Annotated in this window: 103 protein-coding genes (2 of these 103 cut by a window edge); 60 read left to right on the plus strand and 43 right to left on the minus strand. The window is 66.0% G+C overall.

Translation table 11 applies throughout. The features are described from left to right. The 7 genes from ACETPF_RS14940 to ACETPF_RS14970 all read left to right on the plus strand — a co-directional run. On the plus strand, positions 1-118 hold the 3' end of the coding sequence (locus ACETPF_RS14940; RefSeq protein ID WP_373935342.1) for an enoyl-CoA hydratase/isomerase family protein. It extends 653 nt beyond the left edge of the window; the window shows 118 of its 771 coding nt (coding positions 654-771); its start codon lies beyond the left edge, outside the window; it ends in the stop codon at positions 116-118. A gap of 111 nt (positions 119-229) precedes the next feature. Further along, positions 230-1,321 (plus strand): acyl-CoA dehydrogenase family protein, encoded by a 1,092-nt coding sequence (locus tag ACETPF_RS14945; protein WP_373935343.1) that lies wholly within the window; start codon positions 230-232, stop codon positions 1,319-1,321. Next, positions 1,311-2,528: an acyl-CoA dehydrogenase family protein gene (locus ACETPF_RS14950; RefSeq protein WP_373935344.1), complete on the plus strand. Its 1,218-nt coding sequence runs from the start codon at positions 1,311-1,313 to the stop codon at positions 2,526-2,528. Before ACETPF_RS14945 ends, ACETPF_RS14950 begins: the two co-directional genes overlap by 11 nt. Before the next feature lie 42 nt (positions 2,529-2,570). Beyond that, positions 2,571-3,776, plus strand: coding sequence for a 3-oxoadipyl-CoA thiolase (gene pcaF, locus ACETPF_RS14955; protein ID WP_373935345.1), 1,206 nt, complete (start codon positions 2,571-2,573; stop codon positions 3,774-3,776). Positions 3,777-3,877: 101 nt separating this feature from the next. After that, complete coding sequence (locus ACETPF_RS14960) at positions 3,878-5,392, plus strand: AMP-binding protein (RefSeq protein ID WP_373935346.1); 1,515 nt, start codon at positions 3,878-3,880, stop codon at positions 5,390-5,392. A 44-nt stretch (positions 5,393-5,436) separates the two neighbouring features. Continuing rightward, the gene (locus ACETPF_RS14965) at positions 5,437-6,642 is read left to right on the plus strand and encodes a CaiB/BaiF CoA transferase family protein (RefSeq protein WP_373935347.1); all 1,206 of its coding nucleotides are present in this window, start codon (positions 5,437-5,439) and stop codon (positions 6,640-6,642) included. 79 nt (positions 6,643-6,721) lie between these two features. After that, on the plus strand, positions 6,722-7,729 hold the full coding sequence (locus tag ACETPF_RS14970) for an aldo/keto reductase (RefSeq protein ID WP_373935348.1): 1,008 nt from the start codon (positions 6,722-6,724) through the stop codon (positions 7,727-7,729). Between the two features lie 24 nt (positions 7,730-7,753). Here the strand turns inward: ACETPF_RS14970 and ACETPF_RS14975 are convergent, their stop codons facing one another. After that, the gene (locus tag ACETPF_RS14975; RefSeq protein WP_373935349.1) at positions 7,754-8,419 is read right to left on the minus strand and encodes a glutathione S-transferase family protein; all 666 of its coding nucleotides are present in this window, start codon (positions 8,417-8,419) and stop codon (positions 7,754-7,756) included. Positions 8,420-8,627: 208 nt separating this feature from the next. On the opposite strand from ACETPF_RS14975, the gene ACETPF_RS14980 reads away from it, so the two are divergent. The 4 genes from ACETPF_RS14980 to ACETPF_RS14995 all read left to right on the plus strand — a co-directional run bounded on the left by ACETPF_RS14980 (position 8,628) and on the right by ACETPF_RS14995 (position 11,506). Continuing rightward, on the plus strand, positions 8,628-9,314 hold the full coding sequence (locus ACETPF_RS14980; RefSeq protein WP_373935350.1) for a 2-hydroxychromene-2-carboxylate isomerase: 687 nt from the start codon (positions 8,628-8,630) through the stop codon (positions 9,312-9,314). 23 nt (positions 9,315-9,337) lie between these two features. Further along, positions 9,338-9,952 (plus strand): TetR/AcrR family transcriptional regulator, encoded by a 615-nt coding sequence (locus ACETPF_RS14985; protein WP_373935351.1) that lies wholly within the window; start codon positions 9,338-9,340, stop codon positions 9,950-9,952. Between the two features lie 134 nt (positions 9,953-10,086). Beyond that, on the plus strand, positions 10,087-10,689 hold the full coding sequence (locus tag ACETPF_RS14990) for a DsbA family protein (RefSeq protein ID WP_373935352.1): 603 nt from the start codon (positions 10,087-10,089) through the stop codon (positions 10,687-10,689). A 7-nt stretch (positions 10,690-10,696) separates the two neighbouring features. Beyond that, positions 10,697-11,506: an SDR family NAD(P)-dependent oxidoreductase gene (locus ACETPF_RS14995; protein WP_373935353.1), complete on the plus strand. Its 810-nt coding sequence runs from the start codon at positions 10,697-10,699 to the stop codon at positions 11,504-11,506. Between the two features lie 116 nt (positions 11,507-11,622). Here the strand turns inward: ACETPF_RS14995 and ACETPF_RS15000 are convergent, their stop codons facing one another. Together ACETPF_RS15000 and ACETPF_RS15005 are read right to left on the minus strand one after the other, a co-directional pair. Then, positions 11,623-12,354: a glutathione S-transferase N-terminal domain-containing protein gene (locus ACETPF_RS15000; protein ID WP_373935354.1), complete on the minus strand. Its 732-nt coding sequence runs from the start codon at positions 12,352-12,354 to the stop codon at positions 11,623-11,625. A 39-nt stretch (positions 12,355-12,393) separates the two neighbouring features. Continuing rightward, on the minus strand, positions 12,394-14,016 hold the full coding sequence (locus ACETPF_RS15005) for an AMP-binding protein (protein WP_373935355.1): 1,623 nt from the start codon (positions 14,014-14,016) through the stop codon (positions 12,394-12,396). Between the two features lie 137 nt (positions 14,017-14,153). On the opposite strand from ACETPF_RS15005, the gene ACETPF_RS15010 reads away from it, so the two are divergent. Genes ACETPF_RS15010 through ACETPF_RS15035 form a run of 6 tightly spaced genes read left to right on the plus strand, consistent with a single transcriptional unit; the run spans position 14,154 to position 20,445 of the window. Beyond that, a complete protein-coding gene (locus tag ACETPF_RS15010) occupies positions 14,154-15,455 on the plus strand; it encodes a metal-dependent hydrolase family protein (protein WP_373935356.1) in 1,302 nt (433 codons plus the stop codon). A 28-nt stretch (positions 15,456-15,483) separates the two neighbouring features. Continuing rightward, complete coding sequence (locus tag ACETPF_RS15015; RefSeq protein WP_373935357.1) at positions 15,484-16,809, plus strand: cytochrome P450; 1,326 nt, start codon at positions 15,484-15,486, stop codon at positions 16,807-16,809. Positions 16,810-16,840: 31 nt separating this feature from the next. Next, positions 16,841-17,197, plus strand: a complete 357-nt coding sequence (locus ACETPF_RS15020) for a nuclear transport factor 2 family protein (protein WP_373935358.1) — start codon at positions 16,841-16,843, stop codon at positions 17,195-17,197. Then, positions 17,190-19,331 carry a GMC oxidoreductase gene (locus ACETPF_RS15025; RefSeq protein ID WP_373935359.1) on the plus strand — a complete coding sequence of 714 codons (2,142 nt, stop codon included), beginning with the start codon at positions 17,190-17,192 and terminating at the stop codon, positions 19,329-19,331. The genes ACETPF_RS15020 and ACETPF_RS15025 overlap by 8 nt, the downstream gene beginning before the upstream one ends. Then, entirely contained in the window at positions 19,328-19,843 is a 516-nt protein-coding gene (locus ACETPF_RS15030) for a VOC family protein (protein ID WP_373935360.1), read from the plus strand. Before ACETPF_RS15025 ends, ACETPF_RS15030 begins: the two co-directional genes overlap by 4 nt. 35 nt (positions 19,844-19,878) lie before the next feature. After that, the gene (locus ACETPF_RS15035; protein ID WP_373935361.1) at positions 19,879-20,445 is read left to right on the plus strand and encodes a hypothetical protein; all 567 of its coding nucleotides are present in this window, start codon (positions 19,879-19,881) and stop codon (positions 20,443-20,445) included. Positions 20,446-20,484: 39 nt separating this feature from the next. Here the strand turns inward: ACETPF_RS15035 and ACETPF_RS15040 are convergent, their stop codons facing one another. From ACETPF_RS15040 to ACETPF_RS15065, 6 genes are all read right to left on the minus strand, one after another. After that, positions 20,485-20,964 (minus strand): nuclear transport factor 2 family protein, encoded by a 480-nt coding sequence (locus ACETPF_RS15040; protein ID WP_373935362.1) that lies wholly within the window; start codon positions 20,962-20,964, stop codon positions 20,485-20,487. 26 nt (positions 20,965-20,990) lie between these two features. After that, the gene (locus ACETPF_RS15045) at positions 20,991-21,431 is read right to left on the minus strand and encodes a Zn-ribbon domain-containing OB-fold protein (RefSeq protein WP_373935363.1); all 441 of its coding nucleotides are present in this window, start codon (positions 21,429-21,431) and stop codon (positions 20,991-20,993) included. Position 21,432: 1 nt separating this feature from the next. Then, the gene (locus tag ACETPF_RS15050) at positions 21,433-22,554 is read right to left on the minus strand and encodes a thiolase C-terminal domain-containing protein (protein ID WP_373935364.1); all 1,122 of its coding nucleotides are present in this window, start codon (positions 22,552-22,554) and stop codon (positions 21,433-21,435) included. 328 nt (positions 22,555-22,882) lie between these two features. Beyond that, on the minus strand, positions 22,883-23,917 hold the full coding sequence (locus ACETPF_RS15055) for a zinc-dependent alcohol dehydrogenase family protein (protein ID WP_373935365.1): 1,035 nt from the start codon (positions 23,915-23,917) through the stop codon (positions 22,883-22,885). Further along, positions 23,914-26,025: a 3-hydroxyacyl-CoA dehydrogenase NAD-binding domain-containing protein gene (locus tag ACETPF_RS15060; RefSeq protein WP_373935366.1), complete on the minus strand. Its 2,112-nt coding sequence runs from the start codon at positions 26,023-26,025 to the stop codon at positions 23,914-23,916. Before ACETPF_RS15060 ends, ACETPF_RS15055 begins: the two co-directional genes overlap by 4 nt. Before the next feature lie 116 nt (positions 26,026-26,141). After that, the gene (locus ACETPF_RS15065; protein WP_373935367.1) at positions 26,142-26,936 is read right to left on the minus strand and encodes an SDR family oxidoreductase; all 795 of its coding nucleotides are present in this window, start codon (positions 26,934-26,936) and stop codon (positions 26,142-26,144) included. A gap of 271 nt (positions 26,937-27,207) precedes the next feature. On the opposite strand from ACETPF_RS15065, the gene ACETPF_RS15070 reads away from it, so the two are divergent. Then, entirely contained in the window at positions 27,208-27,993 is a 786-nt protein-coding gene (locus ACETPF_RS15070) for an SDR family oxidoreductase (protein WP_373935368.1), read from the plus strand. A 183-nt stretch (positions 27,994-28,176) separates the two neighbouring features. On the opposite strand, the gene ACETPF_RS15075 is transcribed toward ACETPF_RS15070, so the two are convergent. From ACETPF_RS15075 to ACETPF_RS15085, 3 genes are all read right to left on the minus strand, one after another. Further along, on the minus strand, positions 28,177-28,974 hold the full coding sequence (locus tag ACETPF_RS15075) for an SDR family NAD(P)-dependent oxidoreductase (RefSeq protein ID WP_373935369.1): 798 nt from the start codon (positions 28,972-28,974) through the stop codon (positions 28,177-28,179). Between the two features lie 64 nt (positions 28,975-29,038). Next, positions 29,039-30,034 carry a DUF2889 domain-containing protein gene (locus tag ACETPF_RS15080; protein WP_373935370.1) on the minus strand — a complete coding sequence of 332 codons (996 nt, stop codon included), beginning with the start codon at positions 30,032-30,034 and terminating at the stop codon, positions 29,039-29,041. 157 nt (positions 30,035-30,191) lie between these two features. Next, complete coding sequence (locus ACETPF_RS15085; protein WP_373935371.1) at positions 30,192-31,919, minus strand: N-acyl-D-amino-acid deacylase family protein; 1,728 nt, start codon at positions 31,917-31,919, stop codon at positions 30,192-30,194. A 158-nt stretch (positions 31,920-32,077) separates the two neighbouring features. On the opposite strand from ACETPF_RS15085, the gene ACETPF_RS15090 reads away from it, so the two are divergent. The 3 genes from ACETPF_RS15090 to ACETPF_RS15100 all read left to right on the plus strand — a co-directional run bounded on the left by ACETPF_RS15090 (position 32,078) and on the right by ACETPF_RS15100 (position 36,305). Further along, entirely contained in the window at positions 32,078-33,748 is a 1,671-nt protein-coding gene (locus tag ACETPF_RS15090) for a GMC family oxidoreductase (protein ID WP_373935372.1), read from the plus strand. Between the two features lie 126 nt (positions 33,749-33,874). Continuing rightward, positions 33,875-35,089 carry an acyl-CoA dehydrogenase family protein gene (locus tag ACETPF_RS15095; protein ID WP_373935373.1) on the plus strand — a complete coding sequence of 405 codons (1,215 nt, stop codon included), beginning with the start codon at positions 33,875-33,877 and terminating at the stop codon, positions 35,087-35,089. Between the two features lie 79 nt (positions 35,090-35,168). After that, a complete protein-coding gene (locus tag ACETPF_RS15100; protein ID WP_373935374.1) occupies positions 35,169-36,305 on the plus strand; it encodes an acyl-CoA dehydrogenase family protein in 1,137 nt (378 codons plus the stop codon). Between the two features lie 7 nt (positions 36,306-36,312). On the opposite strand, the gene ACETPF_RS15105 is transcribed toward ACETPF_RS15100, so the two are convergent. Both ACETPF_RS15105 and ACETPF_RS15110 read right to left on the minus strand, forming a co-directional pair. Then, a complete protein-coding gene (locus ACETPF_RS15105) occupies positions 36,313-37,155 on the minus strand; it encodes an alpha/beta fold hydrolase (RefSeq protein ID WP_373935375.1) in 843 nt (280 codons plus the stop codon). A 10-nt stretch (positions 37,156-37,165) separates the two neighbouring features. Next, a complete protein-coding gene (locus tag ACETPF_RS15110) occupies positions 37,166-38,662 on the minus strand; it encodes a class I adenylate-forming enzyme family protein (RefSeq protein ID WP_373935376.1) in 1,497 nt (498 codons plus the stop codon). A gap of 350 nt (positions 38,663-39,012) precedes the next feature. On the opposite strand from ACETPF_RS15110, the gene ACETPF_RS15115 reads away from it, so the two are divergent. Next, entirely contained in the window at positions 39,013-40,185 is a 1,173-nt protein-coding gene (locus ACETPF_RS15115; protein ID WP_373935377.1) for a thiolase family protein, read from the plus strand. Positions 40,186-40,348: 163 nt separating this feature from the next. Here the strand turns inward: ACETPF_RS15115 and ACETPF_RS15120 are convergent, their stop codons facing one another. Both ACETPF_RS15120 and ACETPF_RS15125 read right to left on the minus strand, forming a co-directional pair. Beyond that, entirely contained in the window at positions 40,349-41,143 is a 795-nt protein-coding gene (locus ACETPF_RS15120) for an SDR family oxidoreductase (protein WP_373935378.1), read from the minus strand. A gap of 31 nt (positions 41,144-41,174) precedes the next feature. Beyond that, positions 41,175-42,230: an enoyl-CoA hydratase/isomerase family protein gene (locus tag ACETPF_RS15125; RefSeq protein WP_373935379.1), complete on the minus strand. Its 1,056-nt coding sequence runs from the start codon at positions 42,228-42,230 to the stop codon at positions 41,175-41,177. Between the two features lie 177 nt (positions 42,231-42,407). Between ACETPF_RS15125 and ACETPF_RS15130 the strand changes: the two genes are divergently transcribed. The 3 genes from ACETPF_RS15130 (at position 42,408) to ACETPF_RS15140 (ending at position 46,590) form a co-directional block, all read left to right on the plus strand. Then, entirely contained in the window at positions 42,408-44,471 is a 2,064-nt protein-coding gene (locus ACETPF_RS15130) for a 3-hydroxyacyl-CoA dehydrogenase NAD-binding domain-containing protein (protein ID WP_373935380.1), read from the plus strand. Positions 44,472-44,534: 63 nt separating this feature from the next. Then, the gene (locus ACETPF_RS15135; protein WP_373935381.1) at positions 44,535-45,788 is read left to right on the plus strand and encodes an acetyl-CoA C-acetyltransferase; all 1,254 of its coding nucleotides are present in this window, start codon (positions 44,535-44,537) and stop codon (positions 45,786-45,788) included. A 43-nt stretch (positions 45,789-45,831) separates the two neighbouring features. Then, the gene (locus ACETPF_RS15140; protein WP_373935382.1) at positions 45,832-46,590 is read left to right on the plus strand and encodes an SDR family NAD(P)-dependent oxidoreductase; all 759 of its coding nucleotides are present in this window, start codon (positions 45,832-45,834) and stop codon (positions 46,588-46,590) included. A gap of 25 nt (positions 46,591-46,615) precedes the next feature. Here ACETPF_RS15140 and ACETPF_RS15145 read toward each other — a convergent pair whose 3' ends face one another. After that, entirely contained in the window at positions 46,616-47,335 is a 720-nt protein-coding gene (locus ACETPF_RS15145) for a TetR/AcrR family transcriptional regulator (protein ID WP_373935383.1), read from the minus strand. A gap of 135 nt (positions 47,336-47,470) precedes the next feature. Here ACETPF_RS15145 and ACETPF_RS15150 point away from each other — a divergent pair, with 135 nt between their 5' ends. The 10 genes from ACETPF_RS15150 to ACETPF_RS15195 all read left to right on the plus strand — a co-directional run bounded on the left by ACETPF_RS15150 (position 47,471) and on the right by ACETPF_RS15195 (position 59,729). Beyond that, on the plus strand, positions 47,471-48,265 hold the full coding sequence (locus tag ACETPF_RS15150) for an enoyl-CoA hydratase/isomerase family protein (protein WP_373935384.1): 795 nt from the start codon (positions 47,471-47,473) through the stop codon (positions 48,263-48,265). Between the two features lie 4 nt (positions 48,266-48,269). Next, positions 48,270-49,400, plus strand: a complete 1,131-nt coding sequence (locus ACETPF_RS15155; RefSeq protein WP_373935385.1) for an acyl-CoA dehydrogenase family protein — start codon at positions 48,270-48,272, stop codon at positions 49,398-49,400. Further along, positions 49,397-50,167 (plus strand): enoyl-CoA hydratase/isomerase family protein, encoded by a 771-nt coding sequence (locus ACETPF_RS15160; protein WP_373935386.1) that lies wholly within the window; start codon positions 49,397-49,399, stop codon positions 50,165-50,167. The genes ACETPF_RS15155 and ACETPF_RS15160 overlap by 4 nt, the downstream gene beginning before the upstream one ends. A gap of 7 nt (positions 50,168-50,174) precedes the next feature. Continuing rightward, positions 50,175-51,335 carry an acyl-CoA dehydrogenase family protein gene (locus ACETPF_RS15165; protein ID WP_373935387.1) on the plus strand — a complete coding sequence of 387 codons (1,161 nt, stop codon included), beginning with the start codon at positions 50,175-50,177 and terminating at the stop codon, positions 51,333-51,335. Between the two features lie 8 nt (positions 51,336-51,343). Then, positions 51,344-52,897: an acyl-CoA synthetase gene (locus tag ACETPF_RS15170; RefSeq protein ID WP_373935453.1), complete on the plus strand. Its 1,554-nt coding sequence runs from the start codon at positions 51,344-51,346 to the stop codon at positions 52,895-52,897. 94 nt (positions 52,898-52,991) lie between these two features. Then, the gene (locus ACETPF_RS15175) at positions 52,992-54,158 is read left to right on the plus strand and encodes an acyl-CoA dehydrogenase family protein (protein WP_373935388.1); all 1,167 of its coding nucleotides are present in this window, start codon (positions 52,992-52,994) and stop codon (positions 54,156-54,158) included. A gap of 18 nt (positions 54,159-54,176) precedes the next feature. Then, entirely contained in the window at positions 54,177-56,369 is a 2,193-nt protein-coding gene (locus ACETPF_RS15180) for a molybdopterin-containing oxidoreductase family protein (protein WP_373935389.1), read from the plus strand. 169 nt (positions 56,370-56,538) lie between these two features. After that, on the plus strand, positions 56,539-57,210 hold the full coding sequence (locus tag ACETPF_RS15185; protein ID WP_373935390.1) for a TetR/AcrR family transcriptional regulator: 672 nt from the start codon (positions 56,539-56,541) through the stop codon (positions 57,208-57,210). Between the two features lie 95 nt (positions 57,211-57,305). Then, positions 57,306-58,505 carry an MFS transporter gene (locus tag ACETPF_RS15190; protein ID WP_373935391.1) on the plus strand — a complete coding sequence of 400 codons (1,200 nt, stop codon included), beginning with the start codon at positions 57,306-57,308 and terminating at the stop codon, positions 58,503-58,505. A 78-nt stretch (positions 58,506-58,583) separates the two neighbouring features. Further along, positions 58,584-59,729 (plus strand): epoxide hydrolase family protein, encoded by a 1,146-nt coding sequence (locus ACETPF_RS15195; RefSeq protein ID WP_373935392.1) that lies wholly within the window; start codon positions 58,584-58,586, stop codon positions 59,727-59,729. Positions 59,730-59,809: 80 nt separating this feature from the next. Here the strand turns inward: ACETPF_RS15195 and ACETPF_RS15200 are convergent, their stop codons facing one another. Further along, positions 59,810-61,048, minus strand: a complete 1,239-nt coding sequence (locus ACETPF_RS15200; RefSeq protein WP_373935393.1) for a cytochrome P450 — start codon at positions 61,046-61,048, stop codon at positions 59,810-59,812. A 124-nt stretch (positions 61,049-61,172) separates the two neighbouring features. Next, on the minus strand, positions 61,173-62,393 hold the full coding sequence (locus tag ACETPF_RS15205; protein ID WP_373935394.1) for a cytochrome P450: 1,221 nt from the start codon (positions 62,391-62,393) through the stop codon (positions 61,173-61,175). A gap of 147 nt (positions 62,394-62,540) precedes the next feature. Between ACETPF_RS15205 and ACETPF_RS15210 the strand changes: the two genes are divergently transcribed. The 10 genes from ACETPF_RS15210 (at position 62,541) to ACETPF_RS15255 (ending at position 75,644) form a co-directional block, all read left to right on the plus strand. Continuing rightward, positions 62,541-63,662, plus strand: coding sequence for an amidohydrolase family protein (locus ACETPF_RS15210; protein ID WP_373935395.1), 1,122 nt, complete (start codon positions 62,541-62,543; stop codon positions 63,660-63,662). Positions 63,663-63,727: 65 nt separating this feature from the next. Beyond that, a complete protein-coding gene (locus ACETPF_RS15215) occupies positions 63,728-66,160 on the plus strand; it encodes a CaiB/BaiF CoA-transferase family protein (RefSeq protein WP_373935396.1) in 2,433 nt (810 codons plus the stop codon). Between the two features lie 69 nt (positions 66,161-66,229). After that, positions 66,230-67,405, plus strand: a complete 1,176-nt coding sequence (locus ACETPF_RS15220; RefSeq protein ID WP_373935397.1) for a CaiB/BaiF CoA transferase family protein — start codon at positions 66,230-66,232, stop codon at positions 67,403-67,405. Between the two features lie 200 nt (positions 67,406-67,605). Further along, the gene (locus ACETPF_RS15225; protein ID WP_373935398.1) at positions 67,606-68,523 is read left to right on the plus strand and encodes a TauD/TfdA dioxygenase family protein; all 918 of its coding nucleotides are present in this window, start codon (positions 67,606-67,608) and stop codon (positions 68,521-68,523) included. A 9-nt stretch (positions 68,524-68,532) separates the two neighbouring features. Continuing rightward, a complete protein-coding gene (locus ACETPF_RS15230) occupies positions 68,533-69,681 on the plus strand; it encodes an NAD-dependent epimerase/dehydratase family protein (RefSeq protein WP_373935399.1) in 1,149 nt (382 codons plus the stop codon). Then, a complete protein-coding gene (locus tag ACETPF_RS15235; RefSeq protein WP_373935400.1) occupies positions 69,682-71,079 on the plus strand; it encodes an MFS transporter in 1,398 nt (465 codons plus the stop codon). A 101-nt stretch (positions 71,080-71,180) separates the two neighbouring features. Continuing rightward, entirely contained in the window at positions 71,181-71,999 is an 819-nt protein-coding gene (locus ACETPF_RS15240; RefSeq protein WP_373935401.1) for an SRPBCC family protein, read from the plus strand. After that, a complete protein-coding gene (locus ACETPF_RS15245) occupies positions 71,996-72,862 on the plus strand; it encodes an FAD binding domain-containing protein (protein ID WP_373935402.1) in 867 nt (288 codons plus the stop codon). The genes ACETPF_RS15240 and ACETPF_RS15245 overlap by 4 nt, the downstream gene beginning before the upstream one ends. Continuing rightward, on the plus strand, positions 72,859-73,332 hold the full coding sequence (locus ACETPF_RS15250; RefSeq protein WP_373935403.1) for a (2Fe-2S)-binding protein: 474 nt from the start codon (positions 72,859-72,861) through the stop codon (positions 73,330-73,332). The genes ACETPF_RS15245 and ACETPF_RS15250 overlap by 4 nt, the downstream gene beginning before the upstream one ends. Then, positions 73,329-75,644, plus strand: a complete 2,316-nt coding sequence (locus ACETPF_RS15255; RefSeq protein ID WP_373935404.1) for a xanthine dehydrogenase family protein molybdopterin-binding subunit — start codon at positions 73,329-73,331, stop codon at positions 75,642-75,644. Before ACETPF_RS15250 ends, ACETPF_RS15255 begins: the two co-directional genes overlap by 4 nt. A 44-nt stretch (positions 75,645-75,688) precedes the next feature. On the opposite strand, the gene ACETPF_RS15260 is transcribed toward ACETPF_RS15255, so the two are convergent. From ACETPF_RS15260 to cofH, 9 genes are all read right to left on the minus strand, one after another. Then, positions 75,689-76,501: an SDR family oxidoreductase gene (locus tag ACETPF_RS15260; protein WP_373935405.1), complete on the minus strand. Its 813-nt coding sequence runs from the start codon at positions 76,499-76,501 to the stop codon at positions 75,689-75,691. A gap of 104 nt (positions 76,502-76,605) precedes the next feature. Beyond that, positions 76,606-77,442 carry an SDR family NAD(P)-dependent oxidoreductase gene (locus tag ACETPF_RS15265; protein WP_373935406.1) on the minus strand — a complete coding sequence of 279 codons (837 nt, stop codon included), beginning with the start codon at positions 77,440-77,442 and terminating at the stop codon, positions 76,606-76,608. Between the two features lie 80 nt (positions 77,443-77,522). Next, positions 77,523-78,029: a nuclear transport factor 2 family protein gene (locus ACETPF_RS15270; protein ID WP_373935407.1), complete on the minus strand. Its 507-nt coding sequence runs from the start codon at positions 78,027-78,029 to the stop codon at positions 77,523-77,525. Between the two features lie 66 nt (positions 78,030-78,095). Continuing rightward, positions 78,096-79,028, minus strand: coding sequence for a TIGR03619 family F420-dependent LLM class oxidoreductase (locus ACETPF_RS15275; RefSeq protein WP_373935408.1), 933 nt, complete (start codon positions 79,026-79,028; stop codon positions 78,096-78,098). Between the two features lie 30 nt (positions 79,029-79,058). After that, complete coding sequence (cofC, locus tag ACETPF_RS15280) at positions 79,059-79,667, minus strand: 2-phospho-L-lactate guanylyltransferase (RefSeq protein ID WP_373935409.1); 609 nt, start codon at positions 79,665-79,667, stop codon at positions 79,059-79,061. Then, positions 79,664-80,605 (minus strand): 2-phospho-L-lactate transferase, encoded by a 942-nt coding sequence (gene cofD, locus ACETPF_RS15285; RefSeq protein WP_373935410.1) that lies wholly within the window; start codon positions 80,603-80,605, stop codon positions 79,664-79,666. The genes cofC and cofD overlap by 4 nt, the downstream gene beginning before the upstream one ends. Next, positions 80,602-81,357: a coenzyme F420-0:L-glutamate ligase gene (cofE, locus tag ACETPF_RS15290; RefSeq protein WP_373935411.1), complete on the minus strand. Its 756-nt coding sequence runs from the start codon at positions 81,355-81,357 to the stop codon at positions 80,602-80,604. The genes cofD and cofE overlap by 4 nt, the downstream gene beginning before the upstream one ends. 10 nt (positions 81,358-81,367) lie before the next feature. Next, the gene (npdG, locus tag ACETPF_RS15295; RefSeq protein ID WP_373935412.1) at positions 81,368-82,039 is read right to left on the minus strand and encodes an NADPH-dependent F420 reductase; all 672 of its coding nucleotides are present in this window, start codon (positions 82,037-82,039) and stop codon (positions 81,368-81,370) included. Further along, the gene (gene cofH / locus ACETPF_RS15300) at positions 82,032-84,416 is read right to left on the minus strand and encodes a 5-amino-6-(D-ribitylamino)uracil--L-tyrosine 4-hydroxyphenyl transferase CofH (protein WP_373935413.1); all 2,385 of its coding nucleotides are present in this window, start codon (positions 84,414-84,416) and stop codon (positions 82,032-82,034) included. Before cofH ends, npdG begins: the two co-directional genes overlap by 8 nt. A 489-nt stretch (positions 84,417-84,905) precedes the next feature. Here cofH and ACETPF_RS15305 point away from each other — a divergent pair, with 489 nt between their 5' ends. Both ACETPF_RS15305 and ACETPF_RS15310 read left to right on the plus strand, forming a co-directional pair. Next, a complete protein-coding gene (locus tag ACETPF_RS15305; RefSeq protein ID WP_373935414.1) occupies positions 84,906-87,104 on the plus strand; it encodes a TonB-dependent receptor in 2,199 nt (732 codons plus the stop codon). 102 nt (positions 87,105-87,206) lie between these two features. After that, positions 87,207-88,241 (plus strand): alpha/beta fold hydrolase, encoded by a 1,035-nt coding sequence (locus ACETPF_RS15310; RefSeq protein WP_373935415.1) that lies wholly within the window; start codon positions 87,207-87,209, stop codon positions 88,239-88,241. A gap of 10 nt (positions 88,242-88,251) precedes the next feature. On the opposite strand, the gene ACETPF_RS15315 is transcribed toward ACETPF_RS15310, so the two are convergent. Next, positions 88,252-88,764: a nuclear transport factor 2 family protein gene (locus ACETPF_RS15315; protein WP_373935416.1), complete on the minus strand. Its 513-nt coding sequence runs from the start codon at positions 88,762-88,764 to the stop codon at positions 88,252-88,254. Between the two features lie 93 nt (positions 88,765-88,857). Then, positions 88,858-89,325, minus strand: a complete 468-nt coding sequence (locus tag ACETPF_RS15320; protein ID WP_373935417.1) for a nuclear transport factor 2 family protein — start codon at positions 89,323-89,325, stop codon at positions 88,858-88,860. Positions 89,326-89,628: 303 nt separating this feature from the next. On the opposite strand from ACETPF_RS15320, the gene ACETPF_RS15325 reads away from it, so the two are divergent. The 4 genes from ACETPF_RS15325 (at position 89,629) to ACETPF_RS15340 (ending at position 93,436) form a co-directional block, all read left to right on the plus strand. Continuing rightward, positions 89,629-91,503 (plus strand): flavin-containing monooxygenase, encoded by a 1,875-nt coding sequence (locus tag ACETPF_RS15325; RefSeq protein WP_373935418.1) that lies wholly within the window; start codon positions 89,629-89,631, stop codon positions 91,501-91,503. An 80-nt stretch (positions 91,504-91,583) separates the two neighbouring features. Further along, the gene (locus ACETPF_RS15330) at positions 91,584-92,279 is read left to right on the plus strand and encodes a glutathione S-transferase family protein (protein ID WP_373935419.1); all 696 of its coding nucleotides are present in this window, start codon (positions 91,584-91,586) and stop codon (positions 92,277-92,279) included. 91 nt (positions 92,280-92,370) lie between these two features. Next, positions 92,371-92,661 carry a hypothetical protein gene (locus tag ACETPF_RS15335; RefSeq protein WP_373935420.1) on the plus strand — a complete coding sequence of 97 codons (291 nt, stop codon included), beginning with the start codon at positions 92,371-92,373 and terminating at the stop codon, positions 92,659-92,661. Between the two features lie 112 nt (positions 92,662-92,773). After that, positions 92,774-93,436, plus strand: coding sequence for an SDR family oxidoreductase (locus tag ACETPF_RS15340; RefSeq protein ID WP_373935421.1), 663 nt, complete (start codon positions 92,774-92,776; stop codon positions 93,434-93,436). 39 nt (positions 93,437-93,475) lie between these two features. Here the strand turns inward: ACETPF_RS15340 and ACETPF_RS15345 are convergent, their stop codons facing one another. Next, positions 93,476-94,231, minus strand: coding sequence for an alpha/beta fold hydrolase (locus tag ACETPF_RS15345; RefSeq protein WP_373935422.1), 756 nt, complete (start codon positions 94,229-94,231; stop codon positions 93,476-93,478). 55 nt (positions 94,232-94,286) lie between these two features. Next, positions 94,287-95,126: an SDR family oxidoreductase gene (locus tag ACETPF_RS15350; protein ID WP_373935423.1), complete on the minus strand. Its 840-nt coding sequence runs from the start codon at positions 95,124-95,126 to the stop codon at positions 94,287-94,289. A gap of 135 nt (positions 95,127-95,261) precedes the next feature. On the opposite strand from ACETPF_RS15350, the gene ACETPF_RS15355 reads away from it, so the two are divergent. Then, complete coding sequence (locus tag ACETPF_RS15355) at positions 95,262-96,149, plus strand: MBL fold metallo-hydrolase (RefSeq protein WP_373935424.1); 888 nt, start codon at positions 95,262-95,264, stop codon at positions 96,147-96,149. A 28-nt stretch (positions 96,150-96,177) separates the two neighbouring features. On the opposite strand, the gene ACETPF_RS15360 is transcribed toward ACETPF_RS15355, so the two are convergent. Further along, positions 96,178-97,257 carry an alpha/beta fold hydrolase gene (locus tag ACETPF_RS15360; RefSeq protein ID WP_373935425.1) on the minus strand — a complete coding sequence of 360 codons (1,080 nt, stop codon included), beginning with the start codon at positions 97,255-97,257 and terminating at the stop codon, positions 96,178-96,180. Positions 97,258-97,509: 252 nt separating this feature from the next. Here ACETPF_RS15360 and ACETPF_RS15365 point away from each other — a divergent pair, with 252 nt between their 5' ends. Further along, positions 97,510-98,025 carry a TetR/AcrR family transcriptional regulator gene (locus ACETPF_RS15365; protein WP_373935426.1) on the plus strand — a complete coding sequence of 172 codons (516 nt, stop codon included), beginning with the start codon at positions 97,510-97,512 and terminating at the stop codon, positions 98,023-98,025. 90 nt (positions 98,026-98,115) lie between these two features. Here the strand turns inward: ACETPF_RS15365 and ACETPF_RS15370 are convergent, their stop codons facing one another. From ACETPF_RS15370 to ACETPF_RS15400, 7 genes are all read right to left on the minus strand, one after another. Further along, positions 98,116-98,958 (minus strand): NAD(P)-dependent oxidoreductase, encoded by an 843-nt coding sequence (locus ACETPF_RS15370; RefSeq protein ID WP_373935427.1) that lies wholly within the window; start codon positions 98,956-98,958, stop codon positions 98,116-98,118. Further along, complete coding sequence (locus ACETPF_RS15375) at positions 98,922-99,677, minus strand: SDR family NAD(P)-dependent oxidoreductase (protein ID WP_373935428.1); 756 nt, start codon at positions 99,675-99,677, stop codon at positions 98,922-98,924. Before ACETPF_RS15375 ends, ACETPF_RS15370 begins: the two co-directional genes overlap by 37 nt. A gap of 106 nt (positions 99,678-99,783) precedes the next feature. Then, positions 99,784-101,022 (minus strand): CaiB/BaiF CoA transferase family protein, encoded by a 1,239-nt coding sequence (locus ACETPF_RS15380; RefSeq protein ID WP_373935429.1) that lies wholly within the window; start codon positions 101,020-101,022, stop codon positions 99,784-99,786. 203 nt (positions 101,023-101,225) lie between these two features. Then, positions 101,226-102,119, minus strand: coding sequence for an SDR family NAD(P)-dependent oxidoreductase (locus ACETPF_RS15385; RefSeq protein ID WP_373935430.1), 894 nt, complete (start codon positions 102,117-102,119; stop codon positions 101,226-101,228). Beyond that, positions 102,109-102,969 carry a TauD/TfdA dioxygenase family protein gene (locus tag ACETPF_RS15390; RefSeq protein ID WP_373935431.1) on the minus strand — a complete coding sequence of 287 codons (861 nt, stop codon included), beginning with the start codon at positions 102,967-102,969 and terminating at the stop codon, positions 102,109-102,111. Before ACETPF_RS15390 ends, ACETPF_RS15385 begins: the two co-directional genes overlap by 11 nt. 118 nt (positions 102,970-103,087) lie before the next feature. Further along, positions 103,088-104,260 carry a thiolase family protein gene (locus ACETPF_RS15395; RefSeq protein WP_373935432.1) on the minus strand — a complete coding sequence of 391 codons (1,173 nt, stop codon included), beginning with the start codon at positions 104,258-104,260 and terminating at the stop codon, positions 103,088-103,090. Next, the gene (locus tag ACETPF_RS15400; protein WP_373935433.1) at positions 104,257-104,658 is read right to left on the minus strand and encodes a Zn-ribbon domain-containing OB-fold protein; all 402 of its coding nucleotides are present in this window, start codon (positions 104,656-104,658) and stop codon (positions 104,257-104,259) included. Before ACETPF_RS15400 ends, ACETPF_RS15395 begins: the two co-directional genes overlap by 4 nt. 368 nt (positions 104,659-105,026) lie before the next feature. On the opposite strand from ACETPF_RS15400, the gene ACETPF_RS15405 reads away from it, so the two are divergent. The 6 genes from ACETPF_RS15405 to ACETPF_RS15430 all read left to right on the plus strand — a co-directional run bounded on the left by ACETPF_RS15405 (position 105,027) and on the right by ACETPF_RS15430 (position 110,726). Then, entirely contained in the window at positions 105,027-106,502 is a 1,476-nt protein-coding gene (locus tag ACETPF_RS15405; RefSeq protein ID WP_373935434.1) for an aldehyde dehydrogenase family protein, read from the plus strand. Between the two features lie 19 nt (positions 106,503-106,521). Then, positions 106,522-107,427 (plus strand): alpha/beta fold hydrolase, encoded by a 906-nt coding sequence (locus ACETPF_RS15410; RefSeq protein ID WP_373935435.1) that lies wholly within the window; start codon positions 106,522-106,524, stop codon positions 107,425-107,427. Then, the gene (locus ACETPF_RS15415; protein ID WP_373935436.1) at positions 107,424-107,618 is read left to right on the plus strand and encodes a ferredoxin; all 195 of its coding nucleotides are present in this window, start codon (positions 107,424-107,426) and stop codon (positions 107,616-107,618) included. The genes ACETPF_RS15410 and ACETPF_RS15415 overlap by 4 nt, the downstream gene beginning before the upstream one ends. 36 nt (positions 107,619-107,654) lie before the next feature. Continuing rightward, positions 107,655-108,116, plus strand: a complete 462-nt coding sequence (locus ACETPF_RS15420; protein WP_373935437.1) for a VOC family protein — start codon at positions 107,655-107,657, stop codon at positions 108,114-108,116. Between the two features lie 57 nt (positions 108,117-108,173). Then, on the plus strand, positions 108,174-108,965 hold the full coding sequence (locus ACETPF_RS15425; RefSeq protein WP_373935438.1) for an enoyl-CoA hydratase/isomerase family protein: 792 nt from the start codon (positions 108,174-108,176) through the stop codon (positions 108,963-108,965). Positions 108,966-109,058: 93 nt separating this feature from the next. Beyond that, positions 109,059-110,726: an MFS transporter gene (locus tag ACETPF_RS15430; protein WP_373935439.1), complete on the plus strand. Its 1,668-nt coding sequence runs from the start codon at positions 109,059-109,061 to the stop codon at positions 110,724-110,726. A 114-nt stretch (positions 110,727-110,840) separates the two neighbouring features. On the opposite strand, the gene ACETPF_RS15435 is transcribed toward ACETPF_RS15430, so the two are convergent. The 3 genes from ACETPF_RS15435 to ACETPF_RS15445 form a co-directional block, all read right to left on the minus strand. Then, positions 110,841-112,163: an acyl-CoA dehydrogenase family protein gene (locus tag ACETPF_RS15435; RefSeq protein WP_373935440.1), complete on the minus strand. Its 1,323-nt coding sequence runs from the start codon at positions 112,161-112,163 to the stop codon at positions 110,841-110,843. Between the two features lie 93 nt (positions 112,164-112,256). After that, the gene (locus ACETPF_RS15440) at positions 112,257-113,444 is read right to left on the minus strand and encodes a CoA transferase (protein ID WP_373935441.1); all 1,188 of its coding nucleotides are present in this window, start codon (positions 113,442-113,444) and stop codon (positions 112,257-112,259) included. A 174-nt stretch (positions 113,445-113,618) separates the two neighbouring features. Then, entirely contained in the window at positions 113,619-114,158 is a 540-nt protein-coding gene (locus ACETPF_RS15445; RefSeq protein ID WP_373935454.1) for a TetR/AcrR family transcriptional regulator, read from the minus strand. Positions 114,159-114,327: 169 nt separating this feature from the next. On the opposite strand from ACETPF_RS15445, the gene ACETPF_RS15450 reads away from it, so the two are divergent. Further along, positions 114,328-115,343: the 5' portion of a phosphotransferase family protein gene (locus tag ACETPF_RS15450; protein ID WP_373935442.1), read on the plus strand. Its footprint extends 61 nt past the window's final position; the window shows 1,016 of its 1,077 coding nt (coding positions 1-1,016); its start codon is at positions 114,328-114,330; the stop codon falls past the right edge of the window.

Raw genomic sequence — 115,343 nt, forward strand, 5'->3', positions numbered from 1 at the left:
CTGCAGCTTTCTCGAGAACGAGGCGGCGATGCAGCCCCTGCTGATGCGCACGGAAGACTATCAGGAGGGAGTCACCGCCTTCGGTGAGCGCCGGCCGCCGCAGTTCCGCGGCACCTGAGCTGGCTGTTATCTACTTGACAAAGGCGTCAAGTGTCTATGATACGAGCCGCGCCGGGCCGCTCCAGCGGAGGAGCGGCCCCGTTCGGTCAAGCCAGGGAGTGGGTGGTCAGTGGCCTTAATTCTAGATGACGCGCAGCGGCAGATCGCCGACGAATGCGAGCGCATCCTCAAGGATAGCTTTTCCGCGCCGGGCCTGAAGGCCCTGCTGGAAGTGAGCGGCCGCTATGATGAGGCCTTCTGGCAGCAGTGCGCCAGCCAGGGGTGGACGGCGATCACCATCCCCGAACAGTTCGGCGGGCTGGGCCTCGGCATTTCGGAGCAGGGCATCGTGGCCCAGGCCTGCGGCCGGGTCGCGTGCGGCGCACCCTTTCTGGGCACCGGCTATGCCGCCGCGGAGGCAATCGTCCGCCATGGCAACGCGGAGGTACAGGCGCAGTGGCTGCCCCGGCTGGCCGCCGGAGAGGTCAAGGGCGCGCTCGCGCTGGCCGAGGGGCGTGACATTCTGCCAGCGGCGCCGGCCGTGCGGTTCGAAAATGGCCGACTGACCGGTACCAAGGTGGCTGTGCCCGGCGGCGGCGCGGCCGATGTCGCGGTGGTGCTGGCGGCTGCGGCGGACGGCCCGGTGCTGGTCCTGGCCGACCTGTCCGGCAGCGACACCAGCCGGAACGTCTTGCCCACGTTCGACAACAGCCGGGTGGCCGCCGACATCGCTTTCGCCGGTACTCCGGCTGAGCTGCTGACGACTGACGGGGTCGATGCCGCGCGCGCTATCCTGCGCCTGCTGGCGGTGATCACCGGCTATGAGCAGGTGGGCGGCGCCGAAGAGGTCTTTGCCATGGCCCGCAGCTATGCACTGGATCGCAAGGCTTTCGGCCAGCCGCTCGCGGCGTTCCAGTCGATCAAGCACCGGCTCGCGGAAAACTATACCCAGATCGAGCTGGCGCGCGGCAATGTGCAATATGCGGCGCACCATGCCGCCGATCCGCATTTCGCCCGATATGCGGCGGCCGCCCGGCTCTCCGCGACCGAGGCCTATGATACCGCATCGCGCGATGCCATGCAGATATTCGGCGGGCTGGGCGGAACCTGGGAAGCGGACCTCCATCTCCACCAGCGCCGCGCCCGGACCCTTGGGCTGGAATGTGGAAACGCCATGTTCTGGGAAGATGAACTCGTCGGGGAATTGCGCCGTGGGTACTGAAACGACGATCCAGGAATATCGGGCCCGTGCCCGGCAGTGGCTTGAGGGCCATGCGCCCGCTTATGGTGCGGCGGCGCGCCACGGCCTGTCTGCCGAGGAGGATCTTGCGCTCGGCCGGGCGTGGATGGCGCTTAAATATGATGCCGGCTATTCGGGCATCGCCTGGCCCAGGGAACATGGTGGTCAGGGGCTGGGGCCGCTGGAGAAGCTGGCCTTCGAAGAAGAGGAAATGCAGTTCGGCTTCCCGACCGACTATTTCGCGGTCAGCCTGGGCATGCCGGTCCCGATCGTGCTGCGCTATCTCACCGGAGACTGGGTACTCGAGCGCGCGAAGGCGGCGCTGCGCGGCGAGGAGATATGGTGCCAGCTATTCTCCGAGCCGTCCGGCGGTTCTGACCTGGCGGGGCTGCGCATGCGCGCCACCCGGGATGAGGCTACCGGCGACTGGCGGCTCGACGGGCAAAAGCTGTGGACCACGTATGCCCAGCATTCCGACTATGGCATCATGGTCGCGCGCCACGATCCCACCCTGCAGAAGCACCAGGGCCTGACCTATTTCTGGATTGATATGCGCGCGCCGGGGATCACGGTCCGGCCGATCAAGCTGTCGGACGGTTCCGATCACGTCAACGAAGTGTTTTTCGACAACGTGTTGGTACCGGATTCGCAACGGCTGGGCCCTGTCGGCGGCGGCTTCAAGGTGGCACTGGAAACGCTGGTGATCGAACGGCATCACGCCTCCGATCCTGCCGGCTTTGGTCCGGCGCTCGACCTGTTCGTGCGGGAGGCTGCCGAAGCGGCTGTCAACGGGGCTTCCGTACTGGATGACGGGCGGGTGCGCGAACGCATCGCCCGCAATTACGCCCTTCAGAACGGTCTGCGCGCGATCCAGGCGCGCGGGCAGTTGATGCTGGGGCTGGGGGCGGAGCCGGGTCCTGAAGGCGCCATCAACAAGCTGGTTGCCGCCCGTGCCCGCCAGCGCCTGTCCGAATATGTGATCGATCTGCGCGGCCCGCTCGGGGTCGTCGCCCAGCCGGACGCTTCGCGGCATTCGGACTGGGTGCGCAGTTGGCTGTCGGTGCCGACCGCCCGCCAGGCCGGCGGATCGGACGAGATGCTGCTGAACACCATCGCCGAACGAATCCTGGGCCTGCCGCAGGATCACCGGCCCGACAAGGGCGTGCCCTTTAACCAGATTCCCAAATAGCCTCCGTGCTCCGTTCCCTGTCTCCAGCGGGCCAAACCAACCATGACTGACGCTTTCATCTGTGACGCCACTCGCACGCCGATCGGGCGGTATGGCGGGATTCTCAGCGGTATCCGTGCCGACGACTTGGGCGCCGTGCCGATCAGGGCATTGCTGGCGCGCAATCCGGGGCTCGATCCGGCGGCGATCGAGGAAGTATTCTACGGCTGCGCCAATCAGTCGGGAGAGGACAATCGCAACGTCGCGCGCATGAGCCTGCTGCTGGCCGGGGCGCCGTGCCAGGTGCCCGGAGTCACACTCAACCGGCTGTGTGCGTCGGGGCTGGAGGCGGTTGGCGCGGCGGCGCGCGCGATCCGCAGCGACGAGATGGAACTGGCCATCGCGGGCGGCGTGGAAAGCATGACCCGCGCCCCGTTCGTGATGGGCAAGAGCGCCAGCGCCTTCGGCCGGGAGCAGAAGCTGGAGGACACGACCATGGGGTGGCGGTTCGTCAACCCGGCGCTCGATGCGCTCTACGGGACCGAGACGATGCCGCGCACCGGCGAGAATGTCGCAACCGACTATGCCATCGACCGGGCCAGTCAGGATGCCTTTGCGTTGCGCAGCCAGCAGCGTTGTGCGCAGGCGCAGCAATCCGGCTTCATGGCTGCGGAAATCACTCCGGTGACCGTGCCCGGGCGCAAGCGCGGCGAGACAGTAGAGGTTGCCACTGACGAGCATCCGCGTGCGGACACCAGCCTGGAGGCGCTGGCCAAGCTGCGCCCGCTGTTTCCCGACGGCACTGTGACTGCGGGCAACTCCTCCGGCATCAACGACGGCGCGGCGGCGCTGATCGTCGCCAGCGAGGCGGCGGCGCGGCGCCATGGCCTCACGCCCCGCGCCCGGATATTGGGCATGGCTGCGGCCGGGGTCGAGCCGCGCGTGATGGGTGTCGGCCCGATCCCGGCCTGCACCAAGCTGATGGCGCGATTGGGCCTGAGCATCGGCGACTTTGATGCGATCGAACTCAACGAGGCGTTCGCCAGTCAGTCGCTGGCGGTCCTGCGCGGGCTGGGCCTGCCGGACGATGCGCCGCATGCCAATCCCAACGGCGGCGCAATCGCGCTGGGCCATCCGCTGGGCATGTCGGGCGCGCGGCTGGCGTTGACCCTGGTCCACCAGTTGGAGGCAACCGGGGGCAAGCGCGGCCTGGCCACCCTGTGTGTCGGGGTCGGCATGGGTGTCGCGCTCGCGGTGGAACGGGTATAACACCAGCTTGCGGGCCGATCTCCGGCCCGGACGTTGGCGGGGCGCCGGGGGCAAGACGGCCGGACCGACCGGCGCAGGTCCGGGGGAGAGGAGGTGCGTGCATGGCGTCTGAAGGCGTTTTCTCGACCGCACAGCGGACGCCGACCAAGGTTGCAGCCATCCTTGGTACCACCGGGGCGCAGCTCCCTTACGGCGAACTGGCGGAGCGGTCCGCCGACCTCGCGCGGCGTCTGCGCCATCGGCTGGACGAAGGGGACCGGGTAGCAATCCTGCTTGAAAACGGCCTCGACTATTTCGTTGCCGCATGGGCGGCGCGGCGTTCGGGGCTGCGGTACGTGCCGATCAACTGGCACCTGCAACCGCGCGAGACGGCCTATATCCTCCGCAATAGCGAAGCCCGCGCCGTGATATCGAGCCCACAGGTGGGCGATCTTGCCAAGGACGCGACGGCCGAGACCGCGGCCGACCTGCAACTGTCGCTGGGTGCGCCGTTCGGGGCGTTCCAGGCCCTGTCGGCGGTCCCGGCGGCCCCTGCCGTCATCGACCGCGAAGGCTCGGCCATGTTCTACTCATCGGGCACCACCGGCGCGCCGAAGGGGATCATGCGGGGGCTGGGCCGTCAGGCGGCGGGCACCGTTGGCCCGGGCGAGGCGTTGATGCGCGATGCCTATGCGATGGGGCCGGAGTCGGTGTTCCTGTCCCCCGGCCCGCTCTACCACGCGGCGCCGCTGGCCTGGACCATGGGGGCTCAGGTGCTCGGCGGCACCAGCGTGATCATGCCCTCGTTCGATGCGGAAGCCGTGCTCGCGGCGATCGAGCGTCACCGGGTCACTCATGCCCTGTTCGTGCCGACCCATTTCGTACGGATGCTCAAGCTGCCTGAAGCGGTGCGCAAACGCTATGACCTGTCCAGCCTGAAGGCCGTGATCCATGCGGCCGCGCCCTGCCCGCCGGAGGTGAAGCGGCAGATGATCGACTGGCTCGGGCCGATCATCGAGGAGTTCTACGGCACCAGCGAGGGCGGGTTCGTCACCGTCTCCACCGCGCAATGGCTGGAACGGCCGGGAACGGTCGGCCGGTCGGTGGGCGCGCCGCTGCGCATCCTCGACGATGAACGCCGCGATCTGCCGAAGGGCGCCACCGGCCTGATCTATTTCCGGCTGGATATGCCTTTCGAATATTATAACGAGCCTGAAAAGACCCGGGAGACGCTATTCGAAGATATGTGGTGCACGGCTGGTGACATGGGCTATCTCGACCAGGACGACTATTTGTTTCTGGTTGATCGAAAGAGCAACATGATCATTTCCGGCGGGGTAAATATCTACCCGCAGGAGGTGGAAAACGTGCTGACCATGCATCCGGCGGTCACCGATCTGGCCGTTATCGGCGTGCCGAACGACGAGTTCGGCGAAGAGGTGAAGGCGGTGATTGCGGTTGCGGAGGGCCAGGCACCAACCCCGGCGCTGGCGACCGAACTGATTGCCTATTGCCGCGAGCGACTGGCCCATTTCAAGTGCCCGCGTTCAGTCGATTTTGTTGATGCGATCCCGCGCCTGCCCAGCGGCAAGGTGCGCAAGCACGAGTTGCTGGCCCGGTACCGAACCGGGAATTGAGCGGACCCGCCCGCAACAGAGCAGTTTAGAGCCAGGAGAGTGACATGTACGACGTGATGGCAGGCATCAAGGTCCTGGAAGTGGCCGAGCACACCTTTGTGCCCGCGGCCTCCATGATTCTGGGCGACTGGGGCGCCGACGTGATCAAGATCGAGCGGACCACCGGCGGTGGCGATCCGGGGCGCAACCTGGCGATCCCCAATTCCGGGCGCGACGGGTTCAACATGTTCTTCGAGGCGGGCAACCGTGGCAAGCGGTCACTGGCGCTGGACCTGACGCAGGAGGAAGGGCGCGCCGTGCTGCGCCGGTTGATTGCGAGCGCCGATGTCTTCATCACCAACCTGCGTGCCGACGCGCGCGCCAAGCTGGGGATCGAGGCTGCCGAGGTGACGGCGATCAATCCCCGGATCATTTACGCGCGCGGCACCGGCTATGGCCTGCAGGGGCGGATGGCGAACGATGGCGGGTTTGACTTTCCCTCGTCGTGGTGCCGCTCCGGCTCGGCCTATCTGCAGACACTGCCCGACGGCGAGCCGCCGATGCAGCCGGGTTCGGTGGGCGACCTTGGTGGGGGTGCGACGCTGGCCGGTGCTGTTGCCGCGGCGCTGTTCCGGCGTGAGCGGACGGGTAAGGGCGCGATCGTCGACAATGCCCTCTATCTGTTCGGCATCTATCTGATGTCGCAGTCTGTGGTTGCTGCCGGCATGGGGCTGGAACGCGGTCCGCAACCGAAGCGTGAAGACGGCTTCAATGCGATCATGAACGTCTACAAGACCAGCGACGGCCGCTGGATCTCGCTCTGCCTGCTGATGGATCAGTGGTGGCCGGATTTGGCGCGCCACCTCGATCGGACCGATTGGCTTGAGGATGATCGTTTCAAGGACGCGGCGTCGCGCTATGCCAATCGCCGGGCGCTGATCGCCGAGCTGGACCAGGTTTTCGCGGCGCATGACTTCGCCTACTGGAAAGAGAAGCTCGCGTCGCTGCAGGGCGTCTGGGCGCCGTGCCAGTCGCCGGCCGAGGTCATCGAGGACGACCAGGCGCTGGTCAACGGCTTCGTCACCAGGATCGAAGCCGATGATGGACGCGGCTATATGGGCGGCGCTTCCCCGGCACAGTTCGATGAGCGTCCGATCGGCGCGTTGAAGGCGGCGCCCGCTTATGGCGCGCATAGCGATGCGGTGTTAGCCGAACTGGGCCTGTCGGTGGCGGATATCGACGACCTGCGGCGCAGGCAGATCATCCGCTGACCCATGTCCACCCGCGTGCTGCCGGGCCGGTGGTCCGGGCACGCGCCACGCCATTCCCAACGAGCGGGAGCACATGCTGATGCAGTATCGACCCCTGGGCCGCAGCGCCCTCAACGTCTCGCCCCTGTGCCTGGGCGCCATGATGTTCGGCGGGGATGCCGACGAGGATGTGTCGCGCGCAATCATCGACCGGGCATTCGAGCGGGGGATCAACTTCATCGACACGGCCAACGTCTATAATGGCGGGCGATCCGAAGAGGTGGTCGGGCGGGCCGTCGCGACCCGGAGGGACGCCTTCGTGCTGGCCACCAAGTTCGGCTTTCCCGGGCGGCCGGCACCGGGGCCGAATGACTACGGCCAGTCGCGCAAGCATATCGTCCAGGCGGTTGAGGCCAGCCTGCGGCGGCTGGGCACGGACTACATTGATCTGGTCTATTTCCACCGCGCCCTGCCGGGGGTGCAACTGGAAGAAGGCATACGCGCGCTTGGCGATCTGATCCGGCAGGGCAAGATCCGCTATTGGGGGGTGTCCAACTTCCAGGGCTGGCGGATCGCCGCGGCGGCCGGGGCGGCGGCGGATCTGGGTGTGGACCCGCCGGTCGCCAGTCAGCCGCTCTATAACATTGTGGCGCGCACCGCCGAGGTTGAGCAATTGCCGTCGGCGGCCCATTTCGGGTTGGGGAACGTCACCTACAGCCCGCTGGCGCGTGGGGTGCTGACCGGCAAGTATCAGCCGAATGTCGAGCCAGAGCAGGATTCGCGGGCCGGTCGCGGCGATGCCCGGCTCGCCCAGACCGAATGGCGCGTCGAATCGATGACTGTGGCCCAGGCGATCAGCGCCCGTGCCGCGGCACGCGGCCTGTCCACCATCGCCTTCGCGGTTGCCTGGGTGCTGCGCAACAGGCTGGTGAGCGCGGCGGTGGCTGGACCCCGCACGATGGCACAGTGGGAAAGCTATGTAGCCGCCCTCGATGCCTCGCTGGATGCCGAGGATGAGGCGTTTATCGACGCTCTGGTCGCGCCGGGCCATGCATCGACCCCCGGCTATACCGATCCTGCCTTCCCGGTGGAGGGGCGCGTTCCCTGATTGCCATGCGTTCGATCGCGGCGGTCAGACCGCGCTGCTGATCGCCTGCGGGTCGGGATCGACCGTGGCCGAGGCGATGGCGGCGGGCCGCGCCGCAATCCGATCAAACCAGGCACGCAGGTTCCGCCGGGCGGGGTCGGGCAACTGGCCGACCTCCTCGGCAAAGGCCAGGAAACAATAGAGCAGTATGTCGCCGAGCGTGAAGCGGTCGCCGCACAGGAAGTCGCGATCGCCCATTTCCTGCTCCAGCCAGTCAAGGTGGGCGCGCGCGATGTGCGACAGGATCGCGCCTGAGCCGGGCGGCATCGCGACCGGCCCACGGCTGCGATAGAGCGGCACCGTCATCAAACCCTGGCGCCAGCCGACGTACAGCGGCTGGGAGATATTGAGTTGCACGCGCTGTACCCACATGCGCGCCTCGGCGCGATCCGGCGCAGTGGTGCCGAGCAGTGGCGGCGTCGGCGCGCGCTCCTCCAGATATTCGCAGATCGCGAGGGTTTCGGACAGGTGTTGGCCGGTATCGAGCGTCAGGACCGGCACCTGGCCGAGGGGATTGCGCACCAGGTGCGGCGCCCGGATCGCATCCCCGGCGCCGAGCGACACCACCGCAGCAGGAAGGGTGAGGCCCTTTTCCGCGCAGACCATGCGGACCACCCGTGGATGCGGCCCCATTGCATCATAGAGCTTCATATGGCTTACCTCCCCGCACCACACGTCTGCCCCGACTGTCCGCAATGGTTGACGGTGCGTCAATCTATTTCCTGTGGTATCAGGGTTTCTGGAGGTGGTCCTGCTGCTGTCGGTAGCCGAACAATTGACACCCCGCCTTGTGCGGTCCTAGTCGTGGGTCTTGCCGGAACGGGTCAGCAGGTCCGGCGGATGTGCGCAGAGGCGGACGATGCCCAAGGTGGAATGCTTCTTCGATTGTGGCAGCCCGTTCGGCTACCTGGGTCTGCTCAACCTGCACACCCTCGCCTCGCGATTGGGGATAGCGGTCGAATGGCGGCCGGTCGTCGTCGGCTTCGTGTTTGCTGCCGCCAATCCCGGCGTCTACCTTAACCGACGGATCAATGCGGCGCCGCTCAAATCGGTCGGCGACCTGCGCAGCATCGACCGGTGGGCGGACCATGCGGGCGTCGAGATCAACCACCCGCCACGCTGCGGCCATCCGGTCAACACCGTCAAATGCATGCGGGCGTGCATCGCGCTGCAACCGCAGGAGCGGATGTTCGCTTTCGCCGCCGGCGCCGGCCAGGCACTGTGGCGGGACGGGCGCAATCTGGGCGAGGACCAGGTGCTCGCCGATGTTGCGGCGGACCTCGGCATAGACCCGGAGTGGCTGCTGCAGGCGATTGCGGCGCCGCACGTCAAGGACCAGTTGAAGCGCAACACTGCCGAACTGGCCGCACGCGGCGGATTCGGCGTGCCGACCATCTTCGTAGACGACGTGCATATGTTTTGGGGCAATGACCGCCTCCCGCTGGTCGAGGCGCGCTTGCGTGAGGGGTTGCGTCTGTGCGGGGGGGTGAGCGGTGGGACCGGCACCCACCCGGCTGTTCCCCCATTGGCGGACATGCCCGGATAATGGATGCTCCCTCCCCGCCCCCTGTGCATGGATCGACGAACCCGCCAAGTGCTGACAACAAGCATACCCAGCGCCGCCTGGCGACGCGCGCGGAGTTGCTGAAGGCCGCGCGCCAGTTGATCCGCGAGGGGCGGTTCCGCGCGGCGAGCACGGAGGAAATCTCCGCCATGGCGGGGGTCAGCCGGACCGCTTTCTATCTGCATTTCACCAGCAAGGATCACTTGCTCGACGTGCTGCAGGACGATGTCAGCGAATGGTATCGCCGCCAGTTCCGCAATCTTGACGCGCAGACCGCGGCAACGCGTGCGGGGCTGGTGGGTTGGTTCAAGGCTTTCCTCAAAAGCCTGGCATCGGCGCATCACGCCGTGGCGCTGCTGTCCGGGCGTGAGAACGGCATGGAGTGGTTCCGCGGGACACAGTTGCGCGGCGAGGCTGTGTTGATACTGGCCAGCCAGATTCCGGCAATGCGGCTGGTCAAGGCAGATGGGCGGATGTGCGATGAACGGCGCATCCGGCTATTGCTGCTGATCTTTCAGGTGGAGCAACTCTGCCAGTATCTCGCGCTCAGCGCCCCTGATGAAGGGGATATGCCGTTGGAAATACTGGCGGATGAGTTCCTGCGCTTCATGGCGGACTAGGCCGGGCGCGGCAAGACCGGACGAATGACCGTGCGGCGGCCGGAATGGGGGCGTGCCGAAGAAAAAGGTTGACAGTGTGACAACTGTCCTGAAGCTGCGCCATCATCCGGGTGCTCCGGATGTCGGGGAGGCCAATGGACGACATCGAGTTCTTCTTCGACTGCTCCTGTGTCTGGGCCTGGTTTGCCTTGGCCTATTACGATCGCGCGGTAGCCCGCCACGGCCTGCCGCTGCGGCTCCGCCCGGTAACGATGGACGTGGTTCTGCACACCGTGAACCGGGCTGCCCTGGAACCGGAGGCGACGGTGCGCAGCCGCTATTTCGCGGCCGATATCGGGGAATGGGCACATTTCCTGGGACTGGCTCTGGCCGATCCCGTGCCTCAGCCGACGGCTTCGCATCGCTGCATGCGGGCCTGCGCCGCCGCCGGCTATCACGGCCGCCTGGCAGAGTTCGCTGGCGCCGCCTTTGCGGCGCTGTGGCAGGATGGCCGCGATCTGGACAGCCCCCTGGTGCTGACGGAACTGTGGACCGACCTGGGCCTGCCGGCACCGCTGCTGGCACAGGAGCTGGACGCGCCCGGCCCGGCCCGACAGCTTGATGCCGACACCCGCGACCTGATGGAGCGGGGCGGATTCGGCGTCCCGACATTCTGCTTTGGCGGACAGCTCTATTTCGGTGCGGACTCGGTTCCGCTGCTCGAGCGAGCGGTGCGTCGCCGCCTTCGCGCGATCTGATGATTTCATGGCCAATGACAAGGAAAGCGACCGCATGTTCTCACCCGACCTGCTGAAGGGCAAGATCGCCTTGGTAACCGGATCGACATGCGGCATGGGCGCGCGAACCGCCGAGCAACTGGCCCGCGCCGGGGCTGAGCTGGTGCTGATCAACGGTCGCTCGGCCGAGACCGGCGCTGCGGCGTTGCGCGAGCTGCAGGCGGCAGTCCCGGACGGCCGGTTCGAGTTTGTGGCGGCCAGCTACACCACCGCCGAAGGGGTTGATCGGCTGTTCGAGCGCACCGCGGCGCTGGGCGGGCTCGACATCTTCGTTCATACCTGCATGGCCGATGGGACCGGGCTCAAGCCGTTCACGCAGACCAGCCGGCAGGACTGGGAAGCGATGGTCCAGGGGCTGTTCCTCAGTCTGGTGGACTGCTGTTCACGGGCGGTTCCGCAAATGATGGCGCGGGGCGGCGGCGCCATTGTGTCCTACGCCTCGGATGCGGCGAAGATCGCGACGCCGGGCGAGAGCATAAGCGGCGGCTGCCTCGCGGCCAATGTCATGTTCGTGCGCACGGTCGCGCTCGAGCTGGCGCGCCACAACATCCGGGTGAATGCCGTAACCCCCTCGATCACCCGCGGCACGCGGACCTATGATCGGGTGATGGCGGATGCGTTTTCGCGCAAACTGTTCGAAAAGGCGGAACGGCGTGCCCGGCTGGGCGTGGCCTCGGCCGAGAATGTGGCGCCGATGGCGGTGTTCCTCGCCAGCCCGATGGCCTCGCACATCACGGGCCAGGTTGTCAGTGTCAACGGCGGCATCTCCGCGGCATGAGGCCGGGGTGCGTCCGCCGGTTCCGGCCTGTCGTGATCTCAGGCCTGATCAGGGTCCAGTTTAAAGCGAGACCATGATTCACGTCTCAAGCTCATTCAGTCTGAGACGATCATGGTCTACGCCCGATTCTCGTCACTGCTCTCTCCGCAATCCTCCGGACTGCCGAGGCCGAACAGCCGATTGCGCACGGCGGGGTCGATCGGCGCGGCAGGGTCGAACAGATCCGCCCCGGCGCGCAGGCCGCGTTGCAGCGCCTCGCGCGCCCGCAGGCGGGCGAACCAGGCCTGCACATGGGGCCAGTCGTCCAGGGTGAAGCGTTGCGCCTTGTGGGTCATCACCCACGGGAAGCACGCCATGTCGGCGATCGAATAGTCAGGTCCGGCGACCCAGGCGCCAGTGCGGGCAAGCTGGGCGTCGAGTACCGCGTACAGGCGTTGGGCCTCGCGCCGGTAACGCTCCAGCGCATAGGGAACCTGCTCGGCGGAGTAGAACAGGAAATGCCCGTGCTGACCCAGCATCGGACCCAGCCCCGCCATCTGCCACATCAACCATTGCAGAGTGGCCATGCGACCGGCCTGGTCCTGCGGGATGAAGCGCCCCGTCTTTTCGGCAAGATGGATCAGGATCGCGCCGCTTTCGAACAGGGCCAGCGGTGCGGCCCCGTTGCCGGGAGCGTGATCGACGATCGCCGGCACCCGGTTGTTGGGCGCGATCCTCAGGAAGGCCGGTGCGTAATTGTCCCCTTGGGCAAGGTTGACCGGCACGATGCGATAGGGGAGGGCGCACTCCTCCAGCATGATCGTGACCTTCCAGCAATTGGGCGTCGGTGCGAAATAGACATCAATCATGCGTGCTGCTCCGTCGCTGGATCGGGCGCCATCGCCGGATCAGCGGCGCGTGAAGGTCAGTCCCGCGGCTTCCCGGTCCCAGGTGGCCGCCGTCTTGCCTTCGGCCCGTAACTGGTCTTTCAACACCTTGCCTGTGGCCCCGCGCGGCAAGGTCGCACGGAACTCGATATACAGCGGCACGGCGAAATAGGGTACGCGCTCGATCGACCAGCGGCACAGCTCGGCCTCGCTCAACGCGGTTCCGGGCAGGATTTCGGCCGTGACCTTGACCTCGTCCTCGCCATGGGGAGATAATACCGCATGGACGGCGACATCCTGGATCGCCGGGTGTTGGCGGAACACGCTTTCCATCTCATGCGTGGAAATATTCTCGCCCCGCCGCCGGATATAGTCCTTCTTGCGATCAACGAAATAAAACCAGCCGTCCTTGTCGATTTTGCCCAGGTCTCCTGTATGGAACCATAAATTGCGCCATGCTTTTACCGTGGCTTCCGGTTGGTTCCAATAACCGCTGAACAGGACATTTGGATAGCGTGGGCGGCAAACGACTTCCCCAGCCGTGCCTGGGGGTACTTCCTGATCGTTGTCATCGAAGATTCGCACCTCGAAATTAGCGCCGGCGCGGCCGGAGCTACCCGGTGGCGCTGTCCGTTCGCCTGTCGGCAGGCCGACCAGAGTGGGGGCTTCGGTCATGCCATAGCCGGCCGCACCATAAGCCGGGGCGCCGAACCGCTCGCGCCACTTGGCCGCGACCGCCTCCGGGAATGGCGCGGCGGAGATGCGCCGTAACTGGCCGTGGCAGCGTCGCTGCGCATCGGTTTCCGGCGCTTCGGCGATCAGCGAGGCCATCGAGCCGAGCAGCGCGACCGTTGTCGCCCCCGAACGTTCGACATCGGGCCAGAATTGCGACACCGAAAAGCGCGGAAAGATGGCGATCCGCCCCATGGCCATCAGCGCGGCCAGCACGCAGGCGCCGATCGCGTTCAGATGAAACAGCGGCAGCGGTGTCCAGATCACGTCGGTGCTGTCGATGGCGTGGACCTCAACCCCGTTCCAGCCAAGCGAGCAGGCACAGTTGTGCGAAATCATGCACCCTTTCGAGCGGCCAGTGGTGCCGGAGGTGTAGACCAGCATCGCGATCTGCTCCGGCGTCACCGCCACATCGACCGGATCGGCCTCGGGCCGGCGCAGTTCGTCCAGTCCGCCGCCGTGGACGCGGGCAGGAAGCTCCGGCGGCGGCCCGCCGCGGACGAACAGGCATCGCACCTGCGGCAGATCGTCGATCACCGCCGCGATCCGCCCGGCATATTCGGCTTCGGCGATCACCACCGCACACTGGCAATCGTCGATCTGCGCACTCAGGAACTGGCCGCGAAACGCGGTGTTCACGGGCGCGCTGATCGCACCGGCCCTGTTGATTGCAAACCAGACCACGATCGCATCGACATTGTTGTCCAGCACCGTGGCCACGGTGTCGCCCGGTTTCACGCCGACCGCGACCAGGCCGCGCGTCAGGGCATCGGCCAGCCGGTCTACCTCTGCGTAGGTGTAGGTCTCGCCGCAGAAGTCGGCAAACACCCGGTCTGGCGCGGCGGCCACGGCCCGGTCCAGTGCCGCGCAGATGGTGTCCTGTCGGGGCGGTCCGCCGTATTCCTCCGCCAATGCGCATCTCCCGTGCAATATGGTCCCGTGCGGCTGTGGGCAGCACTGTCCACATTACTTGACACCATGTCCAGCATTATCCTAGTCTCGTGATCATGGGATGCGTCCGCCTGAGAGGCGCATGAAAGGGAGCAGGGATGGCACGCCTGATTCTGGCCAATGGCGCGCTGCTCGATGGCGAGAGCGGCCCGCGCCAAGCCACGGTGATCGTCGAAGGCGATCGCTTTGCCGAGGTGGCTGACGCAGCCGGGCCGCCGATCACGCCCCGCCCCGGCGACCGGGTGATCGATCTGGGCGGGCGGACCGTGATGCCGGGCATGGTCCTGGGGCACTATCACGCGAGCTATTTCAACATAGGGGCCTCGCTGCGTCCCTTCGGCCTGGAGGCGCCGCCTGCGTTGCAGGCAATCCGCGCGGTGAAGAATTTTCGCACGACGCTGGACTGCGGTTTTACCGGGGTGATCAGTGCCGGTGCGCCCAATGGCATTGATCCGGCGCTGAAAGCCGCGGTGGCGGAGGGCAATGCCGTGGGGCCGCGGATCATGACCTGCGGCCGAGATGTCAGCACCACCGGTCACTTCAACGATTTGTCCTATCCGTCCTACCTGCAGATCGGCGCGTCGGGGGCGATGGTCTGCTGCGACGGGCCGGAGGGGTTCCGGCGCGCGGTGCGGCAGGAAATGAAGGATGGGGCGGAGATCATAAAAATCTTCGCCACGGGCGGGCACGGCGTGCCGATCTCCGGCCAGCAGACCGAGATCACGCCCGAGGAGCTGGACATGGCCATCCGCACCGCAAGGGAGCGCGGCGGCAAGGTACGGGCGCATCTGGCCAACCGTGATGCGATTCTCTGCGCCATCGAGTTGGGCCTGCACATCGTGGATCATGGCGACGGTTTCGACGATGCCTGCATCGAGGCCAGCGTCCGCCACGGCACCTTCCTGACGCCCAGCCTGCACTTTGCGAAGACGATCATCCAGATGGCTCCCGGCACGGATTATGCTGAGGCGATGCGGGCGGATTACGACGCGATGCTGGCGGTTCTGGGCAAGGCCAATGCCGCGGGCGTGGGGCTGCTGCTGGGCGACGACTATGGCGCCACCGGCCTGGATCACGGCTCCTATGGCCGCGAGTTCCGCCTGTATGTCGAGGAGGCCGGCATCCCCGCGCTCGACGTGATCCGCTGGGCTACTGTGCATGGCGCGGCGGCAATGGGGCTTGAAAATGAGTGCGGCCGGGTCCGGGCCGGGATGCTCGCGGATTTCCTGGTGGTGGACGGAGACCCGCTGACCGACCTCGATCTGCTGGCCGACCCCGGCCGCCTGCTGGCCATCTTCAAGGGCGGGGTGGCACATAAGGATCAGCTCGACCAGTTGGCCACGGGCGGTGAAGATGCCGGCCGGGCCTCAACCCATTCCGCCGGAGCCGGCGCGCGGTAGCGCCGGGCCTGCCAGGGAGGATTGCCGCGTGGAGACTCAAACCGATCGCGCCGATGCGAAGCCGGCCGTGATGTACTTCGACCATAACTCGCCCGATTATGCCCGCGACCGGTTTCGCTGGTACGAGGATATCCGGGCGCGTCACGGCCCGGTTGCCTGGTCGCCCAATTATGGCGGGTTCTGGATCGTCATCGGTCGTCAGGAGCTGGTGGAAGCGGCGAAGGACTGGGAAACCTTCTCCTCCTACGGGCCGGTCGAGGGGGACGGCGCCGCGGCTGAAGGCGGATGCCCGGTGAAGGCGAATGGTCTGTTCCTTCCGCCCCGGCCCAGACAGGTTTCCCTGCTGGAAGAAGACCCGCCCGCGTGGAATGCGCCACGTCGCGCCCTGAACCCTCTGTTTCTGCCCGGTCCGGTGAGCCTGTGGCGAGATCGCATCCAGACGATCGTCGATGCCGCCATCGACCAGGTGATCGAGACGGGGCGGGTCGATTTCACGCCGGACATCGCGGAAACGGTATCCACCGTGTTCAGTCTTGAGCTGGTCGGCGTCGAGCCTGCCGATCCAAAGGCCTTGGCGCACGCGATGAACACAACCTCGCATCTTGCCGCCGACGACCCGGAATGGGCGCCAGCCGCTGCGATAATCGCGCAGGAGGCCGCGCGGATCGCCGCCGTGGTGGGAATGCCGGTGTCGTCATCCGAACCCGACGGGCGGCAGACGGTCATCGCCACTTTGCGCGCCGCCCGCGATGCCGGTGCAGACCTGTCGGATGCCAAGATTACCGAGTTGGCGATGCTGGTGCTGGGGGCCGGATTTGACACCACGGCCTCCGTGGTCGGCACCAGCCTGATGATGATCTCGCAGGATGCGGCCTTGCGTCAGTCGCTGATCGACCGCCCGGACAGCATCAGCGCGGCCTTTGAGGAGTTCCTGCGGCTGTCGGCCCCGACCTCCGGGCTGACGCGCACCGCGATGCGCGATACCGAACTGGGCGGTCGCAAGATCCGCAAGGGCGACCGGGTGATGCTCTGCTATGCCGCCGCCAATCGCGACGCGCGAGAGTTTCCCGAACCGGATCATTTCCGGCTGGGCCGCCGCTCGAACCGGCATGTTGCATTCGGTTCCGGCCTGCACCGCTGCCTAGGCGCGCATTATGCCCAGTTGGAGTTCGAGATCATCATTTCCACCATCCTGCGGCGGATGCCGGATTTTCGCATCGATGCGGATCGGGCGTACAAGTACGACAACATCGGCCTGGTCGACGGTTGGGTGTCGTTGCCGGCCGGCTTCACGCCGGGGGCGCGGGTCGGCGCCGTCGTGCCCGGCATCGGCCCGTCGGCGAACACACACTGAAATTGCGGACAGACAAGGAGCAGAGCAGCCCATGGTGACCAAGGAGCACATACAAGCCGTCATGGAGGAATATTGTCGCAGCCAATCCGCACGCGACAAGCCGGCCTGGCTGGCCTTGTTCGATCCGGCGATTATTCACGAGGATCCCGTGGGCGGCACCAACACCAATGTCGGGCTGGAGCAGATCGCGAACTTCTGGGAGCGTTTTCCACCCAACCTGAAGGTGGAGCTGACGCGGCCGATCATTGCACGGGGCAACGAGGCGATCGTTTTCATGCGGGCCGAACTGGACGGACCCAACGGGCGGATCGTCACCGAGCCGATCATCGACAACGTGTGGTTTAACGACGACGGCAAGATCACGCGGGTCCGCGCCTTCTATGACTGACACGGGCGAGACGCCTGTGGTGGCCGATGTACTGGTGATCGGCGCCGGCGCGGGGGGCGGCGCTGCGGCCCGGCGCCTCCAGGCGGGTGGCTTGCATGTGGTCGCCCTGGAGCAGGGGCGCTGGTTCGACCGGTCGGAGTTTCGCGGCGGTGAATGGGATTGGGAGCTGGCCGCCGGAAAGGAATGGTCGGCGCTGGTAAACGTCCGCCGCGGCCAGCATGATTATCCGATCGACGATGCCGGATCGGATATGCAGATCCTGAACTTCAACGGCGTCGGTGGCGGCACGATCCTGTACAATGCGATCTGGCCCCGGCTGCTGCCGGAGAACTTCCGCGAGCGTTCCCTGTATGGCGTTGCCGCGGATTGGCCGCTCGATTACGACGAACTGCGGCCGTGGTATGACGCCACCGACCGAGAAATGGGCGTGTCGGGCCTGGGGGGCAATCCGGCCTATCCGGAGGGGATCGACTATCCCAGCCCGCCGGTCGATTTCGGTCCGGGGGCGATGCGCGTGGCCCGCGCGATCAGCGCACGCGGATGGCACTGGTGGCCCGATGCGGTGGCGATCAATTCCGTCAGCTATGGCGGGCGTCATGCCTGCATCCAGCGGGGGACGTGCGCAACGGGCTGCGGCGAGGGTGCCAAGGCCAGCGTCGATGCCACGCACTGGCGCGGTTTTGTGGCAGAGGGCGGCACGCTCGTCACCGGCGCGCGGGTGCGCTGCATCACCCATGACGATGCGGGTCTCGCCAGCGGCGCACTCTGGATTGACGAGGATGGGCAGGACCATTTCCAGCCGGCCCGCACCGTGCTGGTGGCGGCCAACGGCATCGGCACACCGCGCCTGTTGCTGAACTCTGCCACCGAACGCTTTCCCAATGGCTTGGCCAACAGCTCCGATCTGGTCGGCCGCAACCTGATGCTGCACCCGGTCGCGCTGGTCAGCGGTACATTCGAGGAGCAGCTCGACAGTTGGCAGGGCCAGTATGGCTCAACCGTACAATGCCTTGAATTCGGCCTGCATGATGCTCGGCGCGGTTTCTACGGCGGATGCAAATGGTCGCTTCATCCGGCGGGCAGCGGCCCGTTGCAGGAGGCGCTCAAGCAATTGGCACGAAACGATCCCGGCACATTCCATGACCGGTTCGGCCGCGGTTTCGGGCATACGCTGGCGTGGTCGGTGATTGCAGAGGATATGCCGGAGCCGGGCAACCGCGTCACCCTGTCGAGCGACATCGTTGATTCAGCGGGCATCCCCGCGCCGCGCATCACCTACCGCACCAGCGAGGACAGCCTGGCCAACCTGACCTGGAACACGGAACGGGCCGCCGATGTGTTCCGGGCCGCGGGGGCATGGTCGGTCGATGTCTATAACCCGGGCGGGATGAATGCCCATCTGATGGGGACCGCCCGCATGGGGAATGACCCTGCCTCCTCGGTCGTGAACCGTTGGGGCTTCTGCCATGACGTGCCGAATCTGGGTGTGATCGACGGCAGCGTGTTCGTCACCTCCGGCCCGGTGAACCCGACCTCCACGATCATGGCGCTCGCCGCGCGCACCGCCGAGTATCTCGTGCACAATTTCGACGGGATCGCAGCGCCACGTGCGACAAAGACGGTGGTGCCGGTGCTGCGCGCGCCCGCTCCTGTCGCGCCGGAACCGGATGCGACGGTGCAACCCTGGACAGGGGCACTGGCCGCACGCTTTGCCGAACTCGGGGATCGGCTGATACCGCCGTGCGGTGATCTGCCGGGGGCGGGCACGCTCGTCGTCGAGCGCGGCCTGATCGGGAAGGTTCACGACCGGCGGCCCGATCTGCACCCGGGCCTGACCCGCGCGCTGGATCATCCGGTCGAGCGGTTCGCGGAACTGATGACCGACGACCCGGCAGCGTGGACGGCGATGACCACGCTGCTGGCGGCGGCCTATTATCTCGATCCCGAGGTGCGGCGACAGATCGGTTATCCGGGCCAGGAGCCAAGGCCACAGACCCCCAGCCGCTTCCCGGCCTATGTTGAGGAAGGCCTGCTCGACGGCGTCAGCGAGCCGGGCTGGCGCGAGCGATGGCGCAGGGCCAGGCGATCGCCGACGCCTGACCCCAACCGTCAGCATTACGGAGCACCGCGATGAATCTAGGACCGCACCACCGGCACGCCTTCCAATTCGGATATGTCACCAGCGACCTCGCCGCCGCGCAGGCGCAGATTGCCCGCCTCTACGGAGTTGGCGCATGGGTGTCGTTCCCGGTCGATCGTGAGGTGATCTATCGGGGGCAACCCGCACGCTTCACGATCGATGTGGCTCTGGCCAATTTCGGCGACCGGCAGATCGAACTGATCGTGCCCCATGGCGGCTCCAGGGACTTTTATCTCGACGGCATCGACCTCGATCGCCAACTCATGCATTTTCACCATATCGCCATGCTGGTGGTGGGGCCTGAAAGCGAATGGCACACGCTAAAGCGCGAACTCGCCGATGCGGGCAGGCCGTTCACCTTGTACAGTGACGAGGACACGATCATCAACTTCGGCTATCTTGATACGCGGGCCGAATGGGGCCACTACACCGAATATCACTGGCGGCACCCGGAGGGTGAGGCGAGCTTTCGCGAAATGGCGGAGGCCAGCGTCCGGCCCGCCTGACGTCCACCCGCCGCCCGATCTGTTGGAGAGTGAACGTGAACAAGATCGCCGACTTCAAGGGCCGTATGCTCAACCATGCCGAGGCCGTATATCGCCCCGGCGAACGCGAGCTGGCAATCGACGTGGCCCGCGCCCTGGGCTGCGAGGTGACCGACACCGGCTTCCGCAGCGAACCGAACAGCCCGACGTTTCTGGCCGTCCACCCGGATGCGGACGATCGCAACGGGGCCAATAACGTCATCTATGTCTCGCAAATGACGCCGGAGCACCAGGCCATCTCCAAGCGGCTGGACGAGCTGATGCAGAGCGATGCGGCGTTGCGCGACAGCGTGCACGCATATCAGGAAAAGGCGGTGCGCAATCCGATGGGCCTGCCGCATTTCGGCCTGCGCTATCGCTCCTTCGCCGAGGTGGAGGAGGTGGCCCGCCGGGTCGCCGCGCTTGCCCCGCGGTTGCAGGGCCGGCTGCTCAATTTCGACCTGTTCAAGCTGAAGGGCGACAGCGAACCGGCGGTGACGCAGAGCTTTCTGTACCAGGACGTGATCCTGGCCGGGCCGTCGCCGTTGGGCCAATTGATCGAGTTGCAGAGCCACCGCCAGTAACAGGCGGTGCGGCAGGCCGGACCGGCCGGGGCAACCGCTTCAGGTCCTTCCGGTATCCACCACCGCCACCGCGGCCAGTTGTGGCGACAGGAAACGCGAGGCCGCGACGATATATTCGACAAAGACCTCTCGTTCGCGGAACAGCCATTGTTCGCCCGCACGGACCAACTGATCAACATAGCGCCCCGAATGGTCGAGGCCCAGTTCGGTCATTACATGAAAATAGGTTTCGGCCGTTGCCGTGTCGCCATCGACCGAGATGCGGCTGAGCGACAGGGAATGGCGCTGGAATATCTGTCCACCGCACGCCCGCCGCTTCAGCCCGGCCGTCCTGAGCGTTGTCGCGATCCCGTCCGGCCCCCGCAGGGGTGGGCCGTTCGGGACCACAAGTTGCCCATCGGCGACGAAGCAGCCGCCGACAAGCTCATACTGGGCCGTATCGACCCCATGGGCATAGCGCGCCATGACATCCTGAATGGCCGCACGGTCGGCCAGTGCCCGGCATTGGCATGATGTCATGCGCTATTCTCCCGAACGTCCGGCGATCAGACCTTGCGGAAGTTCGGCAGTACCCAGCCGTCATTGATGGGGGTCCATTCGACCGCCACCTTCATGCCGATGTGCACGTCCTCTGCATCGCAGCCGGTGACGTTGGCAATCAGGCGGGCGCCGGGTGCCCCATCCAGCGCAACCACCACCGGGACATAGACAAAGGGCTCGCCGGTCGCCGGGTTGCGGTTGCAGATGGCGTAGCTGAACACCTCGCCGGTGCCGGGCAGCGTGGGCCACTGCGTTTCGAAGCTGGAGCATTCCGGGCAGACCGGCGTCGGCGGCATGCGGTAATGGCCGCATTGCGCGCACTGGCAGACCGTCAGCCGGTGCTCCTTGGCGGCCTGCCAGAACGGCTCGGTCGCGGTGTTGGTGGTGATGCTGATCTGGTCACCGGGAAGCAGATGTGCGGCCCCGTACGTGATCGTGTCGGTCATCTCAGGCGCTCCTCAGGATCAGGCTGGAAACGGGAAGCGGGGCCGGGCCGCCGCTGACCAGGGCAAATTCGCAATCGCGCACCTGGTTGATCGTGGTGCCGCGGATCTGCTCGACGGCTTCGGTAACGTGGGTCATGCCGATGATATAGGCTTCGTTGAGATTGCCGCCGTGCGTGTTGACCGGCGTCCCGCCGTTCACGCCCTTCCCGGTGGCCGGGTCGAAGCGCAGCTTGCCGGCCAAGGCATAATCGTTCGCCTCGCCCTTTTCGCAGAAGCCATAGTCTTCCAGTTGCAGCAGGACCATGGGCGTGAAATGGTCGTAGAGCAGCGCCACGTCCATGTCTTTGGCGGAAAGACCCGACTGTTCCCAGATGCGGTTGGCGGTGAAGCCATGTCCCGAACTGGCGAAATAGGGGTCCGGCATCCCGAACCAGGTAAAGGCGCGGCCCCATTCGCGCTGGGCGCCGTGTGCCACCGCGTGGACATAGGCCGGCTTCTGGCGGCAATCGCGGGCGCGGTCGGCGGTGGTGGTGATTACGGCGACGGCGCCATCGGTTTCCAGGCAGAAGTCCAGGCGCCGCAGTGGATCGGCCAGCATCGGCGAGGCAAGATAGTCTTCCTTCGTCAGCTCCTTGCGCCGAATGGCCTTGGGCCGGTTCAGGGCGTGGTTGCGGGTGGCGATGGCCACCTCGCCAAAGGCGTCCTGCGTGGTTCCGTACAGGTGCATATGCCGCCGCGCGAGAACACCGATCAGGTGTCCCGGTCCGACCAGGCCGCTGGGCTGCAGGAAGCTGTTTTCAGGATCCGGGGCCATCTTGCCGAATACGGAGCCGAGGCGCTGCTGGGGCAATTGCTGCAGGCCCATCACGGTGACGCAATATTTGCAATCCTCGTTCATCAGGGCCGCCGTGGCCAGGCCGATGGCGCCGACCGAACCGCCGCCGCCCGACGTGACCGACGCCGTGAACGAGATGTGGGGCATGCCCAGCATTTCCATCAGCGTGGCGGAATCGAACTTGCCGGTATAGCCCATGCCGGCACCGGAATAATACGCGATCCCATCGACATCCTTGATCGATATGCCCGCATCGGCGCACGCCTTCAGAATGGCTTCTGCCGCCATCTCGTAAACGGTCCGGGGATAGCTCTGGCCGCGCACATAGTAATCGGTGGCTCCGATACCCACGATTGCGGTTTTGTCCTGGTTTACCCAACCCATCGCATTGTCCTTCAGTCTTGCCGTCCCCTATCCCGTCACGGGCAGGGGATGGCCTCCCAACGCTCGCATAATAGGATTTCGGCTCGTCGATATTGCCGCCTCGCCCGATGGCAAGGCCCATGTCCTCTCCAAACCGCCCCACCGGCCAGATGCAGCCGGCGACGCTTGCGCCGTGGCAGCCTGTCCAGAACAGCGCCAGACCATGAAAGCCGGTGTTGACGGGTCTGTCAACTCAATTGAGCCGTGCCAGACCTCGGTCGATCGTGACCGCGATCTTGCCGAAAAACCTGCCGCTCTCCAGTTCCTCAAACGCCCGTGCCAGATCGTCGAGCGGGAAGACGCGGTCTACCACCGGCCGTAGCCGATTGACCTCGATTGCGCGCAGCATCGCCTCGAAGGTGTCGCGGTTGCCGGTCATGACGGGAACGATCGGCCGCTCCGCCTTGCTCTGCCGAGAGGGGACACCGCTCAGCAGGCCGACCGAGGCAATCACACCGTCCGCATCGAGCACGGCGGTTGCCTGCGCCAGTTCGGAGGTGCCGACGACATCGATCAGCAGGTCTCCGCCCCGGCCCGCCTCACGCCGGATGGCGGCGGCCCAGTCGGGGTCGCGCCTGTAGTTCACGCAGATGTCGGCGCCCAGCGCCCGCGCCCGCGCCAGCTTTGCGTCGGACGACGAGGTGATCGCGACCTGCGCGCCCGCTGCCTTGGCAAACTGCATCGCAGCGATGGAGACCCCGCCGGTGCCTTGCAGGATCACCAGGTCGCCGGGATGGATCGGACGGACAAGCGTCAGCGCGCTCCACGCGGTGATGCCGGCGCAGGGCAGGGTGGCCGCCTCAAGGTCGCCCAGGATGTCGGGGATGGCCACCAGGCTGTCCGCCGGAAACACGGCCAGCGACGCCGCTGTACCATCGACCGGACCGCCCAGATGCGCCTTGGTCAATGTCTCGAAGCCGCCGCTGATCCAGCCCAGGGCAAAGATCGGCGATACCCGCATGCCGGGCGTTACTCGATCAACCCCCGCGCCGACCGCCACCACCTCGCCGCACCCGCACGACAGGGGCACATAGACCGGCCGGTTTTCCATGTCCGGCAGGTATCCGCGCAACCCCAGCAGGTCGCGATAGTTGAGGCTGGCCGCCCGCATCCGCACCAGGGCCTCGCCCGGACCGGGCCGCGGCGGGGTGAAGTGTTCGATCCGTACACCGCCGATCCCGCCGCCGGGAGCGGCCTGCGCCCGCCGGGCAGGGCCGGCAGGGGTCACGCGTCGGCTCGGGCCAGGGCCGGGGTCTCGACAAAGTCCTTGAAGGCCTTGCCCTCCGCAATCAGGCGATCGATCAGTGGGGAGGGTTTGAACACCTCGCCATGCGCTGCCTCAAGTGCGAGCAGCTTGTCCCGGATCGCGGGCAGGCCCTGCAGATCGGCCCAGAACATCGGGCCACCGCGATAGCGCGGCCAGCCATAGCCTGCCAGCCACACGACATCGATGTCCGAAGCGGTACGAGCGATACCCTCGTCCAGGATGCGCGCGCCTTCGTTCACCATTGCCAGCAGAATACGATCGGCAATCTCGTCGTCCGCGATGACCCGCTGGGCAACGCCCTGACGCGCGGCGAAATCCGTAATCAGTTGCATCACCAGTGGCGAGGGGGTCGGGGTGCGGTTCGCGTCGTAATCATAATAGCCGGCGCCGGACTTCTGACCGTGGCGGCCCATCTCGTTCAGTATCTCGCGCACGGTCGATGATGTCGACGTGGCCGGGTTCCAGCCCACGTCCACTCCGGCCAGATCGCGCATCTGGAACTGTCCCATGGGGAAGCCGAAGTCGTACAGCACCTGGTCGATGGCCCAGGGTGTAGCGCCTTCGAGCACCAACTGGTCGGCCTGGGTGCTGCGGGCGAACAGCATGCGGTTGCCGACAAATCCGAAGGCGTTGCCGACAGTGACGCCCAGCTTCCCGATCCGCTTCACCACGTTCATGGCCGCCGCCAGGACCGCCGGGGCCGTTTGCGGCGTGCGCACCACTTCGACCAGCTTCATGATATTGGCGGGGGAGAAGAAATGCAGGCCCAGCACATGATCGGGCCGGCTGGTGACGCTGCCGATCGCGGAGATGTCGAGATAGCTGGTGTTGGAGGCCAGAATGGCACCCGGCTTCGCGGCGGCGTCCAGCTTGCGGAACACCTCGTGCTTGACCTCCATCAGCTCGAATACCGCCTCGATGATCAGGTCGGCCGTGCCGACGTCGGCAAAGTCGAGCGTGCCCGAGAGCAGGGCCATGCGCTTGTCGAACTCGGCCTGCTTGAGCCGGCCCTTGCTGACTGCGCCGGCATAGTTGGCCCGGATCGCGCCGATCCCCCGGTCAAGCGCGGCCTGGCTGGTTTCGACCAGCAGGACCGGCATTCCGGCGGCCAGGAAGTTCATCGCAATACCGCCGCCCATGGTGCCCGCACCAATGATGGCGACCGATTCCACTGTCGGCAGCGGCAGGCCCGCAGGCACCCCGCGCAGCTTTGCGGCCTCGCGCTCGGCAAAGAACACATGGCGCAGGGCGGCTGACTGGCTGTCCGAAACCAGACCTTCGAACAGCGCCCGTTCACGCGTCAGGGCCTCGTCGAACGGCAGATCGGAAACGGCGATCTCGATGCACTGGATATTGGCCTCGGGCGCCTTGAATCCCCGGAACTTCTTGGCGTTGGCCTTGCGGAACTCGGCAAACAGCGCGGGATTGGCGCGGGCTTCCGCCAGCTTGTCGGTCATGTCGCGGACCTTGACCAGCGGCAGCCCGTCATCGACCACGTGGCGCGCGAAGGCGATAGCCTCGGCACGCAGGCCGTCTTCTGCGGTCAGGGCATTGACTAGGCCGGTGGCAAGCGCTTCCGCCGCCCCGATCTGGGTGCCGTTGGTCACCATCTCGAGTGCCTTGGGAACGCCGACCAGACGCGGCAGCCGCTGGGTCCCGCCGGCACCGGGCAGGATGCCCAGGTTGACCTCCGGCAAGCCAAAGCGGGCGGACGGCACCGCCACGCGGTAATGCGTGACCATGGCCACTTCCAGACCGCCGCCCAGCGCCGTACCATGGATCGCGGCGATCACCGGCTTGTCCGAATTCTCGATCACCAGTTGCAGGTTGCGCAGGGTGGGTTCCACCGGCGGCTTGCCCAGTTCGGTGATGTCGGCGCCGGCGAAGAAGGTCTTGCCCTGGCAGATCACGACGATGGCATCGACCTGCGCGTCATCCTGCGCCTGGCGGATGGCCTGCGCCAGCCCCTGGCGGACGGCCGCGGACAGGGCATTCACCGGCGGGCTGTCGATGGTGACGACGGCGACCCGGTTCTCGATCTCGCACGTGGTCACGGCGTTGATCTGCATCTTGGACATGGGTTTCCCTTCAGAATGCCGGACGCGCCGGGACTGTCGGCCGGGGCGGTGTGACCTCGCCCCGGCTGACATGGCTTCGACCCGGCGCTAACCTCGGATCGGCTGATTTACTTCGGTGGCATCCGAATGCCGCCGTCTATGCGGACCAATTGGCCGTTGAAGTAGCTGTTGCGAACCAGTTCGAGCACCAGGCTGGCAAACTCCTCCGGGTGGCCAAGCCGCTTCGGAAAGGGTACGGACTTGCCGAGGCCGTCGAACACGGCTTCGTTGATTTCCTTGACCTTGAGCATGGGCGGCGTTGCGAAGATGCCGGGCAGGACCGCGTTGACGCGGATTCCTGCATCCATCAGGTCGCGGGCCATCGGCAGCACCATCGCGTTTACAGCGCCCTTGCCGCCGCCATAGGCCACCTGGCCAATCTGGCCATCCTGCGAGGCCGCGGACGAGGTGAAGATCAGGCAGCCCCGCTCGCCGTCATCGTTCAGCGCGGGGGAATTGGCCATGCCCAACGCGGCGATCGAGGCCACGCGGTAGGTGGCCGTGAAAATGCCGTCGGCGGCCTTGGCGATCTGTTCGGTGGCCGTGCGCTTGTAGCAGTTGTTGGCCTTGTCCCAGCTCAGCGTCTTGCCGGAGCCGGTGACGACCGCGCAGTGGACAAGAACCCGTTCCTGCCCGTGGGCGGCGCGCGCCTTGGCAAAGCCCGCCTCGACGCTGGCTTCGTCAAGGATATTGACGTTGCAGAAGACGCCGCCGATCTCGCTGGCCAGTGCCTCGCCAGCCTCTTCGCTGATGTCGAAAATGGCAACCTTGACGCCGGCAGCGGCCAGCGCCTGGGCGGTTGCACGGCCGAGGCCGGACGCCCCGCCCGTCACGATTGCAGACAGGCCCTCGTCGATCTTCATTGTTTTCACCCTCTTGTGCAGCGAATCGATGACTGGCGCTCCCGTGGCGGATTCAGCGAAGCAACGCCTGTGTCAAAGACCACCTGTGTCGAATCTCCCGCCCGCACTGACCGCAGCCGCCAGTGGGTCGGCGCGGCGACCATAGTCAAAGCTTGACACCAATGTCAATTTTGCGCTTGAAGCGGTGCGCGATGTACCTGCACGGCAGGGGCAGTTTTTCGCGCGGCGACCCGGCACGGCCGGATCGGTGTCGCGCACATGGGAGAGTGACATGGCGTTCAAGATTGAATCCTATCGTGTCGATGGCAAGGTGGCGATCGTCACCGGGGCCGGCGGACGTGGCAATAGTATCGGCCGTGCCTATGCCCTGGGCCTGGCCGGCGCCGGGGCCGCTGTGGTCGTGGCGGACCTAAACGGCGAGGGCGCGAAAAAGGTCGCGGACGAGATCGTCGCGTCCGGGGGCAAGGCGATTGCGGTGCAGGTCGATATTACCGATCGCGACTCGGTGGCGGCGATGGCGGCCCAGGCGAAGGCCGAATTCGGTGGGGTGGATATCCTGGTGAACAACGCCGCACTGATGACCGAACTGTCCTACGAACCGCTGATTTCCACGTCGATCGATACCTGGAACCGTACCCTGGACGTGAACGTCACCGGCGCGCTGAACTGCGCTCAGGCGGTGGTGCCGTTGATGGTGGAGCGCGGCGGCGGCAAGATCGTGAACCAGGTGTCGGGCGGCGCCTATCCGCCCAAGACACTGTACGGCATCAGCAAGATCGCGCTTGTCGGTCTTACCACTACGCTCGCCTATGAGTTGGGTCGGCAGGGCATCAACGTCAACGCCATTGCTCCGGGCAACACCAATTCGGATGCCGGGGCTTCGCTCACGCCGGTCGGCTCGCCGTTCCGTACGATGCTGGAGAACACTGTGGCGATGCGCGTGCAGGGGGAGCCGGACGAGCTGGTCGGTGCGCTGCTGCTGCTGTGCTCGCCTGCGGGCGACTGGATCACGGGCCAGACCCTGAAGGTCGATGGCGGCTGGATCGTCGCTCCCTGACATCAACCGGTCGGCACATCGTGATCGCCAAACACGTGAGGTGAAGAGGCGATAGCGCGGTCCCCCAGATTGAGGTGGATAATGACATGGACCCGGTCGGCGACTGCATCGTCGACCGGGTCCATGTCATTCGCGGGACGTTAGCCGTTGATTGTTGAGGGCGCAGGGCGGTCCGCTGGCGACTCAGGCGTCCTTTGGTACGCCGGGGCCGGGCTCACCGCCGTCGATCTGCAGGATCTGGCCGGCCATAGAACGTCCCCCGGCCGACGCCAGAAAGACCATGCCCGCGGCAATCTCCTCCGCCTCTACGATGCGGCGCAGCGGGATGTCGGCCTTGAGTCCTTCCACGTAGGCCGGGTTCCTGCGCATTGTTTCCTCCATGGCCGCCGACCGGGTCAGGCCGGGGGCCACGCCGTTGACCCGCACGTTGAACGGCGCAAGCTCGGCTCCCAGCGCGCGAACCAGAAAGTTCAGGCCAGCCTTCGACACACCATAGGGCAGCACGCCGTAGGACGGCCGCACCCCGCTCGCAGATGTGGTGACCAGGATAACGCCGTCGCGCCGCGCCTTCATTGCAACGGCGGCATGGTTCATCATCGCCGCGTTGTGGACGATGTTGACGTTCATCAGCCTGGCATATTCGCTCGCATCGCTTTTGGCGGCCGGGCCGTAGGTGTTGCTCAAGGCGGCTGCGTTGCACACCAGCACGTCGATCTGGCCCAGCAGGTCCGCCGCCGCGTCGTAGGTCTGCAGCGATTGCGGCAGGTCGGCCAGGTCCGCGGCCATGCCGAACGCGGCCTCCCGGCCGACCCGCGCATTGATCTCGTCCGCCACGGCCTTGACGGCGTCGAGCGTCCGGCTGGTCAGGACAATGGTGGCGCCGTGATCAACAAAGGCATTGGCGATGGCATAGCCGATGCCCTTGGTGGCCCCGGTGATGAATGCGCGTTTTCCGGTCAGGTCGAACAGCTTGCCCGTCATTCTCACTCTCCAGTTGTTTTCTTGTGTCAGTCGGCGCTTACGCCTTGTTCCACTGGCGTCCCGTTCACGCCAGTGACCGGGCCAGGGTTGGAATGTCGGCCAGCGACCGTGCCACGTCGTTGAGGTGCGTGCAGCCGAGCGTGCCGACGAGTTCCGTCAAAACCACATCGCGAAAGTCCGCGACCGGCTTGCCGACCAGCCGGCCGATATGGAGCGTGGCACCCGGACATTCGGCATAGGGCAGGATATGGGGTATGGCCTTGATCGCGATCAGCGCCCCGCTGGCCGCATCTAGGTCCGCAAACACACGATATTCATGCACGGCGATGCGGCTGCCCGTCGGCAGGACGGCGCTATCCTGAAAATATACGTCGGCCTTCAGCAGCGATCCTTCGCGCCACAGGTCGAGGCGCCGCGCACGGCGGTGGGCCGGGCCGTCCGGCTGTACCAGCCGATGCCAGCTCAGCGGGTCGGCCGGGTCCGGCAGATTATCCACCGGAGTGCTGGACTGGATGGCGGTATTGATCCGGCCGTCGTCGCCGTGCGAACTCGCGCCGGTGGCAAAGCCGGTGCAGATATTGTCCATGTCCTCGTTGGAAGGTCCGACGCCTTTGCCCTGATCGGCCCAGTCCGGGGTCCATTTCGACCAGGCCCATGGCGCGACCAGGCTGGCCCCGGCAAAATCGTCCAGCAATTGGTACAGCAGTGTTCCGCGGGCGTCCGGTAGCACTTCGACCAGCCGGGCGCGGCTGGCGCCCCCCGCCCGCGTGCCGATCATGTCGCTGGCGCGGTCCAGCGGCGGGACAGTTTCGAGCGCCAGTATCTCGCGACGCGGCGAGCATTGCAGCAGGAACTCCGCTTCATCCACGACCTGTGGCGCCCCCTGGGCGGGGGTGAGCAGATCGCGTCCGCGCCCGGTCATCAACCAGGCGGCACCCTGGCCATCGGGCCAGTGCGAGTCGAGGGTGGTGGTGCGGCGGATCGATCCCGGGCGGCGCGGGGGCGGCAGGCCCGCAGGCTGGCGGGCGATCGGAAACTGCTGGGGCCGGGAGTCAGACATGCGCTCTCCTCAGATGAGGCGGACGGCGTGGCCCGCGCCGTTATCGTCGGGCAGACGATCGTGCCGGGGCCTTGGGCAGGGCCAACGGCGGATGGTGGGCGACGGTGATGGGGCCAGCGTGTCGGCGCGGCGGTTGGCCGCCGCGCCGACAGTGCCGTCAATCGACCAGCGCGGGTTCGCGCACAGCGGCGGGCTTGGCCTTTTCGCCACGCACCAGGCGACCGGGCAGGGCGCCGGTCGACTGGCCCTCGCGATAGGTGACCGCGCCGCTGACGATCGTGGCGACATAGCCTTCCGAATCCTGCGTCAGGCGCTTGCCGCCGGCCGGAAGATTGGCCTTGATCACCGGGCGGTGCAGCTTGATGCGCTGCATGTCGATCACGTTGACATCGGCCTTGTACCCGGGGGCCAGCACGCCGCGATCCAGCAATCCGACCGACTCCGCAGGAACGCTGGTGAGCGACTGGATCGCCCGCGGCAGGGTGACGCCCAGATTACCCACGCGCTGCGCCAGCATATATGTGGTGAAGGCCGCGTCACAGATCATGCCGTAATGCGCACCGCCATCGCCCAGCGCCGGGACGGTGCGGGGCTGGCCGAACAGGCCGGCGGTCGCCGTCAGGTAGCTGTTGAGGTCGGCGGAATAGCGGCACAGGATCGCATGGCCATCATCCTGGAGCAGGGCATCGTAGATGACCTCGTTCAGCGGACGCCCTTCGCGCTCGGCACGCAGCGTCAGGTTGTCCTTGTCGCCGAAATGATAGTTCGCGGTCTCGTCCATGTAGAACAGCGTGCCCTGGATCTGGACCGTTTCCACAAAGCCGGGATTGGGATCTTCGGGCTTTTCGGACAGGATCCGTGCGCGCACCTCGGGATCGCGCATCCGCTCGACCCGCTCGGCCAGCGGCAGTGCGGCCAGCGGGCGATAGCTGGGATTGAGGCAGAACGGATGGAAGCTGAGGTCAAGGCCGAACAGCATCCCGATGGGCCGGGCCATGAACTGGCCCCGGATGTCGAGCCCCTTCTCAACCAGCCGATCGACACCGTCGACATAGCCCTGCCAGTTGTTTTTGAACGGAATCAGGCTGTAGTTGATGGGGCGGCCCGATGCCTCGGCGATATCGCCGATGATCTTGACCTCGGTTTCCGGATCGCCGTGCAGATAGGGGATCATCTGGAACACGCCGCTGCCGGCGTCCGCCAGGCCGCGCGCCAGTTCGACCAGTTCGCGCTCGTGCACGCCCACCGACGGCGCCAACTGGCCCGAACGGAAGCGGTGGAACAGGTTGCGCGACGTCGACACGCCAAGCGCGCCGGCGCGGATCGCTTCGGTGACCAGAGCGCGCATCCGGGCCAGATCCTCGTCGGTCGCCGGCTCGATATTGGCGCCTCTTTCGCCCATGACATAAACGCGCAGCGGGCTGTGCGGCAGTTGCGTCGCGAAATCGATGTCGGCCTGACGCTTGTCGAGCGCGTTGAGATAGTCCGGGAAAGTTTCCCAGTTCCACGGCACGCCTTCGGTCATGACGACCTCGGGAACGTCCTCCACCCCTTCCATCAGCTTGATTACCAGCTCGTGATCGGTGCTGCGGGCCGGGGCAAAGCCGACGCCGCAATTGCCCATGACGACCGTGGTAACGCCGTGATTGGACGACGGGGACAAGGTGTTTTCCCAGGTGATCTGCCCATCATAATGCGTATGCACGTCGACGAAGCCGGGTGTGACATGGCAGCCCGCGGCGTCGATCTCCTCGCGCCCCCGGCCATCGACCCGACCCACCGCCGCGATCAATCCGTCCTTGATGGCCACGTCTGCGGCAAAAGGCTCTCCGCCCTGTCCGTCAACCACAGTTCCGCCCCGGATCACCAGGTCATATTCAGCCATCACCGTCTCCTCGAAATCTACAAGGTCACCACTGCACTGCCTGTCCAGCCTGACCGGACCACCGCTGCAAGATGACTTGGGGTCCAACTAGGACATTCCTTGACAGTTCCGTCAATACACTGGATTGACAGGGCAGGCAAGCAGGAGAGGACAGCCGGGTGGGCACATCAACGAGCGACACGCTCGAGGCCGATTATGTAATCGTAGGGGCCGGATCTGCCGGTTGCGTCCTGGCGAACAGGCTCAGCGCGGACCCCAAGACGAAGGTCATCGTGATTGAGGCCGGCGGCGATGACCGCCTGCTGACCGAACCGACCAGGTTCATGAACAAGCTGATGATCCGCATTCCGGCGGGCTTTACCTATGCCTCGAACGATCCGACGCTGGACTGGGGCTATGTCAGCGAACCCGACGTTCACGCCGCGAATCGCACCTTCGCCCTGACTCGGGGCCGCGTGCTCGGCGGCTCCTCGGCGATCAACGGCATGATTTATGTGCGCGGCCTGCCGCAAGACTATGATGGCTGGCGCCAACTGGGCTGCGAAGGCTGGTCGTGGTCCGATGTGCTGCCCTATTTCCGGGCGTCGGAGCGGATGGAGAGTGGCGCAACCGAATGGCGCGGTGGCGACGGGCCGCTGGCCGTGCGCGAGTCGAATATGCACCATCCGATGACCGAGCGCCTGCGGGCCGCCTTCATCGAGGCGGGGATTCCGCCGACCGACGACATCAGTTCGGGCGACCACGAAGGCGTGAGCTATATCCAGGGCACGATCGCGCGGGGGCGCCGTCAGTCCTGCGCCGTCGCCTATCTGCACCCGGTGCGAAATCGCCCCAACCTGACCATCCTGACCCATGTGCTGGCGCGCAGGGTGATTATCGAGAACGGCGAGGCGACCGGGGTAGAGATCGAGCAGGGCGGCCAGATCAAGCAGCTTCGTGCCCGCGGCGAGGTGATCCTGGCCGGTGGTGCATTCAACAGTCCGCACTTGCTGCAGTTGTCCGGCATCGGCAACCCGGACCTGCTCGGCGCCAACGGTATCGCGGTGGTCCATGCCGCGCCGGAGGTCGGCGAGAATATGCAGGATCACTACATCGTGCAGTTGCGCGCCACGCTCAAGCCCGGCTCGCCGAGCCTGAACGCGCGGTCGCGCGGGCTGGGGCTGGCCAGGTCGATCCTCGAATACGGCCTGTTCGGACGCGGCCTGCTGGCAGGCCCGGCGGCGCATCTGACCGCCGTGGCGCGGACCCGGCCGTCGCTCGACATGGCCGATTACCAGATGTTCAGCAGCCCGGCGAGCACCGACGTGGTGCGCACAATGGCCGCCGGCCACACCATCCTTGACCAGGAGCCGGGGGTGACGATCGGCGGCCATCCAGCCCGGCCCCGATCGCTCGGCCATGTGCGGATACGCTCGGCCGATCCCCGGCAGCACCCGGCGATCACGACCAACTATCTGTCCGATCCCTACGACCAGCAGACGACCATTGCGGGCCTTCGGCTGGCCAGTCGGATTTTGGCGCAACCGGCGATCGCGGATTGTATCTTGCGGCCGACGCGCCCGGCCTACGAAGCCATGAGCGACGACGAGATCCTCGATCATGCGCGGCAGACCGGCGGTTCGATCTATCATTATGTCGGGACCTGCCGGATGGGGGCGGACTCTGCCCCGGTGACGCCGCGGCTGGCGGTGCGCGGGGTGGGCCGCTTGCGGGTGGTCGATGCCTCCGTCATGCCGCGGATCATTTCGGGCAACACCAATGGCGCGGTGGTGATGATCGCGGAAAAGGCTGCGGCCATGATCATCGAGGATGGGCGCCAGCGGGCCTGAGCTGGATGGCTTTACGGCACTTCAGCCGGGTTGGTGGATGTGCCGGAACGTGACAAAACAACGCCCGATGCGGGATGGGGAATCCGTCCCCTCCCGCCGGATGCAGGACGAGGAATAGCCGAGACGATGTCGAGCACTGATAGCACCAGCGCCCTGGAGGCCTTCCGTGCGGAGGCCCGCGAGTGGATCGCGGCGAACTTTCCGCCCTCGCTGAAGGGACGCGCGGCCGAACTGGCCCTCGCCCACAACGCGGCGGCCCACGCGCCCGATTTCCCGTTGTGGCGCAGTCGCGTCGCGGATCGCGGTTGGGGCGCCCCGACCTGGCCGGTCGCTTATGGTGGCGCCGGGCTGAGCCAGGCCGAGGCGCGCGTATTGCAGCAGGAAATGATCGCGGCCGGCGCCTTCAGCCCGATGGGCGAGGGGCTGGGCCTGACCATGGTGGGGCCGACGATCCTGGAAGAGGGGACCGAGGATCAGAAGCTGCGCCACTTGCCGCCGATCGCGCGCGGCGAACAGATATGGTGCCTGGGCTATTCGGAACCCAATGCCGGCTCCGACCTGGCGGCGCTGCAGACAAGGTGCGAGGACCGGGGCGATCACTGGGAAGTGACCGGGCAGAAAATCTGGACGTCCGGCGCCAATTACGCCGACTGGTGCGGCGCACTGGTGCGCACCGACAGCACGGTGGCCAAGCACGCCGGAATCAGCTTCGTGCTGATCGCGATGCATCAGCCGGGCGTTGAAACCAGGCCGATCCCGCTGATCGGCGGGTCATCGCCATTCTGCGAGACTTTCTTCACGGCTGTCCGGGTCGAAAAGACCGACATGCTGGGTCCGCTCAACAAGGGCTGGGGCGTCGGCAAGCGCCTGCTCCAGCACGAGCGCGCCAGCCAGATGGGCGAAGGCGTGCTCAACCAGATCAAGCCGGTTCCGCTGCCGGACATCGCGCGCAGCTATCGCGATTTCGATGCTGCCGGGCGGCTGGTCGATGCCGATCTGCGGGCGCGGCTGACGCAGCATCTGCTGCGGGCCGAGGCGCACCAGCTCACGCTTGACCGGGTCACTGCGGAAACCAGGGGCGAAACCGCCTCGAACACCGCGTCGATCCTCAAGAACTCTGCGAGCGAGATCGCCCAGGCACGGGCCGAGCTGGTGGTGGAGATCATGGGCAACCGCGGTATCGGCTGGGAGGGCGCGGGCTTTGCCCAGGCCGAGATTGAGGCCATGCGGACCCTGCTGGGGACCAAGGCGATGTCGATCTATGGCGGCACCGCTGAGGTACAAAACAATATCGTCGCCAAGCGCATCCTCGGCCTGCCGGAAACAACCACCGCCGGCTGATCCCGCCGCTTTGCCACCTTTTCCTAGACCCCTGGGCTCCGATCTCATCTCGCGCAGCCCCCGTCCGAAAGCATAGCCCATGGCCGTTCTTACCGAAGAGCAATCGATCCTGCGCGATCAGGCGCGCGCCTGGTGTCAGAAGCGTGCACCCGTTTCCGCCTATCGCGCGATCCGCGATGCCGCCGATCCGTGCGGCTATGATCCGGCACTTTTCGCCGAAATGGTCGAGATGGGCTGGACCGGCGTTATCGCTCCCGAATCCTGCGGCGGCTCCGACTTCGGCTATCTCAGCCTGGGGTTCATTCTGGAGGAAACCGGTCGCACCCTGGTGGCCTCGCCCCTGGTGGCCTCGGCCCTGGGTGCGGGCAGCGCACTCATCCTGGGCGGGTCGGATGAACAGCGCCAACGCTATCTGGAGCCGATCGTGGCTGGCGAGCTGATCGGCGCCCTGGCCGTGGACGAGGGCGCCCAGCACGCGCCCGAGCAGGTTGCGCTGCGGGCGGAGCCGGAGGGATCGGCTTATCGTCTGAACGGCACGAAGAGCTTCGTGCTCGAAGGCAATGCCGCCGGGCTGATGGTGGTATCGGCGCGCACGTCGGGCGCGCCCGGCGAGCCCCACGGCATCACCCTGTTCCTGGTTCCGGGCGACGCGGCCGGCCTCACCCGCACCCCGCTGCACCTGGCCGATGGTCGCGGCGCTGCCGATGTCGTCTTTGCCGATGTCTTGGTCGGGTCCGATCAGGTGCTGGGAGAGGTGAACGAGGGGGCGGAGTTGCTGGCCCGCGTGCTCGACCGGGTGCGCGCCGGCCTTGCGGCGGAAATGCTCGGCTCGACTGAGGCTGCCTTCGCGATGACGCTGGATTATCTGAAGACCCGTGTCCAGTTCGGCCAGCTTATCGGCGCGTTCCAGGCGCTGCAGCATCGGGCGGCGCGGATGTTTGGCGAGCTGGAGCTGGCCCGTTCCTGCGTCGAGGCGGCTCTCGCGGCGATCGACACCGATTCGGTCGACGTGCCCCGGCTGGTCGCGCTGGCCAAGGCTTTCATGGGCGAAACGATGTTCCTGGTGTCAAACGAACTGATCCAGATGCACGGCGGCATCGGCATGACTGACGCCCATGATGCCGGACTTTACCTGAAACGCGCACGGGTCTGTGAGGCGGCCTTCGGTAACCGCGCGTTCCATCGTGAACGCTATGCGCGTCTGAACGGCTACTGATCGGGCTCTATACCGCGTTGCGCGCCAGGAAGCGGAGCAGCGTGTCGGCGAACAGGTCGTTCTGATCGCCGACAATCGTGTGCCGCGCGCCGGGAATGATTTCCACTTCAAGATGCGCGATCAGGTCCTTTAGCGCCGCCACGCCCTCGACGGTGACGATTTCGCTCAGCTCGCACCATGCCAGCAGGGCCGGAACCGACACCTGGGAGGCCAGTTGGTCCAGCAGTTCGGTGCCGGGTCCCAGGCCCAGCTTGTGGCGCGGATCGCGATAGCTTGGGTCCCAGTGCCAATGCCAGCGACCGTTTGCGTCGCGGCGCATGTTGCGCGCCAGCCGCTGTCCGGCGTCAGGGGCTAGTGGCAGGCCGCGGGCAGCCGCGATCTGCGCCGCCGCCTCGTCCGGCGAGGCAAAGCCGGTGACCGCCAGTTGCATGGAGCCGGCAATCTGCCTGATCCCCTCTGGCCGCGAATGCGGTACCGCATCGACCATGGCAAGCGCCTTGACCACCGACGGGCCGCAGATGGCGGCGGCGGCGAGGGCGATCTTGCCGCCCAGCGAATTGCCCGCCATCACCACCGGGCGGCCGATCTGCGCCGCTACAGCCGCGATATCCGCCGCATGGCGGGCATAGCTGTAATCGTCATCCGGGGCGCGGTCGCTGTCGCCATGGCCGCGGATGTCCATGGTGATTGCGCGGCGACCGTTGGCGGCGATCATCATTGCGGCGCGTTGCCAGCTATGGCGGGTCTGGCCCAGTCCCCCAATCAGCAGGACCGGCGTGCCGGCGTCGGGGCCGTACAGGTCGGCTGCCAGTTGCTGTCCGTCGCTGCCGGCAAACCGGTGTGCCGCCATGATGCCTGGATCAATCCTCGAAAATAGACTTCAGACTGCGGCGCAGCAGCTTGCCCATCTCGTTGTAGGGAAGGGCCTCGACGAAGCGGACATGCTCGGGCACGCGCGATGATCGCAACTGGCGGCGCACCAGTTCCTTCAGCTCCTGCTCCGTCACTGCCGACCCCTGGGCGCGCACGATCGCCGCGGCCAGGGTTTCGCCCCATTCGACCGACGGGACGCCGACCACCGCGCAATCGGCGATGCCCTCGTGCTCCCGCAGCACTTTCTCGACCTCGCCCGGCGAAATATTCTCGCCGCCACGCACGATCACATCGTCAATCCGTCCGGCCAGGAACAAGAACCCGTGCTCGTCGATGAAGCCGGAGTCGCGTGTCGGGAACCAGCCTTCCTCGTCGGTCAGCTTGCGGCCCTGATACTCGCCTGAAACCTGTGGGCCGCGCACGAACACCTCGCCCAGTTCGTCCGCGCCCAGGACATTGCCTTCCTCGTCGCGGATCTGGACCTCTACCGTGGGCAGCGGCTTGCCCACCGAATCGAGCCGGCGGGCGACCAGCGGATCGGGGTGGCCATGCGCCTCGCGATGATCTTCGGGGCCGAGCAGCGCGATCGTCGAGCTGGTTTCGGTCAGACCATAAGCGTTGGTGAACGAGACGTGCGGGAACAGGTCGAGCGCGCGCTGTACGACCGGCAACGGCATCTTGCCCCCGCCGAAGGCGAGCGAGCGCAAGGCGCCAAGGTCGGGCGCCTCGCCGGACTCGTCGATGTGCGCGATGATCCGGGTCAACATGGTCGGCACGACGAAGGCGTTGGTCACATGCTCGCCGCCGCACTGCTTGAGCCATTCCGCGGGGCTGAACTGCGGTAACTGGACGATACGCCGCATCGCGTAGATGGAACTCAGGATCGCCGAAATACCGGCAATGTGATAGGGCGGCACGGACACCAGCGTCGCCTCGTCCTCTTCGGCGGCGGCGAACTCGACGGTGCCCAGCACATAGCCGAGCAGGTTCTGATTGCGCAGCAGCGCCGCCTTCGGTTCGCCGGTCGTGCCGCTGGTGAACAGTTGGACAGCGACGGCCTCTTCGTCCTGCGGCGCTTCCCAGTCGGCCAGTTCGTCTGTCGTCACCGCTTCCAGAAACGCCGGCACCGACACCAGCACCTGCGCCGCGCCGTCCGGGATGGTGGCCAGCTTGTCCTCATCCGCGATCAGGTAGACCGGGGCGAGCCGCTCGATCAGCCGATTGGTCTCGGGCGCCGTCAGCCGGTAGTTGAGCGGAGCAAAGGGCCGGCCCGCCAGTGCCGCGCCAAACAGCGCGATCACTGTCGCCGGGCTGCTTTCGCCCAGATACGACACGAACTCGGCGCCGCTGGCGGAGATGCGGGCCGCCGCCGCCTGAGCCGAGGCGTAGAGCCGTCCGTAGCTGTAGTGGACGGAATTGTGAGTCAGCGCGATCCGATCCGGGAAGGTATCGGCCGCCATTTGCAGGACCAAGGAGATGTTCATGCTGTCACGCCGCTGAGAGGGTTGAAGGGCTGCCGCCGTGGACCGGACCGGCACCAGTAGAATAGGTCACGACTGCGGGCAGGGCCGGAACATGTCTCCGCAGCCTGTGCCGCCGCTGTTCATCCCAACCCCCAAATATCATCATTATTCCTGACAGGTTTGTCAAATCGAACGATTCGCGCCCTTCTACCGCCTCCTGCGGGCACGACAAGGGGCAACAACCCGCCACAAGACACTGGGACAGCAGGCCAATCGTCGCCGGGTCCACGTCTTCGCTTGCACACCACCTGTGATGCAGCATATCGGAACTGACATTCCTTCATATCCAAAATCGAGTCGAGATGTCCTCAATGTCGTCTCCAGTCATCGTCAGCGCGGTGCGCACCGCAGTCGCCACCGCCCGCAAGGGTACGCTTGCTAACACCAGCGCGGAAACGCTGGGGGCGACGGTTCTTGAAGCCGCGATCGCGCGTGCCGGGATCGATCCGGCGCTCGTGGATGACGTAATCTTTGCCGAGTCGCTCTATGGCGGTGGCGCGGTGGCCCGCCATGCCGCGGTCGAGCTTGGCATCTTCCAGAGCGGCGGCATGGCGCTGAACCGGCACTGTGCCGGCAGCCTGACCGCGGTCGGCGTCGCTGCGGCCCAGATCATCAGCGGGATGGAACGGCTGATCGTCGCCGGCGGCGTGCAATCGACCTCTACCGGGCCGGTCATGCGTCGACGGGTGCCGGGCACGGAGGAGGTCGAGGATTTCTGGATGCCGCCCACGCACCCCGCCACGCCTGATGCGCCCAATGTCGATATGTCGATCACGGTCGGATGGAATACCGCCAAGGCGGCAGGCCTGACCCGCGAGGAAATGGATGCCTGGGCGCTCCGCTCGCACCAGCGCGCGATCGCCGCGATCGACGCCGGCAATTTCAAGGACGAGATCGTGCCGGTCGCCGCACTGCAGATGGACGGAACGACGGTCAGCTTCGAAGTCGACGAGCATCCCCGCCGCGACAGCTCGGCGGAGCGGCTGGCCAGCCTGGAGGTCATCCACCCCGAGATCGAGGGCTTTTCCATCACTGCCGGTAATGCGAGCGGGATGAACGATGCGGCCTCGGCGCTGACGGTGACCAGCGCGGAGTTCGCCAAGGCGGAAGGGCTGGCGCCCATCGCGCGGGTGGTGGGCTGGACCGCAAAGGGGGCCAATCCGCGCGACACCGGGCAGGCTGCGATCGACACGATCCGCAAGCTGCTGGACCGCACGGGCCGGTCGGTTGCCGATATCGCCCTGTGGGAAATCAATGAGGCCTTTGCCTCGGTGCCGCTCGCGGCATGCCGGATGCTCGACATCAACGAGGAGATCGTCAACATATCGGGCAGCGGTTGTTCGATCGGCCACCCGGTCTCCGCTTCGGGCGGGCGGATGCTCACCACCCTGATCAACGATCTGAAGCGGCGCGGCGGCGGGCTGGGCGTGGCGGCGATGTGCGCCGGCGGCGGTCAGGGCGGCGCGGTGCTGATCGAGGTCTGAACCCGGCGGCCGGGCGGCGCTTGTCCGCCCGGTTCCGGCCCTAGACCATGATCGTCTCAGACTGAATCAGCCTGAGACGTGAATCATGGTCTCGCTTTAAGCTGGAGCCTGATTCACGTCTTTGGCTGGACCGCAGAGCGGTTCAGTCAAAGACGATCAGGCTCTAGGGCGCCCGGCCGAACGCCTCCACCACCGGCACCAGGCGCCGTTCGACTTCGCCAACGCGGGCGGCATGGGTCACGACGTGCAGGTGATTATGGCGAATCGCCTCGATCACCAGGTCACCGACGATCGCGGGGTCCAGCGGATCAGGCGAATTGCCTGTAATGGCGGCGGCGAGGGCCGGGTGCTCGCGCACCCCGGCGCGGTGGCTGGTCTCGGCTATGCGGGTATTCACCCGGCCGGGGCACAGCACCGATACGCCCACCCCGTCCGGCGCCAGTTCGGCGGCAAGCACTTCAGACATGCCGACGACGCCGAACATCGCCGCGGTATAGGCGCCAAGCCTTGCCGTGCTGGTCAGCCCCGCCATGGAGGCGGTGTTGACCACATGACCGCGCCGCCGTTCGCGCAATCCCGGCACGAATTCGCGTATACCGTTGAACATCCCGGCAAGTTTGATCGCCACCACCTTGTCGAAATGGGCGTGCGACATTTCGTCCAACTGGCTGAAATCGGGACCGATCCCGGCGTTGTTGACGAGCACATCGACCGGACCGAAATGGTCTTCCACCGCGCGGCGGGCAGCGGCCCAGCCGGGCCGGTCAACCACGTCGAGCGGCACCGCCATGGCCGCCGCGCCAAGCTCCGCGACCGCATCGGCCAGCCAGTCCTGACTGACATCGGCGATCGCCACCCGGCCCCCTTCGCGCACCAGAGCGCGCGCTATGGCCAGTCCGATCCCGCTCGCCCCCCCGGTGATGAAGGCCGTGGCACCGTCAAATTGAAAACCGCTCATCCTGCAATCCTCTATCCCTGGTCTGGTTTGTTCAGACGACAGCGGGCGGCGGAGCGTCCGTGTCGTTGTCTTTATTGGGGTCGTCCCCCGTCCCGTCGCCCTCGATCCCGTCGATCAGGCCCCAGTGCAGGGCGGTGCGGGCGCTGATCCGGGCTCCGGTCATCATCATCCAGGCCGCGCCCTGACGCCCGATCCGGCGGGTCACGCTGACGCAGCCGCCGGCGCCGGGGATCAGGCCCATGCCGGTTTCCGGCAGGCGCAGGAACGTTGTCGGCGTCGCGGTGACCCGGCCCCCGAAGGCGGCGATCTCCAGGCCGGCGCCGACGCAGGCCCCGTGCAGGTGGAAGTGGTATTTGTCCCCGTGGTCGGCCAGCATCCGCGCGGGCAGGCGTTCGGTACGGATGAAGTGCCCGGAAACGCCGCTGCCGACACGGCCGAACTCGCTCAGCGCCCCGCCGATGCTGAAGCTGTCGCCGTTGCCGCGCACGTGGATACGCTCGATCGTGCTGTCCAGCGCGCCAAACGAGAATGCCTCGAACAGCGCATCGCGCATTTCCACGTCGATCTCGTTGCGCGCTGCGGGGCGGTTCAGCACGAGGTCCATCTCGGCGCCGCGCCGGCTCATCAGCAAGGGCGGGCTATTGGCCGGCTTGGCCACCGGCTGACGCTTGGCCGCAGGCAGGCGCGCCAGCCACTCGCGGAACTCCTCGCCCTGCTGCAGCGCGGCAAAGGCCAGCGACTCGACTACCAGCCCGGCCTGCAGCGGCAGGCCTTCGATGATCCGCAGTGCCTGGACCAGAATCGTGGTGGACACCGGATTGGCGGCAACCGTCGCCGCGATCCGCTCCACGTCGGTGCGCGCGGACACCGACAGGTCGAAGCCCTTGAGCCGGAGGGGTGTCGCGGTCAGGGCGAGCGAGGGGCACGGCAGGCGCATCAGCCAGGCCTCCGCCCGCGCCGCGACCGCCGCCGGATCACCCCGGAAATCGGTGAAATCCACCGTGAGCAGGGCACCGGGTGCGATCCCCAGCGCGAGGGGATCGAAATCTGTCAGGCTCCCGGCAAGTTCTTGAGCTTCCACTTGCATGCCTTCGACCTTGCCATGCCTGCCGGGCGATGGCCACCCCTGGCGCAGGGCAGACGAGGCCCGGCCGGCTTGTATTGACGGGTTCGTCAAAATTGATATGCGCGTGTGCGGAGACGGGTGAACGCCCGGTGATACGCAAAACGGCCGGACCAACCGGCCAGACAATGGAGTGTCAGAATGAGTGGTGTAGGCACCTATACGATCGAGGATGGCATCGGTCTGATCACCATCGACTCTCCGCCGGTCAATGCCCTGAGCCATAGGGTGCGGGTCGCGTTGGACGAAGGTTTCCGCAAGTTTGCCCACGACCCGGAGGTGAAGGGCATCATCCTGATCTGCGCCGGGCGCACCTTTATCGCCGGCGCGGACATCACCGAGCTGGGCAAGCCGATCCTTGAGCCGACGCTGCGCGAGGTGGTCGATCTGATCGAGCAGGGCTCCAAGCCGGTGGTCGCGGCGATCCACGGCACGGCCCTGGGCGGCGGTTACGAGATGGCGCTGATCTGCCACTATCGGGTGGCGGTGCCCAGCGCGATGGTCGGCTTGCCTGAAGTCAAGCTGGGCCTGCTGCCGGGCGGCGGCGGTACCCAGCGTCTGCCCCGTCTGGTTGGTCCCGAAATCGCTCTGGACGTCATTCTCAAGGGCGACCCCGTCCCCGCGCCGGAGGCGCTGCGGCTGGGCATGATCGACGGTCTGGCCGAGGAGGGCAAGCTCAAGGAGGGCGCGCTGGCGTTCATCCGCAAGATCCTGGCCGAAGGCAAGCCGCTGCAGCGGGTACGGGATCGCACGGACAAGACCGCGCCGCATCGCGGCAACAGCCGTGTGTTCGACGAATATCGGCGCAACAATGCCAAGGCCATGCGCGGCTTCCTGGCGCCCGAGAACAATATCAAGGCGATCGAGGCGGCGGTGGAACTGTCGTTCGACGACGGCATCCGGCGTGAGCAGGAGCTGTTCAAGGAACTGCTCGAATCCCCGCAGTCCGCCGCGCAGCGTTATTACTTCTTCGCGGAGCGCGAGGCCGCGAAAATTCCTGACGTGCCCGGCGATACGCCCGTCCGGCCGGTGAAGTCGGTCGGCGTGATCGGCGCCGGCACGATGGGCGGCGGGATCACCATGACCTTCCTCAATGCCGGGATTCCGGTGATCTTGTCGGACATTTCGCAGGACAATGTCGATCGCGGCATCGCAACCATCCGCAGTTTGTACGAGAGCAGCGCGAAGCGCGGCAAGCTGACCCAGGATGCGGTAGAGCGGCGGATGGCGCTGGTCAGCGGCGCGGTCGGGATCGAGCCGCTGAAGGATGTCGATCTGGTGGTCGAGGCGGTGTTTGAGCAGATGGCGCTCAAGCAGGAGATATTCGCCAAGCTTGATGGCGTGGTCAGGCCCGACGCGATCCTGGCCAGCAACACCTCGTTCCTCTCGATCGACGAGATTGCGGGGGCGACCGCCAACCCCGGCCGGGTGGTGGGCCTGCACTCCTTCTCCCCGGCGAATGTGATGCGCCTGCTGGAGGTGGTCCGCGGCGCGGCGACCGACAAGGATGTGATCGCCACCGCGATGAAGCTGGCCAAGACGCTGCGCAAGGTTCCGGTGCTGTCGCGTGTCGGCCCCGGCTTTATTGCCAATCGCGTCATGGGGCCGCGCACCCAGCGGGCCGAGGCGATCGTGCTTGAGGGCACCGGACCCGAGCTGATCGACCAGGCCCTGTATGATTTCGGTTTTCCGATGGGGCCGTTCCAGATGCTCGACCTAGCCGGCCTCGACGTGGCGGGCCGCGATTCGACCGAGCGCACCCTGCGTTCGGACTTCATCAGGCACGACCGGCTGGGCCAGAAGAAGAACGGCGGGTTCTACAATTACGATGCCAACCGCAAGGCCACCGCGTCGCCTGAGGCGGCCGCGATCATCGCGGATTATGCGCGGTTCAGGAACGTCGAGCAGCGCGCGCCGCGCACGGCCGACGAAATCCTGGCCGACCTGCTCTACCCCGTCGTCAACGAAGGCGCAAAAATCCTGGAAGAAGGGATTGCATTGCGCGCCTCCGATATCGATGTCGCCTGTATCCTGGGTTACGCCTGGCCGGTCTACACCGGTGGCCCGATGTTCTGGGGCGACATGGTGGGCCTGGACAAGATCGTGGCGCGGCTTGACGAGATGGCTAAGGTTTACGGCCCGGCCTTTGAACCGGCCGCGCTGCTGCGCGAAAAGGCCGCTTCGGGCGGTCACTTCACGCGCTGAGATGCCCCCCGTTCCTGCCAATCCCGGCGGGTACGGGGCAATAGATTTTCGGAGGACCTGACCATGGGTGAAGCATATATCATCGACGCCGTCCGTACCCCGCGCGGCATAGGGAAGGTCGGCAAGGGCAAGCTGGCCCATTTGCATCCGCAGCATCTGGCCGCGACCGTGTTGAAGGCCCTGAAGGAGCGCAATAACCTCAAGACGGAAGAGGTTGACGACGTGATCTGGTCGGTCTGCACCCAGGTGCGGACGCAGGGCAGCGATCTGGGCCGCATGGCGGCGCTGGATGCCGGCTACGATCCCAAGGCCTCCGGCGTCACGCTCAACCGTTTCTGCGGCGGCGGGATTACCGCGGTGAACCTTGCTGCGGCGCAGATCATGTCTGGCATGGAGGACTGCATCGTTGCGGGTGGAACCGAAATGATGTCGTTCACCAACACCCAGGCACGCGATGAGCAGGCGGCCGGTTGGGAGCCATTGGGCATCGGCGCCGGCAATGCCCGGCTGCAGGCGGCGCATCCCCAGTCCAATCAGGGCGTGGCCGCCGATGCGATTGCGACGATCGAGGGGTTCAGCCGCGAGGATCTGGACCGGGCGGGCGTGATCAGCCAGGAGCGCGCGGCCCGCGCAATTGCCGAAGGGCGGTTCGCCAAGTCGCTCGTGCCGGTGCTGGACGATGACGGTCAGGTCGTGCTGGACCACGACGAATATCCCCGGCCGGGCACCAGGCTGGAGGACCTGGCGGCACTGAAGCCGGCCTTCGCCGCGGTAATCGACATGCCGATGAACAAGACGGGGGAGACCTTCCGCCAGGCGATCAACCGGCGCTATCCCGACGTCGATATCCAGAATTTCCACCACGCCGGCAATTCCTCCGGCGTGGTCGATGGCGCTGCGGGCTTGCTCCTCGCGTCCAAGGCCTATGCCGACAAAATGGGATGGAAGCCGCGTGCGCGGATCGTCGCCACCGCCAACATGGGCGATGATCCGACGCTGATGCTGAATGCCCCCGTCGCCGCCGCGCGCAAGGTCCTGGAGAAGGCCGGACTGACCATCGACGATATCGACCTGTTCGAGATCAACGAAGCCTTCGCCGTCGTGTCGGAAAAGTTCATCCGCGACCTCAAGCTCGATCGTGACAAGGTGAATGTCAATGGAGGCGCCATCGCGCTGGGACACCCCATCGGGGCGTCCGGGGCGGTCCTGATCGGGACCATTCTCGATGAGTTGGAGCGCACGGACAAGAAGCTCGGCCTGGTAACGATGTGCGCTGCCGGGGGCATGGCGCCGGCGATCATCATCGAACGCTGCTGACCCACGGAACCGGCACCCGTGCCGGGCAGGAGAGGACAAGAGGATGGGCGATCTCCGGGGACGGCGTATTCTGGTCACCGGGGGCGCCAGCGGGATGGGCGCGGGTCTGGTCACGGCGCTGCCGAGGTTGGGGGCCAGGGTCGTATCGCTCGATCGCGCCGCCGACCCCGGCCGGGCGGTGGCGGCGGCAGCCGGCGCAGAGTTCGTCACGGCGGACGTGACCGACCAGGCGGCGGTGATCGCGGCTGTCGACCGGGCTGTCGATCTGCTCGGCGGACTGGACGTGTTGATCCACGCCGCGGGTGTTGCGCCCTCGGGACCGGCGGGAGCGATGTCCGCGGACCTGTGGAATGAGGTGATGGCGATCAATGCCACCGGCACCTTCCTGACAAATCAGGCCGTATTCCGCCACCTCAGCGATGCCGGCGGATCGATCCTGAACTTTGCGTCGGCCGCGGGCCTGGTCGGTTACCCCGGCAAGGCCGCTTATGCTGCGGCCAAGGGCGCGGTGATCGCCTGGACCCGATCGATCGCGCGGGAGTGGGCGCCGCACGGTATCCGCGTCAATGGCATCGCCCCGGCCATCGTCACCCCGATGTATGCCCGCACCCGCGCCGAGATGAGTCCCGAACAACTGGCCGAACATGACCAGACCATGCGGAACTCGGTTCCGCTGGGCGGCAGTCTGGGGGACATCGACCGCGATCTCGTCCCGGCGGTTGCATTTCTGGTATCCGACGACGCCCGCTTCATTACCGGCCAGATCCTGCCGGTGGATGGCGGCATTGTCGCGATGCGGTAACGGCAGGACCGTGACCTGCCGAACGTCAGATCAGGATCGTTGCCCGGACCATCAACGCCAGATTGCGCAGCACCTGGGGGCGCTCATAGGGCGTGACCGTCAACCACCAGTGATACCAGAATCGATCCAGCATCGACCGCAGGGCCAGGCTGCGAATCAGCAGGTCCGACTGCTCGCCCTTGGCTCCGATCGCAACCAATGATTCGGCCAGGGTGCGGGAGGCGAGTTTCGTGCCCTCCATGCCGAGCTTGCGTAACTCGGGATCCTTCAAGGCGGCCTGCTGCCAGGTCAGGATGTAGCCCCCATCACGCTCCAGAAAGCGGAAATATTCGTCGATCCATCCTTCCAGGCCAGCTACGAGATCGTTCCGGTCAATGTCGCCCAGGCGCTTGAACAAATCGCAGCTATCGTTGCGGGCATCGGTGCCCGCAACGATCATGATTTCGACCTTGGACGAGAAATAGGTGTAGAACGAGGCGCGCGATACGCCGGCCGCATCCGTAATATTGTCGATCGTGGTGGCAGCGTAGCCATATTCCAGAAACAGCGACTTGGCGGTTTTGACCAGCAAGTCCTTGGTCTCCAGCGCGCGCTTGCGCAGTTGCGCTTTCGCGGACCGGTGGCTCGGCATCGCGCGAGCCGTCCGATCGACCGGCTTGACTGTACGATCGGTCCCGGCCGCAGGGGCGGCGGACCGTTCAGCAACAACCAGGTTCGTGGATTTCCTCAGGATATCCTCCCTCATTGGCAGCGCGCGTAATCGGTGGCAAGGGCAATGTGAAGCCCCAATCCAGGGGGGCAGCCGGTTTTGACTGCCCGATATGCCGGTTGACACGTTTGTCAAAAAGTGATTTTGAGCGGCTCGATCTGGGAGAATCCTATGAACTTCGATGCATACAAATATGTGCGCTTCGAGCGGCGCGGGCGGGTCCTCGTCGTCTCTCTCTCCCGCCCGGAGCAGATGAACGCCGTTTCGGGCGACATGCACCGGGAACTGGCGCCGCTGTTCGGCGATGTTGCCCATGACCCGGAATCGGACGTGATCGTGCTGACCGGCGAGGGGCGCGCCTTCAGTGCCGGGGGTGATTTCGACCTGTTGCTGGAGCAGAACGCAAACCCGTTCATGCTGCATGCGGCCGTGGCGGAGGCCAAGCAGGTCATTTTCAGCATGCTGGATTGCGCCAAGCCGATCATCGGGCGGATCAACGGCGATGCCGTGGGCCTGGGCTGCACTCTGGCGCTGATGTGCGATGTCATCGTGGCGACGGAGACGGCGCGGTTCGGCGATCCTCATGTCAAGGTGGGGTTGACGGCCGGCGATGGCGGCGGCGTGATCTGGCCGCAGCTTGTCGGCTTTGCCCGTGCCAAGCAATATCTGCTGAGCGGTGACCTGCTCGACGCGCGCGAGGCGGAGCGGATCGGCCTGATCAACTTCGCCGTTCCCGCCGAGGAGCTGGACGAGGTTGCCTTCCGCTGGGCGGATCGTCTGGCGCGATCGCCGCAACTGGCGCTGCGTTCCACCAAGACCATCATCAACATGGAACTGAAGCGCATTGCCCATGCCCAGATGGACGCGGGCATGGCCTATGAGGCGATGACCATGGTCAGCGACGATCTGCGTGAGGCGATCGACGCCATGAAGTCCCGCCGCAAGCCCACGTTCAGCGGGCGGTGAGCTGATGGGGATCGTTCGCAGAATCGGGGCGGCGGGGCCGCAGGCCGAAGAGGCTGATCTGCTCGAGGCCGTGCGCGACAGCGTTCGCGCCTTTGCCAAGGCCCGCCCCACGCACGACGATGCCGCCGCGCGCAAGCGGGAATGGCAGGAAATGGCGGAGGCCGGATGGCTGGGCCTGCTCGCCGACGAAACGGCCGGGGGCTCTGCCTTGTCGGTCGAGGTCATGGCCGCGCTGTACGAGGAACTGGGCCGGGGCGGGATCACGGCGCCCTATTCGGCGGTGACCGTGCTGGCGCTGGTCGCGCTTGACCAGTGCGAGCCGGGACCGGTGCGCGACGCGCTGCTGGCGGGCCTCGCGGTGGGTGAGGCCTGTCCGGTGCTGTGCTGGCAGGACGAGCCGGGCAGCGACGATCGCGCCCTGGTTTTCGCCCCCCTGCCCGCCGATGCGGACGTTCCGGTCACGATCGAACGGTGCCTGATCGATCTGGCGGATCTGGCCAGCCATGTTTGCGTGCCGGCGGAGCGGGACGGCGTGCCGGGCCTGGCTGTGCTCGCGAGTGATCATCCAGGGCTGACCCTTTCCACGGCGCCCGGTCTTTCCGGTCGCGAGGTCGGCCGGCTTGCCTTCACGGGGATCGTTCCGGCCGATGCGTTCCTGCCGCTGGCCAGCCGCCAGGCGTTGGCGCCGGCCTTCACTTTGGCGCGGATCGCCGCCGCCGCCCAACTTTCCGGGCTGTGCGCGCAAATCAATAGCACGACCGTCGATTTCACTGGCCAGCGGGTGCAGTTCGGCAAGCCGATCGGCGCCAACCAGGTGGTGCAGCACCGCCTGGTCGACATGTGGATCGAACAGACTTTGGCCGCCGCCGCGGTCGCGCACGCCGCGCGGGCGTGCACAGGCGGTCTGGACGGTGCCGAATTGGCCGCACTCGCGGCCAAGGCTCGCGCCGGGAAGGCCGCGGACGTGGTCAGTCGTGGCGCGTTCCAGCTACATGGTGCGATCGGCTATACCGGCGAGTATCCGCTGGGCGGAATGGTGCGCGGGTGCCTGGCGCTGATGAGCTGGCTCGGCACGGCGAACGCCTTGCGCCGCCGCTTCGTCGCCCTTGAACAGGCCGAGGGGGGCAGTGCGTGAACGAGCCCGTCGATCTCGCGATCAGCGACTATGTGGCCACGGTCACGCTGAACGTTCCCCCGGTCAATGCCCAGACCGCGGCGATGATGGATGCGCTGATCGCCTGCTTCGACAGGATCAGCGACGATCCGGCGGTCCGTTGCGTCATTCTCACCGGCGCCGGCAAGGTCTTTTCCGCTGGTGCCGATCTGAAAAGCCGGGTCAAGGGTAACCCGGAGCCGGGCGCGCAATGGGCGCATCTGCGACGAGTACGCGAGACTTTCTATGCGGTGATGGAATGTCGCAAGCCGGTGATCGCGGCGGTCAACGGCCCGGCGCTTGGTGCGGGCCTCGCGCTCGTCGCCTCCTGCGACATCCTGCTCGTATCGGAAACCGCCAGCTTCGGCTTGCCGGAGATCAATGTCGGTCTGATGGGCGGCGCACGCCACGCCCTGCGGCTGTTCGGGCATTCGCTGGCCCGGCGCATGGTGCTGACCGGCTACCGGGTGCCCGGCCCGGAGCTGTTGCAGCGGGGCATCGTCGAAGACTGCCTGCCGCCGGATCAGCTCATGCCCGCAGCCAGGGCCATGGCTGCCGACATCGCCAGCAAGAGCCCGCACGCCATCCGGCTGGCCAAGCGCACGCTGGGATCGATCGAGAACCTGTCGCTGCGCGACGGCTACCGCTTCGAGCAGAACATGACAGCCGAATATTCCAAGCATCCCGATTCACGCGAATCGATGCTTGGTTTCATCGAAAAGCGCGAAGAGCGTCATTTTGAAGAATGATGGACCTATGACCGACGGTACAGTCGATTACGGCGCAATGGACGCCTCTGCATTCCGCCAGATGGTGCGGGAGTGGATCCAGGCCAATTATCCTGAGGATAAGCGGTTCATCGTCCGCCGCATGGGCATGGACGAGATCGGCGACTGGGTTCGCGCGCTGGGCCGCAAGGGCTGGCTGGCGCCCAGTTGGCCGACCGAATGGGGCGGCATGGGCCTGCCGATCCGCAAGCAGATCATCTTCATGGAGGAAATGGCGCGCCACGGCTGTGCGCGATTCCCCGACCAGGCACTCAATCTGGTTGGGCCGCTGCTGATGAGCTTTGGCACGCCGGAGCAGAAGGCTCGCCATCTGCACCGCATCGCCCGCGGCGAGGAAATCTGGTGCCAGGGCTATTCCGAACCGGCCGCCGGCTCCGACTTGGCGTCGCTGCAGTGCAAGGCGGTGCGCGACGGCGACAGCTTCATCGTCACCGGCGAGAAGACCTGGACCACCCTGGCGTTCTGCGCCGACTGGATCTTCACGCTGGTGCGGACCGACAATTCCGGGCGCAAGCAGGAGGGCATCAGCATCCTGCTGATCGACCTCAAGACTCCGGGCGTGACCGTGCGGCCGATCGAGAGCTTCACGGGCGAGCGCGAGTTCGCGCAGGTGATCTTCGACAATGCCCGCATCCCCGCCGAAAATCTGGTGGGCGAGGTCAATCGCGGGTGGGATATCGCCAAGTCAGTTCTGGGTCACGAGCGCGTGATGGTGGGTGCGCCGATCATCCCGATGATGGCGCTGCGCCAGTTGGAAGACCTGATGACGCAACTCGGCGCATTCGACGATGCGGGCGCGCTGGACCGCTATGCCGCGCTGCGGCTCGACCTGTACGACCTGACCACCATGTTCGAGGAATATGTGCGGCGGATCGAGGACGGGGAGAGCATCGGCGGCGATGTGTCGCTGCTCAAGATCCGCGCGACCGAGCTGTATGCGGCGATCTCAGAGGAGATCATGACGCTCGCCGGGGATAGGGCGCGCGTGGCGGAGCCGATCACGCTGCCCGGCAATGTCGTGTTCCCGCTGGAGATCTACGCCGCTTCGCGGGTGCCGACCATTTACGGCGGGGCGAACGAGGTGCAGCGCAACGTGATTGCCAAGTCTGTGCTGCGGTTGCCGAGCTGAGCGTGACGATGCAGTCCACCCTCGGCGACATCATCCGCAACAATGCGCGCTGGTACGCCGACCGGCCGGCGGTGATCTGCGGTGACCAGCGGCTGACCCATGCGGAGTTTTCCGCCAGGGCGCACAGCCTGGCGTCGGGACTGACCCGGCTGGGGCTGCGGCACCAGGACCGGGTCTGTGTGCTGGCACAGAATTGCACGGAATATCTGGAAGCCTATGCCGCGGCCGAACTGTCGGGCCTGATCCTCGCCACCGTCAATTATCGTCTGGCCGTGCCGGAGATGATCTACATCATCGGTGATGCGGCGCCCCGCGTGCTGATCTTCGAGGCGGCCTATGCCGAGCAGGTCGGGGCGATGCGCGACCGGCTCGACCGCAACATCCGCTATGTTGTGATCGGCGAGGGGCCCGATTGGGCGCTGCCCTATGAAAGCGTGGTCGCGAGCGGCGATCCGGCCGGGGAGGGCTGGACCGTCTCGCCCGACGATATCGCTTATCTCCTCTACACCAGCGGCACCACCGGCCGCCCCAAGGGCTGCATGTTGGGCCAGGGCAACCAGGTGGCCTCTGCGGCGATGACCTCGTTCCACATGCAGTGCGGCTGCGCTGACAGTACGCTGCTGGTCATGCCGCTCTATCATGTCGGTGCGAAGAATATTCAACTGGCGCAGCACTGGGCGGGCGGCACGGTCAACGTGGCACGCGCGTTCCGGCCGGCAGAGGCGTTGGCGACGATCGCGCGCGAACGTATCACCGTCGGGCATCTGGCGCCCACGATGGTACAGATGCTGCTGGACGAGCCGGGGTTCGACGACCACGATCTGTCGAGCCTGCGCATGATCCTGTATTCGGCCGCGCCGATGCCGCTGCCGCTGTTGCGCGACGGCCTGAAGCGGATCGGCCCGGTGTTCGCGCAAATCTATGGCCAGACCGAAGGGCTGGGCACGATCCTGCCGATCGACCTGCACCGTCCCGATGGGGATGAGGATGATCTGCGCCGGCTCGCGTCGGTCGGCCACCCCTATCAGGGCTCGCGGATGCGGGTGGTGGATGACAACGACGTTGAACTGGGCATCGGCGAGGCCGGTGAGCTGTGCGTGCAGTCGCCCACGGTCATGCGCGGATACTGGAACAATGCCGCCGCCACGCTCGACACGCTGCGCGGCGGCTGGCTGCACACCGGCGACATCGCCACAATCGACGCCGAGGGATATGTCCACCTGAAGGATCGCAAGAAGGACGTGATCATTTCGGGTGGCGAGAATATCTATTCGCGCGAAGTGGAAGCCGCGATCGCCGAACATCCCGATGTCGCCGATGTCGCGGTGGTTGGCGCGCCCGATCCCAAGTGGGGCGAAGCCGTTACCGCCTTTGTCGTGTCGCGTTCGCCGACGCTGACCGAGGCGGAGATCGTCGCCCACAGCCGCACCCTGATCGCCGGTTACAAGTCGCCGCGACGGGTGTTCTTCGTGGACGACATGCCGCGTCTGCCCAGCGGCAAGATCAACAAGCTCGCCCTGCGCGCCGATCTGGTTGCGCGGGATGAAGCGACGCAAGGATAGTGGCCCGGACCCCGGCGCCGGTAGCGCCGGGATGGATATTGACGAGCGCATCACGTTCCGCACGCCGGAACACTGCGCAGAAATGGTGGACGGCATGACCTTCGATCGAACTGAAGAACTCGAGCTTTATCGCGACAGCATCCGCAAGTTTCTGGATCGGGAATGCCCGATCGAGAAGATCGCCGTGTGGGAACGCGAGGACCGCGTGCCCCGCGAGCTGTTGGCGGGCATGGCCGAGCTGGGCATCCTGGGGCTGACCACGCCCGAAGTCTATGGCGGCAGCGGCACCGACGTGATCGCGATGACCGTGGTCATGGAAGAGTTGGCCGCGCGCTGGAGCGGGATCGCCAGCCTGTACAATATGAGCGTCGGCTACGGCAGCCTCAACCTGGTGTACAAGGCGTCCGAAGCGCAGAAGCAGCGTTTCCTGCCGGGGCTGCTGGCGGGCGAAACGATCGTCGCTTACGGCCTGTCCGAACCCGAAGTCGGCGGCGATCTGGCCTCTGTCCGCACCCGGATGGAGCGCAAGGGCGACAAGGTGGTCGTGTCCGGGTCCAAGCGCTGGATTTCGGGCGCCAACCTGGCCGACTACATGCTGACCCTGGTGCGCAGCGGTGATCCTTCCGATCGTCACCGTAACCTCTCTTTCGTGATGATTCCGATGGATGCGCCGGGGGTCAGCTTCGAAGTGACCCGGTGCATGGGGACGCACGGCATCCCTACCAACGATGTCCATCTCGACGATGTCGAGCTCGATGCCGACATGGTGATCGGCGAGGAAGCGGGGTGGAACAAGGGCTGGGGGATGCTGGCAGGCGGCAGTCTGGAGATCGAGAAGCTGGCGCCGACCTTCATCGCCCTCGGTATCGCCACTGCGGCGGTGAATGAAGCGTGGCAGTACAGCCAGGACCGCTCTCAGTTCGGCAAGCGGATCTGCGGCCATCAGGCGGTTCGGCATGTCCTGTCCGACGTGCAGACCAAGCTCAAGGCCTGCCGTCTGATGGCCTATGACGCCGCGGCGAAGGTACATTATGAACAGCCCTCGGCGGTCGACACCTGCATGGCCAAGCTGTTCGTGGCGGAAACGGCCCGCGACATCGTGCTGGCGTGCCAGCAATATGTGATGGGTGCCTATGGCTATGCCGAGGGGTTCCAGATGGAACGTTATGTCCGCGACATTCTGGCGGTGCCGATCTATGGCGGCTCCTCCGCCATACAGAAGAACAATATCGCCACCCTGATGAAGCTTCCCAGGGAATGACCGGCAGGGGATCGAAGGATGCTTAAAACCCGCCCCAGCATCTGCCGCAGTTGCCTGGCATTCTGTCCGATCCTGGTGACGCTGGAGAATGGCGAGGTAATCCGCGTCGCGGGCGATCCCGACGCCGACGGGTTTGAAGGCTATACCTGTCCCAAGGGGCGCGCGTTGCCCGAACAGTTACGCGATCCGGCCCGGCTGCTGTCCAGCCTGAAGCGGACGGCTTCGGGCGGGCACGAACCCATCGCCGCCACCCAGGCCGTGGCGGAAGTGGCCGCCGCGCTGCGCCGCATCACCGATACGCACGGGCCGGATTCAGTGGCCATGTATGTCGGCACGGGCTCGCAGCAGCATACCTTTGGGCCGAAATCGGGGGCGGCGCTGCTTGCGGCACTGGGATCGTCGCTGGTGTTTTCCGCCGCCACCGTGGACAAGCCGGCCGAAAAGACCTCGCTGGCACTGCACGGCAACTGGCACGCGGGCGGGCAGCGTTTCGAGGATTCCGACACCTGGATGCTGGTCGGTGCCAATCCGGTGATCGCCAAGTCCAACGGGCTACCATACAACAATCCTGCCCGCCGCCTGACCGATGCGGTACGGCGCGGGCTGCAACTGATCGTGATCGACCCGCGGCGTTCCGAGACAGCGCGCCAGGCCGCCGTGCATCTGCCCGTTCGCCCGGGTGAGGATCCGGCGTTGCTGGCCGGTCTGATCCATATCATCCTGCGCGAGGAGCTGGAAGACAAGGCGTTCGTCGCCGCCAATGCGGAAGGGCTGGAGGCGCTGCGCAGCGCAACTGCCCCGTTCACGCCGGACTATGTCGCCGCGCGCGCGGGGGTCGATCCGGCTGAGCTGGTGCGGGCGGCGCGGATCTTCGCGGGCGCGCGGCGCGGGGGCGTGGTCTGCGCCACAGGGCCGAGCTTCTCGCTGAACGCCGATCTGACCTTCTACCTCGCCTTGTGCCTCAACACTTTGTGCGGGCGCTGGGCCAGGGAAGGCGATCCGGCGCCGTTTCCCAACGCCCTTCTGCCCGCCTACACGCCGCGTGCGCAGCCCCTGGCGCCCTATCCGGTTACGGGCGGGCGGCGCTTTCGCTCGGGCGGGTTGCAGCAAAACGCCAGCGGCCTGCCCACAGCCGCACTGCCGGACGAAATCCTGCTGCCGGGCAAGGAACAGATCCGCGCCCTGATCTGCATCGGCGGCAACCCCGTTTCGGCCTGGCCCGATCAGCGCAAGGTCGAAGACGCCATGCGGCAGCTCGATCTGCTGGTGACGATCGATACCCATCGCACTGCCACCGCCGCGCTGGCGCATTATGTGATTGCGCCCAAGATGCCGCTTGAGGTGCCGGGCACCACCCATAATGTGGAGTATCTGAAGTATCTGGGCGTGTCGCGCGGCTATCAGCGGCCGTGGGCGCAGTACACGCCGGCCGTGGCGCAGCCGCCGGCGGGCGCGGACCTGATCGAGGAGCACGCCTTTTTCTACAGCGTTGCCGCCGCGCTCGACCTGCCGATGGAGCTGGTCGTGACTCACGCGATGGGGCCGCATGCGGAAAGCCCGCCAAGCCGCATCAGCTTCCCGCGCGGCTATGTCCCCAGCCTGGACGAGCTGTTCGAGCAGGCGTTCGCGCGGTCGCGCGTGCCGTTCGACGAAGTGAAGCGATTTCCCCATGGTCGCGTCTTTGCCGCGGATGTCGTGGTTCAGCCGCGCGAGCCGGATTGCACCGCCCGGTTGCAGCTTGGCGCGCCGCTGATGATGACGCAGTTGGCTGGCTTGCTGGAGCCGTCCGCCGCCGATGCTGACCAGTCGGGCTTTCCGTTCCGGTTGATTTCGCGCCGGGCCAATGCCTTCGTCAACTCGGTCGGCACCGAATTGCCCCTGTTGCTGCGGAACAAGCGGCACAACCCCCTGTTCATGCATCCCGCCGACATGGCGCAGCAGGGCCTGGCCGCGGGCACCCAAATATGGGTCGCTTCCCGCCATGGCGAGATTCCGGCCGTGGTTGAGCCAGACGACAGCCTGCGCGAGGGCTGCGTTGCGATGTGGCACGGGTTCGGGACGGGGGGCAGTCGGGACAACGATGATCCCTTGGCCGGCAGCAACGTCAATCGGCTCCTCTCCTTCGACGAACATGACGCCCTGACCGGAATGCCGCGCCTCAGCGCGGTGCCGGTGGCGATCCGGCCCGCCATGGCTGCCGAACCGGCCTGACACGCGGTTGACATTCATGACAACAGGTGATCGAAATGCCGGTTCAGAAGCGGACGACCTGGCGGTGATCTCGCCGTGATCGTTGCAGGAGTGCGGGGCAGTCGTGAAGAAAACCGGGAGGCCTGGAAGGCGGACAACCGAGCAGCACCGTAATGAAGACCTGTCCTTCGTGCAGCGGGCAAGGGGCGCCAACGGGAATGGCAAGGACGTGCCGGCGGTCGGCACCCGTGCCCTGCGCACCCGCGAGCATCTGCTCAACACCGCCCGGCAGACATTTCTGCGGCAGGGCTATGACGCCACATCGATTGAGAGCATTGCCGAGGCGGCAGGCGTATCGCGTTCGTCAGTCTACACCTATTTCTCCTCGAAGAGCGAACTCCTGCTCGAAATGGGCAGCAGCGGTGTGGCGACCAGCTTCGCCATACTTGCCGCGCTGGGTGACCTGCCTGCGGACTGGGACCTCGACGATATCAGCGGGTGGGTGCAACGCTATTTCGATTTTCTCGAAGACCATGGCGGCTACATGCTGGTTTGGTTGCAGGCGGCCAGATCGGACGAACAGCTGCGCGAGCTGGGCATGCGCGGTTCAATGCGTGCCGCGCGCCTGGCGAGCGAGGCAATGCGCAGGCTTGGTGCCCCCGCCGACGGCGATCCGCATGTGCAGGGTCTGGCGCTCATGGCCCTGCTGGACCGGTTCTGGTATCATTGGCGGATCACCAAGGCCCCGCTTGAGGCCGGGGATGTGATCCGAGGCCTGGCGCTCTCCGTCGCGGCGATGCTTTCGTCAGAGGAGCCGCGCGGCCGTCACCCGGCCAAGCCAGCGGCCAAGGGAACCCCGTGATGCAGCGCCCCGCGGAAGGATAAGGACAGGGCCGCCAGAATCTGCCCGGTATCAACCGGAACGGTGCGGCCCGTCAAAGACCGCGAGAGGATGTCATGACAGATAACATATCATCGTGGTCGAATCTGACCATAGCCGGAAAGGCTGCGCTTGCGGCCAATGGCTCCTTGGTGGCCGTCAGCCTGTTTTCGATGGGCGCGGCACTTCGCCCCCTGGAGCAGGACTTTGCCGGTGCCCCCGGTTCCGCGCTGCTGGTTCAGTTGATCGGCGTCATTGTCGGGCCGGTTTTCGCCTTCACTTCGCCCTTTGCCGGACGAATGGTCAAGCGGTTCGGCATTCGTCCGGCCTATATCACATCGATCCTGCTGATCGCGGGTGCCGGTGCGGGACCGGCGCTCTGTAGCAATCTTTATGCGATCCTGGCCTTGCGTGTCCTCTTGGCGATCGCGGTGGCCTTTGGCCTTACTGCGGCGATGTCGGGAATCGCCAGGTTACCCGAAGGCCAGCGGCCATTGCTGCTCGGTCTCAATACCTTCCTGGGCGGCCTGTTGTGCCTGCCGCTGTTCCCTCTCGTCGGCTTCCTCGCGGAGCAAAGCTGGCGTGCCGCCTTCCTGGTCCATCTCGTGGCGCTGCCGGTTATCGGCCTTGTCCTGGCCTTGCCCCGTGAAGAGCCGTCCCGGCAAGACGCCGGCGATGCGCACGCGGGTTCCGGCAGCGCGGGCCTGCTGGCGGGCGTGCCGCCGGCGCTGGCGATCATCGCCGCGCTGGGGGGACTCGTCATGGTGGCCTCCTCGATCTATTCGCCGTTCAAACTTGCCACCATCGGTGTCACGCAGCCTGCAAAGGTCGGGCAATTGCTTGGCCTGATGACACTGTTTTCGTTGGCCGGCTCTGGTGGTTTCAGCCTGTTGCACCGCCTGCTCGGCCTGTCCGGCGTGCTCAAGCTGGCCCTGGGCGCGAAATGCCTGGGCTGTCTGATCGTCGGCATTGCGCATAACGTGCCGGTAGTGGTGGTGGGAATGGCGCTGCTGGGTATTGGCGTTTCCCTCTTTGCAGCCGCAATCTACGCGGCGGCCATCGAAAAGGCAGAAGCCGGGGCCAATGTACCGGCGGCGATGGGGATCATCACCCTGTGCATGTACGGCTCGCAACTGGCCATGCCGGTGCTCGGCGGTTCGCTGGGCAAGGTGGCCGGCCCGGCGGCGGTCTATTATCTGCTGGGCGTGGCGATGGCGGTCGCCGTTCTGCTTGCGCTGATGCTGGACCGGCGCGATGGCCGCGCCACCGGCTCCTGACGGAGGCTGTGGTGGTGCGCCGGCGGGGGGCTTCCCCGTCGCGGGGACCGTTCAACCGCTCTTGTGAAGGATAGGTGCATGACAGACTGGCCGGGCGTTCCATATCGGGTCGAGGTGGATACCGACATGATCGCAGACGTGCGTGCCAGGGTGCGGGCGGCCCGCTTCCCGGCTCAACAGGCCGGGGCGGACTGGGAGACCGGCACCCCGCTGGACTATATGCGGCGGCTGCAATCATACTGGCTCGATTGTTTTGACTGGACTCGCTGGGTCGATCGCATCAACCGCTTCGAACAGCGGATGGTGACCGTGCAGGGCGAGCGGATCCACGTCATCGTCGAGCCTGGTTCAGGCCCCGCTCCGGTGCCCCTTGTGTTGACGCCGGGATGGCCGGGCAGCTTCATCGAGTTCATCGACATCATCGACTGCCTCGCCCATCCCGAGCGTCATGGCGGCAACAGCGACGATGCGTTTACTGTGATTGTGCCGAGTCTGCCCGGCTACGGCCTGTCGCCTGCCCCGGCCCAGCCGCTCACCCCGGCCGACGTGGCTCGCCTGTGGTCCACGTTGATGATCGAATGCTTCGGGTTCGAACGCTATCTGGCCTATGGCAGCGACTGGGGCAGCCTGGTCACGGCAACATTGGCATTCGACTTTCCCGCCCGCCTGAGCGGTATCATGATGACGGCCTCGGGCGGGATGCCGGACTTTTCCGCCGGTCCGCCGATTACCGCGGAGGAGCAGCAATGGCTCGACCGGTTCCAGGCCGCCATGAAGAAGGAAGCCGGCTATCAGGCCATTCAGGGAACAAAGCCGCAAACCCTCGCCTACGCCCAGACGGACTCGCCCATGGGCCTCGCCGCCTGGATCGTGGAGAAGTTCCAGGGCTGGACCGTGCCGGGGACGCGGCAGGACCCACCCTTTTCGATGGACGTGCTGCTTGCCAATATCATGCTGTATTGGATCAACGGCTCGCTTGCGCCAAGCTGGCTGTACATGGCGCTGGACAGCGCCCGCGGTCCCCGGCAGGGGCGCGCCAAGGTGCCGGCGGTGTTCATGGTGCCACCGCATGACCTGTTTCCGCCGGTTCCGCGTAGCTGCCTTGAACGCGGCTACGATGTCGCGGGCTATACGCTCGCCGGGATCGGGCACTTCCCCGGCATGGACAGCCCGGATGCACTGGTGACGGAGCTGCGCCGGATGTTGCGACCGCTGGCGGCCTAGAGCCTGATCGTCTTTGACTGAACTGCCCTGCGGTCCAGCCAAAGGCGTGAATTATCAGGCTCCAACCTGACGCGAGACCATCAGGCGGGGTCGAACTGTAGCACGAGCCTGGTGAGCCCGCGGCTGAACCAATGGTTCAGCCACAGGGCGGCGTCGGGCTCATCCGCCACGCGGAAGTTACGGAACCTGGTCAGCAGGGTGGTGAAAACGGTGCGCAGTTCCGCACGGGCCAGCAGGTTGCCGAGGCAATAATGGATACCCATTCCAAACGCCAGATGGGTGTTCGCGGCCTTGCGCGAGAGATTCAGGCTGTCGGGATCGGCAAACTTGCGCTCGTCCCGGTTCGCCGCTGCCCAGCGCAACATGACCACAGCCCCGCGCGGAATTACGACCCCGGCGACTTCCACGTCGCGCGTGGTTCGCCGGAACAGGCCCTGCAATGTGCTGGTCAAGCGCAACACTTCCTCCACGAAGGCCGGGATCCGTGTCAGGTCGGCGCGCAAGGTCGGCTCCAGGCCTTCCTCGATCATCAGGTGAAGGCCCATGGCGATCGTATTCGTCGTCGTCTCGTTCCCGGCGATCAGGATTTGCTGCGTGACGCTCAAGACTTCCTCATCGGTCAGGCGCCGCCCATCAACCTCGCCCTGCACGATGTCGGACAGGACATTGTCGCCCGGGTTGGCGCGAAACTGCGCCGCCACCTCCCGCAGATAGCGGTGCATTTCGACGATCGAGCGCGCGCAGTCTGCCCGCACCGATTCGGGCAGACGCTTGTCGGAAACCAGAATCATCGCGTCCGACCATCGTTTGAACGTTTGGAACATGTCGCGCGGAACGCCCAATTGATCGGCGATGATATACATGGGCACCGGCGCCGCGAGTTGTTCGATGACCTCAAAATATCCGTCGTCGGCAAAGGTGTCGATCTGACGATCACAGACTTCCTGGATGTAACTGTGCATCTGGGTGATGCGTGAGGGGCGAAATGCACTTTGTACCACGGCCCGGTACTTGGTATGAACCGGCGGATCCGCTGAAATCATGGTGTTTACGTAAGGGGAAGCTTCCCGCCGCATGATCCGCGCAGGTTCATCATCGCCATCGAAAGCCCGCTCTCCCAGCATGCCGCTATTGCTGGAAAAGGTCACGGTATCGGACGTGATATGCTGGATATCCTCGTACCGGCTGACGATGTACATGCCGGTTTGCGGATCCTGGAAGACCGGCGCGCAGTCGCGCAGCCATTTGTAGGCAGGGTACGGATCGCTCAGCACTGCTGCATCGTTCAGGGACAATGGTACTGTCGCCGGTACGTTCATGATCCACCCTCTCCTATGTCCAACTCAGTGATTTCTTGGCCTTGCCTGCGAAGCGGGCGCGGAGAGCGGTCTCCGCGCGCCCGTTCGGCAAGTCGGGTCCGGCTCTAAGCCGGACCCGTTGCAATCAGCCCCATTCGATCGGCAGTGAATCCACCCCCCACACGCCGACGGTGTGATAGGTCATCTGCTTGCCCGGCTGCAGGCGGATGTTGGGAAAAGCGGCCAGAACTTCTTCCAGCACGATCTTCATTTCCATCCGGGCAAGGTGAATGCCGAGGCAATAATGGATCCCTCCGCCGAAGGTCATCCCGCGATCCTTGCGGGTGAAATCAATCGTGTCCGGGTTCGGGTACTTCCGGCCGTCGCGACCGGCCAGCATGGTCGGCAGGTTGACCCAGTCGCCCGCCTTCATCTTCACGCCCTTGAACTCCATGTCCCGGACCACCGTGCGGCGGTTGCGGACGACGCCATAAGCGCGGCAGAGTTCATCCACGACGTCCATGATCTTGGCGGGATCGTTGCGGATCCTGTCCTGCAGTTCCGGCTCGATGGCCAGACGATACATGTGCCAGCCCAGGCTGCCCAGCACGGTGTCGAGACCGGCCGCATAGAGGAGCGAGCACATGCCCATGACGTCATCGTCGGTCATCGGCTGGCCGTCGACCTTGGCGGCAAGAACGCGACTGATGATGTCGGTGCCGGGATTGGCGCGCCGCTCGATCACGCGCTCCTGCAGATAATCGACGATCGCGCGCATCGCGCCGCGGCGGATCTCGTTGGTTTCGCCACGAATCATCGTGACTTCCCAGTCCAGGAACTGTTGCAGATTCTCGCGCGGCAGGTCGAGCAGATCGAGAAAGATCTGGGTGGGGAAGAAGCGCGCAAAGTCCTCGATATAATCAAACGACTTGCGCCCCTTCAGATCGGCGATCAGCGAGCGGCAGATCTCGCGGATGGTTGCCTCCATGCGCTTGACGGCGCCCGGCTGGAAAAACGGCTGGATGACCTGCCGGAAACCCAGGTGGCGGGGCGGGTCGATGGCCTGCGGGACGAACACCCACGGCACGCCCAGCACTTCCGAAAAGACCGAATAGAAATGCTCGCGCGCCGTGAAGTTTTCCGAGTCGAGATAAACGGCCTCGATGTCCTCGTGCCGGGTCAGCAGCCAGCCGCCGACGCCGCGATACCCACCGGCCACCCAGACAATATCAGGCCCTTGGTGCAGGTGCGGGGCCGCGTCATAAGGGTCGGCGAAATCGGTAACGAATTCGTCGATATCGCGATCCCAGATCAGGTCGGCCGGAACGTGGTCCGGAAACCGCTTGGCGGCTGTGTCGGTGCTCATGAGCTCTCTCCTCGGGGGGTGTCGGCATCGTCCGGAACGCCGTCAACCTGTACTACTTAACTAGGTTATCCTAACTTGACAGTAGCGTCAATTTGGGCGATGAAACCACATAAAAGTTTTCTAAGCAATTGTGCGGGAGCTAGGTGCATGAAGCCTTTCATATTTAGTGCTGACAGCCATGTTAGCGAACCGTCCGACCTGTATCAGGCCGGGCTGCCGGCCAGCCTGAAGAAGCACGCGCTGGCGACTCGCCGCGACGGTGATTTCTTGCTCGCCGGCACGGAGGAAAAGACCATCTACCGGATGCGGCTGGGCAACCACCGCGAATCCCCGCTGGCGAAGGACCGTGCCGGTCTGCGCGATATCAACGGCCGGCTTGGCGATATGGAGTACGAGGGCATTGATGCCGAGATCTGCTTCCCGACGCTTGGGCTGTGGCTCTATGCGATCGGGGATGCGGATGCCGAGGCGGCCTCTGCGCGCCTCTACAACGATTGGCACATCGAGTTCCTGGGCGGGCATCCCGACCGGTTCGTGCAGTGCGGCATGCTGCCGGTGCTCGATTTCTCCAACACCCTGGCGGAGCTGGATTATCTGGCGTCGCGCGGTGTCCGCTCGGCCATGCTGCCGGCGGTGACGCCCACCGGCTGTGCCAAGTACAACGACCCGGTGTGGGACGTGGTGTTCGCCCGCGCCGCCCAGTTGGGCATCGTGTTTGTCATGCACACCGGCACCGGGCTGGAAAGCGTGACGGCGGAGCGTGGCCCCGGCGCGGCGATCATCAATTACACCGGCCAGGCGATGGACGCCCAGAACACCGCCATGTACCTGATTGCCGGCGGCGTCCTGGACCGTAATCCCGGCGCCAAGGTCGCGTTCATCGAGGCGGGGGCGAGCTGGCTGGTCGCGCTCGGCGAGCGCATGGACGAGGTCGCCGAGGCGCATGAGGTGTTCGTCCGCCCGAAGCTGTCGCGCCGGCCGAGCCAGATCATCGACGAGCAGGTCTGGGCGGCATTCCAGCACGACCGCGCCTGCGTGCTTGCGGCCAGCGGGGGTCTGCCGGGCGCACGGAATGTGATGTGGGGTTCCGACTATCCCCATGCCGAGGGCACCTGGCCGGTCAGCCGCGACCTGGCCAGCACGTTCCTGAACGATCCGACGCTTGATCCCCAGGCGGTCAAGGACTGCCTCGGCTTGAATGCGGCGCGGCTGTTCGGAATCTCGCCGACGGTCCATACCGGCGAGGCTGCCGGCGCGCTTGTGAATTGATCCGTCATTCCCCCGCGCCGCCGGCGCGGGGGGTGTCCCGGCTGACGTGATCGGAGTGCTACGGTTTGCAAACCCCCCTCAATGATGAACTGGCCGTTGTCCATTTGGGCAGCGGCCTCGCCAGTGCGTATTGCACCAAGCTGCTGGTTGATGGCGGCGCTCTTGCCGTTCGCGTGGAAAGCCCGGAGGGCGACCCGCTGCGGCGGCGTTCAGTCAGCGGTGCCGCGGTCGACCCGGAGCGCGGCGGCCCCCTGTTCCAGTTCCTGGCAGCGTCCACGCGCAGTGTGGTGATCGAGGTTGGTGTCGATGCGGACCGGGCACGGCTGTGGGACCTGATCGAACGCGCGGACATGGTGGTGTGGAGCCCAGGCTCGCCCATCGCCGATGCAGAGGAGTTTTCCCCGGCCGGCATCCGCGCGCGCTGCCCGCATGTCGTGGTCGTGGCGATCACGTCCTTCGGACTGTCCGTGCCGGACCGGCCGGCGAACGAATTCACGGTCCAGGCCATGGCCGGCGGGTGGATCGGCCGGGGCAAGGCCGACCGCGAGCCGCTGGCCGCCGGTGGCGAGCACGCCGACTGGGCGGTCGGCATCTTCGGCGCGACCGGCGGGCTTGCGGCCTGGCGCCGTACCAAGCAGACCGGCGTCGGCGAGCTGATCGACGTCTCGATCCTCGATGCCATGCATCTGACGCAGCCGTTCTTTGCCCCAACCTTCGAGGTCGGGGCAGGGCGCCCCTATCGCACAATGCGCGCGCCCACGGTGCCGCTCAATCATCCCACGCTGGATGGCTTTGTCGGCTTCCAGATTACCACCGGCCAGCAATGGCTGGATTTCTGTATCCTGGTCGAACGGCCGGATTGGGCCGAGGACAAGTCGCTGTCGCGGTTCGAAACGCGCGCCAGCCGGGTGGCGGAGTTGACGCAGGTCGTCGATGCCTGGACCAGTCAGCGCACGACCGACGAGATCGTCGAGCTGGCAACGCTGTTTCGCTTGCCCGTGGCGCCGATCAACAATGGTCAGACCATCGCTGACTTCGCGCCCGTGGCCGAACGCGGCTGGGTTGCCAAGAACCCTGTGACCGGCTGGGCCCAGCCTGTGCCGCCATACTTCTTCGATGATGGTGTCGGTCCCCGCAAGGCCGGTGCCGCGCCGCGGCTGGGCGAGCATGGTGCCGATGCTTTGCCGGCGCGATCGTCCCGAGCCCCGACGGCGGAACCGGCGGTGTCGGGCAAGATGCCCTTTGAAGGGGTGCGCGTTCTTGACTTCACGGCCTTCTGGGCCGGTCCGATCATCCCCCACTTCCTGGCCATCACCGGCGCTGACGTGATCCACGTCGAATCGATCCAGCGTCCTGACGGGCTTCGCGCCGCCACCCTGCGCCACGACATGGGCGACGGCTGGTGGGAAGCGTCGCCCTTCTTTGCCGGCACCAACACCAACAAGCGCGACCTGACGCTGGACATGTCCCGTCCCGAAGGGCGCGAGCTGGCCCTGCGGCTGGTTGCGATGGCAGATGTGCTGGTTGAGAACTTCAGCTCGCGCGTGATGCAGAACTGGGGCCTGACCTATGAGAAGCTGCGCGAGATTAATCCGCGGCTGATCATGGTACGCGCCTCCGGCTTCGGCAACTCCGGCCCGTGGAAGGACCATGTTGCCTATGCCACCACGGTCGAGCAGGCATCCGGCCTCGCCTGGGTGACCGGCTATCCGGACGATCGCCCCGAGATTACCGGAGGGGCCTGCGATCCGATCGCCGGGTCCCACGCCGCGCTGGCACTTATGCTGGCGCTGGAGGCCCGCGAGCGCACCGGCCACGGCTATCTGGTGGAAACCCCGCAGTTCACCACCGGCTTTAACCTCAGCGCGGAGCAGTTGATCGAATATTCCGCGCACGGGCTGGTCCTGGGTCGAAACGGTAACCGCTCATGGGTGCATGCACCGCAGGGCGCCTATCGCGCGGCAGACTGGGAGCCGCCCTATCCCACCATGCCGAAGGATGACTGGGTCGCGATCAGCGTCACGTCGGAGCCGGAGTGGCAGGGCCTGTGCAAGGTAATCGGCGCGACCGAGCTGGCGGCCGATCCAGACCTGGCGACGCCGCAGGGACGGATGGCCCGCCATGACGAGATCGACGCTGCCATTGCGCGCTGGGTCAAGCCGCTTCCGGCCGTCGAAGCCGTAGCTGCCTTGCTGGCCGCCGGCGTTCCCGCATCGCGCTTTGTGCCCCAGGCTGGTCTGCATCATTTGCCCGAAGTGGTGGCGCGCGGCCTGTACGAGGAGGTCGATCAGCCGGTGCTCGGTCGCGTGCCGATCGTCGGTTATCCCGCGCAGTTCGAGCATGGCCCGAAGCGGATACATCGCAGCCCGGCCCCGACGCTGGGGCAGCATAATGCGGAGATACTGACCGGACTTCTGGGCCTGACCGCCGACGAGGTCGCCCAGCTTGAGGCGGATTCGATCATCGGTACCCGCCCCCGCATGGGCACGGCCTGGTAGTATCCGTCTGGTGTCTGGACCGGTCCGGCGGGTTTGTGCACGGGTGCCGGCTATCGCGAGGAGCCTGAGATGACAGAGGAAGTAGATCTCGCCGTCCGGCCGCTTGCCGGGATCAAGGTCCTTGACCTGGGGTTGATTGCCTCGGCTCCCTTCGCGGCGCGCACCCTGCAAGATATGGGCGCGGACGTCATCAAGCTGGAAACGCCGGAAGGGGACCCCTTGCGCGGCGGGCCGCAGGCGCGGGGCAAGCGCCGCTTCCCGTTCATCGCCTGCAATCGCGGGCGGCGGGCAATCGCGGTCGATCTCAAGACCTCCGGCGGCCAGGCAATCCTGCACCGGCTGGTTCAGCATAGTGATGTGCTGATCGAGAACTTCCGCCCCGGTGTGGGCGAGCGTCTGGGCGTGACGTGGGAGAAGATGCAGGCGCTCAATCCTGCGCTGATCCACTGCTCGATCACCGGCTTTCCGGTCGACAGCCCGCTGGCGCGGGCGCCGATCACGGACGGGGTGATCCAGGCCTATGCCGGGGTGCTGGAATTGTCCGGGCGCAACGGCGCCTTCGGCGAACCGTTGCCGATCATCGTGGCCGATGCCATCGCCGGTTCCTCCTCCGCGCAGGCAATCACGGCGGCGCTGTTTGGACGCACCCGCACCGGCCGCGGGGTACATATCACGATCAACATGCTCGACGGTTTGCTCAACTATCTGCACCTGACGGCCAATGTCACCACGTCGTTTGGGCCGCCCGCCACCAACGTGCTCAAAACCGCCGATGGCGAGATGCTGATCGTCCAGCCGGTGCTGCATTTCTTCACCAAGTTCGCGCGGGCGGTCGATGGCCTGGTCGGATGCCCGGAACTTGTGAATGATCCGCGCTATGCGACGCCTGAATCGCGGGCGGCCAACGTGGCCGCGCTACGCGAACTGTTGCAGCAGGCGTTCCTGAAGGCGACGGCGGATGAGTGGCTGGTCACCATGACCAAGGCCGCGATTCCGGCGGGGCGAATCAACAGCGTGGCGCAGGGCATCCGCTCGCCCGAGGCGACGGCCATCCCGGTCCAACTGGATGACGAAGCCATGATGCTGCCCGAAAGCCCCTATGTCGTGGACGGCAAGCGTATCGCGATCACCAATTCCGCTCCGGCGATCGGCGAGCATACCGACGAGATCCTGCGTGAGGCCGGCTTTGCCGAGGACGAGATTGCGGCGTTTCGGGCCAGTTCGGCCATTCCGCAGGGGCTCTGAACGGCACGGCGTCCCCCTGCGGAAATGCGTCGCAGGGGGCGGCGCAAGGCCGGGCAAGCAGAGCCGTGAGGCGGGATACTAAATGAGTTGACATATCTGTCAGAAAAGCGCACCGCTAGTCCGTGACCCGTCGGATAGGGCGAAAATGCGCATTGCGCCGCCTGGCACCGATGAGGTCGAGGGTTGAGGATTAGGCTGAAATGGACATCCAGAAGCTTTCGCCCGAACTGAACTTTGGTGTTGAGGTTCGCGGACTGGGACATGCCGATCTCCGGTCGGAAGAGACGGTCGCCACGCTGCGCGACCTGTGGATCCAGCACGGGCTGATCGTGTTCCGCGACATCGACGATGAGCCGGAGTTCCAGATTGAACTGAGCCGCTGCTTCGGTGCGCTTGAGTCGCATCCGGTGCAGGAGCTTTGGGTCGCGGGCTTTCCCGACCTGATCAGCCTGGCGTCGCGCCCCGAGTCCGGCAACATCCTGGAAATCGACGGCAAGACGGTGGCCAACTGGATTCCGTGGCATTCCGATCTGGCCTTTGTTCCCAAGATCAATCGCGGTGGCCTGCTGCGTGTCACCCAGGCAACAAGCTGGGGCGGCGAAACCTGCTTCAGCGATCAGATCGATGCCTATGATCGCCTGCCCGACGACCTCAAGGCCCGGATCGAGGGGGTGGAAATCCTCTATCAGCTCAAGATTCTCGACACCACCCGCTACGCCCAGCGCCATAACATCCGCCTGCTGCGCGCCTCGAACACGCTGGAGGCGCTGCGCAGCCGGGTCGATACCGATTTCCCGCCGGTCGCCCACCCGGCCGTCTACGTCCAGAAGGAAACCGGGCGGAAGGTGCTGAACGTGTCCCCGCTGTTCGCCGAGGGGATCGTCGGCATGGACCGCGAGGAGGGCGGCGCGCTGCTCGACGCGCTGGTCGATCACATCGACGCCTGCCCCTCCTACCAGCACAAATGGGGCAATGACGAAATGGTCCTGTGGGACAACTGGCGTATGCTGCATGCCGTGACGGGCGGCCCGACCGACGAGGTCCGGGTGATGCGCCGTACGACGATCGGCGGCGACTATGGCCTGGGTCGCGCGCTGACCTATGCCGATGCCGTCTGAGGCCGGCGTATGAACGTGTTGGTGATCGGCGGCACCGGGCAGACCGGGCCGCTCGTAATTCAGGGGCTGGTCGATCGGGGCCACGCCGTGACCATTCTCCATTCGGGCCGGCACGAGCCGCCGCTACCGCCGATCGAGCATATTCATGCCGACGTGCATTTTGCCGATACCATCCAGCCGGCGCTGGAAGGGCGCAGCTTCGATCTGGCGATCTGCATGTACGGGCGGGCGCAGGTCGTGGCAGATGCGCTGGTCGGCAAGGTCGGCCGGCTGATCAGCATTTCGGGCGCGCGCTATTATTATGGCCGGCCGGATGATCCACGGTGGGGACCGATCGGGGCCTGGGTGGCTGACGAGGACAGTCCGTTCTCCGATGATGCGGAGATAGACCGGCTGGGGCAGCGCGTCATCTCGACCGAAAGCGCGATCATGGCGCACCAGGCCGCCGGGCATTTCGACGTGACCATCCTGCGCTTTCCGGGCATCTACGGACCGGCCTCGATCCTGCCGGCAGACTGGGGTTTCGTGCGCCGGATATTGGATGGGCGCCGCTCCTTGCTGATGCCCGACGGCGGCCTGATGCTGCGCTCGCGCGCCCATCGCGACAACGCGGCGCACGCGGTGCTGCTGGCTGCCGACCATGCCGAGCAGGCGCGCGGCCAGGTGTTCAACGTGGCTGACGAGCCGCCGGAGCTGAGCCTGGGGCAGACCGTGCTGGCCATGGCCCGGGCGCTCGGGCGCGAGATTGATTTCGTCGACTGTCCGGGCTGGCTGGGCCACCGCGTCTATGGCGGCCAGTTGGGCTTCCACCGTGTGCTCGACACCAGCAAGATCCGGGAGCGGCTCGGCTATCGCGACAAGGTGCCGCTGTTGCAGGCGCTGGCCGACAGCGCGTTGTGGTGGCGTGACAACCCGCCCGAGCGCGGCGGAGAGGTGGAACAGAAGCTCGGCGATGCCTTCGACTATGCGATGGAGGATCAGTTGATCGAGCGCCTCCTGCGATCGCGGGCGGAGCTGGACGGGATGGCCGACCACGCCGCTCAGTCGGCCCACCCCTTTCGCCACCCCAAGCGCGAAGGCGAGGCCTGGACCCGCGACACGTCTGCCAAGTTGATGAATTCGCCCTTCCGCTACCCCTACGAGCTGCGCGAGCAGTAAATGGCGCCTGGAAGGGTCGGCGCCGTCCCGCAGCAGGGCTTTATCAATGGTGCGGGGGAGGGCGGGACACCCCCTTATCCGCGGCCCGCGGTGGCGTGGCAGATCCTGATTACGCTGTTTCTGGCAACGGTGGTGTCCTATATGGATCGGGGCATCATCGCGCTGCTGATCCCCGATTTGAAGGCCACGTTCCACCTCAGCGATACCAAGGTCAGTATCGTCCAGGGTCTGGCCTTCTCCGCCTTTTTCGCCCTCGCCTCGATACCGGTGGGGCATCTGGTGGACCGGATCAACCGCCGCAACATCATCATCTGCGGCATTCTGTTCTGGAGCGCTGCCACGATGGCGTGCGGGCTTGCCCGAAACTACCCCGAACTGCTGCTCGCGCGCGCCTGCGTCGGCATCGGAGAGGCCAGCCTGATCCCGGCGGCCTATTCCATCGTTGCCGACTGCTTCACCGCCGCGCGCCGGGGTCGAGCGATGAGCCTGCTGGTGGCGGCGGCGTCGCTGGGCGGGGCGCTGTCCAATCTGGTCGGCGGGTTGCTGCTCAAGATGGTCTCGGGCAGCACGCATGTCATGGTGCCCGTGCTGGGCGACATCGTGGTGTGGCGCTTCGTGTTCCTGGTATTCGGCTCCTTCGGCGCCTTGCTGGTCGTGCTATTGCTGGCATTCCGGGAGCCGGCCCGGCGCCTGTCCCAGGCGGCCGGGCCGGACGCGCCGGCCAAGGCCAAGTTCTTTGCCTACGCCCGGCGCGATCCGTACCTCTACGGCGCCACCTTCATGATCGTGTCGCTGATCTTCACGACCACCACTGTCACCTCCCTTTGGATCGTGGTGGCGCTGGCGCGCGTGCATCATGTCGGCATAGCGGATGCCGGTATGATGATCGGCTTTGCCAAGCTTGCCTCCCATGTGGTCGGCTCGCTGGCGGGCGGGGTGGTGGGCGACCTGCTGGCCCGTTCCAGGCTCAGCTACGGCCGGTTGAACCTGTGGTTCTTCGGAATGCCGTTGCTGGCGCTGGGCGGCGCGATGCTGGTCTGGCCCGGAACCCTGGTGGCGTTCATACTCGGCTTCTGGATCATCGGTGTGGTCGGCGCCGCCGCCGCCGGCGCCTCCTATCCGATCATCTACGACATTGTGCCCGCGGATCTGCGTGGACAGAGCATCGCTTATTGCATGACGATCTCCAACCTCGTGAGCTTTGGGCTCGGGCCGACGCTGCCGGCGCTGCTCAACGATCGGGTGTTCGGGGATGAGGCGATGATCCACTATTCGCTGATGATCGTGACAGCGGGTTCCGCGGTGCTGGCCGGGGTGCTGGCCGTGTCGATCCGCGGACGTTTCGAGCGGGCCCGTCTGGCGCTAGAAAGCGGCCAGCAGTCCGCCCCAGACGCATAAGCCTTTGCGAAGTACCGGGTGGAGCGTTAACCGATGACGAGACCGTGTGTGGAATATGCGGCGGCCCTTGCCGAGCAGGAAGAAGACAGGAACCAATCACGATGAAGATGACCGGTGAGCAGCGGATTGCCGCACCGATCGAAGCCGTCTGGGCTGCGCTGAACGATGCCGACGTCCTGCGCGCCTGCATTCCGGGCTGTCAGTCGCTCGAACCGGAGGGCGACGACGGGTTCAAGGCCGCGGCCACTATCAAGGTCGGGCCTATCAGCGCCCGCTTCGGAGGTACGGTCAAGCTGTTCGACCGCGTTCCCCCGCACAGCTACCGCATCAGCGGGGAAGGCAGTGGCGGGGCCGCCGGCGCGGCCAAGGGCGGGGCGGATGTCCGCCTCGTCGCCGATGGCGATGCCACCGTATTGCATTACGAAGTTGCGGCGGAGGTGACCGGGCGCCTGGCGCAATTGGGCGGCAAGCTGATCGACATCACTGCCAAGCAGCTCGCCGGGGTGTTCTTCGCCCGGTTTTCGCAAGAGGTGGTCAAGCGCCAGGCCGAGGCACCCGCACCCGCGCCCGCCGCCGCTCGCACGGAGCAGGCAACGGCAGACCGGCCGACGATCACGTCGGTGCCGCGTCCGGCCGCTGTCCCGCTGCCGGTTCCGGCAGGTTCCGGCGGTGTCCCGGTGGGCATCGGCGTGCTGCTGCTGCTCGCGGCTCTGATCGGCGGGTTCATCCTGGGCAGAACCGCAGCCGGCTGGGATGGCACGGGCGGTCTGGCCGGGGCAGCGGTGGGTCTGCTCGTGATCGTGGTTGCCGCCGCCGCCTTCCTGCTCGGGCAACGCGCGGAGCGGCCGACGACGACCGTCAGCCTGGACGCCGACACGATCGCCAGGCTGGCGAGTGCAATGGAGAGGCAACACGGATGAAAGCCGCCCCCTTCGACTACATCGAGGCCGGATCGGCCGACGAAGCGGTATTCCTGCTCGGCGAGGCAGGGACGGATGCGGCTGTCCTGGCCGGCGGACAGACGCTGATGCCGCTGCTCGCCCTGCGCATGGCGACCCCGACGGTCCTGGTCGACATCAACCCGGCCGACGACATGGCCGGCATCGCCCGGACAGGAGAGGGCGTGCGCATCGGCGCGCGCACCCGGCAGGCCGCGGCCCTGCGCGATCCGATCGTTGCCCGCCATCTGCCGGTGCTGGGCGAGGCCCTGAGCCATGTCGGCCATTATCAGACGCGGGCGCGCGGTACCGTCGGCGGATCGATCGCCTTGGGCGAGCCGGCCGCCGAACAGCCGGCGGTCGCTGTGGCCCTGGGGGCCAGCATCGAACTGCGTTCCTCCCGCGGCACGCGGCAGGTTCCGGCGCGGGAGTTCTACCTGGGCCCCTATGCGACGACACGGGCCGACGATGAGGTGGTGATTGCCATCCACTTCCCGGAGTGGCCGGCGTCCAGCCACATCGTCTTTCATGAGGTCGCGCGTCGGCGTGGCGATTTCGCGCTGGTCGGGCTCGTGATGCTGCTCGACGTCCGGGATGCCAGGGTCGAGCGGGCGGGGATTGCCTGGTTCGGTATGGGGCCGACCCCGGTGGCCGCTACCACCGCGGAACAGGCACTCACCGGAGCCGCGATCGCCGACATCGATCCGCGCGAACTGGCGCATCTGGCGCTGGCCGAGGTTGAGCCTTCCGAAGACCTCCACGCCTCCGCCCACTACCGGCGGACGGTCGCCGCGCGCATATTTGAGCGCAGATTTCGCACTTTGGCCGGGGGGATCACCGCGTGAGCCTGCATTTCATCGAGTTCGAACTGAACGGTCGCCAGATCGAGGGGACGGCCGAGGCGCGGCGTACGCTGCTTGACTTCCTGCGTGGCGATGCCGGCTGCACCGGTCCCCACGCCGGCTGCGAACATGGCGTCTGCGGGGCCTGCACGGTGCTTGTCGACGGCCAGGCGGTCCGGTCATGCCTGATGCTCGCTGTCCAGGCGAACGGCAAGAAGGTGGAGACTGTGGAGGGGCTGGCCAGCGGGCCGGACGAACTGCATCCGGTCCAGCAGTTGTTCCGAGAGGAGTTCGCATTGCAATGCGGATTTTGCACGCCGGGATTCCTGATGACGCTGGTGGCGCTCGACCGTGCCGAGCCGCGTCCCGACGCTGCGGAAATGCGCGAGGCACTGTCCGGCCACCTGTGCCGTTGCACCGGCTATCAGGGCGTCTTGCGCGTGGTTGACCGACTGGCGGAGGACCGCAAGTGAACGAACATCCAGTTGCCACCGGCGCCCGCTTCATCGGCAAGCGGATCCAGCGCAAGGAGGACCGCCGGCTGCTGACCGGGCGGGGGACCTATATCGACGACGTGGTCGTGGCGGGGATGTTGCACGCAGCATTTGTGCGCAGCAATGTGGCACGCGGCCAGATCCTGCGGATCGACACCACCCGTGCGCGGGAACTGGCCGGGGTATTCGCGGTCTATACTGCGGCGGACCTCGACCGGGTGGCTTGCCGGCCCGGCAACCCGGTGTTCGACATGCCGGGCTGCCCGCCGCCCGACAATGGCCTGCTGGCGCGAACCGACGCCCGCTTCGTCGGCGATCCGGTGGCAATCATACTCGCGACCACACGCGCGATAGCCGAGGATGCGGCCGCCCTGGTCGAGGTGGACTATCGCGCCGAGGCGCCCGTCATCGGTATTGCCGCAGCCAAGACCATGCCGCCGATCCACCCGCATGTGACCAGCAATCTGGTCAATGCCATGGACAGCGGCCCGGATGACGAGATCGACGCGATCTTCGCGACGGCCGCGCATGTGGTGGAGGACACCATCCGCAATTGCCGGCAGGCGCACATGCCGATGGAGACGCGCGGAATGGTCGCCGTACCGGACGGAACCGGCGAACTGACCATCCACGCGGCCTGCCAGAGTCCGCACCTGTCCGCGCTGCACATTGCGACCGCGTTCAACCTGAACCAGCAGCAGGTGCGCATCGTCGGAAAGGACGTGGGCGGCGGCTTCGGCCTGAAGATGTCGCCCCAGCGCGACGATTTGGCGGTGATTGCCGCGGCCATGCTGGCGGGCCGACCCGTCAAGTGGATCGAGGACCGGCTGGAAAACCTGATCGCCGCCGGCCAGAGCCGCGAAGACCAGATGCATGTCCGGCTGGCGTTCGATTCGGATCACCTGCTGATCGCCGCCGATGTCGATTATGACTGCGACTTCGGGGCCTATCCCTATGCCATGCAGTCCAGCGCCAGTCTGGTGACGCCGATGTTTCCCGGCCCCTACAGGGTGCCCCGCTATCGCTGGAAGGCGGCGGGCTGGTACACCAATGCCAGCGGCATCGTGCCGTATCGCGGCCCGTGGATGATGGAGATGTTCGCCCGTGAGACGATGATGGACGTGGCCGCCCGGCAGATGGGCGTCGATCCCATCGAACTGCGTCGCAAGAACATCATCGGCAAGCCCGATCAGCCCTTCCAGACGGCAGCCGGCTTTGTGCTGACCGATATCAGTCCGCGCGAGACGATGGACATGACCGTTGCGGCGATTGATGTGCCCGCGTTCCGCCGCGAACAGGCGCAGGCGCGCGAACAGGGGCGCTACCTGGGGCTGGGGCTGGCCAACGGGATTGAGCCGACGACGGTTTCGTTCGGCTATTTCGCCTCCGACGTGGCCCATGTTCGGATCGAGGCGAATGGCCGTGTAACGGCGATGACCACCACCTTTTCCCAGGGTCATGGCACGGCGACATCGCTCGCGCAGGTGATCGCGGAGCGGCTGGGTGTGCCGTTCGAGGATGTGACCGTGGTCGAAGGCGACAGTTCGCGTACCGGCTTCGGTTCTGGCGCGGGCGGCAGCCGCCAGGCCGTGGCCGGGGGCGGGGCAGCGATCAAGGCGTCCGACCTGCTGCGCGAGAAGATCGAGCGGATCGCCGCCTACGCCTATAACGCCAGCCCGGATACGGTGCGCATCGACAATGGTGTGATCACCATCGACGGGGCGCCCGAGGTTCGATCGTCAGTGGCCGAGATCGCGCAGATGGCCTATGTCGCGCCCGACCGCCTGCCGCCGGACATGGAGATGGGGCTGGAAAGCCAGTATCGCTATCGTCCGCCGCCGATGGTGATGGCCAATGCCACGCACGCCTGCATCTGCGAAGTCGATGTGGAGACCGGCAAGGTTTCGATCCTGCGCTGGGTGGCGGGGGGTGACTGCGGCGAGCTGATCAATCCCTCGATCGTCGAGGGCCAGATCGCCGGTGGCGTTGTCCAGGGCATCGGCGGGGTGCTGTTTGAGCATCTGCGCTATGACGAGGACGGACAGCCTCTCGCGGTGACGCTGAAGGACTATCTGCTGCCGACAGGGCTGGACGTGCCCCGGATCGAGTATCGGCACATGTGTACCCCGTCGTCGACGCCCGGCGGCTTCAAGGGCGTGGGTGAGGGCGGGGCCATGATTTCGCCTCCGACCCTGGTCAATGCCATTGCCGATGCACTGGCCCCCTTCGGTAAACGGTGGCTGGACATGCCGCTGTCGCCCGACCGGATCGTCTGCGGGCTGGACGGGTAGTCAGGCCGGCCGGCCCCGGAGGTATTCGGGGCCGGTCCTGTCCGCTATCGGCCTGCCGGGGACATGTAGGTGGCCAGGCAGCCGCCGTCGACAAGGAGGTCGGTCCCCGTCACGAAGCTGGCCGCAGGGCTGCACAGGAAGGCCGCGACCTCCGCGATCTCTTCGGGTTGGCCGAGCCGCTCAAAGGCAGTCGCCTCGATCATCTCGTTTAGCTGGGGCATTGCGCGCAGTTCCGCTGTGGACTGGGGGGTCTCGATAATCCCCGGCGAGATCGAAACGATCCGGGCGCCTCGTCGCCCAAATGCCTTCGCCTCGCGCCGCACCAGCGCGTGAATGGCCCTTTTCGAAAGGGAATAGGCAATGACGGAACTATCGTTGCAGAGCGGGACAAGCTCCGCGACAGCGGCGGGCGTGGTTGCCGCCTCGATCTGGGGATCGAATCCGGCGCCGATCTGATACCCGCCGCAGGACGCCACAAGCACTGCGGCCGCCCCTGGGCTCAGCAGGGGGAGGACCGTTTCGGTCAGCCGCATCGTTGCCGCCAGGTTGACTTCAAGGATGCGCGCGGCCGGAGCCATTGTCGGCGACAGCGCGGCGCAATGGACCATGCCGGCGACGGATCGACCTGCGACCTGCGCCACCAGCGAGGCCGGAAAGGCGGTGGAGCTGATGTCGCCCACCAGCACCTCGGCCGCGCCGCCCAGTTCCGCCGCGACACTGGCGAGCTTCTCGGCGTTCAGATCGCACATCAGCACGCGGTAGCCTTTCCCCGCCAGATGCCGTGCGTTGGCCAGGCCAATGCCGGATGCCGCGCCGGTGACTATCAGCAGACGGTCAGTGGAATCGTTCTCGGTCATGACAACTCCTATCGGATAATTGGTGGCGGTCTTGTGTGGCGCTGCTCGCCAGAGGCATCTCCCATGCCTTTTCGAAATGGCGGTGATGGATCACCAGGGCGACGTCAGCCCCATCCCGGATACAGCCCTCGCTCGCGCGCGAGATCCTGTGCCTCGATGCAGGTGCCGGCAAGCGCGCCGCCCGCCGGATCTGTCAGCAGCCAGGCCACCACGGCGCCGATCACAGCCGGCGGCGCGGCGCCATCGAGACTGCGGCCGTATTCGCGTGTGACCATTTCGCTGCGTTCGGTTGCAACGCTGCCGGGCTGGACGTTGAAGGCGCGGATTCCCTGCCCGGCAAACTCCGCGTGAAGCGCGCCGACGAGCGGATGTCCCGCGGACTTCCCGACGGAATATCCCAGGCCCCACCCGCCCTCTCCGGGAGCGGCCGACGGCGAACGATAGGCGCACAGCGACGTGATGTTGACGATGTCGCCACGCCGGCGCTCGACCATGGCCGGGAGAAAGGCGCGCGTAATCAGGATCGGGGCAACACAATGCGCCTCGAAGAACTTCCCGTAAGCATCCAGCGGAATGTCCATGAACCGGTCCATCATCCCGGGGCCCAGATGGCGTCCGTTGTGGACGATGGCGTCAAGGTCACCCCACGCATCGCGGATGCGGGCGATGCATTGCTCAACGGAGGCCCGGTCAAGCAGATCCGCAGGGACGATCAATGCCTCCCGTCCGAGTGCCTCGATGTCGCGGGCCGTTTCCTCCAGCGAGCCGGGCAGGGGCCGGTCATCGGTACGATGGATGCTCAACCCATGGTCATGGCGCTCCCCCGCAACGCGGGTGCGGGCCGATATCGCCACGTCGTACCCGGCCCGTGCGAGGTCCAGCGCGATGGCCCGGCCAATGCCACGGCTCGCGCCGGTCACCAATGCTTTCAGACGATCCATTTCCATCTCCTTGTTCTATTTGTTCTATTTGTTCTATCTGGTTCTTCCCTCCCGGCTTTGGCTTTCGGCGAGCCGCGGCCTCAAACTTGGGAGGGCGGAGGCCCGGCCATGTCCCCGAATGCCGCATTCAGCAGCGCCATCGATTCGACCCGTCCGGTGGAGCGCGACTGGCGCTTTAGAATCTGCCAGCGACCGTCACGCTTGGTGAGTTCCCAGCGCCCATAGGCCTGGCGCCACACGCCCACCGCGCCATCCTCGCGGACGAAGATCGTGGCATAGCCGGTTGCCACCGCGCTGGTCCCGTCGATCGCAATCGCAAATGGGCCCATGATGTGCGCGCAGTTGGGCAATATCGACTGATGTGCCTCGCCGGTTACGATACGCTTGGCATCCTCCCGGCCATTGAAGAACGCCACGGCATCTATGTCTATCTCGCAATCCTCTGCATAAAGATCGGCCATGGCATCGGCGTTATTGCCGTCCACCGCGAGGGCATATTTGCACAATATGTCCCTGATCGCGCGTTCATCTTCCAGTTGTTCGACCCGACGGCTCAGGGCCGCTACAACTTCTGCCAGATCCTGCATTGCCTGCTCCACTTGTCAGGATGGTGTTTCGACACCGGGACCATTTCCCCGGAACTGTGGAATGGTTCAGGGCTGGCTGCCCGAACCGGCACCGATCCGGGCGACGACTTCTTCACCGAACCACTGCACATTCTCCAGAAACGCCTCCAGGTTGGGGTGCGGAAGATCGACCACGCCCCAGGTGACGCCCACTTCGCGCAGTTCGGCCAGCGCCTCGATGTAGCGGTCGGCCCCGGCGCGCGTTCCCACTGCGGGCTTCTCGCGCGGGGACATGCCGATCTCGAAGGGGCCGGTGCGCCCGGCCGCCGCGCGCAGGTCCTGCAACATCACGATCTTGTCGCGCAGTTCCTCGTGCGTCTGGATGAAGGTTTCCCGATTGATCTTGGCCAGGGTGGGGGCGGCAAAGACCGGCAGCCAGCCATCGCCCCAGCGCGCTGCGCGCTGCACCGCCTTGTCCGTCGATCCGCCGATCCAGATCGGCGGCCGTGGTGCGGGGACAGGGCGCGGCTCATTGCCGGTAGCGTTGAAATTGCTGCCCTGCTTGACCACCGCGCCGCCGCTCCAGGCCATGTCGATGACCTCCAGCGCCTCGTTGAACAGGGCGCCGCGCTTGTGGAAGTCCACGCCAAGTGCTTCGAACTCGATCTTTTGATAGCCGCCGCCGGCACCCATGATGAACCGTCCACCGGACAGCACCTGCAGCGTGGCCGCAGCCTTGGCCGTGATGAACGGATTGCGGTAGGGCAGCACGACGACAAAGCTCATCAGGTGCAGGCGGGTGCTGGCGGCGGCAAGGAACGACAGCGCGACGAACGGATCGACGGCATCATGACCATTGGCATGGAGCCACTCCGCGCTCGGCGCCGGGTGATCGGTCACATAGGCGGCATCGATCCCCGCCGCCTCGAATGCGGCAGCGATGCGGCGCACCGAGTCCATGGTCTGGAACTCACCCGGGGTGATATCGCCCAACGGCGCATGTAGCGAAAAGCGCATCATTCTCTCTCCTTGTTCAATAGGGTAATGGGGTCACGACCCGCACTCCGCGATCAACGGCTCCGCCGGTTCCAGCAGCGCGAGATCGGCAGGCAGGTCGAGATCGGCGGCCAGGCCGGGGCGGAAGACGAGGCCGAAGCGCAGGCCGGCGGCACCGGCCCGTCGGCGATGGCGCGCCAGGCTGCCCGCGCCGAAGCCAGGCGCGATCGTCCCTGGATGCCGCATCGCCAGCGCGTTGGTGCCCATGCGTGCGCGATCCGGTGCGGCGATGACGTCGGCCCCGCCCAGCGCCCGGTCCAGCGCGGTCAGATCGGCCACGGTCAGCAGGGGCAGGTCCGCGCTGAGTGCCAGAAGGGCATGGGCCGGATCGCACAGCATCGCGGCCTGCGCGATCGCCGGATTGAGGCCACGGCCCACTTCGACGATCGCATGCGCCCCGGCCGCGCTGGCCAGTGCCAGCAGGCGGGCACTGCGGCTGATCACATGGACCCCGCCGGTCGGCGCGGCGGCCAGCGCCGTGGTCAGCACATGGCGGAACATCCGCTCGATCAGCGCCGCGCGCGCCGCAGGGGACAGTGCGGCGGCAAGCCGGGTCTTGCCCTCCTCCGGCGGACGGACGGCGATGACCAGACTGGCGTTCATCCCGCGCTCCGCAATTCGGCCGCCAGGGCCAGGCACTCGCCCGCCAGGCGCTGCTGCCCGGCCGCGCCCTGCATCAGGGTGTCGCGGGCGATAAGGGCGATGCCCGCCACCGTTTGCCCGGCCGCCGGGTCGCGGTGATCGCACAGCACGGCATCGACCAGTCCGGCATAGCGTTCGGCGACGACTGCGGCGCCCGGCTCCAGTCCCAGCTCGCGCATGATCTTGGCCGCCGGCCCCTTGACCGCTTCACCGCCGATGAAGGGGGAGACTGCAATCCGCGGTACCCGCGCGCGGCGCAGAGCCTCGGCCACCTCCGGCACGGCGAGGATCGGAGCGACCGAGAGCACCGGATTCGAGGGACAGATCACGATCGCGGCCAGCGCGGGATCGGCCAGCGCCGCGCGCAACTGCGGATTGACCCGCGCCACATCGGCGCCTTCGAAGCGGATGCCGCGAAATACCGGCGCGCAGGCCATGCGCACGAAATAGTCCTGGAACGACAGGTCGCCCGCATCGGTCATCACGATGGATCGGACGGGGTCGTCGCTGACCGGGATCACCCTGTGCATCACCCCGCTCGCCCGCGCCAGATCGTGGGTGATCGCGGTCAGGCTATCGCCGCGACGCAGCCGCTCGGTCCGCAGCACATGCTTGGCAAGATCACGGTCCCCCAGCGCGAACCAGTCCGGGCCGCCCAGTTGGCGAAGGGCGGCCATGAACGACCATGTCTCGTCGCGGATGCCCCAGCCGCGATGTTCGTCGTTGAGGCCGGCCAGCGTGTACGTCACGGTGTCGATGTCCGGACAGATCGCCAGCCCCAGATGTGTGAAGTCGTCGCCGACATTGACCGCGACCACCAGCTCCTCGGGCGGTAGAAGGTCCGCCAGACCCCGCGCCAGGCGTGCGCCGCCCACCCCGCCGGCCAGCGCGACAATCACCGGAACAGGTCCATGGCCGCGGGGCGCACGATGCTGCGGGCCTGATCGGTGCTGCGCGGATAGGTCAGGCCACGGACGATCACCACCGGGGTCCCTTCGTCGGCCTGCCCCATGGCCAGCGATGCGGCCGCAGCCACTTCGTCGGCAAAGGCAAGATCGCTGGACTCAAGCGGTCGCCCGGTCAGGTCGCGGCGGCCACGCAGGTCGAGCACGCCGGGCATTCCGGCCAGGCCGATCGTGGTTCCCGCGGTGCCCATGCGCCAGGCCCGCCCCAGGCTGTCGATCACCAGTACGGCGACGGTTCGCCCGGTGGCGGCCAGCAGGGCCGTGCGCAGACGCGCGGCGCTGGCATCGGGATCGGCGGGCAGCAGCAGCACGTCGCCGACCCCGACATTGGACTGGTCGATCCCGGCATTGGCAAGTACCAGCCCGTGGCGGTTACGCACGATCAGCAGGCCGGGCCGCACGCGCACCACCGCCTCGGCTTCGTCGAGGATCAGGTGGACCAGACGCGGATCCTTGCCCGTTTCGCGCGCCAGTTCGAGCGCAGCGGCAGAAGGCTCTACTTTGGACAGGGACACCTGCCGCCCCTCGGCCTTCGACACGATCTTCTGCGCCAGAACGACGATATCGTCCTCCTCCAGCGTCATGCCGCTTGCCGCGAGCGCGTCGGTGACCACGGCGGCAAGATCGTCCCCCGGCCTGACCATGGGCACGCCGCTCAGCGCGGTGACCGAATAGGCCGAAGGCACCCGCCCGGCCCTAGGGACGCGGCAGGCCGGTGAGGCGGATGCCCGCGCCGGGCACCTTGTACCGGCGGTTGAGCGCGATCAGCAGGCTTGTCAGCCCCTCCGCCACCACCGAATTGCACAAGGGGCCGGCGTTCCACGCGGTCAGCCCGATTTGCGCCGCCAGATCGACCACGGCCTCCGCCGCTTCCGGGTCGTCGGCGCAGACCAGCACGTCGCATTCCACGGCTTCGTCGAGCTTCGTCAGGTGATGGGCGGAAATGTTCTGGAAGGCGGAAACCACCCGCACTTCGGGACCGAGCAAACGCTGCACCGCCTCTACCGCGCTGCCCCCGTCGGGTAGCTGGACCCGGCTCACCTTGGGCGGCACCAGCGGCACGGTCACGTCGATCAGGATCTTGCCTGCCAGTGCCGGCGCCACTTCGCGTACCGTGGCCTGTTGCGCGGCATAGGGGACAGAGAGCACGACGATGTCGGCCGCCGCCGCCGCGTCGGGGTTGGCCATGCCGGTCAGATTGGCGCTGCCACCGAGGACGTCGCACAGGGCCGCCGCAGCCTCCGCCGCGCGCTCCGCCGTTCGGCTGCCGATGATGACGCGATGTCCCGCGTGGGCCCAGCGCAGCGCCAGGCCGCCGCCTTCCTTGCCGGATCCGCCCAGTACCGCGATGGTCTTGCCGTCAGTCAACATACTCTCCCTTCTTGCTGTGCCGCACCGGCGGGGTCAGGATAACCGGCTCCAGCGGCGGAGCGCAGTGGCCCCGCTGCTGAACCCGTTCCTCGACCGGACCGTACAGGGTGGTCCGCTGCCGCGGTACCCGTCCCAGGTCGCGGATCAGCGCCGCCATTGCGGTGGGCGCGAACTCCTGACCATGCGCGGCGCCCGCCGCTCTGCTGATGCTCTCATCCATCAGCGTGCCGCCCAGATCGTTGGCGCCGCCGGCCAGGCAGGCCGACGCACCGGCAGCACCCAGCTTGACCCAGCTCACCTGGATCGACGTGAGATACGGATGCAGCGCCAGCCGTGCTACCGCATGCATCAGGCGGACCTCGCGAAAGGTCGGACCGCGCCGGCTTTCGCCGCGCAGCCCCATCGGCGCCTCCATCGGTACGAAGGGCAGGGGCACAAACTCGGTAAATCCGCCGGTGCGGGCCTGAAGATCGCGGATCGCGAGCAGATGGATGGCCCAGTCATGCGGTCCATCGACATGGCCGAACATGATCGTCGCCGTTGTGCGCAGGCCAGCGCGGTGAGCGGCCTCGACCGTTTCCAGCCATTCGGCCGTGGATAATTTGTCCGGGCAGATACGCGCGCGCACCGCATCGACCAGTATCTCCGCGGCGGTGCCGGGCAGCGAGCCAAGCCCGGCCTCTTTCAGCAAGGCAAGATAGGTATCGAGCGTGAGCCCCAGGGTCTGGGCGCCGTGACGCACCTCGAGCGGCGAAAAGGCGTGGATGTGCAGGTCAGGTTCGGCCGCCTTCACCGCCCGCAGCAGCGCCAGATAGGTTTCGCCGGTGTAGGCGGGGTGAATCCCGCCCTGCATGCAGACCTCGGTCGCGCCCCGCGCCACCGCCTCACGCGCGCGCCGCTGCACCTCGGCCAAGTCGAGATCATAGGGCGCGCCGCGCAGGCTGTCGGCTCCCCGACCCTTGGAGAAGGCGCAAAAACTGCACTTGTAGGCACAGATGTTGGTATAGTTGATGTTGCGATTGACGACGAAGGTGACGTCGTCCCCGCGTTCGGCGCGACGGAGCGCATCGGCGGCCGCGCAGACATGATCGACGCTGCTGCCCCGCGCCGCGAACAGTGCGACGATCGCCGCCTCGTCCAGTGGCTCTCCCGCCAGTGCGTGATCGACAATGGCAGCGATGTCGGCGTCCGGGCCGCCCACGCGCACGGCCCGGCCGGGTAATGTCGGTGTAAACAGCGGGGGCAGGAGTCGGGGAGGGAGCGGCTGGCCCGGCGCCCAGTCGTCCATACGCGCCATACCGTGGGCATCGGCGTGGGCCATCAACGCCCGCCGTGGGCCATCATCCTGCCAGGGCGCGTCCAGGAAAGCGGGATAGGCCGGCAAGCGGGCGACCAGCCGCCGGCCGCTCTTCTCGGTGGCCTGACGCAGGGTGTCCAGCGCCGGCCAGGGCCGTTCCGGGTTGACGTGATCCGGGGTGACCGGACTGATCCCGCCCCAATCGTCGATCCCGGCCTCCAGCAGGCGCGGGAAGGCGGCATCGGCCAGGTTGGGCGGAGCCTGCACAGCAATCTCGGCCGGCAGGATCAGACGGGCTGCGGCGATGGTCCACAGCAGATCCTCCAGCGCCGGTTCGACGGTGTCGGCCATCGGTGTGCGTGGCTTGGCGCGGAAGTTCTGCACGATCACTTCCTGGATATGCCCGTGGCGCTCATGGGCGGCACATATGGCCTCCAGCGTCGCGATGCGTTCAAGCCGGGTCTCGCCGATCCCGATCAGCAGGCCGGTGGTAAAGGGAATCGCCAGCGTGCCGGCCTGATCCAGCGCGGCCAGACGCACCGCAGGAACCTTGTCGGGCGACCGCCAGTGCGGACCGCCCGGCGCCGACAGTCGATCGGCCACGGTTTCCAGCATCAGCCCCTGCGAACCGGATACCGCCTTGAGCCGCCGCATTTCGTCGGCCGTCATGATCCCAGCGTTGACATGCGGCACCAGCCCGGTTTCCGTCAGGACCAGACGGCACATCGCTTCAAGATAATCGATCGTGCTGGCATGGCCGAGCGCCTCCAGCTCGCGCCGCGCCTGTGCGAAGCGGACCTCGGGCTTGTCGCCCAGGGTGAACAGGGCCTCGGTGCAGCCCGCCGCCGCACCGGCGCGGGCCACCGCCAGCACCTCCTCTGGCAGCATGTAGGCACGCTGTCCCGGCCGCGGGCGTGAAAAGGTGCAGTAATGGCAGAGATCGCGGCAAAGCTGCGTCAGGGGGATGAACACCTTGGGCGAGAAGGTCTGGACACTGCCGCGCGCCGCGTCCCGCTTTGCCCTGGCGGCGGCGCACAGCGCCGCAACAGGCGACGAGATCAACCAGGCGCTATCCACCAGAAAAATCTCCCGAAGCCGGCACGGTCAGCGCCGCCTCAATCCTATCAACAGGGTGCGCTGGGGCCAGGCAGGCACGAGTCCGCTCAAACGGGGCCATGGATACCCAACAGACTAAAGACATATGTCTAGTCAACAGGAAAATCAGATGTGTGCGTGGCGGTGCCGCGCAGACGCAACGCATCGTAGGGGCTGATCTGGACCACAATCAGCAGGGGGGGCGAGGATGGCTGCGGCGACGAGCACGAAGACGACATACCATCGATCGGGAGCCGGGGTCTGATCTTCTCCCCGAAGGGCTTCGTCCGCCATGGCCAAATTGTCCTCTCCGCAGCCGGTTCCCGATCCAGCCGTCGCCTGAGTTGGACAACTACATTATTATTGACAGGTTCGTCAAATAGCTTACGATTTCGTTACAAGAGCCAAACAGGCCGGCGCACGCACGTCAGACGGGCAAGCGGCGCGACGTTTTTAGGAAGGGGAACAGCCATGGCTTTCAAGACAGTACAATTGACTCTGCTTGCCTGCGCTTCGCTGGCAGCAATCGGCAGCGCCGCACCTGCATGGGCAGCGGACGCGCCCCAGAGTGCGCCCGCCGTGTCAGATGCCAATGAAGGTGACATCGTGGTGACCGCGCAGCGCCGCTCCGAACGGCAGGTGGACGTGCCGCTGTCGCTGAGCGTGCTGAGCGACAAGTCGCTTGCCGCCGCCGGAGTCACCGGCGTGCAGGCCATTGCGCAGATCACCCCCGGCCTCCAGTATAGCCAGACGGGCATCCTGACCCAGCCGACGATCCGCGGTATCGGCACCACCGGGACGAACGTGGGCGATAGCGCCAATGTCGCCACCTATGTCGACGGGGTCTACCAGGCCACCATGCTGGGCGGCCTGTTCGAGCTCAACAACATCGACCGGATCGAAGTGCTGAAGGGGCCGCAGGGCACCCTGTTCGGCCGCAACGCCACCGGCGGCGCAATCCAGATCTACACCCGCGAACCTCAGAACCAGACTGCGGTGGAGGCCAGCGCCGGGTTCGGATCGTTCAACGACCGCTGGATCAAGGCCTATGCGACCGGCGGCAGCGGCGATTTCGCGGCCAATATCGCCGGCGTGTACCGGCAGGATGACGGCTATGTCTATGACCTCAACCGCAAGACCACGGTAGGCGCCCACAAGACGATGAGTCTGGTCGGCAAGATCAAGTGGGAGCCGTCGAGCCAGACCAAGGTGATTCTCGCGGCGAACGTGGGCGATTTGATCGATAACTCGGTGCTGACTCCGTACTTCGTGCTCAACAACTCGCGTTCGGCCTTCAGGGATCCAACGCTGCCCTACGCGCGCATCCCACGCACCACCTCGCTGTCGCTTGATCCGCTGAACGAGGTCCACCAGTCCGGTGTCAGCCTGACCGCGCAGCATGACACCGGCGCCGTGACATTCAAGTCGGTGACGAGCTACCAGCATGTCAGCATGGTCAACCTGACCGACCTCGACGGCGGCCCGCTGCCGATCCAGAAGATTTTCTACCGTAACATCAGCGATTCCTATTCGGAGGAGTTGACCATCGCCTCTTCGGGAACGCACCGATTGAATTGGGTTGGCGGTGTCTTTTTGTTCCGCGACAACGCAAACCAGCCGCAATATATCTTTAACGATGCGCCCTTGCTGCGCTCCTTGGTGCTGACCAAGGCGCTGGGCGTATTCGGTGAACTGACGTTCCAGGCGACTGACAAGCTCTCCTTGATCGCGGGTCTGCGCTACAGTCTGGAGGACAAGAAGCTCACCTCCGAAGGCTTTGCCCCGCAAACGCCGGTCGTCGTGCTCGACAAGAGTTGGAACAGCTTCACGCCGCGCTTTTCGGCGCGCTACGCGATCAGCGATCGCGTCAATGTGTATGCGACGTTCAGCCAGGGTTTCAAGAGCGGGGCTTACAACTCAAGCACCGCGCCCACCTCGCTTGCCGCTATTGCCGCGGTCGATCCCGAAAAGGTCACGGCCTATGAAGGCGGCGTGAAGATTGCGCGCAACGGCATCAACTTCAATGCTGCGGTCTATCATTATGACTATAGCAACATTCAGGTCAGCTCGTTCGTCGGCTGCCCGGTCACTAATCCGCCCACTACGTGCCCTGCGATCACCCGGTTGCAGAATGCCGCCAGCGCGAAGATAACCGGCGTTGATGCAGACTTGTCGGTCGCAGTATCCAACAGCCTGCGCCTGACAGCGAGTGCGGCCTACACTCACGCACGGTACCAGGATTTCAACGGGGCCATTGCGCTCACCCCCTCACCTACCGTCAACCCGGTCAACGGCGCGACCGACGGCAACGCTCAGAACAATGTCATCGCAGCCGGCAACTCCATGGTCCGCCAGCCGGACTACACGTTCAGTTTCGGTGCGAACTACACGCTGCCGGTAGGCGCATCGAAGGTCGAGCTGTCGGGTAACACCTATTTCAACGGCAGCTTTTACTGGGATGCGGCAAACACCCAGAAAGAACCCGCGTACAATGTGACCAACCTGCGGGCGACATGGATCTGGCCGGGCGATAGCGTGCGGCTCTCGCTGATCGGGACCAACGTGTTCAACAGCAAATACAACCAGGCCATAGCAATCGCGACCGCCGGCACGCGCGGGGCTCTTGCCCGCCCGGCTTCCATCGCCGGGGAGTTGCAGGTCAAGTTCTAGCACATAGGCGCCCGCTGCTGGGTCGGGGCGGCAAGTCCCGCCACGGCAGCGGTGCGCAGGATCGGACAGGGCGGGGCTGTTGCGGCCCCGACCTGTTTTTTTATGTGGCATTCGCTGCCGCTTGCCGTCATCTCCTGCACGATTCGCCAGTCGTCGGACCCGATACTGATCCGCGGCTCCCAGACCATGCACCTGCCTTATGGAACCCGAATGATGAGCTTTGCCGGATCGACCGACCGCTATCCCCTGGCCGCCTTTGCCGGTGAAAGGCCCCCCGCGCCGCAGTGGTATACCGACGTCATGAGCGACCAGCCGGAGAGGGGGACGGTCGAGGTCGACGGCGCCGACATCGAGTTCTTTACATGGGGTGAGGTCGGCAAGCCCGGACTGCTGCTGATCCACGGCAACTTTGCGCACGCCCACTGGTGGGGGCCGCTGTCGCCCCTGCTCGCCCGCGATTACCGGGTCTGCGCCATGTCGCTTGCCGGCATGGGCGGCTCGGGTTGGCGCCCCTCCTATTCGGTGGAAGTCCAGGTCCACGAAGCGGTGGCGGCCGCCGAAGCTGCCCAGCTATTCGCCGCCGACGAGCGGCCGACCGTGATTGCGCATAGCTACGGCTGCGAACCGGCAATCTTTCTGGCCGCCCGCGTCGGAGAACGGTTCGGCCGGGTCCTGCTGCTCGATTGCGGAGTCGCGCCCACCAACGAGCAGGAAATATTGACGACCAAGGGCCGCAGCTATCCGACCATGGCCGACGCGCTCGCCAGGTTCCGGCTGGCGCCGCCGCAGGAGCACAACAACCTGTTCATTCTGGATGACATCGCGCGCAACGGATTGATCCAGGATGCCAACGGCGAATGGCGGTGGCGCTTCGATCCCAACTTCTGGCCGCGGCTTGAGGGCTATGACGGGTGGTCCGCGCTGGCCCAGGCCAAGTGTCCGCTCACCTTCATCTATGGCGCCGAATCAAAGCTGGTCACTCCGGCGATGGCCGCCTTGCAGCAAACCCAGGCGCCCGAAGGCACCCCGTTTATTGCTCTGCCATGTGCCGGGCATCATCTGATGATCGATCAGCCTTTCGCTGTCCATGCGGCGATCCGCGGCGTGATTGAGGAGTCGCGGCGCACCCATCGCTGAGGGCGCCCGTTCAACCGGCGAACAGCGCGCGGGCCAGTTCGGCGTCGGCCAGCGGGCGGCGACGCGCATCGAACTGCGCCTGATCGACACCGATGATCGCCGGATTGCCTTCGCCCCACAATTCCCATGACTGGCGCCGGGCAATCCGCCAGCCCGCGTCGGTACGCAGCCACTGATCCTCGTACCACCCCTCGCTAGTCCAGCAATCCCCGCCGGGGCAGCCGAACCGGACGAGTCGCCACTGGCCGTAGGTGATGCTCCGGGCCTGATCGCCGGCCACGTCGATTAGGAAGTTCGACATGCTGTGCCGCGTCAGGTCGAAACCCAGATGCACGCGATCGAACCCGGCCTTGAACTTGGCAAGCCCGGTATAAGGGGCGTTATCGCCGTGCCGCACATGAAGGTCATCGCAGGCAAAGATGCGGTCGAACAGGTCCCAGCGGCGGGCATCGACGGCAAAGCCATATAGTTCCAGGCGACCGCGAATATCGGTGACGTCCGGCGAGGCGAATTCGGCTGACATTTTTCTGGGCCTTTCAGGGGAGAGGAGGGCAGCCATCGATCGGGTCACGGCAGGTGGGCTGGTCGATGGTTGCGCGGCGCGGTCCGCCGCGCTTCAGACGGTGAACCCGCTTGGCGGCGCGAACGGCACCAGGCGCCGCGTGGCGATCAGCCAGGTGTCACCCCGGCGGACGAACAGATCGTCATAATAGCCCAGCACGCTGGGTCGTGCCCCCGAAGACAGGATGCCCTCGCCGCGCAGGTATGACATCACCGTCGCACGCTCGCCATCGTAGCTCTTGAACAGGATATTCGAGATATAATGGACAAAGTAGATGTACTTGTCCGATGGTACGTTGAAGACCTTCTGCAAGTCCGCCCGGCCGCGTATCAGCGGGAAACCGAGGCAGGTCTCGTCGAACACGCCGTCTTCGCTGAACAGTCCGGGCAGTTCACGATACTGTTTTGTGTCACAAAAATAGGCGTAGCGATGAATCTGGTCGATGATCGCCTGGCGGACTTCAGCCGGGATGCCGCCGGTGATGATGTCAGCCGCCGGTGTGTGGATCGTCGCCTGGTTCATGGCCCCTCGCGCTGCTGGCTTTGTTTTGGTTGTCAGGCCAGTCAATGGCGACTCGACGCAATTGTCAAGTCGGCCGGCGGCAGACCGGGCGGGAGTCGGGTGCGTCGCCCGCCGCCGCGCGAAGCGACTGGCAAAAACTATTTGACAGTGGTGTCAAGAACGGTCATTGATATCCACGAAGGCCGCCCGGCGTGGTGAGCGCAGGGGGCTTCATATCGCTGGTCTGAGTGGTTCGGCGGGCAACGGCGGGGATTTTTTCCGCATTCCTGCAACGGCGCGCGTGAACACTTGAGCGTAGGGAAGATGAAGAAGATGGAAATTGCACCGGTCGTAACGCAGATCATCGGCGAAATCGACTTTGATCCCGATGCCCTTCATGCGAAATATCTTCACGAACGCGACAAGCGGCTTGAGCGCGGTGCGCGCGAGTATCAGGAGATCGCCGGCGAGCTCTCGCATTTTTGCGAAGACCCCCATGCCGATCCCGACTTCAAGCGCGATCCGATCTTTGACGAGGTTGATTTCCTGCTGATCGGTGCCGGCTTCAGCTCGCTGTGCCTGGGTGCGCAACTGCGCAAGGCCGGCTTTACCAAGTCGAGCAACATCCGGCTGATCGACGTGGCCGGCGACGTGGGCGGCACCTGGTACTGGAACCGCTATCCGGGCGCGCAGTGCGACACCGAGGGCTATGTCTACATGCCCATGCTCGAAGACACGGGCACGATGCCGACCTGCAAATATCCGTATCAGCCGGAGATTCTGGCCCAGGCCGAGAAGATCGCGGACAAGTACAACCTGCGCGATAACGCGATGTTCCAGACCGCGGTCACCGGGATGACCTGGAACGACACGATCAAGAAGTGGGAAATCACGACTGATCGCGGCGACGCCTTCAAGGCGAAATATGTCGTCATGGCCACCGGTCCGTTGAGCAAGCCCAAGCTGCCCGGCATTCCCGGCATCAACTCGTTCAAGGGCCACACCTTCCACACCTGTCGCTGGGACTATGGCTACACCGGTGGCAGCACGCTGGGCGGCCTCGACGGCCTGAAGGACAAGCGCGTCGGCATCATCGGCACGGGCGCGACCTCGATCCAGTGCATCCCGCATCTGGCCGCTTCGGCCAAGGAACTGTACATCTTCCAGCGCACTCCGTCGTGCGTGGACCTGCGCTACAACAAGCCGACCGATCCCGAATGGGCGGCCTCGCTCAAGCCGGGCTGGCAGTGGGAGCGCATGGTCAACTTCGCGGAAGTGCTGGAAGGTATTCCCGAAGTCGAGGTGGACCTGGTCAACGACGGCTGGACCATCCTGTATCGCAAGGCCTTCGGCCCGGCGCTCAAGGCTGCGGCCGAGAAGGTCGGCCGCCCGCTGGACCGCCACGAGCGCAGCCAGTTGCTCGAACTGTACGACTATCAGAACATGAATCGTATCCGGCAGCAGATCTCGGACATCGTGAAGGATCCTGCCACGGCCGAATCGCTCAAGCCCTGGTATCGCCAGTTCTGCAAGCGCCCGACTTTCCACGACACCTATCTTCAGGCGTTCAACCAGCCCAACGTCCATCTGGTCGATACCGATGGCGAAGGCGTCGAGCGTATCACCCCTGACGGGGTTGTCGTGGCCGGCAAGGAGCACAAGCTTGACTGCCTGATCTTCGCGACCGGCTTCGAGACCGAGACCTCCTACGTCCATCGCGCCGGTTACGACGTGGTCGGCCGCGGCGGGCGCAAGCTGTCCGAATATTGGGGCAACGGCCTGCGGACCTTCTTCGGCGTGGCCGTGGACGGCTTCCCGAACCTGTTCCTGCTGGGCCGGACCCAGAGCGGATCGTCGCTCAACCTGCTCTATGGCATCACCCGCCAGATCGGCCATGTGGTGCACATGATCACGGAGACCGAGAAGCGGGGCGCCGTCACGGTCGAGCCGAGCGCGGAATCGGTGCAGAACTTCCTGGACGACTTCTGGGGCCACAAACGCAAGGCGGATCGCTATTGGGCGGAATGCACCCCGGGGTTCTTCAACAACGAAGGTAACACCACCAACACCAACGGCTTCTTCGCAGACGTCTATGGTGGCGGTATTCGCAAGTTCTTCCAGAACTTCCAGAATTGGCGCGACAGCGGCGATATGGTCGGCATGAACTTCGAATATGAGAAAGACATGGCCGCCTCCTGAAGGCAGGCTAAACCGGAAAACCCGCCCGCTCTCACCCGCAGGGTGACGGCGGGCGGGTTTGCCTATGGAGTGGAGCGCCGATGATTACCCTCTATGGGATGAGCAGTCCCAACGTCATCAAGGTTTTCCTTATGCTTGAGGAGATCGGCGAGGACTATAGGTTCGAACGCCGCGACGTGATCCTGAACGAACAGTTCAGCGAAGATTTTCTGTCGCTCAACCCCAATGCCAAGGTTCCGGTGATTGTGGACGACAGCCCGGCCGAAGGCCCGCTGACGCTCTGCGAATCCGGCGCAATCCTGTTCTATCTGGCGGAAAAGGCAGGGGCGTTCCTGCCTCCTGCCGGGGCCGCGCGCTATCATGTGATGCAGTGGGTCATGTTCCAGATGGCCGGGGTCGGCCCGATGTTCGGTCAGGCCATCCACTTCCGTGACCGCCCGTCCGGCAATGCCTATGCCGAAGCGCGCTACAAGCGGGAACTGGAGCGTCTGTGCGGCGTGATCGAAGGTGAGCTGGCCAAGCGGCCCTATATTGCGGGGGCGACGTACAGCATTGCCGATATGGCGCTGTTCCCCTGGATGCGGACCTGCACCCGCTATTTCCCCGATGTCGCATTTGGCCCGGCGACGCGCCGGTGGTTTGACGAGATCGTGCAGCGGCCCGCCACTGTGCGCGCGCTGGAGGTGGTCGCCGGCCTGTCGAGCATGGACGCGAACAGCATGAAGACGGCTTCACCCGAACAGATTATCCGTTATTACGGACGTCCGCGCGATTGATGGAGCGGGGCCATATGCCAGGCCAGCCTGGTTGCCCTGCGCCGCCGCTGTGCCGATAAAAGGCTCTACGAGGGATAAGAGGAGAAGTTGAATGAAGCCAGGAACCCGCCTGAAGAGTGCGGCAGACGATACCGAGGTGATGGTCATCCGCGTCGGCAGCGGCACGATTGAGTGCGGCGGTGCCCCGATGGGCGAAGCCAAGCCCGCTGAAGCGGCCCCCCTGTCGGCGGACTATTCGGGCGGCACCATGATGGGCAAGCGGTATGTCGATGCGGCCGGTACCTTCGAACTGCTGTGCGTGAAGCCGGGCAAGGGTTCGCTGGCGGTTGATGGCGTGGTGCTCACCATCAAGGAAGCCAAGCCGCTCCCCGCCTCCGACTGACCAGTTCGCCTGAGCCAGGCGCGCAGGGCGGCGGTGGGCACCTGAGTGCGCGCGCGTGCGTGACCGCGGCAGACGGATGCCCGCTTGCTATCTAGACTGAGGAGTATGAGCGATGTCGAAACCCGTGGTAGTCACCGGAGCGGCCGGATTTCTGGGTGGCGCCGTTGCGCGTCATCTCACGGCGTTGGGCCATGCGGTGGTCGGCATCGATCTGGCGGGTGAAGCGCCGGGTTTTGACGGCGTCTTTGTCGGTGGAGTCGATCTGACCGACAGCGCCGCAACCGCCGCTGCCTTTGCCGGTCCCGCAACGGCCGGCGGCATTGCCGGGCTGGCGAGCATCGCCGGCGGCTTTCGCTGGGAAACCGTGATGGACGGTAGCCCCGATTCCTGGGACTTCCTCTATCGCATCAATGTGCGCACCGCGCTGAACGCGGCGCGCGCGGCGGTGCCCTTGCTGGGCGACGGCGCGGGGATCGTCAATGTCGGTGCCGCGGCGACGCTGAAGGCGGGCATGGGCATGGGCGCCTATACCGCCAGCAAGTCGGGCGTGGCCCGGTTGACCGAAGCCCTGGCCGAAGAGCTGAAGGGCCGGGTCCGGGTCAACGCGGTGTTGCCCTCGATCATCGACACGCCGGTCAACCGCGCCGACATGGGTGAGGGCGATGCGCCGAAGTGGGTCCGCCCGCAGGAACTGGCCGAGGTGATCGCCTTCCTGCTGTCCGACGCCGCCTCGGCGGTCACCGGCGCGTGCATTCCGGTGACCGGACGGGTCTGATCCTGCGTCCCTGACCTGAGGCGGGGACGCCGGGAGCCTTCAGCCCGCGCGACGCGCTTCGACGATGAGGATTTCGGCAAGCGAATGCGGGCGGCTGTTCATGCCCTGATGGCCGGAATCTATATAGACCAGGCGCTCGGCATGCACCCGCTCGGCGAAGCGTTCCTGCCAGCTCACCGGCAGAATCCTGTCGCCCAGCGCCACGATGTAGGTTGCCGGAACATGGCGGGCCGCATCATATGCCCAACTTGACCAGGAGTCGCCGCAGGCTGCGGGCCAGTTGTCCGTGAACAACCGCGCCATGAAGCGGTCGGCCATCGCGGGGTCCATGTCGTTGCAGAAGGCGCTGCGGAAGAGGTCCGCCGGCGGAGTCGTGACCGGATCGAGAGGCCAGCCCACTTCGTTCTCGGCGGTGCCGTGCACGCCGCGCCCCATCATCTGCTGGATTGTCTGGCCCTGACTGGGCGCTGCGCAGGTGTAGTAGGCCACACGGGCAAAACGGTCCGGCGGCGCCGCCGCCACCAGACCAGGCAGCAGCGTGCCGGCCATGGAATGGCCGACCAGCAGCGCATCGCGTACATCGCCCGCATCCAGCTCGGCGGACAGTTCCGCGATCACCTCCGGCGTGCTGAGCCCGGTGGTATCGCGGTCACGCTTCGTGCCGCAGCCGGGCACATCGAGCGCGAATATCCGGCCGGCGTCGGCCCCGGCCTGGACACGGATCGCCGCTACGGTTTCATCCCAGATCCAACCTCCCTGGCCGCCGCCGTGAACCAGCACGATGTCTCTCAACATGTTCTCATCCTCTCCTCTTCTGCCACGGCCGCGCCGGCCGTTCCGGCAGCAAAAATCAGGCGCTTCTCTCCTGCAGGGTGCCCACCAGGCCGCCATCGACCAGAATGTCGGTCCCGGATATGAACGAGGCACGGTCCGACGCCAGAAACTCGACGACGTTGGCAATCTCCAGCAGGGTGCCTTCACGCTGCAGCGGCGTCGCGCGGAGCAGGTCATGCTTCACCGGCTGGCGCTCAAACTCGATCGCTCCCATCGGCGTCGCGATCATGCCGGGAGACAGGGAGACGATCCGGGCGCCCCGGCTGCCCCAGGCAAACGCCTCGCGCCGGCACATGCGGTTGAGGGCCGCCTTGGAAAGCTGGTAGGCCAGGGTCGGCGTGATCGGCTCCTCCAGCGCGGCTTCGATCGCGGCAAGGAAGTCCGGCGCGAGCGGATCGTCGATCAGGCGCTGGACCGCCGCGCTCCACGGCTTCAGATGCCCGCCCATCGAGGAAATGAAGATGGCGCAGGAGCCGGGACGCGCCTGTTCCCGGAACCCCTGCTCCACCCGGCGGGCGCCCTGCAGGTTGACCGCCATGATCTGGCGGAAATCGCCCATGCTGGGCGATAGCCCGACCACATGCGCCACGACTCTGGCCGATCCCAGTTCGGCCGCCCGCGCAACCAGCGCATCCACGTCGGCCCCGATGGTGACGTCACAACGCGCCGTCTGCACATCGAAGCCCTCGATCCGTAAGGCGGCCGAATGCTGCGCCAGCACATCCTCATCGCGATCCGCCAGCAGCAGCCGGCAGGATTGGCCCAGCCGGCGGGCAACGGCGATGCCCATGCCGCCTGCCCCGACCACTACGGCAAGCGGCAGGTCAGGCCGTTCGCTCGATCCAATTTTGTGCATGGCCTCTCTCCTAAGCCGCTTCGCAGGTGACAGCAGTCGTCTGCATTAACGGGGGGAGTGTAACAGGCAAGGGGTGGTCGCTTGACCCGCTTTGGTCCCCGGTCCTAATCTGGCGGTAGCAAGAGAGGGCAGACGATGTTCGCAGAAAAAGCTGTGCTGACGGCGCAGGTGGGTGACGCCGAAATCGCACGGGTCGAGGAAATGCGGCAGCAACTGCCCATGGCTGCGCTGACCCAGGACCGGGCTTTCCTCGCCGCGAACGCATCCTGGCTGGCCCCCTATTTCGATATGGAGCGCGACAGCTTTGAACTGGTCTTCCAGACTTGGCTGCTGCGTGTCGGGGGCAGGACGATCGTGATCGACCCGTGTAACGGCAACGGACGCGAGCGCCCGGTCCTGCCGGCCTTCCATCGGCTCGACACGCCCTTCCTGGAGCAGTTTGAAGCCACCGGCGTCCGGCCCGAGGATGTCGATTACGTCTTCTGCACGCATCTCCATTGCGATCATTGCGGATGGAACACCCGGCTGAGCGGCGGCCGTTGGGTGCCGACCTTCCCAAAGGCCCGCTACCTGTTCGTGCGGCGTGAGGCGGAGCGATGGGATCCGGCGCGCCCCGACCATTGCTCCGTGGACTATAATGTCGGTGTCTTTGAAGACAGTGTGCGCCCGGTGATTGAGGCAGGGCTGGCCGATCTGGTGCCGGACCGTCATCCGATCCTGCCGGGGCTGACGATTGAGCCCGCTTATGGGCACACGGCCGGCCATTCACTGCTGCACCTCGAATCCCGCGGCGAAGAGGCCTATTTCACCGGCGACGCCTTTCACCACCCGTTGCAGGTCCTGCGTCCCGGTCTGCATCTGGAAGGATGCGACGATCGGGCGGCAGCCATCGCGACCCGCGAATATCTGTGCCGGACCATTGCCGAACGTGCGGCCCTGATGATTCCGGCGCATTTTGCCGGCCCGCACTGCGGCCGGATCGTCTCCGAAGGCAGCGGGTTCCGGTTCGAGGGGCAGGGCTGACCGGGGCGGAGGCCGGTACCCCACCCAGCTATTGGCGACGCTGGCCAAGCTTGGCTCCCCGCGCCGCGCGCACCCATTCTGCCCAGCTATCGATCCGTTCCCAGAACAGTTCGCGGGTGCTGGCAAAGTTGTGCATGTGCCCCATTCGCGGACAGACGAACACGTCGATCGCCGGTGAGGAGAAATAGGCCTTCGGCTCGTCCTTCGCCTCGCGCGAAACGTCGCGTTCCCCGTATGCGGCGAGCACCGGGACGCGGATGGCGGCGGCTTCCGGCGCGATGATTCCGGGCGTCAGGGTGGCCGGCGCGACCGGATTGGGGAATGTGAACGAGTGCCATGGCGCGGGCTGATGCCCCGCATGCGCATCGCCCTGGAGATGGCCGGGCCGGTTGAAGTGGGCCAGATCTGCCACTGCGACCTCGTCCGGCACATCGTCATAATGGAAATTGCGCATCATGCGATCGCCGATGCCATCGCCCGGCGTGCTGTTGGCCTGGCTGACAGCCACGGCATCGGGATTGAGGAGTGTCAGCGGGTCCGACAGCAGCGTGTCGCGCCCGAACCAGGGCATCCTGCTCGGGTCCGCGCGATGGTGGTAGGGGCTGGTATGAATGGCGCTGTAGCCCAGCACGCCAACGCCGTCATAGCAATGGTGGCGGCCCTGCTGGACAATGGTCATGCACCCGCCCATCGATTGGCCGATGCCAAGCCGTACGGTGTCGTGGACGGCTGGGAAGCCATCCGCCAGCGTGCCCTCGGCCAGGCGGCGGATGATTTCACTTTCGGCAGCCTGGGCTGTCCGTGCCAGTCGCACGAAATCCAGCGTCGCGCCGGGATGCAGGCTCGACGCGCCAACGCCCAGGTGATCGACCGAGACGAATATCCACCCCCGCGCGGCGTGCCAACCCGCTTCGGCCCCAGTCCCCGGCCCGGGCAGATCGTGCGTGTAATAGCCGCGCGAATAGCCGCCCCCCGGCTTGGCAAAGCACAGAAACGGCACTGGCGGCATCCGGGCGGGATCGGGCAGGGTGATGGTAACGGCAATATGCGCGGGCTCGCCCAGCCCGGCAGCATCGGTCACGTCAATCCGTTGCTCCAATTCCTGCATGTTGGCCTCTCCGTTGCATTATGTTCTGGTTGACCGACGTCGCCGCCGAGCGGGACGTGCGGTTGCTTTAGACCTCGTCGCAATCTTGATAACCGCACCATGCTGCGCGATTGCTGCAGCACCCGGTGCGGCTCGCGACTGCGGAAGGCCGGACCACCTAGCGATAATGGAGCGACCACCCATATGTCAACAGTCGCAGACATATCTCCGAAGCTACCGCGCAAGCGGAACGCCGTGGAGGCCAGGTCGCGCTTGCTGGCCGCGGCGCAGCAGTTCTTTTCGACAAATGGTTATGCCGCGACCGGAGTGCGTGAGCTGGCGGCCGGAGCCGGGCTGGATGCCGCCCTGGTCAGCCGTTATTTCGGATCGAAAGAGGGTCTGTTTCGGGCCGCTCTGATCGAGTCGCTCGATATTGAACATATGCTGGACACGCCGCGCGAACGATTCGGCGTGCATGTGGTGGCCTATTTCCTGGACCGTGACCGTGGTGCGCCCAATCCGCTGCGGATGATGCTGCTCGCGGCAACCGATCCGGGCGCGCGCGCAATTGCCCTGGCGACTCTGGAGGAGCGTGTGATCCGGCCACTGGCGGCATGGATCGGCGGCACGGACGGGATGGAGCGGGCGGCACGCATATCCATGCTGTGCAGCGGGTTCTTCACCTATTGGAAGCTGCTGCCGCTCGACGTGTTCGCTGCCGGGGTCGATGTCGGAACCCGGCGCTGGCTGGAACAGGCCCTGCAGGGCGCACTGGAGGGATCGGCTTGATCGGCGACGGTCACGCAAACAGGCGATAGCTGCCATCCACGCTGATCATCTGCCCATTGACATATGCGGCATCACGTGCCCGCCGGTGAATCACACCGGCGCACTACGGTCGGCGCGCAGGAAGTCGGCGGCGGTTTGCGACAGGAGGCCCACTTCGGGAACATCCGGCAGGATCGCCTCGAGCAGCGCCATGTCCTTGCGCAGCCGATCAGCGCCAAGGGCAAAATCCTGCGGCGCCGACAGGCCCGCCGCCAGTTCGAACCCATAGCTTCGCCCACTGGATGCCGCGATGATCGGCACCAGGCTGGCCTTGTCGATGCCCAGCGCCTGCGCCGCCCGCAATACCGCCCAGGCGGCGCCCAGATGTGCGGACAAAAGCGCGTTGTTGAGGATTTTCGCCTGCTGCCCAGCTCCCGCGCCGCCCAGCAGGACGATCAGCTTGCCGAAGCTCTCCAGCACCGGCAGCGCCTGCGCGAAGGCTTCGGGAGTACCGCCGCACATGACCGTCAGTTCGCCCCTGGCGGCAACGACTCCGCCGCCACTGACCGGCGCATCGATCAGGCGCAGTCCGCGCGCGTGGCACTGTGCTTCGAGTGCGATCACTGTGGCGGGCAGGACGGTGGCGTGGATCGCCAATATGGCCCCCGGCGCCATTGACGGAAGCAACTGGTCCGCGATCTCCATCACGTCGCTGTCATCGACAACGCACAGGCCGATGTGCCGACAGGCCGCGCCAAGCTCGGCCAGGCTGGCCGCGACGGCAGCACCCTCTGCGCGATAGGGCATCGCCGCGTCCGGCCGCCGCGCCCACACCATCAGGGGCATTCCCGCTGCCAGGATCCGCATGGCCATCGGGCCGCCTTGCGAACCCAGGCCGACGAATCCGATGGCATCCGTCATCCCGCGGTAATGCCCGCGTCGATTGTCAGACATGCGCCGTGGTAGGATCGGCCGGCGGGCGAGGCCAGCATGGCGATGATCTCGGCCACATCGTCCAGCTCGACCATCCCGCGCAGGGGATAGAAGCGGCTCATCAGCTCGCGATCGGGGTTGGTCGGCAGGGTCATCGTCTTCGAAATGTCGGTGTTCATGCCCCCGGGCGCCACGGCGTTGATGCGGATCGGCTGGCGCATATATTCCATCGCCAGCGCCTTGGTCATCTGCACGACCCCTGCCTTGGTGGCACAATAGGCGGCGCAATACGCCTCGCCGATATAGGCGGCCGTGGAGGCGCAGTTGACGATCGCTCCGTTGGTTTCGAGCAGGTGGGGAATCGCCGCCTGGGAGAGGTACCATGGCGCGTGAAGGTTGATCGCCATGGTCAGCTCGAAATCGCGCCGCGGCATGTCAGTGGAATGCCACATGCGGATGATGCCGGCGATGTTGCACAGCGCGTCTAGGCGACCGGTGTTGGTCACCGCCGCCTGGACCGCGCCAATGCAGGCATCGGGATCGGCCAGGTTGGCGACATGCTCGACCACGTCCGCGCCGGGAATCAGGGCTGCGGTCGCGGCCAGTCCGGCAGCATCCACGTCGACCAGCACCAGCCGCGCCCCGGCCTCGGCCAGGCGGAGCGCGGTGGCCCGACCCAGACCCGCTGCCGCACCCGTGACCAGCGCGACCTTGCCGCTCATGTCGATGACCTGTGCCAAGCCTTCACTCTCCCATGTTTGTGACCGCGCTCCGTTAAGGCAGTCGCGCCCGATCCGTGCCCGATCAAGGATGGCGTGCCCGGGGCGTTCCGCCCCGGGCTCCGGCTCACGCGATGGCGTTCTTTGCCTTTAGGGCTTCGATCCGATCCCAGTCGAGCCCCATTTCCATGAGGACCTGTTCGGTATGCTCGCTGGCTTCGGGGCCGCGAACATTTTGCGCGGCCACGCCGTCGAACTGGACGGGATTGGCGACCAGCCGGATCGGTGCGCCGCCATCGGCCGATTCGACTTCGTAGATCATGCCGTTGGCCAGGACCTGCGGGTCCTGCGCGACCTCCTCCGGCGTCTGGAAGGTGGCCCATTGCCCCTTCAGCGTCTTGAGCCGCTCGTTCCAGTAGCTGAGTGGCTGCGATGCGAACGCCTCGACAACGTAGGGCACGCACTGCTCGCAATTGGCCATCAGCGCCTCGACCGTCGAGAAACGCTCGTCCTCCATCAGGTGAGCAAGGCCCAGATGTTCGAAGGTATCCTGCATGTAAGGCCCCGGCTGGAGCACGGCCATGTTGATGACGCGCCTATCCTTGGTGGCATAGAAACCCATGAACGGGTTCTGGCTGCCCGCCACCACCTTGCCGTTCTCCGGCAGTGGGCTGACAAAGGGCGACGTGCCCAGTTCCATCGCCACATCGGTTGCCATCGCGGTGGCCCAGACACCCGATGAAAGCAGCGAGATATCCACCTCGGTCGCCTCGCCGGTGCGCTCCCGGTGGAACAGCGCCGCCGAGATGCCGCCGGCGATGAACATGGCGCCGATGGTGTCGCCATAGGCCGGCCCGGGCATGCCCAGAGGCCCGTCCAGTTCCTTCGGCGTGACCAGCATCGCCGAACCGCCGCGCGCCCAGAACGCGCTCGAATCGAAGCCGCCGTTCTCGCGCTCCGGCCCCTTGTTGCCCAGTGCGGACCCGCGTGCGTAGATGATGTTCGGGTTGACCTTACGGATGTGCTCCACGTCGATCTTCAGCTTCTGCCGCGCGGCGGGCAGGAAGTTGGTGAGGAAGACATCGCAGGTGGCGGCCAGCTCGTAGAGCACCTCCAGCCCTTCCTCGGTGCCGATGTCGATGCCCACGCTCTTCTTGCCGCGATTAGGGTGGTGCATGAAGGTGGCCCGCTGCGGGTTCACCGTCCAGCTCTGCAACACCTTCAGCCCGCGCTGCGCGTCACCGCGCACGGGGTGTTCGATCTTGAACACTTCCGCGCCCCAGTCGGTCAGCACGCCGCCCGCCGCGGGGACGAACGTGAACTGCGCGACCTCAAGGACACGAATGCCTTTCATTACAAGCGTCATGATAACTGTCCTCCCGATGGCCGGTCCGCCGGGGTGGGCAAACAGGCCGAATGAATGATTTTTGCGCAGTCCTGGCGCCTGCGAACCGGTTCGATCCGCGGTAGTTGAGCAGCATAATGTGACAGTTTGTCAAGTCTCGGCGCGCGGCAGTTCCTGTTTTGTGTGGGCGACGGTGCCGGTGCGGGGCACATGCGGGCGGGGCGTCACGCGCCCATGCCGGGGTCGAAGTCCTCGGTAAGGGTCCAGGCCCCGGCACGATTGCGCATCCACCCGGACGAGGCGGAGGTGCCCCCGTCTATCGGCAGGACGATGCCGGTGATGTAGGCCGACAGGGCACTGGCCAGGAACACCGCGGCATCGCCACATTCCTCCGCCACGCCCTCGCGGCCCAGGGGAATGATCCGCAGCAGTCCATCCACTTCCGCGGCCGAACGCTCGCGCCAGGTGGACGGATCGACCGGGCCGGTGCGGTTGCCCATGACGCCGGGGGTCAGCGTGTGATCCGGTGCCAGCGCGTTGACGCGGATGCCGTGCCCGCCCAGTTCGAGCGCCATTGACCGGGTGAAGCTTTCCATCCCGGCCTTGCACGCCGCGTAGACCGCGAAATTGGGCGCGGCGCGAACCGCCTCGATGCTGCTGACGTTGATGATCGATCCGCCCCGTCCGCCACGGATCATGATCGGCACTGCGGCGGCGGTGGCGGCGAACAGGCTGATCAGGTTCAGGTCGATGTGGCGCCGCCAGGTTCGCTCGCTTTGCTCAAGGAAGGCGCGGTGCGCAGTGCCGCCGACATTGTTGACCAGAATGTCGAGGGCACCGAAGCGATGATCCGCCTCGGCCACCAGCGCGCGCACCTGATCGCTGTCCATGGCATCCATGGTGACGGCGTTGCCGCCATCCGCCGTGATTGTGGCGGCCGTTTCCGCCGCCCGCTCCGCGACGACCTCGCCGATGACCACGCGCGCTCCGGCCCGGGCCAGCCCGATGGCGATGCCTCGGCCGATCCCGCCGCCGCCGCCCGTGACGACGGCGGTCCGCCCATCCAGCATCATCTTTGTTTGCAACGCCTCGTGCATCGGTCCGGCCTTATGCGGCACGCGCGACCAGGGACGCGGGATGGGGAATATCGCGGGTGCTGATCCGATAGATCAGCCGCCGTTCGCCGTCCCGGTCGCTGTAGCGGGTTGGGGTGGCCGAATGCAGAACCGCGAAATTGTCCCAGATCAGCAGGCCCCGGGTGCGCGCCGCACCTTCGGCGCGAAAACGTTCGGCGGTGGCGTGAAGCTTGATGGTCCGCAGCAGATCCAGCGATTCTTGCTCGCCCATCCCGACGATGCTGATCGCCGAACCCGCCGGTGCATAGAGCAGTTTCTCGCCGGTGACCGGATGATGTTGTACCAGCCGGTGATAGACCGGCGGCAGCGACGGGACGTTGGCCCGCCCGCGGTACTCGCCTTCCAGCATCAGGCGCTTGTCGCCTTTCCCGTGCTGCACCACCAGATGCTCGATCCGCGCCTGCAGGTCGGGGTCAAGCGCGGCATAGGCCGCGACCATGTCGCAGAACAGCGTCTCGTTGCCCTGGTCCGGGGCCTCCGCCGCATACAAAATGGTGATGCTGGCAGAAGGGTTCTCGTAGGACCCGTCCGAATGCCAGTGCAGCGCGAAATCCCGGTTCTCCGGGATGGTGTCCGGGCTGTTGGTGATGACGATCAGTTCGGGCTTGCCGCCGTCGCGCTGGGCAGGATCGAAGAAGATGATCGGTCGGCCGAACTGCCGGGCGACCTCGATATAATGGTCCTGGTCCATGTCCTGGTCAGGGATCATCACGAAGCGATGCCGGTACAGGCACTGCAGTATGGCGGTGGCTGTGGCCTCCGACAATCCACCAGACAGGTCCAACCCCGTGATGGTGGCTCCGAAGCCCCGCTCCATTGGCAAGCATTCCATGGCTCTCTCCCTAGTGGCCGAGCGTAGCCCGGCTGGACGGTTTTACAAACCGATTGTCGTTCATGCTCAGCGACGTGGCCAGGCGTTGCAACTTCGCCAGTGCAAGGTGCCGGGCCGGTCAGTCCCGGGTCAGCAGGATCGCACCGCCCGGCGCGCCCCCGCCGGTCGAAACGATCGCGACCTGGGCATCGCGCACTTGGCGTGCCACGCCTTCGCCACGCAACTGCACGCAGGCTTCGTGCAGGAAAGTATAGCCCTGCAGCCGCCCGCCCGACAACTGGCCGCCGTGCGTGTTCAGCGGCAACTCACCGTCGAGCGCGATCCGGCTGCCGCCCTCGACGAACCGTCCGCCTTCGCCGATCGGGCAGAACCCCAGCGCCTCCAGCCAGCTCAGGCAATTGAAGGTAAAGCCGTCGTACAACTCGGCCACATCGACATCGGCGGGCTTGAGGTCGGTGCGTTCCCACAGGGATTGCGCCGGGCCGCGGGTCAGCACAAGCTGGTCGAGCGAGCCGTTGTCCCAGCTCAGCGGCTCGACGATGCGGGTGCCGAACGCCTCGATTCGCAAGGGGGGTGAGCGCGTATCGCGTGCCGCGTCGGCCGCCGACACGATCACGGCAACCGCCCCGTCGCAGGGCACGTCGCAATCGTACAGTCCGAACGGGGTGGAGATCATGCGGGCCGACAGATAATCGTCCAGCGTGATCGGATCGCGGTAGATGGCAGACGGATTGAGGGCGGCATTGGCGCGCGCGTTGACCGCGATCGCCCCCAGTTGCTCACGCGTGGTGCCATAGCGCCGCATGTGCAGATTGGCGTACATGCCGATCCAGTTCGCTGCCGAAAAGGCGCCGAACGGCACCATCCACTGGAATTCGTCCGCGATCGCGGGCGCGTGCCCGCCGTCGGCCATCTGGCGCTGCTGCGCGGTCGATTCCCAGGTGCAGCGAAAGACGATCACATGGCGTGCCAGTCCTGCCGCCACCGCCATGGCGGCCTCCACCAGTGCCCCGGTCTGGCCGGCGAACTCGTGCCCGGAGTTGAACCAGCGCGGGTGGACGCGCAGCACCCGCTCGACATCCGCGATGCCTGCCCCCGAATAGCCGTTGAGGGTAAGGGGACCGGGGTGGCACGACAGCCCGTCGATGTCGCCGCGTTCCAGCCCCGCATCGGCCATCGCGGCAAGACAGGCGTCGATCGCCAGCCCGACGGGATTGACGCCGAGCCGGCGCCCGATCCGGGATTGCCCAATGCCGGTGATGCGCACCTTGTCCTCGAACTTGTCGATCATGCGCGCACCGGCTCGAACAAGGGAAGATGGACAGGACCCTGCGGCTCGAAAACCACCTGCACAGGCATATCGAACGTCACATCAGCCGGATTGCAATTCACGATCCGGGTGGTCAGCCGCACATAAGGGGCCTCTTCGATCTCCACGATCGCGATGGCATAGGGCGCGGGAAACTCAGGATGCCACTGGTGCAGGTTGATGGTGAAGGTCGCGACCTTTGCCCGCCCCGACACCGCAACGATGTCCAGCGTCGCGGCCAGGCATTGCGGGCAGCGCGGCTGCGGCGGGTGGACATAAGTGCTACACGCCGCGCATTTCTGGAAACACAGCCTGCCCTCGGCGCCGGATGTCCAGAAGAACTCGGTTTCGGGGGTGATTGCCGGATAGGGCTTGGTCATGCCCGCCCTCGCTGCGCGGGTGGCCGTTGGCAGTGCCGGGTCAGGTCCGTACCCGCAGCACGCAAGGATGATGTAGCTTCCGGCACGTCCGATCCCTCCTCCCCACTCTTTGTCCGGCGGCGGAGCTATCAGGCCGCCGCACCGTAGCTTGAGATTGACCGAAAGCTGACGTGATGTCAAAAAGCTTCCGCGTCAACGTGCCGACAATCCGCGCGTACCCTGATGCGCCTTGGTCGCCCGACCGAAACCGGACATGTGCAAGCGTGTCACGCAGAGTGCCTGTGCTGCCGCAGTTGGTGGTGCCCGGTAAGAACTTGGAATGACGCAGCCGGAGACAAGGCGGCGTGCATGGTTGAGAGGAAGCTGCAATGGATCTCGTTAAGAATCTTGATTCGCTCTACATCGATGGCGAATGGGCCGCGGCGGATGAGCGCGATGCGGTGATCAATCCGGCGGACGAAACCGTGCTGGGGGAGGCGCCGGTCGGTGACGCGAAGCATGTGGAGGCGGCGCTCGCAGCGGCGCATGCCGCGTTCCATAACGGGCCGTGGCCGCATCTGTCGGCCGTGGAGCGCCAGGCCAAGCTGACCCAGTTTCTCGATGCGATCGATCGGCGTTCGGGCGAGATCATCGATCTGATCGTGGCCGAAGCCGGGTCGACCCGGGGTCTTGCCCAGTTCCTGCAATATGGCGTGCCGATGAAGCATGCGCGTACCACGCTGGAATTGATGACGCGGCCCGCGCAGACCAGCCTGCCGATCGACCTGACGCCGGCGGCGGATGGTTCGACGGTGCTGGGCGTGAGCGTCCTCTCGCGCGAGCCGGTGGGTGTTGTCTCCGCGATCACGCCGTACAATTTCCCCTTCTTCCTGAACGTGGGCAAGATCATTCCGGCGATGGCGGTCGGCTGTACCGTGGTGCTGAAGCCTTCGCCCTTCACCCCGTTCGAGGCCCTGATCCTGGGGCAGATCGCCGAAGAGGTCGGGCTGCCGCGCGGTGTGCTGAACATCGTTACCGGCGGCGCCGATGTGGGCGCGGCGCTGACCACGGACAAGCGCGTGGACCTGATTTCGTTCACCGGCTCCGACAAGGTCGGGGCGGCAATCCAGGCGCAGGCCGCGCCGACGCTTAAGCGCGTGCTGCTCGAACTGGGGGGCAAGTCGGCGCTGATCGTGCGGGCGGATGCGGATATCGCGCAAGCGGCCGCGGCCGGTGTGATGGGCTTTACCGCGCACTGCGGCCAGGGTTGCGCACTGACCACGCGGCACTTGGTCCACAATTCGATCAAGGACCAGTATATCGCCGCTGTCACGCAGATCGTCGCGGGCATGAAGATCGGAAATCCCAGCGATCCGTCGGTCGCCCTGGGGCCGCTGATCCGCGAGCAGGCGCGTGCGCGCAGCGAAAGCTATGTCGACATCGCCCGGTCGGAAGGGGCGCGGCTGGTGATCGGCGGCAAGCGTCCGGCGGGTCTGGACAAGGGGTTCTACTATGAGCCCACGCTGTTCGACGATGTCGATAATTCCCACCGCATTGCCCAGGAAGAGGTCTTCGGGCCGATCGGGGTGGTGATCGGGTTCGACAGCGACGAGGAAGCGATCCGGATCGCAAACGATAGCGACTTCGGCCTGGGCGGCGGGATCTTTTCGCGCGACGCGGGCAAGGCCTATGAAATGGCACTGGCCATGCGAGTTGGTGGCGTGTCCATCAACGGCGGCTGCGGCACGATGTCGAGTCATGCCCCGTTCGGCGGGATCAAGCGGTCGGGCTACGGCCGCGAATATGGCATCGAGGGCCTGAACGAGTTTACCTACATGAAGACCATCGGTTTCCACGCTGCCTGAGGCGGATCGGACCAAGGTCATGGACGATGGAATTGCCGCCGGCGGGCCGGGGCAGGGGGCGCTTTCTGCCTGGCTGCATGACGCCTGGAACCAGCCGGCGGAGGTCCATGCGGTCGAGTTGGAGGGCGCCACGGTGCGGTATCGCGCCTGGGGCCTCGACCGGGCTGACCGGCCGGGCATGATCCTGGCGCACGGGGTGCTCGCCCATGCCCGCTGGTGGGACCATATCGCCCCGCGCTTTACCGACCGCTTTCGTGTGGTGGCGCCCGATTTATCGGGCATGGGCGACAGCGGGCGGCGGGCGGCCTATTCGCGCCCGCAATATGCCCGCGAACTGGTCGCGGTGGCCCGCGATGCCGGATTGCGGGACATCGTCGTCGTTGCCCACAGCTTCGGCGCCACGCCCGGGCTCTACGCCGCGATAACCGCGCCCGACCTGTTCCAGCGGGTTATCGCCCTGGACGCCAGGGTGTTCCACGATCATACGGGCCGGGATTTGCCGAACCGTCAGGAGCGGACCTATGCCTCTTTCGAAGAGGCGCTTTCGCGGTACCGGCTGATCCCGCCCAGCACCGGCCTCCATCCCGAAATCCTGGACTATGTCGCGCGGCATTCGGTGCTCCGCGACGAAGACGGGCGCTGGAAGTGGAAGTTCGATCCCGCCACGATCGAGCCGGTCGACCGGCTGGAAATGATCCGGGAAATGGCCTTTCGCCGGATCCCGGTCGATCTGGTCCACGGCGGTGCCAGCGCCTTCGTCGGTCCGGCGGAGATCGCGAACTTCCGTCACCACATGCCGGCCTGCGGGGCGCCGGTAGAGGTGCCGCTGGCCAATCACCACATCATGCTCGAACAACCGGCCGCTCTGGTCGGTGCGCTCAACGGGTTGCTCTCGCGACCGCATCCTGAAAGGATATCCTCATGAAGATTCGAGTCATTCCCGGCCGCTGTTCTGGGCACGCGCGCTGCGCCGCGGTGGCGCCCGATGTCTACCGCCTCGATGATGACGGCTATATCGCGATCACCGAGGAAACAGTCGCTCCCGCGCTTGAGGCCAGCGCGGCCCGGGGTGCCAGGGCCTGCCCGGAACGCGCGATCGAAATCGTTGAGGACTAGGCCGCGCCCGGTCCAGGCCCCCGCAGGAGAGATAGGATGCCCCGGCTGGAACACTGGAATGTCCGCACCTTCGATCTGGCGGCAACTATCGCCTTCTATGAGGAGGTGGTCGGGCTGCGCTCGGGACCATTCCCGGGTAAACCCGGCGCCGGTGCCTGGCTGTATGACGATGCCGATGTGCCCGTGGTCCACGTCGTACGGCTCGATCCGATGCAGCGTGATCGGGAAATTGCCCGGATTACGGCCAGGATGGGGGAATTGGCCGGGACCATCGATCTGGACTATGCCGGTTCGGGCGTGGTGGATCATGTGGCCTTTGCCTGCGATGATTTCGCCGCCATGCATGCGCGCCTAACGCAACGCGCGGTGCCGCACCGGATCGTCGAGTTTCCCCACCTTGGCCTGACCCAGATATTGGTGAACGATCCTAATGGGGTCACGCTGGAATTGAACTTCCGCGTTCCTGAGGCGGCCGGAACACGGCCACTGGTGGCTTGACTCAGGCGCGAGCGATCCCCACCGTTGTGCCGTGTCTTTCCAATCCGCAGGATGCCGATGAAGACGTATCAACCGGAATCGTTTGAAACCATTCGTTATGAGAAGGGCGCGGACCGCGTATTGACGCTCACGCTCGACCGGCCGCAGCGGATGAACAGTTTCAACCAGCGCATGCTCGACGAGGTGCGATCCGCCTGGCACCTGTTCCAGCACGATCCCGACCTGCGCGCCGCAGTGGTCGCGGCGGCGGGCGACCGGGCGTTCTGCACGGGGGTCGATGTGGTGGAATCGATCGACGAGAGTCCCGACATGCCGTTCGACGAACGCGATCCGGGCGAATCCCTGGGACCGAAGCAAAATCTGGTGTGGAAGCCGGTGATCACGGCGGTCCAGGGCCTGTGCGCGGGCGGCGCCTTCTATCTGTTGAACGAAAGCGACATCATCATCTGTTCGCAGGATGCCCAGTTCTTCGATCCGCATGTCAGCTTCGGGCTGGTGTCCGCCTGCGAGCCGATCGGGGCCATGCATCGGATGCCCTATGGCGAGATCATCCGAATGGTGCTGATGGGCAATGACGAGCGGATCACGGCGGATACCGCGCTGCGTATCGGCCTGGTCTCCCAGGTCGTGCCGCGCGAGGAGCTGTTGTCGACCGCGCACGCGCTGGCCGCCAAGATCGCTGAAAAGCCGACCATCGCCACCCAGGGGACGGTGCGTGCCCTGTGGGAGGCACTCGACATGCCTTATCTGGCGGCGGTGCGGAACTCTTACAAATACACGCAGATCGGCAACCGCCTGTCGCGGCTCAAGCGTGAGGAGGTCGTCAAGGCGCCCTATACACTGCGCTGAACCGACGGCGCCCGTCGGCACGCGGCGGGCGCGCCCGTGGTTTGACCCGATCCGACGCCCGCCGACCTGCCTGCCGGAGCCGATCCCGAGCGCATGAACGATAGTCCTGCTTCCTCCCGCGTCCCGACCGCAGCCGCCGTGTCTCATGGCGTCCTGGCGCCGCTGCGTACGTCCCTGTTCCTGCGGATCTGGATTGCCAGCGTTCTTTCCAACCTGGGATTCCTGTTCCTGTCGGTGGGCACCGCGTGGGAGATGACCGCCCTGACCAAGGCGGCCGGGATGGTCGCCCTGGTGCAGACCGCGCTGATGCTGCCGATGACTTTGCTGTCGATCCCGGCCGGGGCGATCGCCGACATGTACGACCGGCGCAAGATCGCGCTGGCGGCGCTGGCGCTGTCGATGACTTCGTCGGCGACGTTGGCCATCCTGACGTTCATGGGTGAAGCGTCGCCGTGGATGCTGCTGGCCTTCTGCGCGCTGGCCGGCACCGGGATGACCCTGTTCAATCCCGCCTGGCAGGCATCGGTGGGCGAACAGGTGCCGCGGGAAATGCTGGGCCAGGCCGTCGCGCTCAATTCGATCAGCTTCAACATCGCCCGCAGCTTCGGACCGGCGCTGGGCGGGGTGATCCTGGCCATCGCCGGGGCGGGGATCACGTTTGCGTCCACTGCGGCGAGCTATCTGCCGATGTTCGGCGTGATGTATTTGTGGCGGCGCACCCCCGTCCCGTCGCGCCTGCCGCCCGAACGCATCGACCGGGCGGTCAGCGCGGGGGTCCGCTATGTGCTGCACTCGCCCCAGGTCAGGGTGGTGCTGGTGCGCACCTTCTGTTTCGGCTTCGGCGGGAGCGTCATCTCGGCGCTGCTGCCGCTCGTCACGCGCGACCTGCTGCACGGCAGCGCGGAGATATTTGGCCTGATGCTGGGTACCTACGGCGTGGGCGCGGTGGTCGGCGCGGTCGGTCTGAACCGGCTGCGCCATCTCCTGTCGGCGGAAGGTCTGATCCTGCTGTCGACCGCAGTGCTGGCCTGTGCCGTGGCGATCGTGGCGCTCAGCCCCAGCGTCGTGCTGAGTGGGGCGGCCCTGACGATCGCCGGCGCGGTATGGATGGTCGCGCTGACGGTGTGCAACGTCCAGATCCAGACCATGGCACCTCGTTGGGTGTCGGGACGGCTGATGGCGGCGTACCAGACCGCGATCGGTGGCGGCATGGCGGTTGGGAGCTGGTGCTGGGGCGGCGCGGCTCAGGCCTATTCGGTCGAGCTGTCGTTGCTGGCGGCAGCGGCCTTTCTGGCGGCCACCCTGATGCTGGGCCGGTTCATGCCGGTCCGCCCGGCCCCGGAGGTGGACCTGGAGCCGGTCAAGCTGTCCGACCCTGAGGTCAATCTTGCCCTGACCGGCCGCTCGGGTCCGATCATCGTTCAGTTGGACTATCGTGTGCCGGCAGAAGACGCGCGGGACTTCTACCGCATGATGCAGCAGGTCCGCTCCGTGCGACGCCGCAACGGCGGCTACGACTGGTCGCTGTCGCGCGATGTTGCCGATGCGGAATTGTGGGTTGAGCGATTCCAGTGTCCGACCTGGCACGACTATCTGCGCCAGCGCGACCGCAATACGCCGGACGAGCTGGAAGTCCAGATGCGCGCCCGCCGCTATTTGCGGAAGGGAACGGGTCCGCAAATCCGCCGCTTGCTGGAGCGTCCGTTCGGGTCGGTGCGGTGGGCCGAGGATGCGCCCGAGGTGCCCAATTCCAGCAACTAGAGTCTGATCGTCTTTGACTGAACCGCTCTGCGGTTTAGGCTCTCGATCATGGTCTGGAGCGCCAGGGCCGGATAGAACCGGCCCGGCGTCCTGGCGTCGCGATGGGCGACCCGATCAGTCGATCGCCATCAGTCGTCGATAGGTTTCGGCATCCACATCGTCGCGCTCGCCCCACATCGCCACGGCCTTGGCCCGCTGGTGCGGAATGAAATCCTCGGGGAACCGGCCTGGTGAACCAGGGATCGACTTCAGCACCGCGCGGCCTGCGAACATCTGGTGGATTTCGGTCGGACCGTCGGCCATGCCGAGGGCGAGGACCGAAGACCACATCCCCGCAAGCGGGGTCTGGTTGGAAAGCCCCAGCGAACCCAGCAGGTGCATCGCCTTGAACACGATATTGTGCGCAACCTGCGCGCAGGCGACCTTGCAGGCCGCGATCCAGGGCAGGGCTTCCTTTTCCATGTGATTGTCGAACATCCACGCCGTGCGCATCACCAGCAGGCGGAACTGTTCAAGCTCGATCCAGCACTGGCCGATATCGACCTGAACGAGTTGCTTGCGCGCCAGGGTTTCGCCCTTGGTCGTGCGGCTGTTGGCGCGGGCACCCATCATTTCAATGGCGCGGCGGCACATGCCGACGGTGCGCATCGCATGGTGGATCCGGCCGCCGCCAAGACGCGACTGGGCGACCATGAAGCCGCCGCCGCGCGGGCCGAGCAGCGCCTCTTTCGGCACGCGCACATTCTCGTAACGGACATGGGCGTGCGTGCCCTCCGGATAGGGTTCGCCCGGCAGGCCCGGGTTCGACAGGATCGTGATTCCGGGGGTGTCATGCGGCACAGCCAGGATCGACATGCGGTTATACACCGGCGCGTCGGGATCGGTCACCACCACCAGCAGGAAGAACTCGGCAAAGCGGGCGTTGGACGAGAACCACTTCTCTCCGTTGATCACCCACTCGTCGCCGACCAGTTCGGCCTTGCAGCGGAACTGCGTCGGGTCCGATCCGCCTTCGACCTCGGTCATCGAAAAGCAGGAGACGATCTCGTTCTCGAGCAGCGGCTTCAGATAGCGTTCTTTCTGCTCCGGCGTGCCGAAGCGTGCGAGAATCTCGGAATTGCCGCTGTCGGGCGCCTGGCACCCGAACACGGTCGGCCCCCACATCGTCCCGCCCAGGATTTCGTTGAGATGGAGCAGCTCCACCGCGCTCCAGCCCGGACCGCCCAGGTCAGGCGGCAGGTGCGCCCCCCACAGCCCCTGCGCGCGTACCTCCTGTTGCAACGGCCGCACGATTTTCATCGCGCGCTGGTCGCGCGGGTTCCACGGCGCGCCGGGGTCGGGGAAGAGGGCGTCCAGCGGCCGCACCTTTTCGATCGCAAACGTCCTGACCCACTCGAGCTTCTCCGCGAACTCGGGATTGAGCGTGAAGTCAATCATCCTGGCACACCTTTCCTCCGGCAGTATCGCTAGACATTTGTCTAATGAGCTTGCGGTTGTCCAGTGAAATCTGCGGCTGCCTCCCCTTCGGGATTAGCCCGGAGAGAAGGTGCGGCGCGCCCATTCTGTGCTGCTGCCCGCGGCCGGGGCCGGACCCGCCGCGGCCCGCACGGGGAGCATCGGCGCGCGGTCGCCTTCCGCCAAGGCCTGCCACCGGGCCAGCTCGGCCGCTTCGGGCCGGTACAGGGCAAGCGCATCCGCCACCACATCGACCATCGCCACGGAGACCAGCACTCCGCCGCCCGCACACCACGATGCCCAGCCGGCCAGTGCGGCGACGATCCCGGTCAGCGGGTCGGCCAGGGCATCGCCGGCGAACAGCGGCTCCCCCCAACCCTGTGCCATTGCCCAGGCCAGGCCCCCCGCGACCGCCACATCGTCGCCGAACCCCAGCCAGCCCGCCGCGTCGCCGTAACGCCCATAGGCAGTGAGCGACAGCCAGGTGGCCCCGCCCCGAGCCACGCTGTGTGCATCGATCCCGAGCTGGGCCAGTGCCCGCGGGCGGCTCGCCTCGATCACGATATCGGCGCGGGCCACCATGGCGCGCAACAGGTCCAGATCGCAGGGGTCGTGAAAGTCGAGCACGACCGAGCGTTTGCCCGCGTTGAGCAGGTCGAACAGCGTGCCGTCGCCGCCCCGCGCGCCATCGGGACGGTGTGCGCTCTCCACCTTGACGACATCGGCACCGGCCGCCGCCAGCAGGGCGCCCGCCAGCGGTCCCGCCCAGAGGGAGGACAGATCGATTACCAGCGGGCGCCCGGCAGCCGGCCGTGGCGGAGCGAGGCGCTCGATCCGGAAGGGGGGTGCGGGGGCGGTCGGTATCGCACATAGCGGGGCGATCGGCAGGCCCAGTTCGCGCCCCCGCGCGACGAGACCGGCCAGTGGCGCACCGGCCGCCACACGCTCGACCGCTGACCAGTCGGGCGCCACAGCGGTTTGGAACAATGCGGGCAGCGCCTCCCAATCGTCTGGCCGGGAAAGGTTGAGAGCCAGGCTGCCGTCGGCGGCGGTCAGCAGCCGGCAGGTGCCGTTGGCGGACATCCGCCCGCCCCGGCGCAGTCCGAGGCGGCGTGTCCGCTCGCCCAGCAACGCCGCGCCCGAGGGGGGCAGCGCCCCGCCCGGCGCAATCGCCCGCAATGCCGCCAGGGCCGCGTCGGCGGCGGCGGTTACGGCGGCGGGCAGCATTAGCGCGGGACCATCGGCGTGACCGGTAACCGCCATCAGGCCGGTCCTTCGCCAGGCCAGGGCCGGATGAAGCCCTTCGACAGCCGGCCGGCCGCGCATGCCCAGGGCTGCGAGCAGTCCCTGCGCATGGCGATCGGCAAGTCCCGTGTCGTTGTCTTCGGCCATCACATGCGCCTTCGGGTCCCGTGGATACAGGGGCAGCGCCCCTGTTCAGGCGTCGGCGACGAAGGCCGCCATGCGCCGGCTGACGAGTCCGATCCCCGCCTCCACCGCCTCTTCTGCATAGCCTCGCATGGCCATCAGGCAGACATGTTCGAGCTGGACCAGCATCAGGTGCGCGGCCACGCGCTGTTCCATCTCCCTGTGTGCGACCGCAAAGGCCGGGAAGCGTTGGCCCAGCGTGCCGACCAACCGGTCGCGCTGCTGATCGACACGCCCGGACAGCCCGGGGATCTGCGCCAGCGCCATGGCGTACAGTCCCATCGACCCCCGGCGCGCCTGATAGCCGGCGATGACCTGCCGCAGCCATGCGGCAAAGTCGTCCGCTGCGCGGGCCTCCGCCGGGAGCAGCGCGAACAGCGTGCATTGCGCATCCCAGTCTTCTTCCAGCATCCCCAGCAGCAGGTGCTCCTTACTGGAAAAATACAGATAGACCGTGGCGCGGCTGACCCCGGCTCGCGCCGCGATGTCATCGAAGGTGGTCTTGGCCACGCCATTGGACAGGAAGCAGGCCCGAGCCGCGCGTACGATTGCCCGGCGCGTGGCTTGCTTCTGTGCCTAGCGAAGCGAGGGCGCCGGCCCGTTTTCCGCCGGATGCCCGTCGGCCTGCCGTGCATCCGCACCGTGCGCCCTGGATTGATTTAATTTCATTAGACAGTTATCTACCCAAATTCGCAACGCCCGTTCAGAGGGAATGAATATGGCAAATCTGGAATTTGGCAACATGCTCGATCTGGTGGATTCCGCCGGATTTGTGGCGTGGGCCGACAAGCACGTTCCCCGCCTGGGCAATGGCCCGCTGGAGATACGCTTTCTGACCGGCGGGTCGACCAATGCGGTCTACAGTGTCACGCGCGGCGGCGACCTGGGTGTGCTGCGCCGTCCGCCGCGCGTGCCCCGGCCCGACAGCGCCAAGATCCTCGGCCGCGAGGCACGGGTGCTGCAGGCGCTCAACGGCTCCGGCGTGCCTGCGCCGGAGATGTGGGGCTGGTCGCCGGATAGCGATGCGATCGGCAGCCCCTTCTATGTGATGAGCTTTGTCGACGGCTGGACCCCGAACGGCGACGGGCCGTTCCCGCGCCCCTTCGATGTCGCCGGGCCGGAACGGCGCAGCATGGCGTTCGAACTGGTGCGCGGCATCGCCGATCTGGCGCGCGTCGATTATGAGGCCGTGGGGCTGGAGGGTTTCGGCAAGCCCGGCAACTTCCTGGCGCGACAGGTTGATCGCTGGCGCGGCCAACTGGCCATGTACCGTGAGACAGAGAGCTATGCCGGTCGCGAATTGCCCGGCTACGATTATGTTGCTGACTGGCTGGGCGCCAACACCCCGGAAAGCCCCCGCATCGGGATCATCCACGGCGATTACGGCTTTCCCAATACCCTGTTCTCGCGGACCGCGCCATGCCGGCTCGCAGCGATGATCGACTGGGAACTGTCCACCATCGGCGATCCGCTGCTCGATCTGGGGTGGACGATCCAGTGCTTCGCGCCGCGCGATCCCAATGGGGTGCCGCCCCCGCCGAACCTGTTTGACACCTCCTTCTATCCTTCGCGGGAGGACCTCGCCGAATTCTATCATGAGCAGTCGGGCCTGCCGATCGACAACATCGATTACTACATGATCCTGGCCCAATTCAAATTGGCCACGCTGCTGGAGCGCAAGTATGCGGAATCGCTGATCGGCAAGGCCAGCAAGGAATATGGTGCGTTCTTCGG

The organism is Sphingobium agrisoli, assembly GCF_041877245.1.
GTDB lineage: Bacteria > Pseudomonadota > Alphaproteobacteria > Sphingomonadales > Sphingomonadaceae > Sphingobium.

Bases quoted from the DNA above. Each gene is read 5' to 3' on its own strand.
- ACETPF_RS15000 (WP_373935354.1), bottom strand. From the start codon at position 12,354: ATGATTGATGTCTATTTCGCACCGACGCCCAATTGCTGGAAGGTCACG.
- ACETPF_RS15080 (WP_373935370.1), bottom strand. From the start codon at position 30,034: ATGTCTGACTCCCGGCCCCAGCAGTTTCCGATCGCCCGCCAGCCTGCG.
- ACETPF_RS15045 (WP_373935363.1), bottom strand. From the start codon at position 21,431: ATGACCGACACGATCACGTACGGGGCCGCACATCTGCTTCCCGGTGAC.
- ACETPF_RS15390 (WP_373935431.1), bottom strand. From the start codon at position 102,969: ATGGAATGCTTGCCAATGGAGCGGGGCTTCGGAGCCACCATCACGGGG.
- ACETPF_RS15340 (WP_373935421.1), top strand. From the start codon at position 92,774: ATGTCGAAACCCGTGGTAGTCACCGGAGCGGCCGGATTTCTGGGTGGC.
- ACETPF_RS15260 (WP_373935405.1), bottom strand. From the start codon at position 76,501: ATGACCGAGAACGATTCCACTGACCGTCTGCTGATAGTCACCGGCGCG.
- ACETPF_RS15165 (WP_373935387.1), top strand. From the start codon at position 50,175: ATGACCGACGGTACAGTCGATTACGGCGCAATGGACGCCTCTGCATTC.
- ACETPF_RS14995 (WP_373935353.1), top strand. From the start codon at position 10,697: ATGGCCAATGACAAGGAAAGCGACCGCATGTTCTCACCCGACCTGCTG.
- ACETPF_RS15435 (WP_373935440.1), bottom strand. From the start codon at position 112,163: ATGATTGACTTCACGCTCAATCCCGAGTTCGCGGAGAAGCTCGAGTGG.
- ACETPF_RS15105 (WP_373935375.1), bottom strand. From the start codon at position 37,155: ATGGCGGCACACCGGTTTGCCGGCAGCGACGGACAGCAACTGGCAGCC.
- ACETPF_RS15420 (WP_373935437.1), top strand. From the start codon at position 107,655: ATGCCCCGGCTGGAACACTGGAATGTCCGCACCTTCGATCTGGCGGCA.
- ACETPF_RS14990 (WP_373935352.1), top strand. From the start codon at position 10,087: ATGGACGACATCGAGTTCTTCTTCGACTGCTCCTGTGTCTGGGCCTGG.
- ACETPF_RS15125 (WP_373935379.1), bottom strand. From the start codon at position 42,230: ATGCAAGTGGAAGCTCAAGAACTTGCCGGGAGCCTGACAGATTTCGAT.
- ACETPF_RS15040 (WP_373935362.1), bottom strand. From the start codon at position 20,964: ATGACATCATGCCAATGCCGGGCACTGGCCGACCGTGCGGCCATTCAG.
- ACETPF_RS15150 (WP_373935384.1), top strand. From the start codon at position 47,471: ATGAACTTCGATGCATACAAATATGTGCGCTTCGAGCGGCGCGGGCGG.
- ACETPF_RS15115 (WP_373935377.1), top strand. From the start codon at position 39,013: ATGTCGTCTCCAGTCATCGTCAGCGCGGTGCGCACCGCAGTCGCCACC.
- ACETPF_RS15310 (WP_373935415.1), top strand. From the start codon at position 87,207: ATGTGGCATTCGCTGCCGCTTGCCGTCATCTCCTGCACGATTCGCCAG.
- ACETPF_RS15395 (WP_373935432.1), bottom strand. From the start codon at position 104,260: ATGATCGACAAGTTCGAGGACAAGGTGCGCATCACCGGCATTGGGCAA.
- ACETPF_RS15360 (WP_373935425.1), bottom strand. From the start codon at position 97,257: ATGCAGGAATTGGAGCAACGGATTGACGTGACCGATGCTGCCGGGCTG.
- ACETPF_RS15145 (WP_373935383.1), bottom strand. From the start codon at position 47,335: ATGAGGGAGGATATCCTGAGGAAATCCACGAACCTGGTTGTTGCTGAA.
- ACETPF_RS15050 (WP_373935364.1), bottom strand. From the start codon at position 22,554: ATGGCGGCAGAAGCCATTCTGAAGGCGTGCGCCGATGCGGGCATATCG.
- ACETPF_RS15230 (WP_373935399.1), top strand. From the start codon at position 68,533: ATGAACGTGTTGGTGATCGGCGGCACCGGGCAGACCGGGCCGCTCGTA.
- ACETPF_RS15095 (WP_373935373.1), top strand. From the start codon at position 33,875: ATGTCGAGCACTGATAGCACCAGCGCCCTGGAGGCCTTCCGTGCGGAG.
- ACETPF_RS15010 (WP_373935356.1), top strand. From the start codon at position 14,154: ATGGCACGCCTGATTCTGGCCAATGGCGCGCTGCTCGATGGCGAGAGC.
- ACETPF_RS15065 (WP_373935367.1), bottom strand. From the start codon at position 26,936: ATGAAGATCGACGAGGGCCTGTCTGCAATCGTGACGGGCGGGGCGTCC.
- ACETPF_RS15155 (WP_373935385.1), top strand. From the start codon at position 48,270: ATGGGGATCGTTCGCAGAATCGGGGCGGCGGGGCCGCAGGCCGAAGAG.
- ACETPF_RS15240 (WP_373935401.1), top strand. From the start codon at position 71,181: ATGAAGATGACCGGTGAGCAGCGGATTGCCGCACCGATCGAAGCCGTC.
- ACETPF_RS15135 (WP_373935381.1), top strand. From the start codon at position 44,535: ATGGGTGAAGCATATATCATCGACGCCGTCCGTACCCCGCGCGGCATA.
- ACETPF_RS15195 (WP_373935392.1), top strand. From the start codon at position 58,584: ATGACAGACTGGCCGGGCGTTCCATATCGGGTCGAGGTGGATACCGAC.
- ACETPF_RS15410 (WP_373935435.1), top strand. From the start codon at position 106,522: ATGGACGATGGAATTGCCGCCGGCGGGCCGGGGCAGGGGGCGCTTTCT.
- ACETPF_RS15070 (WP_373935368.1), top strand. From the start codon at position 27,208: ATGGCGTTCAAGATTGAATCCTATCGTGTCGATGGCAAGGTGGCGATC.
- ACETPF_RS15020 (WP_373935358.1), top strand. From the start codon at position 16,841: ATGGTGACCAAGGAGCACATACAAGCCGTCATGGAGGAATATTGTCGC.
- ACETPF_RS15060 (WP_373935366.1), bottom strand. From the start codon at position 26,025: ATGCAGATCAACGCCGTGACCACGTGCGAGATCGAGAACCGGGTCGCC.
- ACETPF_RS15370 (WP_373935427.1), bottom strand. From the start codon at position 98,958: ATGTCTGACAATCGACGCGGGCATTACCGCGGGATGACGGATGCCATC.
- ACETPF_RS15130 (WP_373935380.1), top strand. From the start codon at position 42,408: ATGAGTGGTGTAGGCACCTATACGATCGAGGATGGCATCGGTCTGATC.
- ACETPF_RS15320 (WP_373935417.1), bottom strand. From the start codon at position 89,325: ATGAACCAGGCGACGATCCACACACCGGCGGCTGACATCATCACCGGC.
- ACETPF_RS15265 (WP_373935406.1), bottom strand. From the start codon at position 77,442: ATGGATCGTCTGAAAGCATTGGTGACCGGCGCGAGCCGTGGCATTGGC.
- ACETPF_RS15325 (WP_373935418.1), top strand. From the start codon at position 89,629: ATGAAGAAGATGGAAATTGCACCGGTCGTAACGCAGATCATCGGCGAA.
- ACETPF_RS15030 (WP_373935360.1), top strand. From the start codon at position 19,328: ATGAATCTAGGACCGCACCACCGGCACGCCTTCCAATTCGGATATGTC.
- ACETPF_RS15345 (WP_373935422.1), bottom strand. From the start codon at position 94,231: ATGTTGAGAGACATCGTGCTGGTTCACGGCGGCGGCCAGGGAGGTTGG.
- ACETPF_RS15220 (WP_373935397.1), top strand. From the start codon at position 66,230: ATGACAGAGGAAGTAGATCTCGCCGTCCGGCCGCTTGCCGGGATCAAG.
- ACETPF_RS15355 (WP_373935424.1), top strand. From the start codon at position 95,262: ATGTTCGCAGAAAAAGCTGTGCTGACGGCGCAGGTGGGTGACGCCGAA.
- ACETPF_RS15270 (WP_373935407.1), bottom strand. From the start codon at position 78,029: ATGCAGGATCTGGCAGAAGTTGTAGCGGCCCTGAGCCGTCGGGTCGAA.
- ACETPF_RS14960 (WP_373935346.1), top strand. From the start codon at position 3,878: ATGGCGTCTGAAGGCGTTTTCTCGACCGCACAGCGGACGCCGACCAAG.
- ACETPF_RS15380 (WP_373935429.1), bottom strand. From the start codon at position 101,022: ATGACGCTTGTAATGAAAGGCATTCGTGTCCTTGAGGTCGCGCAGTTC.
- ACETPF_RS15190 (WP_373935391.1), top strand. From the start codon at position 57,306: ATGACAGATAACATATCATCGTGGTCGAATCTGACCATAGCCGGAAAG.
- ACETPF_RS15425 (WP_373935438.1), top strand. From the start codon at position 108,174: ATGAAGACGTATCAACCGGAATCGTTTGAAACCATTCGTTATGAGAAG.
- ACETPF_RS15400 (WP_373935433.1), bottom strand. From the start codon at position 104,658: ATGACCAAGCCCTATCCGGCAATCACCCCCGAAACCGAGTTCTTCTGG.
- ACETPF_RS15140 (WP_373935382.1), top strand. From the start codon at position 45,832: ATGGGCGATCTCCGGGGACGGCGTATTCTGGTCACCGGGGGCGCCAGC.
- ACETPF_RS15330 (WP_373935419.1), top strand. From the start codon at position 91,584: ATGATTACCCTCTATGGGATGAGCAGTCCCAACGTCATCAAGGTTTTC.
- ACETPF_RS15180 (WP_373935389.1), top strand. From the start codon at position 54,177: ATGCTTAAAACCCGCCCCAGCATCTGCCGCAGTTGCCTGGCATTCTGT.
- ACETPF_RS15210 (WP_373935395.1), top strand. From the start codon at position 62,541: ATGAAGCCTTTCATATTTAGTGCTGACAGCCATGTTAGCGAACCGTCC.
- ACETPF_RS15405 (WP_373935434.1), top strand. From the start codon at position 105,027: ATGGATCTCGTTAAGAATCTTGATTCGCTCTACATCGATGGCGAATGG.
- ACETPF_RS15225 (WP_373935398.1), top strand. From the start codon at position 67,606: ATGGACATCCAGAAGCTTTCGCCCGAACTGAACTTTGGTGTTGAGGTT.
- ACETPF_RS15440 (WP_373935441.1), bottom strand. From the start codon at position 113,444: ATGGCGGTTACCGGTCACGCCGATGGTCCCGCGCTAATGCTGCCCGCC.
- ACETPF_RS15305 (WP_373935414.1), top strand. From the start codon at position 84,906: ATGGCTTTCAAGACAGTACAATTGACTCTGCTTGCCTGCGCTTCGCTG.
- pcaF (WP_373935345.1), top strand. From the start codon at position 2,571: ATGACTGACGCTTTCATCTGTGACGCCACTCGCACGCCGATCGGGCGG.
- ACETPF_RS15025 (WP_373935359.1), top strand. From the start codon at position 17,190: ATGACTGACACGGGCGAGACGCCTGTGGTGGCCGATGTACTGGTGATC.
- ACETPF_RS15200 (WP_373935393.1), bottom strand. From the start codon at position 61,048: ATGAACGTACCGGCGACAGTACCATTGTCCCTGAACGATGCAGCAGTG.
- ACETPF_RS15110 (WP_373935376.1), bottom strand. From the start codon at position 38,662: ATGAACATCTCCTTGGTCCTGCAAATGGCGGCCGATACCTTCCCGGAT.
- ACETPF_RS15100 (WP_373935374.1), top strand. From the start codon at position 35,169: ATGGCCGTTCTTACCGAAGAGCAATCGATCCTGCGCGATCAGGCGCGC.
- ACETPF_RS15275 (WP_373935408.1), bottom strand. From the start codon at position 79,028: ATGATGCGCTTTTCGCTACATGCGCCGTTGGGCGATATCACCCCGGGT.
- ACETPF_RS15075 (WP_373935369.1), bottom strand. From the start codon at position 28,974: ATGACGGGCAAGCTGTTCGACCTGACCGGAAAACGCGCATTCATCACC.
- ACETPF_RS15120 (WP_373935378.1), bottom strand. From the start codon at position 41,143: ATGAGCGGTTTTCAATTTGACGGTGCCACGGCCTTCATCACCGGGGGG.
- ACETPF_RS15315 (WP_373935416.1), bottom strand. From the start codon at position 88,764: ATGTCAGCCGAATTCGCCTCGCCGGACGTCACCGATATTCGCGGTCGC.
- ACETPF_RS15335 (WP_373935420.1), top strand. From the start codon at position 92,371: ATGAAGCCAGGAACCCGCCTGAAGAGTGCGGCAGACGATACCGAGGTG.
- ACETPF_RS15235 (WP_373935400.1), top strand. From the start codon at position 69,682: ATGGCGCCTGGAAGGGTCGGCGCCGTCCCGCAGCAGGGCTTTATCAAT.
- ACETPF_RS14975 (WP_373935349.1), bottom strand. From the start codon at position 8,419: ATGAAGCTCTATGATGCAATGGGGCCGCATCCACGGGTGGTCCGCATG.
- ACETPF_RS15175 (WP_373935388.1), top strand. From the start codon at position 52,992: ATGACCTTCGATCGAACTGAAGAACTCGAGCTTTATCGCGACAGCATC.
- ACETPF_RS14970 (WP_373935348.1), top strand. From the start codon at position 6,722: ATGCAGTATCGACCCCTGGGCCGCAGCGCCCTCAACGTCTCGCCCCTG.
- ACETPF_RS15350 (WP_373935423.1), bottom strand. From the start codon at position 95,126: ATGCACAAAATTGGATCGAGCGAACGGCCTGACCTGCCGCTTGCCGTA.
- ACETPF_RS15430 (WP_373935439.1), top strand. From the start codon at position 109,059: ATGAACGATAGTCCTGCTTCCTCCCGCGTCCCGACCGCAGCCGCCGTG.
- cofC (WP_373935409.1), bottom strand. From the start codon at position 79,667: ATGAACGCCAGTCTGGTCATCGCCGTCCGTCCGCCGGAGGAGGGCAAG.
- ACETPF_RS14980 (WP_373935350.1), top strand. From the start codon at position 8,628: ATGCCCAAGGTGGAATGCTTCTTCGATTGTGGCAGCCCGTTCGGCTAC.
- ACETPF_RS14965 (WP_373935347.1), top strand. From the start codon at position 5,437: ATGTACGACGTGATGGCAGGCATCAAGGTCCTGGAAGTGGCCGAGCAC.
- ACETPF_RS15205 (WP_373935394.1), bottom strand. From the start codon at position 62,393: ATGAGCACCGACACAGCCGCCAAGCGGTTTCCGGACCACGTTCCGGCC.
- ACETPF_RS15170 (WP_373935453.1), top strand. From the start codon at position 51,344: ATGCAGTCCACCCTCGGCGACATCATCCGCAACAATGCGCGCTGGTAC.
- ACETPF_RS15245 (WP_373935402.1), top strand. From the start codon at position 71,996: ATGAAAGCCGCCCCCTTCGACTACATCGAGGCCGGATCGGCCGACGAA.
- ACETPF_RS15085 (WP_373935371.1), bottom strand. From the start codon at position 31,919: ATGGCTGAATATGACCTGGTGATCCGGGGCGGAACTGTGGTTGACGGA.
- ACETPF_RS15415 (WP_373935436.1), top strand. From the start codon at position 107,424: ATGAAGATTCGAGTCATTCCCGGCCGCTGTTCTGGGCACGCGCGCTGC.